Source organism: Neobacillus niacini, from assembly GCF_023715785.1.
GTDB classification, from domain to species: Bacteria; Bacillota; Bacilli; order Bacillales; family Cytobacillaceae; genus Neobacillus; species Neobacillus niacini_E.
Genome location: NZ_JAMBOX010000003.1, coordinates 1 through 115,343, shown reverse-complemented (window position 1 = coordinate 115,343; position 115,343 = coordinate 1). Strand labels below are relative to the sequence as shown.

Here is a 115,343-nt window from a genome sequence, read left to right as displayed (position 1 = left end):
TCGGCCAGATAAATATAAGGAAGTCAAAGAACTAATTAAGCATATTTTTGAGGAAAATCAAGAGCGATATGGATATCGTCGTATCACGTTGGAATTACATAATCGCGGTATAAAAATAAATCATAAAACAGTCCGCCGTCTGATGAACGAAATGGGATTAAAATGTCTCGTACGGATGAAAAAATATCGCTCATACCGTGGAAAAGTGGGTAAAATTGCGCCTAATATTTTGGAGCGTAATTTTGAGGCATCAAAGCCAAACGAGAAGTGGGTAACGGATGTGACGGAATTCCACTTACACGGGGAGAAGCTTTACTTATCCCCCATACTGGATTTATACAACGGGGAAATTATCGCTTATAACATAGAAAAACGCCCCGTTTATCAACTCGTTTCGAAAATGTTGGATAAAGCTCTTGAACGTTTAAATGAGGAAGATGCCCCTATCCTCCATTCCGATCAAGGTTGGCATTATCAAATGACGAAGTATCAACACGCATTAAAAAAACGAGGCATTGTACAAAGCATGTCACGTAAAGGAAATTGTTTAGATAACGCAGTCATGGAGAATTTCTTCGGCTTATTAAAGTCTGAATTACTCTACTTAAGAGAATTCGAGAGTATGGAGCATTTTAAACTAGAATTAGAGAAATATATTTATTACTATAATCACAAACGAATTAAGGTAAAATTAAAGGGCATGAGTCCGGTTCAATACCGAACTCATGCCCAGGCAGCTGCCTAGATTTATATGTCTAACTTTTTGGGTTCAGATCAATCGAAAGCAGGGTGGTTTTCTTAAATTATCCATATGGCTATTTTTCACTTTCACTCAATTGATAAAATGTCGTTGGAAACATGAAACCACGCATCGCGATACGGTTCTTGTCATTTTTCACTTCATAAATTTGCATACCGTCTTCAGTTTTTTCCAATTTGTCTGCCAAGCTCAAAGCGGTCATAGTCATCAGGGTCCATGAACTGTTCGGGTTCGGAAATAAATGTTTTTCCATTATAACTTAATTTCTGCAGTGCATATTCTGTCCCATTGATGATCGTGGAATCAAAGTTTCGATCTTCTTCGTAGGTGGGTAGATTGCGGCTGCAACCAATCAATAACAATACAATGGTAAGACTAAAAAATAAGTATTTTTTCATTTTATATCTTAATTCTTTTTCCGTTTCATAACGGCAATGACTTCTCTTGAGGTGCCTTGGCCAAAACTGGTATCAAAGCAAGAAATCAATTCCCAGCCTTTATTTCCGTACTCATTGAGTTCGTTTTCGAATTCGCCTTCATCCAGCTTTCCTCCGAAAAATCCGCCTGGTTTAAACTTGATTGATTTGTATTCCCATCTGTCCATCTGCTTCACCCACTTATTATGTATTACTCATATTTTACATATTTTTATACGTGACATAAACGGTTTTAGAATTTATTTGTTGAAAAATGGTAAATCAGGGTGTATTCTATATACATAGAAATTCTATATATATATTAATTCTACATAATAGGAGATTATTAATGAAAAGAATACCCCTTATTTTGATTACATCTGTAATGGTTCTAATGGTTTTCACCATTTTTTTTGAAAATACTTTTCCCCGGGGCTTTCATCATCTGATAACGAGGTCAACGGATTTAAGTCATGAGAATATTGAAGGCATTTATTTGGGGGGGTAATATTAAAAGCAAGAAGTTCACCAAAAAGTACGAGATACCTACGCAAAAAAGCCGCGATGTTGAAAAATACGATTACTATGTATTAAGGGATGGAGTAGAAATTGCTACTGATCAAGCCGGAAGGATCAGCCGATTCATCATTACCGATCAAGGGTTGCCAACAGCAAAAGGGATTCATATTGGCGATACAAGGGCGGATGTAATCAGGAAGTACGGAAAACACCATTATACACGCTCCGAACAAGGGTTCAATATTATTGGGTATGTAGATAAAAGGAAAAATATCTCTTTGGAGTTTTGGCTAACGGATGGAAAGTTGGAGTTTTATAGATTAGATGAAGAGTCGATGAAATAGCAGGGAGTTGCTTTGTTCCTTTGTTCTGTGAATTTTCTATCCATAGGAACAAGGATTTATCAAATGTTTAAAGAACTTATTTTAAAGAAAGATTAATTTACTCGGAGGCGATTTTAATGGCTGCAACTCAGGATATATTGCAATGGACTTTCATCTCTGAATGTCCGATTCCAAATGATGTGAATGGGCTATTGGTGGATGGGGAAGTGGCAATTGCTGCTTATAAAACAATCCGTGACAGTGCCATCTTCACGAACAAGAGGTTAATCGTAAGGGATGCTCAAGGATTAACAGGAAAAAAGGTTGAAATCTATTCGCTGCCATATTCATCCATCAATATGTGGTCAACCGAGAATGCAGGCAGTTTTCTTGATATAAATGCAGAGGTTGAATTGTGGACAAGGGCAGGCCACATAAAAGTCAATCTCAAAAAAGGTGTAGATATCCGAAAAATTGACAAACTCATTGCAAATGCAATTCTTTAAAGACACTCAGATTTGGAAGGTAAATCGCTAACACGTCAGAGTGGCTGATTTTCTCAAGAGTAGGGTCGCATAGAAAGTTTTTATGCGACCTCAAGTTATTTATTAGGCGATCGGCTAAATTAGAAAAGAGTAAGCTTATCCTATTTGGATCATAAAATATCTTATAATCTAGCATTTAATATGGTTTGCGATTTACCGTTTTGCACATCAGTTCATCTTTTCGCTTTTTTCCAGTAGTTGAATAATCTTGTTATTTTGCTGGATATGAATATCACCATTTCTCTTAATTTGATAAATCCACACCAAAAGAATAACAATTGCTACAGGTATTCCTAGTGTAAATAATAAGGACCAAATCCCCATAACACCCAACATCATAAATCCCTCCAAGGTTTTTCATAATTTTACCACTAAATTGGTGGCCAAAAAGGGATTCATATGAATTTTTCTTTAAATTATTAGAATAGAAACACTCCCACATTACCTGAGCGTTCATTTTTTACCTGATGGCCCCCGAACCATTTGGACAATTCTTGAATAAAATAACAAAAAGGGGTTGTTCAGATGACCATTACTTCTTTTCTCATGGCTGTCATTATAGCGTTCGTCATTGGGACTGTTGCGGAAAAGCTGTCACCGTTAAAAATGCCGGGCAGCTGGGCGGCGGCCATCTTTGCTGGTTTTGTCGGGGCATGGCTTGGTGAGTATCTGTTTGGAACGTTTGGACCGGCGATAGGGGGAGTTTCGTTATTGCCGGCTTTGCTCGGTGCCATCGTAGTTGTCATTATTGGCGGCATTATTACCAGGCTTTTTGATTAAATTTTTATATTTCAAAATTCGCCTCTTATAGGTTAAAGCAACAATTTTTTTGAAAAGGGCCCAAAGTATCTTAAGGTTTTATTAAGATTCCCCAACTAATATAAAGGCAGTAAAGCTTGAACTATTAAGTTTGGAGGAATTGGCGTGAAAAAGAATTATATAAAAATCGCCTTCATATTGCCTTGCATTGGCAGTGGGTCATGACGATTTGCAAAAAAGCATTTAAAACGAAGGAGGGTAAGGTCAGAAAGGGTGTCCTGGTTCCGGTTGTCCTATCACTCATCATTCTGGCAGGCGGAATTCAGTGGTTTACTTCAACTGCCTCTGCCAATCGCGGAGATTTCATGCCAAAACAAATGGAGCAAAGGTGGCAGTCCCCAACTAATGGGAACTCAGTATATCAGACGGATGTGAAACAAGGACGGCCTGATGGAGAGTTTAGTGGGGGGGAATTTCATAGGAGAGAGGGAATAGAGGGACATAGTCGCAGCAGCAACCCATTCCTTGTCATCCTTAACTATTTTGCCATCTGGGCTGTCATCATCGTTCCTGTTTATTATTTTGGAAAGCGCAAATTGAAGAACAAGCGGAAAATGGTTGCCGCAGATTCTCAAACTCTATAATGAAATGGCTGCCTTGTGAGTCTTTGGGTAAAAAAAAGTAACCGCTAATGTGGCGGTTACTATTATTTATGCATTCAACCAAGTATGTGACCAAGTTTCTATATTTTTCATTAAAGGTTCTAAGGCTTTGCCTTTTTCTGTTAAAGAATATTCAATACGAACCGGAGTTTCGGGGAAAACTTCGCGCTTCACAATTCCTTCGTTCTCTAAATCCTTCAGCCGTTCAGAAAGCACTCTCCCACTTACCCCAATGGAAGATTCAATATTGCAGAAACGCTGCGGGCCAGATAAAAGCTGATAAATAATCATGCCAGTCCATCTTTGGCTCAGTAACCCCATGGCTTTTTCAAATCTGGGACAAATCGACTTATCCATTGAAATCAACTCCTTACTTACTATTATAATCATATTTTTATAAAAATAAATTACTTTTTATATATTAATTACTTGACTTAAGTTTATTGTGATAATATACTAACTTACATAAAGTAACCAATTGATTAATAGTTGGTAACAGAGCATTTTGCTCCAATGTAAATATGGTAAGGTGGTGTGCATCATGGGTTTACTAGATAGATTATTTGGAAAAGAAACAAAGGAGGAAGAAACAATGACAACTGAAAAATTAAACATTGGGATTATTTTAGGAAGCACTCGTCAAGGACGTGTTAGCCCACAAGTTGCAGAATGGGTGAAAGGGATTGCCGATCAACGCGGCGATGCAAACTATGAAATCGTAGATATTGCAGATTTCAAACTTCCATTCTTAGGCACAACAGATGGATCAGAGCCTGGAATCGCTGCATGGAATGAAAAACTTGCTAATCTTGATGGATTCGTATTCATCGTTCAAGAATACAATCACAGTCTTTCCGCATCATTAAAAAATGCGCTTGATTTCGCTCGCGAAGCTTGGTACAACAAAGCTGCTGGCATTGTAAGCTACGGTTCAACCGGTGGAGCACGTGCTGCTGAACATTTACGTGGAATTTGCGCGGAATTAAAAATTGCCGACGTCCGCACACATCCAACTTTAAGCCTGTTTACTGATTTTGAAAATATGTCTGTATTTACACCACAAGAATTGCATAATGCTAATGTTAATGCGATGCTTGAAGAAGTAGTCGCATGGAGCGGTGCTTTAAAAACAGTAAGATAATAATGAATAATAAAAAGGAGCGGCTGCTAGTAGCAGTCGCTCCTTTTTATTAAACGGACCCGCGAATCGGTGAGCATTCATTTATAATAGCCCCACCATTTGCAGGCCATGAAGAATCCCATCCTCATCAACGGACTTTGTCACATATTTGGCCACTCTTTTCACTTCTTCCTGGCCATTTCCCATGGCCACACTATTATGGATGGTTGACAGCATATCCAAATCGTTTAGACCATCGCCAAAGGCAAATTGGCGTTCTGCAGGAAATCCGAGCCTTTCGACTAACTTGGCAATTCCCTTCGCCTTCGAGCCGCCCTTTGGAACTACATCGACTGAAACTGGATGCCACCTTATGAAATCAAAAGCATCAAACGCCTGTTCATATTGTTTCTCTTCTCCTTCCGGACAGAAGAGGAGCGTTTGATACAATTCGCGCCCTTTGTAATAATTTGGGTCGTGGGTCGGAAATTGCTTAATTTTTAATGTCGCAATACTTTCATTTATGTACGCATGCTCCGGAACATTTGCCTTCATATCCTCATGGTCCATAAATACCACTGGATGATTATTTTTTAAGGCCGCTTCGGTTAGTTTTTCAAGAGAAGAGATGTTTAGTGGATTGGTATATAACACCTCGCCGTTTAACACGACATACTGGCCGTTATAGCTGACAAAAGTATTGATTTCCAATTCCTTTCGCAAATCCTCATACATAAATGGGGCCCGGCCTGTAGCGATTGCAACGATATGTCCCATTTCCTTCAATTTAAAAATGGATTCTTTAGTGGAGGTGGGCAATTTTTTATCATGGTCAAGCAAGGTTCCATCTATATCAAAAAAAATCACGCTTTGGTTTGTCATCTCCATACCTGCCTTTTTTTAGATTTAATATTGGTGGTTACATCCCTGATAGTGTTAGTATCTCCTTGCAACCTGTTATCTAAGTGTAAATTATGAAACGCCTTTCATGTCAAATTTTATTTGACAAAATAGAGGATTGGCTGTACTATTATCTCATATTCAAGATATTTAAATTCAAACAAATTGGCGGGGGTGAGATAAAATGAAAAAAAAATGCACCAATTTGCCATTCCTTACATTAATGCAAACATCAAAAGCGATTCATGAGCGAATAAAGGAAGAGATTGCCAAAAACAATTTGAGTATTACAGACTTTTCCGTTTTAGAGGTACTTTATCATAAAGGGAAACAAACGATTCAACAAATTGGCAACAGCATCCTGATTTCAAGCGGCTCGATGACGTATGTGATCGACAAATTAGAAAAAAAAGGCCTGTTATTGCGTAATTCCTGTCTTGAAGACAGGCGAGTGATTCATATCACCTTGACCGACGCTGGTACCGATTTGATGAACAAATTGATGCCGAAACATCATGAGTTAGTGGACGAAATATTTAGCTCCTTAACCTCAGAAGAGGCAGGTGCCTTGGTGCAGCTTTTGGAAAAAGTAAGGAATGAAGTATAAAATTTTTTGAAGCTTATCTCGAATTCGAGATAAAATACGTTGATAAATGGTAAAGAATAAAGTAGAAAGGGAGTGCAAAATCATGAGCAAAAAAACAATGGGTATTCACCATATCACAGCAATCGTTGGCCATCCACAGGAGAATGTTGACTATTACGCCGGAGTTCTGGGGTTACGTTTAGTCAAACAAACTGTTAACTTTGATGATCCCGGTACTTATCATCTTTATTTCGGTAATGAAGGAGGAAAACCAGGAACAATTATTACCTTCTTTCCATGGCCGGGTGCTCGGCAAGGAATCATTGGAGACGGTCAGGTAGGAATCACTTCTTATGTTGTTCCTAAAGGTGCTTTTGAATTTTGGGAAAAAAGATTAGAAAAATTCAACGTTCCCTTTAAAAAAATTCAACGTTTTGGAGAAGTATTTCTGGGGTTTGATGACCCTCATGGCCTTCACTTGGAAATTGTCGAAAGAGAAGAAGGGGAAATCAATCCATGGACCTTCGGAGATGTAACCCCTGAGGTTGCTATCAAAGGTTTTGGTGGGGCAACGCTATTATCAGCTCAGCCAGAAAAAACGGCGGAGTTGCTGGAAAAAGTAATGGGGCTTGAATTAGTTGGTAAAGAAGGAGATTTCGCCCGTTTCCGTTCTTCCGGAGACATCGGAAATGTGATCGATCTTAAACTTACGCCAATCGGACGCGGGGCAATGGGCGTCGGAACCGTCCATCACATTGCATGGCGGGCCATTGATGATGAAGATCAATTGGATTGGCAGCAATATGTTGCCTCTAAAGGATACGGCGTCACGCCGGTTCGGGACAGAAATTATTTTAATGCGATATACTTTAGAGAACATGGTGAAATTTTATTTGAAATTGCCACCGATCCTCCAGGATTTGCCCATGATGAATCACAAGAAACAATGGGAGAAAAATTAATGCTGCCAGAGCAATATGAACAATATCGCGGGCAGATCCAACGAAGATTGCTGCCAATTGAAGTAAGAAAATTAGACTAAGGGGGCTGAATGTTTTGCTATCCATTGATCCTTCCTCGTTATCAGAAAGAGAAAATTACAAATTTCTGATCGGGAGCATTATCCCAAGACCTATTGCTTTCGTCACATCCAGCTCGAAAGCTGGCGTGTTAAACGGTGCACCATTTAGTTATTTTAATATCGTCTCATCCAATCCCCCGATGATTTCATTATCGGTCCAACGATCAGGCGGCATACAAAAGGATACAGCTAGAAACATTATAGAGTCCAAGGAATTTGTCATCCACATTGTAGATGAGCAGAATGTTGAAAAAATAAATAAAACGGCTGCCAGTCTTCCCGCTGACGAAAGTGAAATAGAATGGGCCAACTTAACTCCTGTTGAGAGCGTGAAGGTTGCTGTTCCGGGGATAATGGAAGCGAAAATTCGTATGGAGTGTGTATTGGAGCACTCCTTGGAATTGGGGGGGCTAGAGTCTCCTGGGTGTGATCTATTAATCGGGAAAGTGGTTCAATTTCATATTGAAAAGGACATTTATGAAAAGGGGAGAATTGACCCAAGGGGACTGGGCGCAGTAAGTCGATTGGCAGGAAATTATTATGCGAAAATTGGCGAGATGTTTGAAATCGAACGACCTAAATAGGGGTGATCAGAGATGGAACTGTTGGGTTTGCATCATGTGTCGATCTTAACAGGTAAAGCGGAACGAAACTATCAATTCTTTACAAAAATTCTCGGCATGCGGTTGGTGAAAAAAACGGTCAATCAAGATAACACAGAATCTTACCATCTTTTCTATGCAGACGCTGAGGGAACCCCGGGGACAGAGGTAACATTTTTTGATATCCCGGGACTTGGACATTCTTATCGGGGAACTTCGGATATTTCTACAGTATCACTGCGTGTGAAAAGTACGGATTCTTTGCATTTTTGGAGTGACCGGTTTGACCAATTTGGCATCCAGCACGGAGAAATTGAGAAGAGAGCAAATCGGGATTCTCTATCGTTCACGGATTTCGATGGCACCCGATTGATTTTGGTTGCGGATAATGGTGAACAAGGTGTACGGGCAGGGATTCCGTGGGAACAGGAAGAAATTCCTTCCGAACATGCCATCATTGGTTTGGGGCCTGTCACACTTACGGTGGGAATATCAGAACCTACGGTGGGCGTTCTTACTGAAGTCATGGGATTTCGCTATGTTGGCTCATATCCGTCACTCGAAGGGGATTTTCGAGATATTTTAGTTTATACGACAGGTGAAGGCGGAAGCGGGGCAGAGGTTCATATTGAAACAAGACCGGATCTGCCAAGAGCGAGATTAGGGCGCGGCGGGGTGCACCATGTTGCTTTCCGTGTGCCGAACGAAGAAGAATACAATCAATGGGCCGAACGATTAAAGGATAACCGTCTGCCGAATTCCGGCAAGGTTGACCGTTATTATTTTAAAGCCTTATATTTCAGAGAGCCAAACGGCATTTTGTTTGAATTATCAACCGATATGCCAGGTTTTGCAACAGATGAACCGATGGAAACGATGGGACAGAAATTGGCTTTACCGTCTTTTCTGGAGCCGCGTCGAAACGAGATTGAGGAAAAATTACGTCCATTAGACTTAAAATAAGGAAGGTGCTCGATAATGAAACACATTTTTAATAAGGGAAAAGACGCTACTCGGCCAACTTTACTATTGCTTCATGGCACTGGAGGAAATGAGCTCGACTTGTTGCCTCTTGCCGGAAGAATTGATGATGAAGCGAATGTATTGAGCGTGCGCGGAAATGTACTGGAAAATGGCATGCCAAGGTTCTTTCGTAGATTGGCTGAAGGAGTCTTTGATGAAGAGGATCTTATTTTTCGCACGAAAGAATTAAATGATTTTCTTAATGAAGCAGCCCAGAAGTACGGTTTTGACCGGGACAATATTATTGCTATTGGTTACTCAAATGGTGCGAATATCGCGGCAAGTTTATTGTTCCACTATCAAAATGCGTTAAAAGGTGCGATTCTCCATCATCCGATGGTACCGAGAAGGGGCGTGGAGCTGCCTGATTTGACCGACAAGTCGGTATTTATTGCTGCCGGGACGAATGATCCGATCTGCTCCCCAGCAGAATCGACCGAGCTCCAATCGTTGTTGGAAAAAGCGAATGCAAACGTGGAACTGCATTGGGAGAATCGTGGACATCAATTAACATTAGATGAAGTAGAGGCTGCGGCAGCATGGTATAAGAGGATAAATAGTTGAGCTAACCGAGATCATTCGGTTAGTTTTTTTGTACCGACATTTTATTCGTAACTCGAAAAAATATATTGCGAATACTTTCTAAATGGTACTAAAATGAGATAGTAAAATGATAGGGAGAAGGTTTCAGCATGTGGATTGCGGCGGCATTGGTCACGACCTTGAGCTTCGGGACGAATAATACCATCTTTAAATGGAGTACAAGCCGTGGCTTGTCAAAGGTACATTTACAGTTTTTCTTTTATTTTGTGGCATTTATGCTGACGCTAGGATATGGGTTTTCAGCAGGGGAACTACAGTTCACCCTCTATGCCCTCATCCTGGGAGGTTTGATTGGGATTTTAAATGCTAATGGCAATATTCAAATGTCCCGGGCGTTTGAAAATGGGCCGGCGAGCTTAACTTCACCGTTAATTGGTGCAAATACCATACTGCCGATTCTAGGGGCTGCGATTATTTTTCATGAACGAATCGACTTTATTCATTGGATTGGAATTGTGGTGATCCTTGGCTCTGCCATGATGATTCAGTATTCGCCGGGATCAACCCGTGGATCCAATTACGGACGTTGGATGTACCAGGTGCTTTTGGCGATCTTGTCCTTTGGCATCCTCGGTATTTTAATGAAAACAACGTCCTATTTACATATCAGTTCACTTAGTACATTAATTTCTATGTACGGAGTAGGAAGTGTTTATCTCGGAATCATCAGTTTGCGGGAAAGGGAAAACTGGCAGCGGTCGGAAATCAATATCGGTTCACTAGTCGGTTTGGTCAGCGTTATTGGGTACAGCAGCTATTTCTATGCGCTGCAAAAAGGAATCGCCAGTATTATCTTCCCGATCGTTAGCTTGAATTGCCTTGTGGTGATTTTAGCTGGGTGTTGGATTTTTAAGGAAAAATTAAAACGATACCAGCTTGTCGGGATCTTCTCTGCAATTGTTGGGATTATTTTTACAAAGATGTAACGGCTCGGGAACGGGCTGTTTTTTATTTTTTGGATCTAAAAGGTGGAAGTGTCCGAAGTTGAGGTAAGTTCGGACAATACGGCCTCAGAAATACGATTGTACTTCTGTTGATGATGATATTATCAGTAGTTTATTTGAAAATTTATCAATTATGAAAACATACTTTCACTCGTTTAATCGCCCAGAACAAGGGTTAGCTTATTAACCTTGATTAGACAATTGAAACATTTTCTCATAATTAAAGTCAAATATAATAAAGGGCGGTGAATACGGTGAAGAAATTGATCGTTCCATTATTGGGAGTAAGTTTATTGATATTGATAGTCGGCTGCGGAACAGGCAATAACCAAAGTGATCCCGGATTCTATAGCAAAGCTAATTTTAAGAAAAATGAGTACCAAAAGATTATCCACTCCAATAATCAATTGGGATTCGACTTACTGCCAAATTCCGAGCCTAATGGAGATGGCAACAAATTTATTTCTCCAACTAGCCTATTGATGGCGTTGTCCATGGTCTATAATGGAGCGGATGGGGTAACAAAAGAGGAAATGGGGAAGGTTCTTCATTTGGAAGGAATGGAGGCAGCCCAGCTCAATAAGGCCAATGCTTCCTTAATGGCCAAGCTTCAAAGCGACTCTAAGCAAAGTCAGTTGAATATTGCAAATTCGATTTGGCTAAACAAGCAATTTCACTTTCAGGATGATTTTTCCCAAAATAACCGCGATTATTTTACAGCAAAAATTCAAGAAATAGATGTTATGAATCCTGAAACTCCTACTATCATTAATGATTGGGTAAAGAAATCGACAAACGGAAAGATTGACAAAATAGTAGATAAGGAAATGGATCCTGACATAGTTGCCTTCCTAATTAATGCGATTTATTTTAAAGGAAATTGGATGCATGAATTTGATAAAAAGTTGACAGAAAAGCGAGTGTTCCATTTTGATACAGTAACATCGAAAGAGATTCCGCTTATGACTATTAACCGGAAATTTGCTTACCTGGAAAATGAGACATTTCAGGCTGTAACTCTCCCTTATGCTGATGGAAAAATGAGTATGGAAGTGTTTCTACCGAAGGAAAAAAACAGTTTAGAAGAATTCGGAAAACTGCTTACCACTGATAATTGGGAGAAATGGAATTCCGAATTCCAATCAAAAGAAGGAACAGTGCTGCTGCCGAAATTCCAGATGGAATATGAAACAGAATGGAAGGAAGCGCTGAAGAAGCTCGGTATGACAACTGCATTCGATCGTCGAGAAGCCAATTTTTCGAAAATGATTAAGGAAGACGATCCAGTATGGATTGAAAAGGTCAAACAAAAAACATTTATTGATGTGAATGAAGAAGGTTCAGAAGCGGCAGGGGTTACCTCAGTTGAAATGAAAACAGAGTCTGCACCCATAGGCATTGACCGTCCATTTCGTATGGAAGTCAATCGCCCGTTTTTCATCGCCATCACAAATATTGAAACAGGCGCAATCTTGTTTATGGGGTCGATTTCCAACCCTCAATAGCTTTACGCGAATACTTTGAGGAAAATATTTCATTGTCTTTATGAAACATGTTTGAGATTCAATAAGCAGGTTATTATCGCATTGCTTAAAAAACTTCAAGGACCCTTAATCCTTGAAGTTTTACTTTTATCCCTTTTTCTCCAATAAAATCATACTTGTCTTTACAGTTTTTTGCTCCTGCTTTGCCATTTTAAAAATAATATCATTGAACGTCCTTTGTTTTGAAACAAAAATCGATAAGATCAATACAGCAACAACAGGAATCAACAAAGAACCGTACGCATAATTGGCACCGAAGTTTTCTGCGATGACACCGATGATGGGGGCGCCGATGGCGACAGAGGTCTGATTGACGGTTTGCCGCATTGCTGCCATCCGGCCATAGTATTCAGGGTCGGTGTATACTTGTTGAACGGTTTGCATCAGCACCCGCAGCCAAGAAGTTCCTAGTCCCAGCAATAAAACAGCACAAAACGATAATATTGGACTTTTTGCAAAGGTCAATAAACCTAGTCCTGTTACCGTTACATATAACGAAACCGCAGCGATAGATTGTTTAAATAAATTTAAAAACCAAATCGCCGAAAATCCAGCGATTATTGCCCCGATGGATACTGCACCTTCTAGCAGGCCGTACACTTTGCTAGAAACCGTTAAATACGCGCTTGCATACACAGGCAAAAGACTTGTGGAGGTATGGACGACTAGCTGTCCGACAAATAAAACGGAAAATAAGGAAATCATAAACGGGTTATTACGAATATATACCATGCCCTGAGCCATGTCCTTAAAACCGGAAAGATACCCTTTATTAACCTTAATGTCTGCCACTCTAACTTTACTATTTGTCAGCCAAGCACAGACGAGAGAAATGATGAAGGAACCAAAAACGGCCGCAGTGATTATATTTGCTGGTAATAGGGAGATGGCCACCCCGCCCATGGTTGTCCCAAGCAGCCCGCCTGTCGACACGGCGGCGCTCACTCTGCTAAAGACGCTTGCAAGCACTTGTTTTGAATAAAGTTCCGTAATAAACGCTTGCTGAGCTGTGCGAAACAGGGATGCAAAAGTCTGAACCAGCATATGGACTGTGATAATCAGCAACGGTTTTACGACATCCATCGTTAAGGCAGCTAACAGAAGGAAGATGGAAAACGTGATGATGCTAATGGAAATGACAGTTAATTTCTTCCGGTCCAGCCGGTCCACTAGAACCCCAAAAATTAGATTCAAAAACACACCAGGCAAAAACCCCAGCCCAACCAACAATCCTGTATAGGTGGCGTCCGACGTCATTTGATACAATAGCCATGCGACCGAAACAAAGTAAACGGAGCTCCCGAACGAAGAAAAATAGGAAGCGGCCAAAATCAGCCCAACTCGCTTATTTTTCATTGTAAACACCTCGCTTTTTCTCCATCATAATGGAAAAAAAGGAAAAGGAAGATAGAAAACATCAGCCGTGTTTTTTCTACCTTCCTGCTAAAAAGTCTCGCTCTTGTTCTTCTTCAAACCAGACAGAATGGAAATTAATCCAGCCTAGGTCGTCGATTTCCAAGTTTCTTAACGTATCGTCATGGATCATCTTTTGTTCAATGTGGTTAATAAAGACTAAATTCTGCTGGTTGACCAAATCTGTTCCGATTTTTTCCAGAACCTCTTCCGGTTTGCTAGTGGATAAATTTTCAATCTCCCTATCAACACGTTGATATAATTCACTTTTAAAAAAATGGCGGAAATGACTTTGTTCATTCCGGAAGAAATCAATGATATCCAAGTCGAGTGGCTCCCTGAAAATATTCCGATTCAACAAGACATCAGCTTTGGCAAGTGTGCCAGGCTGGTTGAGTTCCTCGAGCGGGACAATATTCACTTCTACCTTGATGCCTTCCTTTTCGCAGTGTTCTTTAATCCAGGCTGCATTTTTTTCATTCACAGCATTATGATAGGTATATAATTGGACATTATCGTCCTTGCTATAGTCGAGAGCAGCATGGAGATCCTCCATTTTCCTGCCATTCGAAAGGGACGGCAAAAAGCCATATGCAGGAATCATACTGTTGTCTGCGGCTTTTCCCCTTTCAATAATGAGCTTGATTGTTTTCCTAAAATCGGGACGGACATCTTTATGATCATTAAACAGTAGATAGCTGCAGCCAGTTTCCACCATTTTAGTTTGAACTAGTGAAGAAGAGTCGTCACCGTAAAGAAACGGGGAAAATTGCAGGTTGTGGCTGCGCAAATCGGTTAACAGTGACAAGGCTTCTTTTGACAAAATAATAAATTCAACCAAATCCAAAAAGGCCCGCTCCCGAAAATAATCCTTATTTACTTCCAATCTCGTAATCTTCTGATCACAGGCAGCGAGTTTGAACGGTCCTGTCCCAATCGGCAGGCTTTCAATCACCTCGTCTTGCAGATAAATGTCGGAAGGCAAAATCGCAAGATGAACCGATGACAAGTACAGTGGCAGCTGTTTATTTGGCCTGTTCAAATGAATCTCAATCGCTTGGTCATCGATGGGGATCATCCTTTTGATATCTTGAGTCAGCCAGCTGTAGGGAGACTTGACTGCTTTTACCCGATTCAGCGTAAATTCCACGTCTCCTGTAGTCAAAACCTTGCCGTGATGAAATCTGATATCCTTTTTTAAATAAAACCGCCATTTGGTAAAGTCTTCATTGCTATACCAGCGGTACGCCAGTCCAGGGGTGACTTCCTTCCGTTGGCGATGATATTCTGTAACTGTATTAATAATTTGGCTGGCGATGTGAATTTCGGCCCGTCGTTCAATAAATAACGGATCAAAAAAGGTGAGACTGCGATGAAAAGGAATCCTGAGTATATCCTTTTTTTCGTTACTGTCCTTGGACGAGGTATAGCCGATGGAGCGGGACAGCCGCTCAAGAACCAAATCCTTATAGGAGCTGCTTTCCAGCAGTTCGTTAAAGCGTAAAACACTATGAATATCACCTTCTTGCATATATTCATCAACGGTATCTTTAATTAATTCATCCAGTTGTTTTAATAGAGTAAGTTTTGAAGGATGCTTTCGGCCATTCCCGGAAACCCATTTAATCCAGCCTTCACTTTGAAGCTTGGATAGAATATTGCTTACATTGCGGCGGGTGCAAAAAAATACCTCTGATAATTGGTCCAAAGTAACGGGAAAAGGTTGGTTGACTTCCGCTGCCTCATCTAAACGATGCAAAAGAATATAATATTCAATCGGTTTCATGTTTTCCTCCGTACTTGGTAAGGTGATATATCCATTATAATCAATACGGAGAATGGCGGAAATGTAAAATCAATCAAATTATAAACAAAACCCAGCCTAATGTTGCAGCTGGGCTTTTATGTGTTTTCTTTTAGCTTGCAGTAAGCTTTATTTTTACAGACTCATCGCGCTTTGCCGCCTTTATCGACCGAAGCCGCAGTCTGTCTTCGCTTTGAAAATACGATTTTACCGATTCATTGATCAATGCGACGCCAATGGAGGTTGCGATAAAGAAGCCGATTGGCACCAAGACAATCCACGGATATGAATAAAGGTAGCTGATATCTCCGCCAATGACCCCAGACCATTCGTAGGAAACGGAGCGGGGTGGTGTCCCATCATCGCTAGGAGGGATGGTACCGCCGAAGAAAAGGCTCATAAATCCCAAATGGGCGAGAAGCGTTAAGGACTGGATAAACTGCTGACCAAATAATAGAATCCATTTTTCATAGACATGCGGAACGATATGTTTAAAAAAGATTCTGGCCTTACCAGCACCAAGTGTTCTGGCCACTTCAATAAAGGACTCCCGTTCCACAATCTTCATTTCATTCGCAAGATGGATGGTAAGATTGGGGACTGCAAGAAAAACGAGTACAATCGTTTCAAATGTGGCCCGCTCCCAAAAGGATGTATGAAACCCATCACCCGGTCTCCATAAAACACTAAACAAGATAAAATAGGCAATAATCGTTTGCGGTACGACCGAAAAGGGCTCAAAAATACTTTTCATACTATTGAAAAATGCCGGTTTTAATGAAAAAACAAACGAACTAATGATAATCGACAAAATCATTCGTAATAACGCGACAATGAGGACAATTCCAATTGTCCATTTTGCTCCTTCGACTAATAAATGGACTAAATCATACCCATACCTGTCAGAACCAAGGATGTACTCCGTAAAGGGTCGATACGGCGGTTTATCAAGGATTTTCCCGTTTTCATCTGTTTGAACCATGGTTTGTCGGATTTTCCCATCGTTTAATACTGTATTTAACATACTGGCAATCACCAGTGTGGATAAAAACAAAAAACTGATGAGGAACCGTTTTCTTTTAAATAGATAAATTAGCATTCTATGTATGTTCCTTTCTGCAGAATCCATTCTTAGACCTAAAAATTAGACGAACCAATGGTTAAAATAGTTGCAAGTTTTTAACATTTTTTTAAATTTTGGATATTTGATATTGTGTTTTCTTATTTGGACTAGAAAATATTTGTAACAATTTTTTCTGATGCCCGTCTAAAGTATGTTCAGAGTTGCAAAGGAACTGGGGGTGACATAAATGCAACTAACAAGGAATGAATGGAATCATCAGTTAGATCAAAATGACATGCTTGAAGAACTGATGTCAGAATATGGCGAGGAGTTAACCAGAACGGCCTATCTTTATCTAAAGGATTGGAGTTTAGCGGAGGATACGGTCCAGGAATCGTTTATAAAGTTATATAAAAACTTACATACCTTTCGTGGGGATGCCTCCATTAAAACATGGGTTTATAAAATTCTTACCAATACGTGCAAAGATGTTTTAAGAAGCGCAACCATGAAAAAGGTTGTTTTGGGCAATTTTTTCGATTTCAAAAACCAAACGGAAAAATCGGCAGAGTCAACCATATTGAACAATGAATCTGGCAGGGAGCTGGCCGGGGCAGTGCTTAAACTGCCATTGAAATATCGGGAGGTGATCATCCTATTTTACTATCAAAGTTTTTCAACAAAGGAAATAAGTCAGTTATTATCCATCACAGAGTCTACAGTCAGAGTTAGATTAAATAGAGGACGGGAAAAGCTTCGAAGTTTAATGAGGAGGGATTTTGATGAAGATTGAAAACGAACTTACTAATCTAAGAAAAACATTAAATGAAACTACTCTAAAAGGGAAGCATTTTACCGAATTTCACAAAAAGAGGATTAGAGAGGAAATCCAAAATCCATCGAAAAGACCAGGTAACATGAAAATGCTTTTTCCAAAGGTATTAACAAGTTTGGTATGCCTGATTTTTGTATTTACCTTAGGAACCTTTGTAAAGGATCACTTGGAAAGATCTGAACCGGAAGCAATGCTAGGTGAAAAAATATCAACAAGTGATGCTCCAACCAGTTTGGTTCCGCTCACCGGAAGCCACCAGTTGAAAATGGACAGATTGGACGAAAATTATCAAACAACAAGTTTTGAATTCATCATGCCAAAATGGTTGCCTGCCGGAATGGAACATGCCTCCGGGTTTGTCACACCCGAAAACGGCAAGGAAAATTCATGGAATGAGAAAGCTGAGAGCGGCGCACTTGACCGAAAACAGTTAACGATTACCGAGAATCCCGGAACGGATACAAATTTAGAGTCAACTGGGAAACAGGTGAGTATTGCCGGAGTCAATGGATGGGTATCGCAAACGAAGTTGGTGAGCGCAAATCCGGAATATCCGTTTGTCATCGATGTCCAGTTTTTTCATAAAAATACTACCTACATCCTGAAGGCATTTAACATACCGGAAGAGGATGTGCTGAAAATTGCTGAGAGCTTGATTGAGTAGGGGGATAGTAGGCCCGCGTTCCCGGTTAGGAAGGGGCTATGGTAGCGTAGACCCTATCTGCGTCTCGGAAGCCAAGTTAGCACAACTTAACTTGGCTTCATCTTTCCTTTAGTAGGGTACTATGCGATGTTCGATCGTCAATCTTCTTCGAAATGTTTGTTTTATATTCCAGATTTCCTTTATAGTTCAACTTAAATAAACACGAATAGAGTATATCCAGAACCAAATGGATCGAATTGTTCGTCGAATAGCTCGCAATTTTTGAAAACAGCTTTTCTCGGGTTGAGATGGAAAGCGTACAATCTGCAAATTCCTTCAGACTATTTTCCCCGATACTAGTAATGGCGATGATTGGTGTTTTGTTTGTCCGTAAAATCTCGGCAATTCGTAAAACTTCCGACGATTCACCAGAATAGGAAATTAGTATGGCCGTGTCAGTTGGTGAAGAATTAGAAGCCACATAAATCTGGTCTGCTGGCAGGTCCATCATTTCAACCCGGCGATTAATTCTAAGCATTTTATTTCTAAAATCATAAGCCATCAGGAGCGAATTGCTAATCCCGTATACGTTGATGACCCGCGCTTTATCCAAGAGGTCCACCGCTTTTTTTAAATCCTCGTTTTTTAAAAGAGAAATGGTATCTTGGATGGTTTCTGTTGCTAAATGCCCGATTTTGGAAGCAATCGTCAAAAACGAATCCTGCGCATCGAAAGGATAATTCGGGTCAATTTCGGTAAAGTGTCGATTTAAGTAATGCAGTTCCTCAAGATATTTTTCCTTCAATTCATTCCACCCGCTGAATCCAAGCTTTTTGGACAAGCGGACCACTGTGGAGGGCGATGTATACGTCGCGTTTGCTAGGTCTATCGTCGATAGCCTTTCGATATTTTCTTTTTCTTTTAAAATATATCTCGCCAGTATCTCTTCCGATTTGGATAAAGTGTCCAACGATTCCAGTTTATTTGAAATGATCATGATCCGTATAATCCCCTCTTTAAAAAGGTTTTTCAGTTTTTCTATTGAAATCCCCTGAAATATTAGAAACGCTTTCTAACTTTTGCGTAAAGTATTTTAATGTCGTCATTGATTTAATATTATTACATTAGAGTTTTTATCGCAAAAAGGAGCTTGATCGAATGTTCAAGTCTGTTCAAAAATTTCTCATTGTGCTAATCAGCATGACGCTTACAGGTATAGGCGCGAGTTTAGGCATAAAAGCAGCTGTTGGTGTCGGGGCATGGGATGCTTTAAGCTTAAGTGTATCCGGGGTCATTGATATGAAGGTCGGGACTTTTTCCATGATCATGAACATTAGCTGCGTCCTGCTTCAATTACTTCTCCTTAAAAAGGAATTTAAGATTAACCATATTGTTCAAATATTTGTGGCGGTCCTTTTAGGATTTGTCGTTAATTTCATGATTTATGAAGTTTATTCCAAGTTCACCATTGATAGCTATTGGATTAATGTTCTGCTCTTAATTTTATCCGTTATCATTTGTGCGGCGTCTATTTCCGTCATTATGGCGATTAATTTGGTTACATTTCCGTTGGAATCTGTTTGTATGATCATTTCCAAAAAAATCAATAAGAATTTTGGGTTCATCAGACAATTTGTCGACGTTTTATCGATCGTCATTGCCCTCGCAGTTTCATTTTTATTCAATGAAAGCATTACGGTTAGGGAAGGTACGATTATCGCCATGATCCTTTTCGGCCCCTTGTTAAATGTCTTTATGAAATTAATGATGCCTAAGTTAAAAAGTGCGAGATTAGTTGAATAGGAAACTTTAAGAATCCGCAAAAAAAGAGCTGAAAAATTTCAGCTCTTTTTTGGCATATCTTTTTCAATTGCCGATAATGCTAGCTTTTTAATCGTCATATCATCCATTGGCGGGTTGTGGAGGCCGGCGCGGACATCGCGATAATAACGCTGGAGTGGATTCGAACGCTGCAGACTTTTTGCCCCAACAATTCGCATCGCCTTATCAACAATGTTAATTGCCGAGTTCGTGACGGTATGCTTGACGACGCCAAGCTCATTTTCGATAAGACCCCGGCGGGATTCATCATCATAGGCTGCAGCGACACTATAGATGAGATGTCGGGCCCGAATCAATTCTAGATCGATTTCTCCTAGCAGCTGCTGCACATTTGGCAATTGGCTGATAGACCCGTTCAGGCTGTTTGGAGAATGATGATTCGAAAAATGGACGGCGTAATTACGGGCAGCCTGGGCGATGCCAAGGTAACACGCAGGGATATGCAGAACCCAGCCGTTGACTTTTCCTCCTCTTGGCCCATCGAGGCGTTCCACAAGCATGGAATCATCCACAGTCACCCCATCAAGAACAAGGTCATGGCTTCCTGTGCCCCGCATCGAAATGACATCCCATGTTTCTTCAATCGACAGTCCCTCTAAGTCCTTATGAAGCAAAAAGTGCCCCTGCATTTTCTCCTCCTCAATCCACGCCGAGGTTAGAAAGTAGGTTAACACAGGAGACATGGTAGTAAATGTTTTTCGGCCGGTCAGTACCCAAGCTCCATTCTTCCTGACAGCATTTGTCCCTGGCCGTCCGCCCCTTGTAGGACTCCCCGTTTGCGCTTCGCTGGCGGCCCGATTCACCAAAGCGCCGTTAAGGATTTCTGTTGCAAAAAAGTTTAATTGCTCCTCAGTCCATAATTTACTTTCAAAAATTTCCCCAACAACGCCTAGGTTCCAGCCGATTGAAAGCGCTGTGCTGCCGTCAAAGCTGGCCAGTGTTTCTTGAAGCATGACCATGTCATAGACCTTGAGGCTTTCACCGCCGAAATTTGCAGGGAGAGTCACGCTCGGATATCCCATATCGACCAATTCTTGAATATTTTCCTTTGGAAACATGGCCAACTCGTCAATTTCCGCAGCCCTATTTTTAAACTTTGCTTCTAATTTCCGTAATTTTTGCAGCCAATCTTTTTGCTTGTCTGATATGATAAATAAATCCAGCACAATAAACCACCTCTATTATTATCATGGAGAATGCAGGCGCCCCGGTCAATCATTTTGTATCTACGGCCTATAATATGGTTGGAAAGTAACATTCTTACAGTATAACTAGGCAATGTTGAGCCATAAACGGTATAATTATTTTTAAAAAGAAATGCTGGTTAGGGGGGAGAGCAATCATGGATCGTGTCCATCGTGAGATTATTTTGGAAGGAAGTTTCAACTTCCGTGACCTAGGGGGCTATCAAACACCTGAGGGGTACAGCGTGAAAAGAGGTCAGCTTTTTCGTTCGGGGAATTTAAGCAAATTGACGGAAAAGGACATGGAGCTTATCGGCCGGCTCAGCATTAGAAATATCTGTGATCTTCGCAGGGAGGATGAGATTGGGCGTTATCCGGATCCGATTTTTACTGATACCAGATGGAATCACATCCCAGTCAATCCCGATAGAAATGTCGTAAGTCAAGTTAGCGACCTGGGGGAAAATAGTCCTAACTTAAACGAACCCGGGGAGTTATTAATTTACTTGAACCGAAAAATGGTGAGCTATTCTGGGACATTTCGCAAGGTATTTGAGATTTTACTGGAGGAACCGCAGGCACCGATGCTGTTCCATTGCATGGCCGGGAAGGACCGGACAGGGGCTGTGGCAACGCTCATCCTCAGTGCGCTTGGGGTTTCACGCGATGCCATTGAGGAGGACTATTTGTATACGAACACCACATTAGACCGGATGAAGGCACATTTTGCAGGACTCGAGTCTTACAACCGCAAGCAGGTGGACCAGGCCGTGCTCGATGCCATGTTTGAGGCCCGACTCGAATACCTGCATGCCTTTTACGATGAAGTGGAAAAGGGATACGGAAGCATGGATTCCTATCTTAAAGAAGCGATCGGACTAACAGATCGAAATATTAGTAAATTGAAGGCTTATTTACTTGAGTAAAACGCGGGACGGTTCTTGTGTCTCAAAGAATGAGACACAAGAACCGTCCCGAATGTATCTACACCGATTTGTTGAAGGATTTGATTTTTCCGTCTGACCGTGGTTGGGGAATAAGGTTTTCGTCTCCGGGCATTAGTCTCCATCCTTTGTTTACGATGAACCGAAGCCATGTTCCCGGGATCCAGGAAGTGATCAGTGCTAACATAACAAGGATGGCGAAAAATTCTTGATTAATGATTCCCGCTGCATAGGCAACAGAGGAAAGGACAATTCCGGGACCACCGCGGTCATTAATCGCCACTCCCAAATTGAAACTGGTCAATGTATCCTGTTTCATGGCACGTGAGGTGAGGTAAACGGCCAATGTCTGCGTCAAGGTAGCAAACAGGAAGTAAGCAAGGAAGAATAGGGGGTTGAAGTGCCGGACAAGGTCTAGTTGCAATCCTACTGTTGCAAAATAGATTGGGATAAACCAAGAAAAAGAAATATTGCTGACCCCTTGCTCCAGACGTTCAGATACCGCTTTTGGTAAAGCCACTTTGGCAATAATTCCTGCAATTAGTGCTCCGAAAATCGTTTCGACATGAAGATTGCCTGCTAAAGAGGCAAGAATAAACATAATAAACAAAAAATATCCTAAGTTAGAGGAGCGAAATAATATATTTTGCTTAATAATGGTTAAGTGTTTAAATAAAAAATACCCGACAATAAAGGTCCCTACAATAAATCCGAACGATACTCCGATACTTTTTAAGGCTATGCCGGAGGAAAAACCAGCTCCATTACTGGCAATGGCAGTGGCAAAACCTAGCGCAACCCAGAGCAGAATATCATGAATTCCTGCACAGGCTATGACAATTTTTGCAAATCTTGTATGCATAATCCCCAGGTCATTGAAAATTTTGGAGATTACTGGTATTGAAGTGATTGCGATAGAAATGGCTATGACTATTTTCATCGCTAATGGATTATTAGCTGTTCCCAGATAGGGGGAAATATTAAACACATCAGCAGCAAACCAACCGACAATAAAAGCCGGAATTGTGGCACCAATTACTAAAGCTGATGTCATCTTTATATCATCCCGGTTAAATTTAGTTTGAAATTTTAGACCCGAACAGAACATTAACATTAATAAGCCCAATTGGTATAAAAGTCCAAATAATTTGTGTTCAGTCTCGAATCCAAGAAACAGCCATTTAAATGCATCAGGGAATAAGTGTCCCAGTAGCGTTGGCCCTAGAACTAAACCGGCAGCAACTTCTCCAATGACGCGAGGAATATAAATACGTTCAGCTAGATACCCTAATAAGTGAGCCATAGCAAGCAAACATCCCATTGCTAATAGAAAATGACTAATTTCAAAGCTGGTTAAACTAAACATTCCTTTTCAACTCCTTGTTCGATTAGTTTAAGGTATGCCGGAGTTGTCTAGCGGTAGTGGGCAAATCCAATAGACTTTCAAATATAGGTTGTTTCCCTACTAATCTTGAATGAAACGAACCCTCCCGATGGAGTGGTAATGATAATTGTTGAAAATTAACAACTGGTAGTCAGATCCGTTGGCGAGATGAAAAATATGATGAAATTCTTCATCGACATGGTCCCCGTATATGATGACACTATTAAGGTATTTAACCATCGTTCCCAGTTTGCTTATTTTTACAATGGAATATTTAATAGGCCATGAATGATTATGCGTGGATTGTGACCCAACAATGGCAACGGAGTTATTTTCAACGGAAAATTTGTCGCTTAAAAAAAATGGAGCCTCAATTCCAAGTCCCCAATGTATATACCCTTCTTCCAATTGCCTAGCTGGATGAAATCTTTTGTTCAGATACCAATCTTTTATTTTCTTTGGATTGAAGAAACGGGTTATCCCATCCTTTATCCCCCCTGTCCGATAGTCCTTCATACTACATAGTGTTCGATCGATACGTGAAATGTAACGGCTTTGTCCCAGTTTGTCTCTGTTATTCCCAAGATTTTTTTAGGGAGAAAAAGAGCCGCGAATAAGATAACTTTTATGGCACAAAATATAAAAAACTAAAAGGAGTGATAGTGATTGAAAAAGTTAATCTGTTTACTGGCCTTTCTGATTCCTTTCGGGTTTAGTGCCTATTTACAAGGGGGACTTGCCAAGGCTGAGCAACTTATGCAAAATTCCCAAATCTCAGAGAAACAAGCAAAAGAAATTGCTTTGGGTAAGGTGAAAGGGAAAGTAGTCTCAGTCAAGTTGGAAGAGGATGATGGAAGGAAACATTACGAGGTTATTGTCAAAAGCTCTGACGGTACATACGAGGTGGAAATAGACGCCAATACCGGTAAAGTACTGGAAGTAGAACGAGAAGGGTCTCGGGATGGCGATGACGGTGGACACGATGATGACCATGGACATGATGAAGATGGCCATGATGATGATGATGATGATGATGGCCATGATGATGACCGCTACGATGATTAAATAATGGGAAAAAGTTGCATGTCATTTGATATGCAACTTTACATATTTGTAAACAAGGAGAAAACCGATGATGAAAAAAATGGGATTCATTTTATTCTTGTTTCTTTTCTACATGGTACCTAAAGGAATTAGCTTTGCTGAAGTTCCCAAAACCTTGACCAAGGCCTTTACAGACAGGGATGAAGTTAAAGAAAAAGCCACTATCATAAGCGAAAAAAAAGCGGCTGCAAAAAAACAGCAAAAGAAAAAAGTAGTGGAACCAGAGCTAAAGCCTGAGAATTTGGATGATGATTTAGACTGTACAAAAGCTATTCAGTATACGGAAGAACAAAAGAAACACCTCGATCAAATCTATAACCGTATTTATCAGGATTATTATGAATTGATTGAAACGTATGCCTGGGCTGGGGCGTTAACAGATGAGCAAAAACTTGTTCGTCATCAAATGTTACGAAATTATATTCTAACCTTTGCAAAAAGAAATTATCAATGGTGCAGTGAATGGGAAGAAGATGAGTGGGAAGAGGAATGGTTTAATATTGACCGAGATTAGCGACAAACTTCCGTCGAACTGAAATTTGTAAGCAATTTTATAAAAGAAGAGAATATAGTAGTAGAAAAAAGAAGTGATGAGAATGGTATATATTGTGGTAGGTATGGGAGGAATCCTTGGTACATTGTTACGGTATTTTATGGACCAGATGCTTTTGAATTCTTCTCTTCCTCCTTCCTCGGGAATCCTGTTCGCCAATCTAATAGGCTGTTTTATGATTGGCTTTTTTTTATCGTTAAAGGTTGAGAGTATTTCTCCTATGATTCGAACTGGATTTGTTGCAGGCTTCATGGGTTCGTTTACTACTTTTTCTACATTTAGTGTGAAAGTTTTGGAACTTTTTCTCGATTGGGGTTTGAAAACCAGTTCCATTTACCTGCTGCTAACGATTACTGGCGGTTATTTGTTTGTTTCGCTCGGACATGCAGTGGCAAATAAAATGGAGAAAGGGTCCCGCTAACCTATGATGAAATTTCTTTTAATTATTGGAGCGGGTGGCTTTTGTGGAGCCATATCTCGCTATTATCTGAGTAATCTTTTTTCAAAGTGGACAATCCTTTCGATTCCAACCGCCACTTTTATAATCAATGTCCTGGGGTCCCTCGCTGCAGGATTTATTTATGGAAGAAATAATTTTACGAACGAACAACTAAGCTTTCTCACCATAGGTTTCTTGGCTTCATTCACCACCTTCTCCACTTTTAATTATGAACTGCTGCAACTAAACCGAAGTAATAAACACATCCGCTTCTTCCTATACGGCACCGCCATGTACCTAACCTGCATACTTGCCGCCTGCTGCGGGTATTCATGGGGAAAATGAACAGGGGACGGCCTACGTACTAAGTACAAGGGCCGTCCCTTACTTACTCCTAGTTCATCACCCATTTATCTTTCATAAATAGGATTCTTCCGATGATGAACAATACAATCATACAGATTAGATTGCTTGCGATGGTGATTAAGATGTGTTCGTAATCAATTACGCCAAATACCAATTCTTTTAAAAGACTGAATAGATTCATAATAGGAATCGCAAAATGCTTGAATGACAGTTCATTAATCCCGACACTTGAAAGAATCATCGCAGGGAACATGGCCAGCATCATCACAGGTGTGCTGTAGCTTTGCGCCTCTTTGACGGTCTTGCCAACCACGCTCGTCAGCATAAGGAGCGAAGCAGTAAACATGGCGTAAATAATCGAGATAAGAACCGCAATCGTTACAACGAGGGAGGCGTTGTCGCCAAAAGAAATGGATTTTTTAAGATTTTCCGTCAGGAATGTAATCTCAAGAGCGACGACCAGCAGCGTAACCATTCCGGTGACCGCACCGACAGTGGTAATGGTTAGCCATTTGGCCACCAATAAGGTTGAGCGGTTGACGGGTGTCATTAATAACGCTTCCATCGTCTTTTTCTCTTTTTCACCTGCAAACAGATCGGCTGCAGCAGGGCCAGCACCGACCCCAATCGCAATCGCCAGGATTAACGGAATCAACATGGCAAGCAAGCTGGCATTATTGTTTTCACCAGATACCTCATTTTGAACAATGTGGAAAGGTTCGACTAATTCCGGATTCGTCCCGTTCGTTTGCAATCGTTCAGAGATAATTGATTTTTCATAGGCGGCAAATGCATTCTGTACAAACGACATCAAATTGGAAGACTTTTGGCTGAAAGAGTCACCGACAATCTTAACGTCCACCTTTTCTCCGCCGGCAATTTTTTGATTAAAATCCGCATCCATCATCAATGCTGCTTGGGCCTCACCCTTTTTCAGCACTTTCTCCGGATTGGCCGTTTTAACGATTTCAATATTTTTAAAGCCTGCAAAAATGGCATCAGCGTCTTGTGCAACAGCGTTATTCACCGCAAGTTTATAGGATTCTTCTTCTCCGTCAGAAACCATTTTTTCATAAAAGAAAGTTAATCCAGTCATCATAATAACTGGCAAAAGTACGGTCAGCAGCAGTGTCCTGCGGTCGCGGAAGCAATCTTTTATTTCCTTTAAATAGATTTTAAGAAGCATAGTGTTCGTTCCCCCTTACAAGTTTACTCATGAAAATATAGTTCAAATCGCGGCTTCCTTCTGATTTATATAAGGTCTCAAGATCCCCTTGATAGACAAGCTCTCCTTTGTGCATCATCGCAACAGAATCACATAGCATCGACACTTCCTCCATGATATGGCTGGAAAAAATAATCGTTTTGCCGTCCCGCTTTAGCTGATGAACGAGCTGACGGAACACATTGGAGGAGGTAATATCGAGCCCTGTAGTTGGTTCATCAAACAAAATTATGTCCGGATTATGAATCAACGTCCTTGCAATGGCTACTTTTTGGCGCATCCCTTTTGAAAAACCAGAGACTTTACGGTTCAAATAATCTCTCATTCCAAACATTTTTGATAAGTCGTCTATTCGCACCTTTGTTTCATGCTTGCTTAAGCCGTATAGTCCGGAAAAATACTCGAGGTTTTCGCGGGCTGTCAGGCGGTCGTATAATCCTGTTTCGCCGCCAAATAGGACCCCAATTTTCTTCTTGACTTCATTTGGGTTTTTAATCGTATCATAACCGGCGACTGAGACCGCGCCATCTGTAGGTGTAAGCAATGTTGCGATTGTCCGGAGCAAGGTTGTTTTCCCGGCACCATTTTCACCTAGCAATCCGACCACTTGCCCCTCCTTAACGGAAAAAGATACATGCTTTAAAGCCGTTACATATTTGTTTTTATCTTTAAATTGTTTCGTGACGCCTTGAATTTCAATCATGTTTTTTCCACCTCTTCTGTTCGTTTATCTGTGTTTATCATACAAAGAAACTTTGTTGAAATCTGCAGTTATGTCGCGAATTGTCCGTTTTATGTCGCGAAAATGCCAAATCTTTCATTAAAGATGGTAAAATAAAGCAAGATTACGATTTGGAGCGGGTACTTATGAAGGTAGGTCTGGTTGATGATCGGGTTATTGACCTGGATAAATTAACGGGAATTATTGCGGCTATACCAGATTTAGAGATTGTTTTTTCCACCACTTCGGCGGAAGAGGCTTATGAGCAGATTAAGAAAGAAACGGTTGATTTGCTGATTGCCGATATTGAGATGCCGAATTTATCGGGCTATGAGCTGGCGGATATTATCCATTCACATGCTCTCGATATATCTGTGATTTTTGTGACCGGAAACAGCGGTTATGCCGTTCATGCTTTTGAGTTGAATGTCCATGATTACATCATGAAGCCTTATACAAAAGACCGTTTGATCCATTCAATTGAGCGGTTGAAGGAAAAATCAAAGTCGGCCGAGATTGCGGGGCGGCTATATTTAAAACAGAAAAACGATATCCATATTATTCAAAAGAAGGATATTATTTTTATCGAAAGATCCGGTCGTTCATCCACGATTTATACCAAGTCGGGTTCGATTAAAACGTATCAAACTCTTAATGAATTAGAAGGAGAGCTGCGAGAACGTGATTTTATCCGTTCGCATCGTTCGTTTATTATTAACATTCACTATGTAAAGAACTTTTCCCTGTACGCAAAAAATTCCTATATTGTAACTTTTGAGGGGATTGAAGAACAAGCGATGATTACAAAGGAAAAAGTGGACTTTTTACAAGAAAATTATTTTTAAAGGCGGGAAGATCTTGAAGTCGATTTTATATTGGATCATGGTGGTGGTGCTAGGGATCATTCATATCCAGGCTTTGCCGTGGAAAATACCTTTCTATGTGGGAGGTCTGGCATTCCTTTTCTATTCTTATCGAATAATCATTCTCCATTTAACCGTGTTAGGGTTTAGGTGGAATGGTCTGTTGTGGGGGATTCAGTTATTATTGCTTTTACTATACATACCGATGAAGCCCTCATGGATAAATCTCGTACCGTTTATCGTTTTTATCGCGATTGAAATTATTAGGGTGATGGTCGCCGGAAAGTTGGCTTCTTTGCAGTTATCGGTAAAACAACTGGAGGAGCAGGCAACCCAGTTAAATGAAACCTTCCGTGTTGTCCGCAGTGAGCGGCATGATTTCTTGAAGCATGTGAGCGCTGTTCATTTCATGCTTGAAAAAGGAGACGCGGCGGAGGCAAAAGCCTATTTGGACGATTTGGTCGATGACTACGAAGAAACCAACCTGTCCATCAAGGGAGAGCGGGGAAGTGTGGCGGGCGTTCTACATCAAATGTATAAGCGGGCTAAGGCAGCCGGGATTGAGATGGTTTACGATTTTGACCTGCCGCTGTCGACATTTCCTCTATCCGATCGACAGATGGTTGCCCTAATCGGAAATCTTTTGTCCAACAGTATTGAAGCTTGTGAGGAGTGGCAAAAGGAACGGAAAGAGCAGGCCGTGATTACCCTGCAATTTTATAAAAGAAGCGGCTTGTATCTGTTAATCTGTAAAAATAACAGCCTTCCCATCCCAACCGCCATCCTGGATGAGTTGTTCCACAGCTACGGAAAAACCACTAAAGGCGGGGAACACCAAGGACTGGGAACCAAAATGATTCATGACACGGTGAAAGCCTGCCAAGGATTTTTAGACTTTGTCTACAAAGACCAAGAATTTACAGTGAAAATAAAAATACCGGCCATCCAAAAGTGAAACAGGGAGTTTTTATTATTTCCTCGGCAATATTCGACCATTATCGATTGGAGTCAGGTGATGGAAATTGCATTTGGAATTTTTGATTGATAAACTGATTTTGTATTTCACCAATGAAAAGGAGATTCACAGATGATTAATAAGATTAGCAAAGTGACTGTGTATGTAAACGACCAAGAGAAGGCAAAGGATTTCTGGCTTAATAAAATGGGATTTGTTCTAAAAATGGACCAGCCTATGGGTCCGGATTTTTCATGGATAGAGGTCGGACCAAGCGAGAACGAATTTACCACTTTAGTGCTATATTCAAAGGCGGCAATGGAACAGCAACAACCATCTAAGGTTGCCCATCCATCTGTTCTTTTCAGTACAAATGATATCGAAGCAGCCTATGAAAAAATGAACCAAAATGGCGTCCAAGTAGGGGAAATGTTAAGACTGCCATTTGGCACGATGTTTTCATTCAAGGACCAAGACGGAAATGAGTATCTGTTAAGGGAAGATAAATAAGCAGGCATAGTCCTTTATATGACAAAAATTGCTGGTAGCCCTCTGGTTTTGTCCTTAAGCAGGGTGTATGAGGACAAAACCGGGAGGAGCCTTGCTAGATTTGTCATTATGGAGTGCTTATGAGAACAAAATCGAACTGCCTCACCACAAAGTACACCCCCTTTTTATACCCCAATTAAGTTATAAAGTTATTTTTCCAGCACTATATATTTTAAAAAGAAGATATATGATACTCTCAAACTATAAAACCTTAAGCAGAGGTTGTGCTCTAAATGAATAGGGACATAATGAAAGAGGCTTGCTATTGCCAGGCCGAATCCAAAGCGGCAGAATATTTTAAAGAACTTTATGACCAGGTCATCCAAAAAAGCTATATACCTGTATTGACACAGGACATCCAATTGTGGAAGCACAATCATATCCGCCATCCCCTCTTATCCTTCTTTGATAACAAAAAGGTGGTAAACCGCAAATCCAGAGGGTATCACACTTATATCCAATGGCTGGATTACAGGGGGAAACTGGATAATTATCTTGATCGAAGCATTTCCTATCTTTACATGCGAGACCTCGGCAAAGACCTAAACTCACCCGAAACAAAAAGCGAGATTGAGAGAGTCGTAAGCAATTTAAAAAATCAACTTACGACTGACTCAAAAAACTTGGACAAGTTCAGCATAGCCGGGTTGTACCGCTGGGGCCAAGAGGAGAACATTGAAACCACCGTTATCTGGCTGTTCAACAAATTAAAAAGGGTATCAGAAAATATCCCAGAGGGAATGGAGCCGGACCATGCCCAGCGAAAGCTGATCAAAATCATTGCCGGAGTCATCATGCATGTGCTCGATGAGATGGGCGATACTATCCCGCCTGAGGAACGAAGCCAAAAGCTCGACCAGGCAATCAGGCTCGGCTATGCCTATGGTCTGACCTATCCCTATATCGACGACCTTCTGGATTCAGATGTCCTAACAGCAAATGAAAAAAAGAAATACTCCCAGTTAATCCGGACCACGCTTATTACTGAATCCGTGCCGGAATTGGGGGAGTGGACGGGAGCAAACGCCAGCCTCATCGAGTTTATTCACGCAGAACTTCGCGAGGCCTTTGAATACATTAAGGTACAACAACAACCCGACACAAGAAAGCACTTTTTCGAGCAGGCTTATGTGTTTTTTCAATCACAGGAACTTGACCGTGAAAAAGAGCTCACCCATGAACATTACACCAATGAAGACCTTTACATTCCGATTATTTTAAAATCCGCCTCATCAAGGCTAATCGCCCGGTCGGTTATCGGCACGGCAGAGGACGAGGGCTTTCACAATCGAACCTTTTATTATGGCATTTACAACCAATTGGCAGACGATTTTGCCGACATGTTCAAGGACATGGAGGACAGTGCCGTCACACCGTATACCTATTACATGACATATCACAAGCAACGTCCGGACCTGATTAACCCGTTTGAGCTTTACTGGGCGGTGATTGCCAAATTAATTCACAACGTGTATAACTCCGACCCGAAGACCTGTGAAGTGATTCTTGACCGGGCTATCAACGGATTAAAACGAGCCAAGGAGCGGTTGGGAATACGGAAATATAAAGAAGTGATGGAACTGTTGACGGCCGGGATCGCCAACTTCAACCGCCTCGTCCAAAAAATGGTCGTACAGGCGGTTGATGTGGATTTTTTCGATAAACTGCTGCGCGATCATATGGTGACATCTTTACAAACCGATCGCCAGGAGCAGAAGGATTTCTTCGATAAAATTGAAACCGTCCGGGAACAAATCAACAATCACCTAAAAATTCCGAAAAGCAACCTGTTAGAGGACCCAATCGTGGCTGCCGCCAACACCAGTCTGGACGGCGATGGCAAACGGCTTCGGCCGATCATGACCTGGGTTATGGCCGTAGATGGATATGGATTGGACCCGTCAGCCATCGTTCCGCTCCTTCGCTCCTTGGAATATATGCATACAGCATCACTGATTTTCGATGACCTGCCTTCACAGGATAACGCGTCCATGAGAAGGGGGCGGCCAACACTGCACGTATCATATAATGAAGCAATAGCGGAATTAACCGGCCTGTTTTTGACCCAGAAGGCGGTGGAGGAGCAGGCTTCACTTGAAAAATTCGACCCGAAGGCCGTGGTAAAATTGATTCAATATACGGCCCGGGCGACGGCGGATATGTGCAAGGGCCAGGCAATGGACTTGGATTCGAAAGGAAAGCAACTGTCTTTAGACCAGCTGAATCTAATCAGTTACTACAAAACCGGGATTGCCTTCGAAGCCTCGCTCATCATGCCGGCTATTCTCGCTCAGGCGCCAGAGCCGGAAAAGACCTCTTTGGAAAAATTCGCCCGCCACGCCGGAATTGCTTTTCAAATAAAGGATGACTTGCTTGATGTGGAAGGCGAGGCCAACCTGCTCGGAAAAGCTATTGGCAAGGATGAGGAAAACAGCAATTCGACATTCGTATCGGTGTTGGGGCCAGACGGTGCGAGAAAAGCAATGTGGGACCATTACTGCCTGGCCATCGAAGTGTTGGAGGAAATCCCGCACAATACCTCGTTTCTCAAACATTTAATGAATTACATTGTTCACCGGGATCATTGATGAAAGGATGGTTTTATAACTATCCTTTTATTTTTTTCAAAGTAACGCTTGTCCTTTAACGCATAGATGTGTTAAAATCTGAATATTATTAATTTTCTTAAATAAAATCAGGGGGACAGGGATGAAAAAGAGTTTAGCTGTAATTGTAATCGGAATGTTATTGCTGCTTTCCTCGTGTGGCGGAGGAAGTATGGAAGCAGGCGGAGAGAAACAAGAAAAAACGGTGAAAGTGGGCATTACCCAGATTGTCGAGCATCCGTCGCTTGATGCCGCCAGAGAAGGATTTATCGCTGCTTTAAAGGATGCTGGCTATGAAGAGGGAAAAAACCTAAAGCTTGATTACCAAAACGCCCAAGGTGACATGAACAACAATGCATCGATTGCACAAAAATTGGTTGCCGACAAGAATGATTTGATTTTGGCGATTGCCACCGCAAGTGCTCAGTCGGTGGTAAAATCAACAAAAGAGATTCCCATCCTGTTCACCGCCATTACAGACCCTGTTGGAGCGCAGCTCGTCCAAAGCATTGAGAAGCCGGGCGGTAACGTAACCGGCACATCCGATACACATCCGGATGCGATTAAAAACACGATTGGCGCGATTAAAAAATTCATCCCAAATGCCAAGAAGGTTGGAATCATTTATAATAATGGCGAACCAAACTCTGTTGTGAATGTAAAAAACGCCAAGAAAGCCTTGGAAGCGGAGGGGCTGGAGCCAGTTGAAACGACAATTTCACAAAGTTCTGAAGTCAAGCAGGCGGCTGAATCATTGGTGGGACGCGCCGATGTTTTTTACATTCCAAAGGATAATACCGTTGTTTCCGCGCTTGAATCCGTGTTAACGGTGGCTAATGCCCAGGATATCCCGACTTTTGTCGGCGAGGGAGATTCCGTTAAACGAGGAGCATTCGCATCGTATGGCCTTGACTATCATGCTCTCGGTTACACGACCGGCAAAATGGCTGTGGATATTTTAAAAGGAAAGAAACCGGCTGAAATTCCAGTCGGCTACCCGGAAAAATTGAAGCTGTTCATTAACAAGAAGGCTGCTGCCGATCAAGGCATCACGTTAACAGACGAGATGCTGAAGGGCGCAAAGATAGTCGGGGAATAATGTAAAGCAATAACCTGCCAGTATCGTGGCGGGTTATTTTTCTGAGAAGGCAGTGCCTTCTGCATAATAAAACAGCTGGTGCGGACACTAAAAGGGGCTTCTTTTTATAAAAATGGAATATAATGAAACAAATGTGTGGTAATTTTCCATTGAAAAATCAACTTTCAAAATATATCCGCGAAAAAAAGGATATATCTGCGGAGAATGAAATATATCTGCGGAGATCAATTTATATCTGCGAAAAAATAATTATATCTGCGATAATCCCAATATATCCGCGTAACCCAAAACGGAGTGGATTGAAGCATTCAAAGAGGAGGACGGCAATGACAAAAAACATACCAAAACCTGGCTGGAATTTTGATAATAGTTATGCCCGGCTGCCGAAGGCTTTTTTTACCGACACGAAACCAACGCCAGTGAGCGAGCCGAACCTAGTCATCCTAAATGGCTCGCTAGCCGCGGCACTGGGGCTGAACGCAGAAGCATTGCAAACGGAGGACAGCCTCGCCGTGTTTGCCGGCAACATTATTCCCGATGGGGCTTCGCCGCTGGCGCAAGCCTATGCCGGCCACCAGTTTGGCCATTTTACAATGCTGGGAGACGGACGGGCCATTCTTCTTGGCGAGCAAATGACCCCTTCCGGCGAAAGGTTTGATATTCAACTCAAAGGGGCGGGGAGGACGCCATTTTCCCGCGGCGGCGACGGCCGGGCCGCGCTTGGGCCGATGCTGCGTGAGTACATCATCAGTGAGGCGATGCACGCACTCGGGATCCCGACCACGCGCAGTTTGGCGGTGGTGACAACCGGTGAACCGGTTTATCGAGAAACGACACTGCCCGGCGCGATTTTAACAAGAGTCGCCGCCAGCCATATCCGTGTCGGCACCTTCCAGTATGCTGCAGGGAAGGGTAATGTAGATGACCTACGGATACTAGCTGACTATACAATCGACCGCCATTATCCGGAAATTGAAAAAGATGACCACCGCTACCTTGCCCTGCTTCGCGAAGTCATCAAGCGGCAGGCTGCCTTGATTGCCAAATGGCAGCTAGTTGGTTTTATTCATGGTGTGATGAATACCGACAATATGGCAATTAGCGGCGAAAGTATTGATTATGGACCGTGCGCGTTTATGGATACGTACGACCCAGCGACCGTGTTCAGTTCAATTGACCGGGAAGGCCGGTATGCCTATGGGAATCAACCGCCTATTGGCGGCTGGAACCTGGCGCGATTCGCGGAAACCTTGCTTCCGCTGCTGCATGACAACGAGGAGCAGGCAGTAGAAATTGCCCAATATGAAATTTCAGACTATATGGGGCAGTACCGCTCAAATTGGCTCGAGGGGATGCGGGCAAAGTTGGGAATTTTTAATGAAGAGGCCGAGGATGGAGCGCTAATTGAAGATCTTCTCAACATGATGAAAATGCATCGTGCTGACTATACCAACACTTTTCGCGCCCTAACCATGTCAAAACAGGAAGACACAGCCATGTTTGGTACTCCGGAATTCACAAAGTGGTTTGAGCGCTGGCAGGCAAGGTTGGAGCGGCAGAAGCAATCAAAGAATGACGTTCAACAATTGATGCAGAACTCCAATCCTTCGGTGATCCCTCGCAACTACCGAGTGGAAGAAGCGTTAACAGCCGCTGTCGAGGAAGGTGACTTAACCGTGATGGAGAGATTGCTTAAAGTCCTGGCAACTCCATATGCTTACACTCCGGAACAGGAGGAGTACTGTACTCTGCCTGCCCAAACCAACCGGCCGTATAGGACTTTTTGTGGTACATGATAAAAATAGGCTCTGCTCCTGAAAAGAGGACAGAGCCTATTTTTTTACAAAAACTTATTACACGTCCACCGCATCAAACGATTTGTTGACTGCGCTCGCCTCTTCCGAACAATCTTTGCAAAATATTTTTTCAAAATGGTGGAAATCTTCTGATAGCTGTTATATAATTCTCTTAAATAAACTTAATTGTTATATAACAATTAAAAAGGAGGCTTCATAATTTGTATAAGGTAGACGCAATTGCACGGAGAATACTTGGTTGGAAGTTAAATAGGTGGGATAAATGGTTTGATTTTGAAAAGGGCATCTTCATCCACGAGCACGAGTTTCAGCCTGAGCATAATCTTGACCATGCGATGCTTATTGTCGAAAGGCTGAAAGAATACGGCTTCACCTATACCAACAAAGGGGCATCTGAGGTTTGCTTTAATGATGTAACCGGAACCGGGGAAACGTTGGCACAAGCGATTACGAATGCCGCCTACTCGATTATTGAACAAGGTTCGGAAGCGATGACCAGCAGGCTTTGGTCGAAACTGTGCTAATAAGAACAACATACAAAAAGGCCGTCTCATTGTTGACGGTCTTTTTCGGCTAAAGATTTATAGTTCTAAAGTCTAGTAATATTGACAATGCAGCGATAATATCGACAAGAACATGCAAATTTCCCCTATGAATTGGCGGCAAATGAAAAAAATGTTGTAATAAACTTCTTGTCATCCTTTCGCAATTACCGAAAAATAGTAAGTGCCGAAATTCTTAAGGGGGAAATTGAAAAATGATAAGAATTGGACTTATTGATGATAACATTCAATTAACAGAAGTAATGGACGAGTACCTCTCAACCCAAACCGATATGAAAATAGTTGGAATTGCCCACAATGGTTTTGATGGAATGGAACTAATTAAAAATGAAAATCCTGACATTGTGATCCTGGATTTGGTCATGCCTCACTCCGATGGTCTATCGTTACTAGAACAACTATATGAAGAAAATATTTATACAAAAGTATTGATGCTCACTGCGTTCGGCAAAGACGATATCATCAAAAAAGCGAGCGAATTGGGAGTATCGTATTTTCTGTTAAAGCCGTTTGAGCTTACCCAATTATCAGAAACGATCCGGACTATTTGCCATAAAAAGGACTCCTATATCCCAAGTGTGAAAGACAAGGGATTGAAACAGGACAAGCAGGATGACAACCTGGAAGTAAGGGTAACCGATGTGTTGCGGTCGGTGGGTATCCCGGCGAATTTAAAGGGGTATTTATTTTTGCGGGAAGCCATCCAAATGGTGTTCCATAATGTTGAAGTATTGGGAGGCGTCACAAAAATCATCTATCCAGCCATTGCCGAGAAATTTCATACGACGGCTAGCCGTGTTGAAAGAGCGATCAGACATGCCATCGAAGTCGGATGGAACCGTGGGAGTATCGAACAAATAGAGTTTGTATTTGGCAATACTGTCAGTCCATTAAAAGGAAAACCGACAAATGCAGAATTTATTGCCTTAATTTCTGATCATTTACGATTACATTCCGTTAGTTAATAAAAAACCGATGAAAAATAGATGCAGCATCCCTCGCTATGAATTGGATTGCTGCTTTCTATTTTTTATCAAGACCTTCATCAAGCTGATTATAAATAATAAGGGAATATAGCCAAAAAGAAAGATGAAGCCGTTATATCGGATCATATTAATCAAAAGCTTTGTATAATATATATCCTCCAATATACTGCTGTAAAAAAAGTAACAGCAAATGAAAAAGAACAAGACATAGGTCGGTTTAAGTTTTGGAAATGTCAGTTTGACAGTGCGGACCGCTGACCATAAATAAATGCAAATAACGGGAAGAATCACAAACAGCCAGGTAAAGATAAAAATAAACTCAAAGCGCTCCAAAAAAGGAAAAGCGATAATTTTGATCATGGTCAAGGTCGGCCACGTTAAAATCTTGAGTTTTCCTTGAGTAAAGAACATAAAAGTTACCAATGTAATGACCACGTACACAAGCGTTGTACATAATAATCCGAAATGTCCCCATTTAGTGGCCCGGGATCCATTCTTGATAAAAGGAAAATACACAAGGGCCGTTTCAAATCCAAAAAACATCGTGGCGGATGCTTTTGCTGAAATAAAGTACTCCGTTATTCCATGGTTAAAAATTGGCATGAGATACGAAACTTCCCGATAATGGAACAGGTATAGCGACGAAAGCATCAAAAATGACGGAATCACCACGCCCCAAAAGGAAATTCCAGCTAAAATTCGAAATCCTCCGGAAACAATATAATAGCTTAGCAAACATATGAGAAGAGCAAACTCCCAACTTGGAATTCCATCAAACACCCACACCTGGAGAAGTTCGATAAACGAGTGGGACACTAATAAACCAGCAACTAAAAAAGTAAAGGTCATAGCTAGATTAAGAAGCCCGCCAATCCATTTACCGAATGTATCGGTATGGAAGGATATGATATCTCCGTTGCTTGCATGTTTCATAATGTGTAACATCATGAAAAATATCAGGTTCAGACTAAGCCCGACAGCCAATACCGATACCCAGGCATCCTGTCCTGCTCCTTTACTGATTCTTGATTGAAAATTTAACACACTAATTCCTACCTGTGAGCCATGAATCAGGAAAAAGAGAAAATAAGGTGAAACCATTGAATTTTCTTTAACTGCTGATTGCACATTTATCACCTTGTCCACTTTTAGGATTCTAGCCCAGTATGAAGAAGTTCTACATTGACTTTTACATGGATTGGAAGTTTTGGGTATGTTTCATAAAATGTTTTTTCCTTCCAGTTCCTGTCTCGTGCCCTCACAATATTCCCAATCCCTAGAGGATCGACTTCATTTTTTTGCAAAGTTCTTAATAAGGTCTCAACCTCTTTTTTTATATCTTTTGCAACAATGGTTTCAAGTTTTTTTAAGTCACCTGAATTTGCAATGTCAATCCAGTCTGGATAGCTATTGGCTACCCACTTAAGATTTAAAGTTAGCTTTAAGTGCTGTGGATGATTATCGACCAATTCCCACCGGTTTTTACTCTTATAACCACTGACAGTTATTATTTCAGGCTTGCCGTTTTCCGTGGTTTTAATTTTATACATACCTTCCGTGTTTTTATTTTCCAATATCGAAAATATGAATGTCTGTTTCTCGTTTAACTGAAGTTTAAACTTGGCATCTTTGAAAATTCCAACCCCATCCAGCTTTATCCTGTCTTTCTCCACTGCAATCATTGGCAAGTAAGCATCCATTCCTTCGCCAAAAAAGTGGTTTAAAAAAACGTGCAGGTTCATTTCCGGCATGTTCTGGTGGATCATATTATGTTTCAATTGGTCAGCTAATGTGAGTTCCCCCCTTTTCTTAATGGCTTTAAGTGCTTCCTTGGCGGATTGTTCGGATACGACAATTTGAATATTTGTCCCAAGTTGGGGGGTAAGGATAAACCGCTTTACTTGCTGACTTGTATCTGTTTTCGCGAATTTTTTTCCAAACACAATAACCCTGATTTTGGACAGCTTAATTGGCATGATCGTATGTTGATCCATTCTCGCTGGAATCAATGGACCGATTGGGGCTTTCTCTTCAACGAATTGAATACTCGCATCGCCCCTGGATTTGGAGTGAATGGGATACAATGCGGTTCCAACCACATTCCCGTCTTTGTCCAAGTCAAATCCATACACATGGATAATACTTAATTGATCGATGATATTCGTTCTGGAACATCCGGCTAGACTGACAGAAAGAAGTAGCAACAGGAATAGGTATTGTTTATGGCCATTTTTTTTCATCGTCATCTTTCTTTCTCATGAATTTTATTCTGAATTCAATCCCTCTTCCGGGTCCTTGTTTGTTATTGGATTGAACCTTTTACGGCTAAGGGCTCTTAAAAATTTATTGCGTTTTTCTTTATGAAAATCGTTTTTTCTAATGAACGTATTGGATAAACCGCCTTTACGGTATGGAGACAACGGTAGCAAATAAGGACTTCCCAAAGATTTAAGACGAAGTAAATGGGTAACCAAGAAAATAACCCCGATATAGATGCCAAATCCCCCCCAAATCGCAGCTAGCAGAATAAACGGATAACGCAAAAGTCGGACCGTATTTGACATTTTGTAGATAGGGGTGGTAAAGGAAGATAATGCTCCCAATGCTACCAGAATCAATAAGATATTACTTGTTAACGCAGCTTGCACTGTTGCCTGACCAATTACAATACCACCGACAATACCTAGGGTTTGCCCGATTTTGGTCGGAAGCCGTGCCCCTGCTTCCCGGAGCAGTTCGATGGTGATTTCCAAAAATAGCACCTCTACTACTGGGGGAAATGGAACATTGGCTCTTGAAAAGATGATTGGCCCTAATAGGTCCTTCGGGACAATTTCAAAATGATAGGTAAGGATGGCTACATAAAACGAAGTGACAAAGATAGAAAATAACATACCAAAAATCCGAATGATTCTAAAAAAAGATGCCACCACCCAAGGAAGATAAAAGTCCTCAGGAGTGGAAAAAAAGTTCATAAGTGCTGCAGGTCCTATTAGGGCGTAACAGGAATTGTCTGTCAATATAACGACATTTCCTCTTATTAATGAGTAAATGGTTCTGTCTACCCTCTCTGTATTAATAAACAAAGGAAATGGTGTAGTGGAATAATCGGAAATCAATTCTTCCAACTGTGAATTATCGTATAAAACATCAATATCGAGGTCTTGAATCCGCTGCCTTGCCGTTTGTACATAATCAGGGTTGGTAACCCCGGATAAATGGGCGACAACCACTTTTGTTTTGGATCTTGTCCCCACTTCAAATTCCTCAAAGATAAGGTCGGATGTAATCAATTGACTTCTTAACAAATGAAGGTTGGTACTGAGGTCTTCGATAAAGCCAATTTTCGGGCCGATAACACTAAATTCATTTTCAGTTTCGTTAACTTCCCGTTTCCCTAGTCGTGGGTCGGATAAGCCAACTAAGGCACATTCTTGGAGGTTATTGTGTAGGTGGATTACCGCCGCTCCGTGATAAAGCCCTTTCTCTACTTCCTTTACATCCTGTGTAATTAGAATACTATCGATTGGAACAATGCTTTTTAAATCGGCAAGATTTTTAATTGATGCAAGCTTCTCTTTGAGATTCTTCAAAAATATACGATTGAATAGATCCATATCCACTAGTGTTTTATAATAACTAATTGAGAGAAAGGCGTTTTTTTCCACTGGTGAAAATGTTTCAAAGTCACTGGATTGTTTGGCCTTCTCTAGCAACTCAAGAATAGAGCTTTCTTTCGTTTCATAATTTATTTTGTTTAGTTGCTTTGGCCGCTTTCTAAAAAACATTAAACCACCAGACCCTAGTAAAAAAATACATACGTGTTCATTAGTATTAATCGGATGAAATGGAATTATGTACTAGTTGATGAGTGCAGAAAAGGCAGAAGTTTCAATTTCAGGTTTATTTTTTGTGGTTAGATCGGCCTAAAGGTGTAAAATAAGACTGTGCATATATACTATTGGGTAAATAGCAAAGGAGAAATGAACATGTGGGAAGATATTTTAGCCACCTATGCCTCGATGCTGGACTGGCATATGTGGGCAGACGTTCTTACCTCGCCAAAAGCATGGGGATTAATTCTATCATTGGCAGTACTGGAATGTATTTTATCTGCAGACAATGCGCTCGTACTGTCGGCATTTGTTAAGCCTCTGCCAAAGGAACAGCAAAAGAAAGCCCTCGTTTATGGTTTATGGGGCGCCTATTTATTCCGATTTATCTTTATTGGCTTGGGTACTTTTTTGATCAAACTATGGTTTATTAAATTAATTGGGGCTCTATATTTGCTCTGGCTTGCCATCAAATTCTTCATTGATAAATATGGCCGCAAAGAGGGAGGAGACGAGGAAACCATTCAAGCGCCAAAGGGTTGGCTGACGAAGACGTTTGGGTTCTTTTGGGCAACCGTTATCAGTGTGGAGCTAATGGATTTGGCGTTCTCCGTTGATAGTATCTTAACCGCCCTGGCCGTTTCTGACGAAGTTTGGGTCATCCTGCTCGGCGGCATGATCGGAATCCTGATGATGCGGGGCATCGCTACATTTTTTATCAGTTTGATGAACCGGGTGCCAGAGCTTGAAACAACGGCTTACGTATTGATTACTTTTATTGCGGTGAAAATGGGACTGACCCTGATCGATATCCATATTCCAAATGAAGTATTTATTGCAGTATTGGTGTTTGCCTTTGTTGCTACCTTTATTATTCATGCGATTCGAAAAAGGAGAGAGAGGTTTTCGCATTAACGGATAACCCATCATACATTGGAGAATTCTAATGATAAAAAAGGGGTGCGTAGCTGAGATGAATATATTTAAGGGCAATAATAGCGAGGAGAAGGAGCAGCTTCAAGATATCCTTAAAAATTCAATTGAAATAGAAGAAGACTTAATGAGGACATATTTGATCACTGCCGAACGGATCCATGATGATGATGAACTGAAGCAGCGGCTCGAAAATTTTGCCGAAGGAAATGCCAAGAGAACGAAGCAGCTTATCGATGAATTAAACGACGAAAAATGAAGGACTCCGGTTGGGGTCTTTTTTTTGGCTGTGCATTGGCTTTGGCCATTGATGATTCACCTCAGGAGAAATATTCTTATCCAATAGTTTTTACAAAAACAAGTAAAAACATATTCGTCTCGTGAAAAAACTGGAAATTTGAATGGTCAAAAATGACAGCATCCATTATTGTTACATTATAAGGAGTGGTATGGATGCGGAGTATCATCGGAATTATTTTTGATGTGATCGGTTGGACAGCGGTTGGAATCATTGCTTGGCAGATTTATAAAAAACAAGAAATAAAGCCTAAGATATGGAAGGTTATTATTATCATTTATATCGGTTTATTTTCGTTTTCGATTGATTGGCCGTTATTTGACCAAGTGATCAGAATCTCGATTTTGCCGCTCGGTGTCTGGATATTATTTTTACTAAGAGGAAGACTTCCACAGTGGCAGTCTTATCGGAAATATGCTTGGTTGGGATTTTTTGCGAACTTTATCTTTTTGGCTGCGGGGTTGCTGGCAATCGTGGGTAATCAGGCCGTATTTCCCCAAAATCAGCTCTTAACCTATTTGGCAAACGTAGAGCACGCAGCCATTATTGACACCCATCCTGCGGCAAAAAATCTCAGCTTTGATAAAGAAAACGCACCAAAGCTCCTGCTTAAAGGGAAGGAGAAGCCAGTCAGAAGCACCGATTGGTATGAGTTGTCAGATACTAGTGAGCGGTTCCCCTATCAGTTGATTGGCGCAAAGCCGAAGTTTGGCAGCAATCTATCAGCCATCATCTATGTTGAACAAGATGGCAAGGGACTGTTAATTCAAACGCCAAACCGGCAATATTATTTTCGCTTAGACGAGTCCCTCTTAAGGGAGGGAAACTAGGATGAGGAAAAAAATCATGCTTGCGGTTTTGGCTGTTATTGTCGTCCTGTCGGGGGCAATGGCATATTGGTTTTATTTTTCAAAACCTGCGAAGTTTCCGACAAATGAGCAGTTGATGAAACAAATGAATGAAATATTTCCCGAAGCCGCTGCCGAAACGATACAGGACACGGTTACTATTGATGAGCAACATAAAGTAGTTCCGTTTATAACCAAGGAGAACCGCTATGGCATCAGCTATTGGGTCTGGACCAAACATAAATGGAAGTCTGTTTATATTGATGATAACGGCGAGCCGCGGCTCTGGAAGATTAACAGGAAAGATGCTTCCAGCTATCACTTCGTTTGGAATATCCATCCTGATGATGGGGTAAGTACTGTGAAATTTTATTTGTTGAAGAATCGGAACTACCTATTTCAAGGTGGGGAACACTTTTATTTTCCAAAAATCCAGCTTGAGCAGGCTGTTTCTCTGGATAATAAATCGTATGGAGTTATGGGACTGCCTAAGGAATGGGTTGCAGTCGTTGGTTCTCTTGGAAAAATCGAGGCAGCAAGCCGGCAAGATTTATGGTTCCAACCCCTGTTCCCGGCAAGAGACTTATTTTTCGGCTGGTTACCTTTAAACGGTGAAAATGAGGAAACCTTCCCCGGCAACTCAGTGAACGGACAATCCTATTCAGATGGCGATGAAATGATTGATTTTGTCCCGTTTGTAAACAAATCGGAACTCGAGTAATAAGAGAAAATCGTTATGTTGTGATTGAAACCCGCTAAGCTTTCTTGTATGATATTGTTAACTTTTTTTCAGAATATTGAATCTCCCAAAAATGAAGCGGTTAGAAAAAATAATGGCTTTATGTTTTTTGATAAATTTTTATAAAAGGAGGAATAGGATGAGTGAGGCGTTAGTATTGCAATCGGACTTTGGCATTAGTGATGGGGCGGTAAGCGCGATGTATGGGGTTGCCTATTCAGTTAACCGCTCCATCCGGATATTTGATTTAACCCATGATATTCCTCCATATAGCATTTGGGAGGCATCCTACCGGCTCTTGCAGACGATCGCCTATTGGCCGAGCGGGACCGTATTTGTGTCAGTCGTCGACCCTGGTGTTGGCTCCGAGCGGCGCAGTATTGTCGTTAAAACAGTCGAGGGAAAATATATTATTACACCGGATAATGGCACATTGACGCACATCAAGCATTTTACCGGGATTGCCGAAGCACGGATTTTGGATGAAATGGCCAATCGTCTGCCGAACTCCGGTGAGTCGTATACATTCCATGGCCGGGACATTTATGCGTATACAGGTGCCCGTCTTGCCTCGGGTGTTATAACGTTTGAGGAAGTCGGGCCTCAGGTTGAGGCGCAGTCAGTGATCGATCTGCCGCTGCCCCATGCTTATATTCAAGATAAAACAATCATTGGAATTATTGAAGTCCTAGATGTTCGGTTTGGAAATTTATGGACTAATATTCATCGTAACCTTCTAAAAGATGCCGACATCCAATATGGAGACAGCCTGAAAGTAACCATTGGCAACGGCACGCGTCAGGTGTATGAAAACATTATGACATTTGGCCGCTCATTTGCCGACAGCATGGTAGGCGAACCGCTCGTTTATGTCAACTCATTAGACAATCTCGGCATCGCCATCAACCAAGGGTCCTTTGCCAGTGCCTACCATATCAGGTCCGGCGTCAATTGGACCATGACATTGAAAAAAGCGGAGAAGCAATATTTTTAATAAATGGTGTCTATAAATGGTGTCAGGCACCAATCGTGGACATTTGTCCGTGTGGGGCGGACAGGAATAGGTGGGTCCTTCTGTTTAGAAGGGCCTATTTTTATGAACGGAGTTAAAAGATAATGCTTTGTTACTATATGGAGTGAAAAATAATCCATAGTTTTTAGTATATACATGGAATGATTTTCTAGTAAAATATATTTAGATAGTAGAAATATTCGAAATATTGATATTTAGCAAGTTTCCATATAGGAAAGGAGTTTTTCATAGTAATGAAGACGGGCGAAGGGATCCTCAATGAATTGGGTAGTCAACATCATGTGAGCCAGTTAGCCTCAATCGGTCAAATTGCAGCAGGCATTGCCCACGAAGTTAGAAATCCATTGACAGCAGTAAAAGGTTTTTTGCAGCTTCTTCAACAAGATCAAAAACAGGAATACGTCGAGATTGCGCATTCGGAGCTCGACAATGCTTTGAAGACACTTAACAATCTTCTCCAAGTATCCAAACCTGATTTGGAGGATGAAGAATTTCAGAGTATTTATTTATCAGTAGAACTGGAATCAATCATTAATCTATTTCAAGATAAAATGTATGAAATAAAGGTAATAACTGACTTCAAGGATACAGATTCGGCCATCTACGGCAGAAAAACTCAGTTTAAAAAAGCTTTCTTTAATTTGATTAAAAATGCCATAGAGGCCATGAATGGTGTGGGAACGCTAACACTGACACATTGTGTGGTCGGCCAAGAGGTAATGGTAACAATCAAGGATACTGGAATGGGGATACCAGAGGAAAAACTATCACTTTTGGGCACGCCTTTTTTTACGACAAAGGATGAGGGGACAGGAATGGGGCTTGCTCAAGTTTTTTCGGTCATTTACCAGCACGGAGGAAATATTACTATTGATAGCAGGGAAAATCAAGGAACGAAGTTTACAATTAGAGTACCACGGCACCACAATAAATCACACCGTGGAGTGAGAAACTTGAATGTCCTATATGAGGAAACCTATACAATTAAAGAATTTTTCCTGGAAAATCAAAAATTATTTGAAGACCGATTGCTAACTGAGGCGACCAATGTAAGAGACAAAATCGAAGAGATACATAATATTGGAAGTATTAATCTATTAAACAATGCCCATAGGCTTGTATTGTATGTAGTTGAGGGCAGGGAACATGAATTAATCTCGTTTGCGAAGCAGGAGGGACGGGCCTGGGCACGCCATTCATTGACTCTTGCCTTCAAACTGGAATGGATTCAGGCTATTAGAAGGACGCTATGGGATTTCTTATATAACTTTTACAAATTAAAAAACGTGGAAATCGACCGTGTTGCCTTTTACTCTATGGAAAAAAGTATCAATGAATTAATTGACCAATTTCTTACCTATTTCTTTATCAACTACACCAAATATAAGGACGAGGAGCTCGATAAGCAAAGACTGCTTGTTGAAAACCTGTCTGTTCCCATTATTCCAATTAATTCAGATATTTGCATTTTGCCGCTGATTGGAGCGATTGACGAAATCCGAATTAAAACAATCCAAGATAAGGTGTTTGCCGAAATTGAGAACCGGCAGATTCAAACATTAATCATTGACCTTTCCGGTGTTGCCTCAATGGGACAAGTGGGCGCAGATAACTTCATACAGATCATTGATGGTTTAACGATGATGGGCTGCACCACAATCCTGACGGGGATGCGTGCAGAAATAGTCAAAAAACTGATTGCCCAGGGAAATCAATTACTCAAAAGAGCTGTCTTTAAAGGAACACTGCAGCTGGCATTGAATGATGTTGTCTTTAAGAAAGAATCACTCGAATCAATCATAGAGAAATAAGGGGTGGTATATGTCCGCCCTTTTTTTGGTGCCATTTTTTTGTTGTCATTTTTGGTGTCAGGCACCAGCCGTGGACATTTGTGCACGTAGGGTGGACAATCAACATCATCTTTATTTGTCCCCCCTTCATATGCTGCCAGCTGATATTTTCAGATATAATAAAGAAAAAAGGTTGTGGGGGAATTGGCGGTGCTGGTTGCTGGGCAGAGGGATATGCAGATGATGGACAGGTATACGATGGAAAAGCTGGGCCTTCCGGGAATTGTGTTGATGGAAAATGCGGGGGCGCGGGTGGTAGAGGAAATTCTCGCTAGTTTCTCAAACCAAACGCCGAGGGTTCTGGTGCTTGCAGGAGGGGGAAATAATGGCGGTGATGGCTTTGTTATTGCCCGCAGGCTGATTGACTTAGGGGTGGAGGCACAGATCCTTTTGCTGGCGGACCCAACGCGTATCAGTGGGGATGCAAAGATCCATTACGATGTTTACATAAATCGGAAGCTGCCCATCTTTTATTTACATGAACTCTCAATGAAAGAAGTAAATCCAAGACTGGAATGGGCAGATGTTATTGTTGATGCCCTTTTGGGGACTGGGGTAAACGGACCAGTGCGGGAACCACTCAGCCGAGTGATTTCGCTCGTCAACGAATACAAAGGCAATAAACTCATCCTTTCAGTCGACATCCCTTCTGGTGTCAGCAGCGATACGGGGAATGTCGATGGAGTCGCCATAAAAGCGGACAAAACGATCACCTTTGTTTTTCCGAAAAAGGGGTTCTTTTTCAACCAGGGTCCCAGCTATATCGGAGAGTGGAAGGCAGTCGATATATCTGTGCCTCCAGCCGTAGCGGCAAACTTGGGGCTTAACCTGCCGCAATTGATTACCGAGGATGCTGTGAAAAATTCTATTCCTAAAAGGCCCGCCACTGGTCATAAAGGAACGTTCGGCCATGTACTAGTCGTTGGCGGTTCCCGGCCTTATGTTGGGGCTCCTATCTATTCAGCAAAAGCAGCGCTCCATTCCGGTGCAGGATTGGTGACATTGGCAGTGCCTGAAGGGATATATCCAATGGCAGCGGCCCAATGTTCAGAGGCGTTGTTTTTGCCATTGCCAGAAGAAAATGGTCATATTGCCGCAAGGGCGATCGTTCAAATTTCATCTGCACTCCCGCAATTTGATTGTGTGGCGGTTGGGCCGGGGCTTGGCAGGTTCCCGGGCGGTGAAAAGTGGCTCAAACAATTGCTGTACGCTTTGACTGGTCAAGCACTTATCATCGATGCTGATGCCCTTTATTTGATTCGAAATGACCTGGGTTTACTAAAGGGGTATAATGGCCAAGTAATACTAACTCCACACCCTGGTGAAATGTCCAGATTGGTGAATAAAACAGTTAGTGATATAGAAGCGGACCGATTGGGAATTGCCGCAACCTTTGCAAAGGAAAACAATATCTACTTGGTGTTAAAAGGTCATCGCACCGTGATTGCAGGGCCGGACGGTGAGGTTTATATAAATCCGTACGGCCATGATGCACTAGGCAAAGGCGGCAGCGGCGATGTTCTGACCGGGCTAATCGCCTCCTTCCTTGCTCAAGGCTCCTCACCGATGAATGCAGCCATCTCGGCAAGCTACTTGCATGCCCGGGCAGGTGAAGAAAAAGCCAAAACATTGTCAAACTACGGGGTTATGCCCTTAGATATCATAGATGGAGTGAAAGAACTGTTAAAAGAGTCCTTCTGATTTGGTAGGACTCTTTTTAAGCTTATCCCTGTGTGTTTTTTTCCAAAAATGGCTCATACTACTACGGGTGATGAAAATGGGATGCCAATCAAATGATGAATTAAAAGTGTTTGTCGATGAAGCAAGAACAGTAACAAAACACGGAAAGGTCGCCAATTACATACCTGCCCTAGGAAAGGCGGATCCGGACGATTTATCGATTGCCGTGCACTATCCAAATGGAAAGTGTTTTTCTGCAGGTGATATTGAGGTCAAAATTACCCTGCAAAGCATTTCCAAAGTTATTGCCCTGGCATTGGTTTTAATGGACCGCGGCCGGGACGAAGTTTTTAAGCGAGTAGGGATGGAGCCTACCGGCGACCCATTCAATTCAATTGCAAAATTGGAAACCATGGCCCCCGCGAAACCGCTGAATCCAATGATTAATGCCGGTGCGTTGGTAGTAACCCATTTAATAAAAGGGGGAACGGTCGATGAGCGCTTTGGAAGGCTGGTGGATTTTGTCCGAGGATTAGCGGGTGACTCGGCGATTAGTTTTAGTGAAGAAGTGGCCCGTTCCGAATTGGAAACAGCCAATTTAAACAGGTCCTTATGTTATTTTTTAAAGCAGCATCAAATCATTGAAGAAGACGTGGAGCACCTGTTGGATTTATACACCAAGCAGTGTGCGATTGAAATGGACTGTCTCGGGCTGGCGCGGATTGGCCTTGTGTTTGCGTTGAACGGCATGGACCCAGAAAGCGGTAAGCAAATCATGCCGGTGGATGTGGCCAGAATTTGCAAAACGTTTATGGTGACTTGCGGGATGTATAATGCATCCGGTGAATTCGCCATTAAAGTCGGCATTCCGGCAAAAAGCGGTGTATCCGGAGGGATTATGGGAGCGGTCCCGGGGAAAGCCGGCATCGGCATTTTCGGCCCTGCGCTAGACGAAAAAGGCAACAGCATTGCTGGCATCAAGCTGTTGGAGCTTTTATCGAAACATTATAAGTTGAGCATGTTTTAACGGAGCAGCCAAATGTCTATAGGCTGCTCTTTCCGTTTCTAATGGAAAAACATGCTATAATAGAACCGAATTTCAAATGTAAACACCTTTCTGCCAAACTATCAAACAATTACTTATAAAAGCGAACAAGTAAACCTGAATATACTGGAGACCTGCTTGACACACGGTATCAACAATCCCGAAGTATTTCATAATGGTTAACAAAACTTGAACATAAGAAAGAGGAGATCACTGTGAAAAAATTTGGAGTAATCGGACTCGGCGATATTGCCCAAAAGGCGTACTTGCCGGTCTATAGCGCCATCAAAGATGTGGAATTTCATTTTTATACAAGAAATCAGGAGAAACTGAGGGGAATTGCGGATCAATATCGGTTTGAGCATATCCATTCAACTCTTGATGCGTTAATTAACAGCGGTATCACCGCAGCCTTTGTCCATTCTTCCACCGCCTCCCACGAGGACATTGTTGAGCTTCTGTTGAATCATAACATTCACGTGTTTGTTGACAAGCCGATCACTGACCATTATGAAGGGGCGAAGACGCTGGTCCAATTGGCGGAAGGAAAAGGCCTTATCCTGATGGCTGGGTTTAATCGCCGATATGCACCATCCTATAACCAATTGAAAGAGGTGGCGGACCCCAATCTTGTTTTAGTTCAGAAAAACCGCCATAATCTCCCAGGCGAGCCAAGAACGTTTATTTTCGATGACTTCATCCATGTGGTCGACACGATGCGATATTTGTTTCCGCATCCGGTGGACAATCTCCTTGTAAATGCTAGAATGGAGAACGGTTTGCTGTATCATGTCGTTATTCAATTTGTTGCAAAGACCGGTGAGACGGCCATCGGCATCATGAACCGGGATAATGGGACAACTGAAGAAATCGCCCAAGTCATGGGGCCGCTTGAGAAACGCACCGTCCACAATGTCTCGGAACTAGTCATTTCCAAAGGGATGGACACGATTGCAGCCCGGGGAAGTGACTGGGCACCAACCTTGGTGAAACGCGGATTTCAACAAATGGTCGCAGACTTTATTGGAGCGGTCAGAACCAATTCCAAACCGCAAATAACGGCACTCGATGCCCTTGAAACCCATGAAATTTGTGAGAAAATTATAAGCATGCTGCCGCGGAGTTAATACTCTAAAAATGTGCGGGAATTGTAAAATCTCTTCCATTATTATGAAGTTTTTCATGCTATCGTTAAGATAGGCTGGAGAATCGGAAGGGGGTTTTACATCATGGGTGCTCGCTTAATTGAACCAAACACAGGTCCAAATATTCAAAAGGAAAAAGAAATTGTCAAAGAGATGATAGGGATTTTTTGCCAGAAAAACCATAAGCATGTAAATGGGATCCGTTCAAATGGGTTATGCAAGGACTGCCAGGACTTAAAACACTATGCCCATATGAGACTAACGTTCTGTCGCTTTGGCGAGGGTAAAACAGCCTGTTCCAACTGTAAAGTCCACTGCTACAAATCAAAATACCGTGAGAAAATGAAGGATGTCATGCGCTACTCGGGGCCGTGGATGATGCTTTATCATCCGGTCTATGCTGTCAAGCATTTGTTGAACGGCAAGTTTAAATAAGGAAAAAGGTGCCTATCTCCCGGGAGACAGCACCTTTTTTAAAAGGATAGGCACTTCAGAGCGCCTTTTGTCATTCTTAGTTTGCTTTAGCCAAGCGTTCTTCCACTTTATTCTCTTCGTCATCACCAAGCATTTTCACAAGCTTCTTGGAAAGTGCGAGCAGTACTAATCCGAGGACGATAACGGCAATACCAATCACGGAAAATACTTCAAAGTAGCCCATGCTTGAAGTAAACGCACCTAATTGTCCGGCAAGGATATTCGCTACAAAGGAGCTTGCCATCCAAACTGCCATTAATAAAGAAGCGAATTTTACTGGTGCATATTTGCTGACAAATGAAAGTCCAACCGGTGATAAGAACAGCTCACCAATCGTATGGAGCAGATAGGTGAAAATGATAAACATGACATTTGCTTTTGTGACAATATTATTTTCATCGCTGCCCGTTTGCATGATGGCAAATAATAAGACGATAAAACCTGTACCTAATAGCATCATCCCAATCGCCATTTTTGTCGGAACTGGAAGGTCCCCTCGCTTTGTATTTGAAAGTTTCACCCAAAGCATGGAAACAATAGGTGCCAACAAGATGATAAATAACGGGTTAACCGCTTGGAACCAAGAGGTTGGGATTTCCCAGCCAAACAGGGTACGGTCAACGAATTTGTCTGTATAAATGCTTAATGCGCCGCCGGCTTGTTCAAATCCTGCCCAGAAGAAGACGACAAACGCTGCCAAGATAAAGATAACTGTGGTTCTATTTTTTTCAACTTTGGAAAGTGTGTGGTTCTGTGTCGCACCGGTTCCAGTAACCTGTGGTTTTCCAACTGGTTTTTTGCCAATATCCCCTAAGAAACGATTGCCAAGTACGTTAAATAAAATTTGTCCAATGATCATACCAATAGCGGATGCAAGGAATCCGTATTTATAACCATACTGGATCACACCGTTTGTCGTTACAGCAAACCATTTATCCGTAATTGCACCGATTACTAACGGGGCAAAGAATGCTCCGGTGTTAATCCCCATATAGAAGATGGTAAATGCAGCATCGCGGCGTTTGTCTTTTGCACCATAAAGCTCACCGACAATCGTTGAAATATTTGGTTTAAAGAATCCATTCCCGATAATCAGCAATCCGAGGCCGATATAGACGGCCGTAAAGCTTTGATTAGAAAACAGGACGATGTTCCCGAGGGCCATTGTAATACCGCCGATGGTGATCGCAAGTCTTTGACCCAAATATCTGTCAGACAGATAACCGCCGATTAATGGTGTAAAGTAAACTGCCCCGGTAAAAAATCCATATAGCATCAGGGCCGTGCTTTCCTTCATGCCCAATCCGCCGCTAATCAATGATTTTGTTAGATAGAGAACGAGGATCGCCCTCATTCCATAGTAGCTGAAACGTTCCCACATTTCTGTCATAAATAACAGGTACAACCCAGGGGGGTGCTTTTTGGATTGGTTTGTCTTCAGTGTTGCATCCATATTCTTTCCTCCTCGTTGGAGATTTATATTTTAGTATAATTATCTTAATTTAAAAATTATTAAATCGTCAATAAAATATCGAGAAGAACCAAGATTGAAAAGATTCATAATAGGTGTGAAATTAAGGGAAGACTTAGAAGAATGGGGATTTACCTTAGCCGCATTGGAATACATCTGTATTGCATCCAACATTTACTATATCAGAATATCTTTTTCGAGAAAAATAAAAGAGGCTGTGAACCAGCCTCTTTTTTCGGAAAAATTTTAGCGAATGCCTTTCATGTAGCCCTGAATCTTTGGTGCAAGCATTAATAGGATTACTCCTAGTACTAAGGATGCACCGCCGATAATGCCGAAGTAAGCCATTTCGGTTTCAGGAGTATAGAATTTAACAATCTGTGCGTTAATCGCTTGAGCGGCTGCACTTGATAAGAACCATAAGCTCATGGTTTGTGCTGAAAAGGCAGCTGGAGCAAGCTTCGTTGTAGCAGATAGTCCGACTGGTGATAAGCACAATTCCCCAAGCACAACAATTAAATAGCTTAGCACTAACCATAATGGGTTAACTAATGAATCTGTTCCGCCAAAGTATGCAGGGAGCAGAATAACGATAAAAGATAATCCAGCGAACAATAATGCTAATGAAAACTTTTGCGGAATGGTCGGTTCATTTTTCCCAAGCTTCATCCAAAGCCATGCAAAAACTGGCGCTAACGCGATGATGAATAATGGGTTAAGTGATTGGAACCACGCTGGAGAAATCTTGATTCCTGCAAAATTTAATTGTGTCCGTGTATCGGCATAGCTAGCAAGAATCGTTGAGCCCTGCTCTTGAATCGCCCAGAACATAACAGAGGCGATGAACAGTGGAATATAAGCAATTAAACGAGACCGTTCCACGGATGTTGTTTTCTTGCTGCGATACATCACGACAAAATATAAAGTTGGAATCAAGATACCAAGAATACCGATCAAGTTGACAAAAGTTCCAAATGTTAGGTAACCGGTTAAAACAGCGATGGTGACAAGAATCGCCAAGACGATTACAGCTACACCAATATACGTAAATACTTTTTTCTTTTCAGACGGTGAGAGCGGATTGGCAACTGTCGTACCCGCAAGACCAAGATTTTTTTTCTTGGTTAAAACAAACACGATTAATCCGACGAACATTCCGACTGCAGCTACACCAAAGCCTAAATGGAAGCTGGTGTACATAAGCTTTCCCACGATTAATGGCGAAAGGAAGCCACCAAGGTTAATCCCCATGTAAAAAATACTAAAACCGGCATCACGACGATTATCGTTATCAGCGTACAAATCACCGACAACGGTGGAAACGTTTGGTTTCAGGAGTCCAGTCCCAAGGACGATTAATACCATTGAAATGAAGAACAAAGTAACTGTGCCAGGAATCGCCAGGGCAATATGGCCAAGCATGATTAAAATACCGCCATAGAATACAGCCTTTGAAGTACCGAAAACCCGGTCTGCCAGCCAGCCGCCGATAATTCCGGACATGTAAACGAGTGATCCGTAAATCGACATGATTGAAAGGGCAAGGGTCTTATCCATGCCAAGGCCACCCTTGGATACCTCATAATACATATAGAATACAAGGATTGCTCTCATCCCATAATAAGAGAAACGCTCCCAGAATTCAGTAAAGAACAGTGTGGATAGACCTTTTGGATGTCCGAAAAATCCCTTCTGAGGTACACTGTCCACAATTGTCTGCTTATCCAAATTTGCCATAAAGTTACCTCCCTTTTATTATTCTATAATACTTTTATTGTTTAGAATCGTCAAAAATTTTTTACTGGAAACCAATTCGCAGTAATGGAGAATCCTTGATGTTATCGTGTTTTTGGTATTGCTTTGGGGAAAAGAAAGTTATTTTAAAATAGTAGGTAAATTCAAATATTTCACACAAAAGGGCTCTTGGACGGGGCATTTAAAGTAATCCGTTAATCACGTTGCTTTGACCAAGCTGGTCCTCTGGAATGATGATGGAACGGCATTGGCTGCTTTTTAAATAACTGTATATAATTTGCGCTTCGTCCAAGTCATCTCTTGTAACTAGTAGGTGTGGTTCATTTTGTTTGAAACAATGAGCTATTTGGGCTGCCATTTCTGAAAAATTATCTTGTTCGCGGCGGTATTTTTTTGAGAAAAGAACTTTATTCCCTTTGATTAAAAAGAACTTAAAGGCCGTTTCATCCAAGTCCTCGATAACAGCGATATTTTGGTTTGCTTCGGTAAACTCAATGACCCGCTCTTTATATAAAAGGAAGTTGAGAACCTCCAGATTATCTCTAATTTTTGCGGCAGTTTTAAAATCATATTGTTGGGCGGCAGTTTGCATTTTTTGTTCTATTTCTTCAAAAATACTGGTATCAGTACCATCGAAAATGGCAATGATTCTATCCATGATTCTGTTGTATTCATCTAATGCGGGCCCGCCAAGGCAGACGCCGATGCATAGGCCAATGGCGTAGTTCAAACAAGGTGTTTTTTTGTTTGAACTTTTGCAGCAGTTGATTTTAAAGATATCCTTTATGCCTTGAATCGCTTTTTCCACGGTGTATTTGTTGACGAATGGACCGAAATGAAGAGTTCCATCTATTGGCGTGTCTGTCAGAGCGAGCCTGCGCATCCCATTATCCATCATTACCGTTATATAGGTATAGGACTTGGGATTTTTCATTTTTCGATTAAAATACGGCTTTATTTCCTTGATTAATTGACATTCAAGCATAAACGCTTCAAATTCAGTGTCAGTGTTGATGGTATCGATATCGTGTATTGTGTTTATCAGCTTTTTAATCTTCGGCGAGTGGCCCTTTGACTGATAAAAGTACGACTGCACCCGTTTCTTCAGATTTTTGGCTTTCCCGACATAAATAATCGTATGGTGGCGATCCTTCATGAGATAAACGCCGGGAGATGTGGGGAGAATTTTTACCTTTTCCTTTAGATCCATTTTTGGCCCACTCCCTTCTTAGCTATTCTAGTTTAGCATATCAGTCTATATGGCAGGGAGTTCGTTATTACCCTTATGTTAGATTGCAGAGTTGATTTGACCGTGAAGGTGGAATGGAAGGTGTCTGCGGTATAAAATGGGGATTAATTTACCCGAGAAGGGGTGTCATCGATAAAAAAAGTAGGGTTTATTTTACCCGTGAAGGAGTTTGAGGAGTGTCATCGGTAAAAAAGCCCGGCATCACATTAAATTATGATTCCGAGCCCTAAAGGAAAATTACTCTTTTAATATAAAATAACGATACTTAGTATTTCCGATTGATTCACAGTTTTGTTATAAAATTCTTCTAATCGTCTTTCGAGATACCATTCCGCCACACCACTCATGAAGCAGACTTGTTGTTATCTTTATCTCCGGAAAAAGCATAATCAACTCCCGTACACTTCGCAAAACGGCGGCGTCCACGGCTTCTTCAGCACCGCAATCCGCACACACAATTTTATCCCCCTTTTAAAGATGGTTTATGGAACGAGGAACTCATGATACCCTTTCGGAGCCCTTCGAAACCCAAAGAATTGGAACGGTGAATTGGTTCTTTATGCGCATGGGTATCGTGGGCAGGGGTTGGAGTTAACGGTAAGCAATCCAACGAATTTGCGTGAGCACTTAATCAAAAACGGCTATGCCTGGGCAGCCTCGAGTTATAGCACGAATGGATATGATGTGGCGCAAGGGGTTAAAGACACTCACTCGTTAGGAACTTTCTTTAATGGTAAAGTAGGAAAGCCAAAAAGGGTATATATAACGGGCCATTCCATGGGCGGCCATGTTACCGCTGTTCTTGCTGAGCAGTATCCGAAGGCCTATGACGGCGCGTTCCCAATGTGCAGGGTGACCGGTGATACAGAGCTGTTTGATTATTTTGGAAGCTATAATTTTGTTGCACAGGCACTTGTTGGCATCGAAAAAGAAAAGCAACAATTCCCGGCAAGTTCCACCTATGCAACGGAGACAGTCCCGACTATTATGGCAAAAATGGAATTCCAAAATGGAATCTCAAATCAAAACATTTTATATAACAAACTAAAAGCTGTTACCGAGAATATGTCTGGCGGGGATCGCCCATTATTTGACGTAGCTTTCGAAAACTATAAGAGTTTCTTGCTTGGTCAACATACCACAGCTCCTGGCTACGGTGTGGCGCCTGGTAATATAGTCAATACAGCTGACATGGTTTACCAGTTGGATAATGACCCAGCATTATCCCCTGAAGAAAAGGAATTAAATGAGTCCGTCATTCGTGTTGCAGCTGATCCTTCATCGAAACAGCAAGGGTTAACAGGGGTACCAAAGGTGACTGGTAATATTAAAATTCCAGTACTTGCTATGCACAATATTGGTGACCTGTTTGTTCCATTCAGTATGGAGCAAATCTATGGCGAAAGAATAGCGGAGAAGGGCAACTCTGACCTCTTCGTTCCAAGAGCTATTAGAGACATTCAGCATTGTGGATTTAATAAACAGGAGGAGGTAGAGGGATTCTCCGATCTTGTTAAATGGGTGGAAGAAGGGGTTAAGCCTAAAGGGGATGACATCCTGAATCCCGAAGTAGTGGCAGATCCGAATTTTGGTAAACAGTTTACAAGGGTCTCCGTTTTTACGACAGATAATACTCAAAAAAGACTCTTAGAATCTCTCTAAAAGACTTTTTTTCAAAAATAAAAACCAGACAGCTCCAAGGCAATCTGGCACAAAACTCAAGGATACCTTTTATATAAAGCAATCAACAACACCAGCATCACGATGTCCAGGCGTGCATTAAAGGCAAACAGCAAGATCCCCGAGGTCAGCAGCGGCAGTTTGGTTAACAGGATCGCGGCAATTATAATCGCGATTAAAGGGATAACCGCATTTTTGACATATTTACTTGCTAGAATCAACGCCCCGCAGCCGATTTCCAGCAGGATGACGATTTTTAGCAACAACTCAGGATAAGGGAGTCCGATGTTCAAAAAATGATTGGCCAAGTCGGCATTCAATAATTTCATTAGTCCAGAAACAATAAAAACAAAAGCTACTGTATAACGAATCAAATTCATGGTTGAAAAAGAAGTTTTCACGTTTGTCCCAGCCTCCTTTATAAACTCTATGCAGCAAGGGGGATAAACAATGACTAAAAAAAATGGAAAAGCCGTCCTCAAGAACTCAGGCGTCATCGGGAAAAACAAAAGTTGGAGGAGCCGTCCTTGCAGGAATCATAGCGCCAAAATAACAGAAAAAAGACAGGTTCACAAAAACCTGCCGAGATCCAAGTACCTACCCGCCAACCAGCTTCTTTTCTGGTTTCTGGTCGGTAATCAAGCCGTCATAGTCGGTGAAATAAAAATCAATTGGCGGTATGCTATCGAGGTAATGGCCTTGCAGCAGCTGGTGGTAGTTGACCCGGTAAAGCGGGTCATATGGCCGGATCGGGTATGTTTTGTTTACTTTATAAAACAAATTGACCGCTTTTTGAACCTTATCGAGGAGGGGTGGGATGTCCTTTTCCATCTCCTCGTAAATAGTGAATGTCTCTTTCGACATATAAAACGGCTGATTAGGAACACCGCCAAGATACGGCGCCAGTTGTTCGAAATCAATGCTATAGTCATCTTTTATTAAAATCGTTCGATTAATCCCTTTTGGCAGATCGGCTGCGAATAGTCGTACCGCTTCGCGAATATCGGAAATGGTTACGCTAATAATAGGCCAGTGCCCGGTTTCAGGCTTTTTCTTTACTCCGATTTTCACTGGCGGAAGTTTGCCTTTCTCTCCATGGGTGCCAAGGTATTTTAACATCATTACGTAGCCAAGCAAACTTCCAATCGCAATTCCTAAAAAGATCCCAATAATCGTGAAACCCGGATAAATTACTAATCTTGCATCCAATTTTGTCCCCAACTGATAGCCGCTGTAAATCGATAAAGCCAGGGCGATACCGACCATCAGGTGGAGCGACAAGGTTTGCACCAGAAAGTTAATAAACGCCTGGAAATTTGTTTCGTTGCTAGTATTCAGCGTAGCTAGGAATCTGCCCACATCCGTCTTCAATTCTTCGGAAATCGGCAGCCCCTCCATAAAATTCTCGACGATATGAGATGTACTTTCAGGATTATTTTTCAATGTATAGGCAAACTTTTCAAGATTCCCTTTTGTATATTGGACATAGACCCATTTCGGTTCGTTATCAATGACGATTTTTTCGATTAACTTCCCGTGTTCTTTGACGAACTCGTACTTCATGATGCGCCACGTCCTTTCAACGCCCGACGTTCGTTTTCATAGGCTTCTGTTCGGATGGTGAAGGCTTCTTTTCTGGCTGCTTTTACTATTATGTTCGCTTCCTCACGGGCTTTCGCTATGATTTGCTTGGCTTCCTGCGTCGCTTTTTCCGTCATTTCCCGCTGCTTCAACAGTTCTTCCTCTGCTTCGTGTTTGTAAGTTTCCGCCAGATTTAGCTGGTTATCGATCGATTCTCTTCGACTTTCCATCGCGCCCACGAGCTTGGAGAGAAACTTTTGCTTAAGGATCCAAATTAACGCGGTAAAGATGACAGCTTGAAAAATCATCGTCCCCAATGATACCGGCATCCCGAAAATTTCAAATTCCCCCATTATTCACACCTCCTTACCTTACGTGGTGGCCTCATTTACCCGTTGGCCAATATAAACCATAAACAGCGTTACGAAAATGTACGCCTGAATTGCTCCGATGAACAAGCAAAATACCTGCCAAATCATCATTGGAATCGCGGCAAGCATACTGGACCCGATGCCAATAAAGATGCCGGATTGAAATCCTTTCATAGCGGCAGCGGCGAGAATGCCGAGCATAACTTCCCCGGCATAAATATTCCCAAATAATCGGAGCCCGAGAGTAAGTGTCGTACAAAACTGCTCCAAAATGTTAATCGCGAACAGGGCCTTAAATGGTTTGAAAAAGCTGAGGAAGTAATTTTTTAGCCCATGGAGACGGATGTGGATGAAATGGGTGTAGACAATCATCATGATTGCAAGCGTCATCGTGACATGGGCATCGGCAGTTGGCGATTTCCACCATGTGGCATGGTCTGCTCCGGCGATGAAGGAGAAGGGGACGCCCATGATATTGGCGATGAACAAATAGAGAATCAGTCCTACACCTCCGGCAAGAATGAACAGATTGTCTTTTCTTCCCATGGAGTTCACCATGATATTTTGGACAAATTCGATCACCCATTCCAAAAGGTTCTGCATCTTGCCGGGTTTTTTGGCCGTTATGTGCCGTGTGCAGGCATACGCGAATACGAGAACTACAAGGGCGGCAATGGTGCTGGTAATAATAATAGAGAGGTCGAAGGTCAGCCCAAAGATTTGCACGAGAGGACGAGTGGCATGCATAGAAATCCCTGGTAACAATAAAACGTAACAAATCCTACACTTCTCTTGTATTGCTACCAGGTTTCACCTCCTTCTATGAATTTAATACCAGAATATTTTATTAGAACGCCATATTAATTTAAGTCTGTTAATACCATATCTTTTTAACACTTTACCGTCTACGGTTGTCATGTTACATTGATTTTTCATCGGATATAAGGCGGTGATATACGCAAAATAGGCTTCGCCATTACCTTTGATATATTTAACAAAATCCCGATGATAAAACCCATTTAACGACTCGATTTTTTTCTTTGAGCGTTTTATCAAGGGCTTTATAGTCCAGTTTTTCATTTCACATTGTTGAGAATTTACCTTTGAGCCACAAACTACAATTGCATCATTGGCGTGAGTTTTCTCGATTTCCCAATCAATTCGTTTATTTGCTGTATCCCCTCCCGTTGTAAGGGATAACGATGCAATCTCTCTTAACTTATTTTGGAGAAAGGTTTTCCCTTGCATAACATGCATGGCGTCTCCGAAAGGAATATTTCTTCCTTTGATTTTTTCATGGAATCTCTTAGAGTGGGCTAGCTCATCTCCAGAAATCCTTCCATGACATGTAGAACAGAGAGTTATTAAGTTATGAATCGAATCGCTGCCATTCAAACGTCTTGGAATAATATGGTGTACTTCCATCCGGGTATTTATCAGGCCACATTCTTGACAAGTGTTACGGTCTCGCAGAACAACTGCTTTTCGAATGTTTTCATCTAGACGATTGCTTCGTTGATACTCCCATTTGCATGGTTTATAGCCTTTTTCTAATGCTCGGATATCGATTAAAACGTTTTCTAGGAAGCTTTCGTCGATACGAATCCACTTGTGTAGTTGATTGACTACCCTTAAAATAGAATCTCTCTTTTGCTTGATACTTGGGGCAATTCGCCCTTCCTTTTTGGAAGAAGACCGATTGTTAAATAGAGAGGGACGGTACCGCTTGTGGTTTCTTGTGTATCTACGATAGCCACGCCGTACTGACATTTTTTCTTTTACATCTGTCCGAGGTTCAATCGTTCCCTTAAATACAGGTTTGTTTTTTGTTTTGCATTCTTGAACTAAAGCAATCCCAACCTGTTTGGACCCATCATCAACACCTAATTTAACCAGTGTTGAATCGATTTCTTCCACTGGAATTTCTTTTTCTAATTGAATCACCATAGGAAATTTGTTTTTCAATGTAGCTTTCCTTTTGCGGATTAAATACCATGCACGATTTTCTCTAGTTGGAGATAACTTGTTGCCTTGTGCATCTAACACAAAACAATAGGTCATTTCTGACCAACCTCCATTACTGGGTATTTTCCTCCTTGCCAATGTCAATGGACAGGACATGTTATTTCGGTGTTTGGTTTCCAAACCCTAGGAAACGGTCGTCCTCATAGCTAACAGAGCAGCAGACTGGTGGACACATCCGCAGGTGTTTTTAACGGGGAGTAGAGTTGGAGAGTGTGATATCCTATAGTTCAATTGTACTACTATTTTTTGTGAAAAGGTATACATATACGGTTAATAAATTTAAAATTCTGAATTTTAAAGTTTCCACTATTAAAATAAGGGGGATAGTAGGATTGGTGTCAGGCACCACTCGTGGACATTTGTGTTTGTGGAGTGGACAGCCGCCCTCTTTGGTACTACCAAAAAAATAGGCATACTAGTTGTTGACTTTGACGTTGCGTAAAGGTGTATTGTTGTGATTGAGGAGGTGAACAGCATGGATTATACGGTTCAGAAGCTTGCCAGTTTGGCTGGGGTGAGCACGAGGACACTAAGATACTATGATGAAGTGGGGATTCTTAAGCCGGCAAGGATCAATTCGTCAGGGTATCGGATTTATGGTCAACAGGAAGTGGATCGTCTGCAGCAGATCCTCTTCTACCGGGAATTAGGTTTAAGCCTTGACCATATTAAAGCCATCGTGACCGATCCCAACTTTGACGGCAACAAAGCGCTTAAGGAACATCGCCAGCAGCTCATCGAAAAACGAAAGCAATTGGATCGATTGATTGCCAATGTCGAAAAGACAATAGCCGCGTCAGAAGGGAGAATAAACATGTCAAATAAAGAGAAATTTGAAGGCTTCAAGAAAAGACTGATAGAGGATAACGAGAAAAAGTACGGCAAGGAAGTTCGAGAGAAATACGGCGACGAAAAAGTGGACCAATCCAATGCCAAGCTCATGAACATGACGCAGGAGCAATATGAGGAAGTGACGGCGTTAGCAGAACAAGTAACACAAACTCTAGCAGAAGCATTTAAAACAGGTAATCCTGCAGGAGAATTGGCACAAAAAGCAGCCGACCTTCACAGAAAATGGCTGACTTATTATTGGAAAGAATATAGTAAAGAGGCGCACGCAGGCCTTGCGCAAATGTATGTCGATGACGAACGGTTCACGGCCTATTACGACAAGGAACAACCGGGAACTGCTGAATTCTTGCGGGATGCGATTCTCATTTATACAGGTCAAAAGCAATAAAAGGAACATGGTGCCTGACCCCCATAACGGGTGTCAGGCACTTTTTTTACATTTTTAGACAAAACATCCTAAATTTCTCATGTGAATTTCTACAAAGTTCTCACCATGGTATATGCCATAATGGTCATAATATTGAATAAATTTTAATCATTTTGCAATGTAAAACAATAATTGGTTACTAGAATCGAAAGTAAGAAGGTGTAAGCAATATGGACAAACAATCAATCCTGCAAATAAATGATTTGAAAGTATCCTTCCAATCGGGAAAAAGGCTGCTCCCGGCAGTAGATGGAATCAGCTTCCAACTAAAAGAAGGAGAGATTCTGGGGATTGTCGGCGAATCCGGAAGCGGTAAAAGCGTGACATCACTGGCTGCCATGGGCCTGATCCCCTCACCGCCCGGAAAAATAGAAAAGGGAGAAATAATTTTTGAAGGAAAAAACCTCACCCATATCTCAGAAAAAGAATGGCGAAAAATTCGCGGCAATCAGGTCTCGATGATTTTTCAGGAACCGATGACCTCGTTAAACCCGTTGTTTACAATTGGCAATCAGCTCAGTGAAGCCATCCGATTACATACAGACCTCTCCAAAAGAGAGGCAAAAGTTCGCAGTATAGAATTACTTAAACTGGTTGGAATCCCGAGGGCAGAAGGGATCCTAACTGAGCATCCGCACCAGCTGTCCGGCGGCATGCGGCAGCGGGTGATGATTGCGATGGCGATGGCCTGCAATCCGAGGGTATTGATTGCGGACGAGCCAACAACGGCGCTCGATGTGACGATACAGGCGCAAATCCTCGCCTTAATGAAAGACTTAAATAAAAAAACGAACACTTCCATCATATTAATTACCCATGATTTGGGGGTTGTCGCGGAAATTTGTGAGCGCGTCATTGTCATGTACGCCGGCCAAATTGTCGAACAGGGGGACGTTCGAAAAATCCTAAAAGACCCGCAGCATCCTTACACAAAGGGATTATTGAAATCGGTTCCAGACTTAAGAGGCAAGAAGGAACGGTTATACAGCATTCCCGGCACGGTGCCTGCACCGGGAACAGTCCAACAGGGCTGCCGCTTTGCCGCAAGATGCGCGGACCGCTTTGAAAAGTGCCACGCGGCCGCACCCGATTTATATCACTCGGAAAAAGATGGACACGAAGTCCGCTGTTTCCTGCACACCATGAAGGAAGGGAGTGAACACCATGCCAGAGTTACTTCTTGAAGTGGATGGCTTGAAAAAATACTTTCCGATCACAAGTGGCCTGTTTGGCAAAAAAACGGGTGAGGTCAAAGCGGTCGATGCTGTTTCCTTTTACGTAAAAAAAGGCGAGACTCTGGGAATCGTCGGCGAGTCCGGCTGCGGAAAATCAACGACTGGCCGGCTGCTCATGCGGTTAATCGAAGCCAGTGACGGGAGAATTATTTTTGAAGATAAAGAGATTACGAAAATGTCGAAGCATGAGCTGCGAAAAATCCGCCGCGATATCCAGATGGTGTTCCAGGACCCATATGCCTCGCTCAATCCCCGGCATTCTGTCCAGCAAATTCTCGAAGAGCCGCTGATTGTTCATGGAATCGGGACAAAGGAGGAACGGCAAAAACGGGTTAAAGAGATGCTAGAGGTTGTCGGCTTAAGCAGCTATCATGCCAAGCGGTACCCGCACCAATTCAGCGGCGGCCAGCGCCAGCGGATTGGTATTGCCAGAGCGTTAATGACTAAACCAAAGCTGATTATCGCTGATGAGCCGGTTTCAGCCCTTGATGTTTCGATTCAGGCGCAGGTTCTCAACTTAATGAAAGACATTCAGGAGGAGTTTAAACTAACCTACATTTTCATTGCCCACGACCTAGGGGTTGTCCGCCATATTAGCGACCGGGTCGGCGTGATGTATTTAGGCAGATTAATAGAATTGGCAGATAGTGAAGAACTTTATGAAAATTCGATGCATCCGTACACAAAAGCGTTATTGTCAGCGGTTCCGGTGCCGGATCCAGATTTAAAAAAGCAGCCTATTTTAATCGAGGGCGAGCTGCCCAGCCCGGCTAATCCGCCGTCTGGCTGCGCTTTCCACACAAGGTGTTCACAGGTGATGGATATTTGCAAATCATCCAGACCTGCAGAACACAATTTCAACGGTCATTATGTTGCCTGTCACTTATATAACAAGTGACAGGCGCAATGATGATATAAATAAAATTTTTTACAAAGGGGGAAACAGAATGAAGAAGAATACGTTTAAAATGCTGTTGGTTGCCATTATGGCCATTAGCATGTTTCTTGTTGGCTGCAGCGGTAAAACGGAAGAAACAGGCGGCAAGAAAGAGCCTGCGTCAAACGGCGGTTCAGGTTCCGGTTCTACAAAGGACACGCTCGTTTTTGGACGTGGCGGTGATTCCACATCACTAGATCCAATCACAACTACTGAAGGGGAAGCCTTCAAGGTAACTGAGAACATGTTTGAAACATTGGTCGAGTTTGGTGAGCAGGATACAACCATTCATCCTGGACTTGCTGAATCATGGGAGCCATCAGAAGATGGATTGACGTACACCTTCAAGCTTCGTAAGGGTGTAAAATTCCATGACGGAACTGATTTTAACGCCGAGGCGGTTGTCTTCAACTTTGAACGCTGGGCGGGCGGGGATGAAGAGAAATTCCCATACTACGCCAACTTTGGCGGCTATAAAGGTGATCCAGGCCACGTGATTAAAGAGGTAAAAGCGCTTGACGAGCATACCGTTCAATTTGTGTTAACTCGACCTCTTGGACCGTTCCTCTGGAACCTCGCCATGTCTCCATTTGGTATTGCAAGCCCGGCTGCAATTAAAAAATATGGCGATGATTTCAGAAGCCATCCAGTTGGCACAGGTCCATTCAAGTTCGTGGAATGGAAACAAAACGACACTGTCACGCTTGAAAAGAACCCTGATTATTGGCAAGAAGGATTGCCAAAGTTAAATAAACTTATTTACCGGGTGATTCCTGAAAACACAGCGCGCCTGAACGCTCTTGCCAATGGTGAAATTGACATTATGGATGGTTTAAACTATTCAGACGAGAAAACTGTCACATCGAATGCTAAGCTACAGGTCATTGAACGTCCGACTATGAACGTTGGTTATCTCGGTATGACAACTACACGGAAACCGTTTGATAACAAGCTCGTTCGTCAGGCTATTAACCATGCGATCGATAAGAAATCGCTAATTGAAGCGTTCTATGCCGGAAAAGCAGTACCGGCGATCAACCCAATGCCGTCAAACATTGATGGCTATAACGACGAGATTAAGGATTACCCATATGATTTGGAAAAAGCAAAGGCCTTATTGAAGGAAGCCGGTTTTGAGAAAGGCTTTGAAATCAACCTTTGGGCCATGCCTGTTGCCCGTCCTTACATGCCGGAAGCACAAAAGGTTGCTGAGATTATCCAAGATAGCTTGAGCAAAATTGGTGTGAAGGCCAATATCAAATCTGCTGAATGGGCGACATACTTGGAGCAAGCGAGAAAAGGCGAGTTTGATATGTTCATGCTTGGCTGGACTGGTGACAATGGCGACGCTGATAACTTCCTCTATACATTGCTTGACAAGGATAGCATTGGAAGCAACAACTATGCTTATTACAGCAATGACGAGCTTCATGATATCTTGATTGCAGCTCAGCAGGAACCTGACAAGGACAAACGAAATGACCTATACAAGAAAGCGCAAGTCATCATTAAAGAGGATGCTCCGTGGGTGCCGCTTGTGCATTCCAGACCATTGCTTGCTGCCGCAAAGGATGTATCAGGTTACTTGCCACATCCAACCGGTTCTGAAGCTTTGACAAAAGTTGAGTTCAAATAATGATTCCAGGAAGGGGAGGTAGTGCTGCCTCTCCTTTTTTTCAAAAAAGAGGTGAAAAAAATGTTCACTTATACGATTCGCCGCGTGCTATCTTTAATACCTGTTTTATTTGGGATGACGCTCGTTGTTTTTGCCATTATTCATGCGATTCCGGGAAATCCCGCCCAGGTCATTCTTGGACAAAAGGCCACGGCCGAAGCGATTGCGACGTTAACAAGAGAACTGGGTCTGGACCGGCCATGGTACATACAATATTTTGACTATCTTGGAAAACTCCTTCAGGGTGATTTGGGGACTTCATTAAGGACAAGAGGTCCGATTAATGTGGAAATTTGGCCATTCCTTGCGGCGACAACTGAATTAACGCTTGTGGCGATGATCATTGCCGTCGTGGTGGGGGTTAATGCCGGGATTATCAGTGCATGGTTTTCCCGTTCATGGTTTGATTATGGCGCGATGGTGCTAGCACTAATCGGAGTTTCAATGCCGATTTTTTGGCTTGGCTTAATGTTTCAATGGGCTTTTTCCATTGAATTGGGCTGGCTTCCTACGACAGGTCGGGAAAATGTTCGCGACCCTATTTCGGCAATAACAAACTTCTATCTTATTGACGCCTTGCTTCAAGGTAGAACTGATCAATTTATTACCGCATTAAAGCATTTGATTATGCCGAGCGCTGCGCTCGCAACGATTCCGATGGCAATTATTGCGAGAATGACCCGGGCAACGATGCTTGAAGTCATGAAATCCGATTATGTGCGGACAGCAAGAGCCAAGGGATTAAGAATGTTCTGGGTCGTGTACAAACATTCTTTGAAAAATGCGATTATCCCCGTTTTGACGGTTATCGGACTGCAAACCGGACTACTGTTGGGCGGAGCGATTCTGACGGAAACAATCTTCGGGTGGCCGGGCATTGGCCGTTATTTGTACGAAGCGATTGCCTACCGCGATTATCCGGTTATCCAGTCAGGAATTTTAATTATTGCTGCGATCTTTGTTTTGATTAACTTGGTTGTCGATCTTCTGTATGTCTTTGTCGACCCGAGAATCAAATACAATAAATAGGGGAGGGATAAAGAATGGCAGAACTTGCAAAAAATGCAGCCGATATCTCGATGATGCCCGCTGAAGAAAAATTGGTACCCCCTTGGAAGGAAGCATTACAATCTTTTTATAAAAATAAACTGGCCGTTATTGGGCTGGGGATTGTCCTATTTTTTATCGTCATCGCGATTATCGCACCTTGGATTGCCCCGTATGGGTTTAAGGATCAGGTGCTGGCCGACCGGATGCAGGCGCCGTCGAGCAAGCATTGGTTCGGGACCGATGATTTTGGACGCGATATTTTTTCAAGGATATTATACGGGGCGCGTATCTCTTTATGGGTCGGGTTCTTCTCCGTTTTAGGGTCCGTTGTCGTCGGGACGCTGCTTGGCATAGTTGCTGGTTATTATGGCAGTTGGGTCGACGGTATTATTTCACGCATTTTCGATATTATGCTGGCGTTTCCTAGTATTCTCTTGGCCATTGCGGTCGTATCGATTTTGGGACCATCTCTACAGAATGCATTAATTGCGATTGCGGTCATCAATGTGCCGAACTTTGGCCGGCTAGTCCGCTCTAGGGTGCTTAGTGTGAAGCAGGAGGAATATATCATGGCAGCCCGTGCCATCGGGATGAAGGACTCGAGAATTCTGTTCCGGCATATTTTGCCGAATAGTATCTCGCCGGTGATCGTGCAAGCGACGCTGGCAATTGCCACTGCGATTATCGAAGCCGCTGCACTGGGCTTCTTGGGATTGGGCGCCCAGCCGCCGGAACCCGAGTGGGGCAAAATGCTCGCCGACTCAAAAAATTACATTACCCAGGCACCGTGGACACTGTTTTTCCCGGGCATAGCCATTATGCTGACCGTACTTGGGTTTAACTTGATGGGGGACGGGCTACGAGACGCGTTGGACCCGAAAATGAAGCAATAAACTTGGAGGCTCTGGAGAGGGCCTCTTTTTGGTATACGGGAGAGGGAAATCACTATTAACAAGTTAGCAGTAACGCGATTGGTGTCAGGCACCATTTGCTGACTTTGCAGAATATTTACGTTTTTTATTGTGTTTTGGTGTAATATAATATGTAGATATTTAAATGAAATGGTGGAAATCTTTAATGGTACATAGTGGAAAAAGTATTGTTTTTATAGGATTTATGGGCGCCGGCAAGACAACGGTTGGAAAGCTTGTCGCCCAGAAACTTAATCGGAAGTTTATAGATACGGATGAAGTAATTGAAAAGGAATTAAACATGCCGATTCCCCTAGTCTTTAAAAAATATGGGGAAAAGGTTTTTAGGGAAAAAGAAAAAAGCGTAATAACCGATTTATCTGAAAAAACGAACTTAGTACTTTCTTTAGGCGGGGGAGCTTTTTTACAAGAAGAAATTCGCAGTGCATGCTTATCTAATTCAATTGTCATTTTCCTAGATATATCTTTTGAGAGTTGGAAGGAGAGACTGGACCTAATTATTGATAACCGCCCTGTACTCCAAGGCAAATCAATAGATGAGACCCTACAACTTTATCAAAATAGGCAGGAAGTATACACAAACCATCATATTAAAATAAAAGTAGATTATAAGAATCCGGAAGAAATTGCTGATGAAATTTTAGCGACTTTATAAAGAAGGTGTCTTATCATGAAGAAGGTTATTAAAGTTAGAGGAATAACAATTGGCGAAGGGGCTCCGAAAATCTGCGTCCCATTGGTTGGCCGAACGCTGACTGACTTAATAGAGGAAGCCCAATTTTTAAAGACGCTGGAATTTGACCTAGTCGAGTGGCGAGTGGACTTTTTTGAGAATGTAGAACAAATCGAAAAAGTAAAGGATGCATTTTCCCAGATTCGTACAATTTTAAATGAAGCCCCCATAATCTTCACTTTTAGAAGTAAACGTGAAGGCGGTGAAAAAGAAGTCAGCAACCAATTTTATTTTGAACTTAACAAAGCAGTGGCCCAATCAGGCTTGGCTGACTTCATTGATGTGGAGCTATTTAATGAAGAAAACGATATCCAATCCCTAATAGAATATGTTCATAAAAGTGAAACTTTCATTATAGTTTCAAATCACGATTTTAACAAAACCCCTCCAAAAGAAGAAATCGTGGCCAGGCTGTGCCGAGCACAAGAATTGGGAGGCGACATTCCAAAAATTGCCGTCATGCCTTCTAGTATGGAGGATGTCCTAACATTGCTGGATGCAACCAACACCATGTACAAGGAGTATGCTGATCGACCAATCATTACCATTTCAATGGGTGGACAAGGTCTGATAAGCAGAATGGCTGGAGAGGTATTTGGCTCATCCATTACATTTGCTTCTGCCAAAAAGGCTTCAGCACCCGGACAGGTGGCTGTTGAAGAATTAAAAAGGGTTTTGAATATTTTGCACTCAAATTTATAAAATCGCGCTATAAGGGACCTTGTTGGTCTCTTTTTTTTGCGGTCTATGCATAAAGATTGTATAAATATAAATATTATAATGAAAGCGTTTACAAAATGCAGTATCTAAAAATTAAATAAATAATGAAAAAATAAGCAATTTAATTATTGAATAATTATATACATGTATGTATAATAATTCATTATAAAACAATGTGGGAGTGAGAAATATTGAAGGCTGCGATTATTGGCGGTACTGGTTATGGAGCGGTTGAGTTAATAAGGCTTTTAAAAAAGCATCCAAATTTCCAAATTGGTACTGTAGTTTCTAACTCCCAAGCAGGAAATAGCTTTAGTGATGCTTATCCTCATTTATCGGGGTTAATAGAACAACCTTTGGAAAAATTCGACCCAAAAAGTTTGTCCGAAACGAATGACCTCGTTTTTCTGGCAACTCCTTCGGGGGTTAGTGGAAATCTTGTTCCTCAGCTCAGGGAATATGGTATGAAATGTATCGATTTATCCGGGGATTTTCGGTTAAGGACTGCAGAAGAGTATGAAACTTGGTATAAGCATTCCGCACCTGCAGAAAAATATTTAAATGAAGCAGTGTATGGATTAAGTGAATTATATGAAGAAAAAATTAAAACAGCTAAATTAGTAGCGAATCCTGGCTGTTATCCAACCGCAGCCACTTTGGGATTAATACCTATTTTAAAAAGTAATTTAGCAGATGACGAGACGATCATTATCGATGCAAAATCAGGGGTAAGCGGAGCAGGGAGAGGAGTTTCGTTAACCTCTCACTACGCTGAAATCAACGAAAATCTGAAGGCTTACAAACTTGGCGCCCATCAGCATATACCAGAAATCGAACAGGTTCTTTCATATGAAAGCGGGAATCCCATCACTGTCACTTTCACAACCCACCTTGTACCGATGACTCGCGGAATCATGTGCACAACCTATGTAAAGTTGAAAAACAAACTCTCTACAGAAAACGTTCATCAAATATACGATGAATTTTATAAAAATAAACCTTTTGTAAGGATCAGACCGGTTGGAACTATTCCTGCAACAAAAGAGGCATGGGGCAGCAATTACTGCGATATCGGCCTTCATGTCGACCCACGGACCAACCGATTGACCATTATTTCAGTAATCGACAATTTGGTCAAAGGTGCCGCAGGTCAGGCAATCCAAAACGCAAACATCATGTTTGGCTGGGATGTCAGGACGGGGCTTGGTGACATGCCAATGTATCCATGATGAAAAAATAGCTTACTAGGTAAAGAGCTTTATTAACGAACAGGGACCAAAAAGGGGGAAATTACAATGATTCAAGCCACATCCAGTCAGAAGATAGTTGTACTTGAAGAAGAAGGAGTTACCTTGGCGCAAGGGTTTAAGGCGGGAGGTATGCATTGCGGGGTTAAACGGAAACGGCTTGATCTCGGTTATATTGTTTCAGAGGTCCCGGCATCGGTAGCTGGAGTTTACACAACAAATATTTTTCAAGCAGCACCATTATTAGTGACACAAGAAAGCATCGCAAAAGAAAACAAGATTCAAGCCATTCTTGTAAATTCCGGGAATGCCAATGCGTGCACCGGTGAGCAAGGGTTAAAGGATGCATATGCAATGCAAAAACAGTTTGCTGTACAACTTGGTGTAAAAGACCATCATGTTGCAGTCACATCGACAGGTGTAATCGGCGAATTGCTGCCAATGGAGAAAATTCAGGCAGGAATTAGTGAAATTCTCCTTGAGGAATATGAAGCTCAAGACAATTTCCTGCAAGCAATCCTGACAACTGATACCTGCGTAAAGCACACTGCAGTTCAATTGCAAATTGACGGCAAAACCATCAGCATCGGCGGTGCCGCAAAAGGTTCCGGAATGATCCACCCAAACATGGCCACCATGCTCGGCTTTGTCACAACGGATGCAAATGTTGCTCATGAAGACCTGTTAACCGCGCTTCGAGATATCACCAACCAGACCTTTAACATGATTACTGTTGATGGAGATACTAGCACGAATGACATGGTGTTGGTCATGGCCAATGGTTTGGCAGGAAACGACCAGCTAACAAAGGATCATCCTGAGTGGGATACTTTTGTGAGCGGTTTGAAAATGGTCAGTGAATCCCTCGCAAAAAAAATTGCCCGAGACGGAGAAGGGGCTACCAAGCTTGTTGAAGTCGAAGTGAATGGAGCCTTCAGTAAAGAAGCTGCCACAGTGGTAGGCAAATCAATTATTTCCTCCAATCTCGTAAAAACGGCCATATATGGAACCGATCCAAACTGGGGCAGAATTGTGACTGCAGCTGGATATAGTGGTGTTCCAATTGAGCCAAACAAAATACAAGTTGCCATTGGTCCATATAAAGTATTTGAGAATGGCATGCCAAGTGTTTTCGTTGAAGAAGAAGTTAAAAAGTATATGGAATCAGAAAATGTCAAGATTTCGGTTGAATTAAATCAAGGTGACTTCAGTGCCACCGCATGGGGATGCGACCTTACTTATGATTATGTAAAAATCAACGCATCCTACCGCACGTAAAAGGGGTGCGTAGCTGAAATGAAATACTTAGTGATCAAGTGCGGCGGAAGCGTGTTAGAAAATCTGCCAAGGTCATTTTATGAGGATATTGTCCAGATGCAACAAACTGGGGAGTGGACTCCGGTCCTTGTCCATGGTGGCGGTCCCTTAATCAATCAACTTTTAAAAAGTTTAAACATCGAGACGAAGTTCATCAATGGCCTCCGGGTCACTAACCACGATGTTCTGGACGTAGTGGAAATGGTCCTGAGCGGGATGGTAAATAAGCAGGTTGTTAGAAACATTGCTGAAGTTCAAGGCAGTGCATTTGGGATTAGTGGTGTGGATGGGAACCTACTTAAAGCGGCACCGACATCGGATGCCCAAACATTGGGATTTGTCGGTGAAGTAGTGGAAGTAAATCAAACTGTCATTGAGGGAATTGTGAAACAAGGTTACATTCCTGTTATCTCTCCAATTGGAATTGATTCTACCGGCCAACGCTATAACATCAACGGCGACATTGCCGCATCCGCAATCGCCAAGTCACTCGGAGCGAACCTATGCTTTATCAGCGATATCCCGGGGATCCTCGTTGAAAAAAATGGAGTAAAGACAAAAGTAGACAAAGTCTCTAAAGCAATTATCGAAGAAATGATCGAAAACGAAACGATTTACGGTGGGATGATTCCGAAAGTAAAAGCCGCTATTGATGGCCTGGTACACAATATTCGTGAAGTTGCCATCATAAACGGTTTTGAGAAAAGCAGTTTACTAGATTACGTGAACGGAAAACAAGTCGGTACCAAAATCGTTTTAGAAGAGGAGATTGCGTAATGCCAAACAATAATGCCATATCTCAACTTTCGCCAGTTATGCCAACCTACTCCCGTTTTCCTGTGACTCTGGTCAAGGGGAAAGGCAGCTATGTCTGGGATGATAAAGGCACACAATTATTAGATTTCACCTCCGGCATTGCCACCTGCAACCTCGGCCATGTACCGGAACCAGTTAAAGCAAAACTCGAAGAACAGCTGCAAAACCTTTGGCACTGTTCTAACCTATACAACATCCCGAATCAGGAGCAACTCGCGGCCCTGCTTACAGCAAACAGTTGCGGCCACCAGGTTTTTTTCTGTAACAGCGGAGCGGAAGCAAATGAAGCGGCCATCAAGCTTGCCAGAAGATATGCGAACAAAGTGAAGGGCAACGGTTCATCTGAAGTCGTTACCTTCAAGCAATCGTTTCACGGCCGGACCTTAGCGACATTAACAGCGACCGGCCAGGAAAAAATCCAGCAAGGATTTGCCCCATTAATGCCAGGGTTCAGCTACCTGCCGTACAATGACATCGAAGCGCTTGATGAACTGGAATCAAAAAAGCCGGCAGGGGTTCTTCTCGAATTGGTCCAAGGCGAAGGCGGCGTCATTCCCGCAGACCCAATCTGGGTGCAAAAACTCGCCCAAATTTGCGAGCAGCAAGACATCCTTTTGATGGTCGATGAAATCCAAACAGGCATCGGCCGTACAGGGACACTTTTTGCATACGAGCAATATTCAATCGAGCCGGACGTGATCAGCATTGCAAAGGGACTTGGTTCAGGTTTCCCAATCGGGGCAATCATCGCCAAGGAAGAAGCGGCAAAAGGCTTCGAACCTGGCAGCCACGGCAGCACTTTTGGCGGAAATCCGCTAGCTACGTCAGCTGGCCTAGCAACTTTATCGCATATACTTGAAAGCAATGTGCTTACCAACGCAAATGAAATGGCCTCATACCTTGACCTTCAGTTAGAAGGTTTGAAACAAAAGTATGATTTTATCAAAGGCATCCGCGGCAAAGGTCTCCTGAAAGGCTTGGTAGTCGAAACCGACGCATCAGCCATCGTTAAAAAAGCAATCGACCAAAACCTGCTCATTTTAACTGCGGGACCAAATGTGGTGCGGATTTTACCGCCATTGACTGTCACAACGGATGAAATAAACGAATTTACTATAAAGCTGGAAAAAACGTTCCAAAGTTTAGAGAAAGGCGAGTGAGGTTAGTTGGAACAAGGATATCTTACTTTGGAAACGGGAGAAGTTTTTGAAGGTGTACTGATTGGGGCTGAAAAGGACTCTCTCGGCGAAGTTGTTTTTAATACAAGTATGACCGGCTATCAGGAAATCATTACCGACCCATCCTATGCCGGTCAAATCATCACGTTTTGCTATCCAATCATCGGAAACTACGGCATCAACGCCCTGGACGATGAAAGCATTTCACCTGCCCTTGCAGGTGTCGTGATTGGCGACCTATGCGAAACGCCGAGCCATTATCAGTCATTCCAGAAATTTTCCGAAAAACTAAAGCAGGCAGGCGTTCCGGGGATTGCTGGAGTTGACACAAGACAGCTTGTAAAAACCATCCGGAGCCGGGGAACGGTGAAAGGGTTTTTAAGCAAAACGTCAGACGCAAGCTTTCCAACAACAGAGAAAACTCCACTCTGGGTGGACCAAGTATCAACGAAGAAGACGCAATTTTTCAAAAACAGCGGGCCGCATGTGGTAATGATGGATTTTGGTTTCAAAAAGTCAATCCTGAACGCCTTGCTTGCTGAAGGCTGCTCCGTCAGCGTCGTTCCTTACAATACGTCTTTTGATAAAATAAAAGCCCTGAATCCGGATGGTGTCTTGATCAGCAACGGCCCTGGCGACCCGATGTCCCTAAAGAAATGGTTCCCGGAAATTAAAAAGATCAGCCAGGAGTATCCTACACTCGGAATTTGTCTAGGGCACCAATTAATCGCCCTTGCCTATGGCGCCAAAACCGAAAAGCTCGCCTACGGCCATCGCGGCGGAAACCATCCAGTGAAGGAACTGACAACCGGAAAAGTGAAAATCACTGCTCAGAACCACGGCTATGTGGTCGTTGATAACAGCATCGACGGTAAGGTGTTTGACGTCACTTACCGGAATGTGAACGACAAGTCGATCGAAGGGTTGCAGCATAAAACGTTTCCGATTCAAACCGTGCAATTCCATCCGGAAGCCCATCCGGGGCCAAGTGATACCGCACATATTTTAACAGAATTCGTTACACAGATTGCATCATTGGGAGAGACACGTTATGCCGTTAAATAAAAAACTGAAAAAAGTGCTTGTGATTGGCTCAGGCCCGATTGTCATCGGGCAGGCGGCAGAATTCGACTATGCCGGCACACAGGCGTGCATCGCCCTGAAGGAAGAAGGACTTGAAGTAGTCCTGATCAACAATAACCCGGCAACAATCATGACTGATGAGGCTGTTGCCGATAAGGTATATATCGAACCGCTAACCGTTGAAAGTATTGAAAAAATCATCCAAAAAGAAAAGCCGGATGGGGTTATCGGCACGCTTGGCGGCCAAACCGGCTTGAACCTCGCCGTTCAGCTTTTTGAACAAAGGATTCTTGAAAAATACAAGGTCGAACTGCTCGGAACTTCCGTGGAGTCAATAAAAAACGGCGAGGACCGTGAACGTTTCCGGAATTTGATGCTGCAAATCGGCGAACCGATTCCGGAATCCGCGATCATTCACAGCTATGAGGAGGGGCTTCAGTTCGTCGGGGAAATCGGCTACCCGGTTATCATCCGCCCAGCCTATACGCTTGGGGGAGACGGCGGCGGCTTTGCCTATAACGAAGAGGACCTGGAAGTCGTTTTGAAAAAAGGTCTGGCAGCCAGCCCGATTCACCAGGTATTAGTCGAGAAAAGCATCAAAGGCTGGAAGGAAATTGAATATGAGGTCATGCGCGATGCCAATGATACGTGCATCATCGTTTGCAATATGGAGAACATGGACCCAGTCGGCGTTCATACCGGCGATTCCATTGTTGTCGCCCCGTCGCAAACACTGACAGATGTCCAGTATCAAATGCTCCGTGACGTTTCGATAAAGGTAATTCGTGAGTTGGAGATTATCGGAGGCTGCAATATTCAGTTCGCGCTCCATCCCGAATCCAACCAATATTACATCATTGAAGTCAATCCAAGGGTCAGCCGCTCATCGGCGCTCGCCTCAAAAGCCACCGGTTATCCGATAGCAAGGATGGCGGCGAAGTGCGCGATTGGCTACCACTTGGATGAAATTGTGAATCCAATAACAGGCAATACCTTTGCCTCGTTTGAGCCGGCGATTGATTATATTGTCGTCAAGCTGCCGCGCTTCCCGTTTGACAAGTTCCCCGAAGCGGATAGAACGCTAGGAACGCAAATGAAAGCGACCGGCGAAGTCATGGCCATTGACCGAACCTTCGAAGGGGCGCTAAATAAAGCGATTCGCTCGATGGAAATGAATGTGTACGGTCTGTGCCGAGCCGGATATTTAAAAGAAACAGACCTGGAACCACTCCTCGAAACAGCCAATGATCAACGGCTGTTCGTGATTGCCGAAGCTTTTAAAAGAGGCTGCACCCTTGAAAAAGTCCAGCAATTGACCCAGATCGACCCGTGGTTTTTACACAAAATCAACTCAATTGTCGCTTTAGAAACTGAACTGGCAACTTACAAATGGAGCAATGTCCCGCTAGAGCTACTTAAGCTGGCTAAACGTCATAACATTGCCGACAAACTATTATCGCAAATTTTTAATATTCCTGAACCACAAATCAGAAGCAAGTGGAAGGAACTAAACTGGAAGCCAGGCTATAAAATGGTCGACACATGCTCAGCCGAATTTGATGCCGTTACACCATACTACTATTCTACTTGGCACGGTTTTGACGAAGTGGAGCCTGCCGACAAGAAGAAGATCTTGGTCATTGGCAGCGGTCCAATCCGCATCGGTCAAGGGATTGAGTTCGATTACTGTTCCGTGCATGCCGCGAAAGCCCTTAAGAAAAAAGGCTACGCCGCGGTTGTCATCAACAATAACCCTGAAACCGTGAGCACTGATTACTCCGTTGCTGACAGCCTATACTTCGAACCGCTCGCGGCCGAGGATGTTCTTCATGTAATCGAAAAAGAACAGGTTGAAGGAGTCCTGATTCAATTTGGCGGGCAAACGGCAATTAACCTTGCCCACGATTTAGAAGCCGAGGGGATTAAAATTTTGGGCACCTCGGTCAAGGATGTTGACCGCTTGGAGGATCGCAAAGAATTTTATCAGTTGCTTGAGGAACTGGAAATTCCACATATTGAAGGAAAAACCGCTCAAACTCCAGATGAACTGTTCGCTGGTGCTGCGGAACTCAGTTATCCCGTTCTTGTCCGGCCATCCTATGTAATCGGCGGCCAGGCTATGTTTACAATTTTTTCAGAAGACGAATTAACGGGGTATATCAAACAGCTTGAGTCACACGAGAAAATGTGGCCGTTATTGGTAGATAAATATGTTCCAGGGTTGGAATGCGAGATTGATGTCATCAGCAATGGAAAGCAGATTGTCGTACCGGGCATCTTTGAACATATTGAAAAAGCGGGCGTCCACTCCGGTGACAGCATTTCGCTGTTCCCGCCGATTACAATTACCGAAAAAATGAAAGAAACATTAATAGATTACGCAGACAGGATTGCCAAAGCAGCCCAAATCGTCGGAATGATGAACATTCAATTCGTCATCCACGAAGATACAGTTTATGTCCTTGAAGTGAACCCACGCTCGTCACGAACAGTGCCAATTATCAGCAAAGTGACCGGAATTCCAATGATTGAACTGGCCGTCGGTGTCCAGATGGGAGATTCGCTGTCTGGTTATGCTCCAGGACTTCAGCCAGAACCGAGTTATTTTTCCGTCAAAGCGCCAGTTTTCTCCTCCAGTAAGCTTAAAGGAGTGGACCACGTGCTCGGGCCGGAAATGAAATCGACCGGAGAAGCGCTCGGCCTTGGCAAAAGCTATCAAGAAGCTTTTGAAAAAGCGATGCCTTCGCTTGGGGAAGGAAATTATATCTTATGTTCCATATCTGATCGCGAAAAACCGGGAAGCCTTCCGATTATCGAAGAACTGCTCAAAACAAATAAGCTTGCCGCTACCGAAGGGACTGCAGAATATCTGCAAAACCATGGCATCGCAGTTGAAAAAATGGTCAAGGACGAAGGCGATGTACTAAAGTTTTTCAAAAATAACAAGGTAAAAGCGGTTATCAATATTCCGAATCAAGGCCGTAACAAGCAGAAATTTGGCTTCCAAATCCGCGAGCACGCCGTCCGCTACAAGGTGCCGGTGTTTACCCACCTCGATACCGTAAAAGCGATGATTGGGCTGCCGGATGGGTCAGATTTTGAAGTTATGACCGTCAGCGAGTTCTACCAATTGGAAAAGAGAGGGATTGTCCATGCTCGAGGCTACTAAAATAAATTTACAAGGAAAAGACTTTTTACAGCTTTCTGATTTTACCAGTGAAGAAATTTTATATATGCTCGATGTTGCCCAGGAACTGAAGGGATTGCAAAAGCAGGGTAAACCGCAGCCATATTTGAATGGCAAGGTATTGGGGATGATTTTTGAAAAATCATCCACCCGTACCAGGGTCTCATTTGAGGTTGGCATGCTCCAGCTCGGCGGTCATGCGATTTTCTTAAGCTCCAAAGATATTCAATTGGGCCGCGGCGAAAGCATTTCCGATACAGCAAAGGTGCTGTCCCGTTATGTAGATGGGATTATGATCCGCACATTCGGTCACGACTCGGTGGAAGAATTGGCGGAGCATGCATCCGTGCCGGTTATCAATGGATTGACCGACCTGCAGCACCCGACACAGGTAATGGCCGACTTGTTAACGATTCTGGAGCATAAAGGTAAATTATCGGGGCTGAAACTAGCTTATATCGGTGATGGTAATAACAACATGCCCCATTCCTTACTTGAAGGGGCTGTCAAGGTTGGAATGGATATTAGCGTAGCCTCGCCGCCTGGGTATTTGCCAAATGGGGCGGTAGTGGAAAACGCCATCAACGTTGGCAAACAAACGGGCAGCACCGTCATGATTACGAATGATCCATTGAAGGCTGTTGCAGGGGCAGATGTCATCGTCACCGATGTATGGACTTCGATGGGGCAGGAAGCGGAAACGGAAAAGCGCTTGAAGGCATTCCAAGGCTACCAGGTAAATGAAGACTTATGCAAGCATGCAAAAGAGGATTTCATCTTCTTGCATTGTCTCCCGGCGCATCGCGGCGAAGAGGTATCCGCAGAAATTATTGATGGCCCGCATTCGGTTGTTTTTGATGAAGCCGAAAACCGCCTGCATGCCCAAAAAGCAATTTTAAAATTATTACTAGCTTAATAGTAGATTTTTTTGAAAAAACATGTATAATAATACCTATAATTGAATAATAATACGAATTCAAGATGGTAAGGAGCGTTACAATGGCAAAGGAAAAAATCGTGTTAGCCTATTCAGGCGGTTTAGATACATCCGTTTCGGTGAAATGGATTCAGGAGAAATATGGTTATGACGTAATCGCGTTAGGGCTGGATGTCGGCGAAGGCAAAGACTTGGAAGCGATCAAAAATAAGGCATTGAACGTCGGTGCCATCAAGGCGATCATGGTGGACGCCAAAGAAATGCTTGCTAAAGAGTATATTTTACCAGCCTTAAAAGCTAATTGTTTATATGAAGGAAAATACCCAATATCTTCGGCATTATCAAGACCATTAATTTCAAAATTATTGGTTGAGGTTGCGGAACAAGAGGGCGCTGCCGCTGTAGCCCATGGTTGTACCGGCAAAGGAAACGACCAAGTTCGTTTTGAGGTTTCCGTTCAAGCATTAAATCCGAGCTTAAAAGTCGTGGCACCGGTCCGTGAATGGGGCATGACCCGTGACGAGGAAATCGCATATGCCGAAAAAAATGGGATTCCAATTCCAGTAGATTTGGATAATCCGTTCTCCATTGACGCAAACATTTGGGGACGTGCCTGCGAGGCGGGAGTTCTAGAGAATCCATGGGCCGAAGCGCCTGAAGCGGCTTACGACTGGACGAATCCAATCGAATTAACTCCGGATGCCGCGGAGTATGTGGAAATTGACTTCGAACAGGGAGTTCCAGTTGCCCTTAATGGCGAAAAATTACCACTTGTTCAATTAATTGAAACGTTGAATACACTTGGCGGAAAACACGGTGTCGGTCGGATCGACCATATCGAAAATAGATTAGTAGGAATCAAATCACGCGAAGTTTACGAGAATCCTGCAGCGGTAATTTTAATCAATGCCCATAAGGAATTAGAGTTTTTAACATTGCCGCGTGAGGTTACCGAATTCAAAACCCAGATTGACCAGAAAATGGCAAAAATTATTTATGACGGACTTTGGTATTCACCATTAAAAGCAGCGCTTGATGCGTTCATTGAAGAAACACAAAAAGTGGTGTCAGGCACCATTCGCGTTAAGCTTCATAAAGGCAATCATACCGTTGTCGGCCGTAAATCCCCGCACAGCCTCTACAATGAGGAACTGGCTACTTATACAAAAGGCGATGCCTTTGATCATAATGCGGCGGTTGGTTTCATCAAGCTTTGGGGGCTGCCAACAAAGGTTTATACTGAGGTAAATAATAAAGCGTCAGTTTTAAATAAGTAGGAAATAGAGCGGAGCGCCCTCGAAACTGATTTCGGGGGCTCCCATTTTTAGGAGGATTTCTCTATGTCAAAGTTATGGGGCGGACGTTTTACAAAGGAAACTAACAAGCTGGTTGAGGAGTTCACAGCATCGATATCCTTTGACCAAAAGCTGGCTAAAGAGGATATCGCCGGGAGCCTTGCTCATGTCCAAATGCTTGGCGAATGCGGCATCATCCCATTGGAAGATGCCGGAAAAATTAAAGCCGGCTTGCTGACGATTAAGGAAAAAGTCGACCGCGGCGAAGTGGAGTTTTTGGTCGAAGACGAGGATATTCATATGAATATCGAGAGACAACTAATTGAAGAGATTGGGCCAGTTGGGGGCAAGCTCCATACCGGACGCAGTCGGAACGACCAGGTTGCCACCGACATGCATCTCTATTTGCGGACAAAAACAACTGAGCTGATTAAATTGGTTGAGGATGTCCAGAAGGCAATCGTCGGCCAGGCGAAGGAGCATGTGGAGACACTGATTCCTGGCTACACCCACCTGCAACGCGCCCAGCCGGTATCGTTCGCCCACCATTTAATGGCCTATTTCTGGATGTTTCAGCGCGATAAAGAGAGATTGCTGGATTCATTGAAACGGGTGAATTGGCTGCCGCTTGGTTCTGGGGCTTTGGCTGGGACAACTTTCCCGATTAAACGCGAGCTGGTCGCCGAGCAGTTGGGCTTTGAAACCGTCTATCCGAATAGTATGGATGCCGTCAGTGACCGTGATTTTATCCTTGAGTTTCTCTCGATTGGCTCGATTATCATGACCCATATTTCCCGATTGTCGGAGGAATTCGTGATTTGGTCAAGCCAGGAATTCCAGTTTATCGAACTCGATGATTCGTTCTGTACCGGCTCAAGCATCATGCCGCAGAAAAAGAACCCGGATGTGCCGGAGCTGCTTCGCGGGAAAACCGGCCGTGTATATGGCAACTTAGTAGGCCTGTTGACGGTGTTAAAAGGGTTACCGCTTGCGTATAACAAGGATCTCCAGGAAGACAAGGAAGGCATGTTTGACACGGTGGAAACGCTGGAAGGGTCATTGAAGCTGCTGGCACCGATGATCGAAAGTATGACCGTTCGGAAGGATGTCATGCGCAAAGCGATCAACAATGATTTCTCTAATGCGACCGATATTGCCGATTACCTGGTCACCAAAGGCCTTCCATTCCGTGAGGCACATGAAGTGATTGGAAAAATTGTTTTATACGCCATCCAGTCCGGCAAGTTTTTGTTGGATTTGAGCATGGATGAGTATAAGGAATTTAGTGGGCTGTTCGGGGAGGACATTTACGAGGTATTGGCGCCGGAGCATGTCGTAGCGGTTCGGAACAGCTTTGGCGGGACTTCACCGGAGCAGGTCCTTGCGCAGATTAAGTTGGCTGAGGAGAAACTGGGGCAATAAAACGTATTTATTTTGAATAACCCTTGATACAGCAGGCATTATTGCTGTATCAAGGTGAAAATACCCTTTTCATTATGATCCTTATAATGCTGGATTATGTTTAAACGTCATTGCTTAATATGTGTAATATACTCTATTCAAGATTTGCATGTTTCCCATACATTTTATTAGAATCTAAGCCTTTTTTCTCCATAAAACGCAAGATGACGGAATCATAAAATAACAACATCGTTTGCTCAAATAGAGATCCCATTGGTTGAATGGTCTTGTAATCACCTTGAGACTGGTCTTTCGTTACCCCCGGTAATTTAACGATGATATCCGCTAATTTTCCAATGGTTGATTCAGGTGAAATGGTTATAGCTGCAACTGTACCTCCCAAGCTTTTTGCTTTTTCAGCAATGGCAACCAATGTTTTGGTTTCTCCTGAACCTGACCCAATGATTAATAGATCGTCTTTTTCTAAGTTAGCTGTTACGGTTTCACCAACTACATAGGCATCAATCCCCATGTGCATCATTCGCATCACAAAAGATTTCCCCATAAATCCAGATCTACCAGCTCCAGCCACAAAGATTTTCTTGGATTCTAAAATCTGATGGACTAATTTCTCTGCTTGATCATCAGAGATTAAGTCTACCGTTTGACTTAATTCTTTGACAACTTGTCCTAGATATTCAGTAGTCTTCATTGTTGAATTACCCTTGTTTCATTAATTTTTGCATTTCTTGTGCTGTCGCTTTCTTATCTTCCTTATTCGTAATCCCGCCACCTACGATTACTAGATCTGGTTGTTGTTTAATGACCTCAGGAAGAGTTTCTAATTTGATTCCACCTGCAATCGCAGTTTTTGCATTTTTTACAACGCTCTTAATTGTGTGTAGATCTTCAAAGGAATTTTTACCCACAGCTTGTAAGTCGTAACCTGTGTGTACACAGATATAGTCAGCACCAAGTTCATCCAATTCTTTAGCACGGCCTGCAATGTCTTTTACTGCAATCATATCCACAAGGATTTCTTTTCCTTGTTTTTTCGCTTCTTCCACTGCGCCTCTAATGGACTCATCTTCTGCTGTTCCAAGAATTGTAATAATGTCAGCACCTGCCTCAGATGCTTGGCTTACTTCATATCCAGCGGCATCCATAATTTTTAAGTCTGCTAACACGGTTAAATTAGGAAAAGCAGCTTTTACCTCTTTAACTGCTTTAAGACCTTCATTGATTACCACGGGTGTACCAATTTCTACAACATCAATATATTCTTCTACCTCTTTTACTAATTCAATTGCTCCGGGAATATCGACAAGGTCTAATGCTAATTGTAATTTCATTTATATTCGCTCCTTATAAAATAGTTTCAAATGTTGTGCTAAGCGGCTTTCTTGAGATGTTTCTTTTTGATGATTCATTTGCTCATTAGCACGTCGTTTAGTATAATCATTAGGTTATAAAATTAAAAGTACGCACTTTAATCGCATATAGTGCTAAAAAGTATACTATTGGACAAAATAAAGGGGGGGTGAAGCAAATGCCAAATTTAGGAGAGAAAATGTTTAACTGTGAAAAAGAATTAACGCTTGCAGTAATTGGCGGCAAGTGGAAAATGTTGATATTATGGCATCTTGGCAAGGAAGGGACGAAACGTTTTGGTGAATTAAAGGCCCTCATTCCAGGTATTACTCAAAGAATGCTTGTTAATCAATTACGTGAACTGGAAGAACATTTAATTGTGCATCGAGAAGTTTACCCTGTTGTTCCACCAAAAGTGGAATATTCATTGACTGATTATGGAAGAAAACTGATCCCGATTTTAGATGCTATGTATGAATGGGGCAAAACATATATTGAGAATGTATTGGAAAAAGAACCTGAGCATCAATCAACTACTAAGTAGAGACATGCTAATCATAACCTGCCATCGTTTAGCCAGTTTTAACCGTGCTTTTTATTACTTTTTATAAATAGAGACAACCCATATTTAATGAAAAAGCCTTGAGCAGCAATAATTGCAGCTCAAGGCTTTTTATATTATAGTGTCATTTTTTATACTATGTTATCCAAATGTGACTATATGTAAAAAAAGTGCGTACTTTTAAAAAGTATACATAGGTAATATACTGATTTGACAAAGCAATTTGAAATAATATCACCCGCGGAGGGAGTGGTTGCTTTGCCAAATGAATTAGAGGATATGCCGTGGAAGAAAATGACTAGCTAAAATAAATAAGAGAAATCAAAACTAGACTGGTGAGGAAATATAAGATTTGTGAATAGAAACTTTTTGAATCTGGTCTTTTCCCTCTTACCACTTATTAAAAGGTTTTTCATTTGTATTCTCTCCCTAAATAGTAGATAATTTCCATTAGAATCAAACAAAACACCCATTAAGGAGGCCTAAAATGAAACTTAGAGTATCTGCAGTCCAGTACCATCTTCATACCATTAAAACCTTCGAGGAATTCGCCGCCCAATGTGAGCATTATATAAAAACAGCAGAGGAGTTCGGAGCGGAATTTGTCCTGTTTCCGGAGTTCTTCACCACCCAGCTGCTGTCCATCGGCAACGGCCAGGGGCAAAGCCTGACCATCGATGATCTGCCATGTTTTACAGAGCAGTACAAAAAGCTGTTCACCACATTCGCCAAAGAAACGAACATGCATATTATCGCCGGAACGCATGTCATTGAAAAAGACGGCAAACTGTATAATACCGCGCACCTTTTCTACCCGGACGGCAGAATCGGCGAGCAGGCCAAGCTTCATATTACCCCAACCGAAGTCAAAGAGTGGAATATGGCGCCTGGCGACTCGTTTCAAATTTTTGAAACCGAAAAGGGAAAAATCGCCCTGCTTACCTGTTATGATATCGAATTTCCTGAGATTGTCCGGATGGCGAAGGCTAAAGGCGCGGACGTGATTTTCTGTCCTTCCTGCACCGATGACCGTCACGGCTTCCACCGCGTTCGCTATACCAGTCATGCCCGGGCCATCGAAAATCAGGTATATGTGGTTCTCACCGGAACTGTTGGAGCTCTGCCAACGGTTGACTTCATGCGGGCCAATTTCGGCCAGGCTGTTGTTATTACACCAAATGACATCCCGTTCCCACCGCTGGGCATTCAAGTCCAAGGGGAAATCAACGACGACATGGTTATCACCGCTGACCTCGACCTCGAACTTCTATATGAAGTAAGAGAGCGCGGCGCTGTCACCACCTGGCGTGACCGCAGAACGGATTTATATACGGATTGGAAATAGGGGGGAGCTCAATGTACCGAAGTGAATTTTACGTTTACGACCAAGACCGGCCGCTGCCAATTTGTATCCGTAATTACACGAAGGAAGATTTTGACCAACTCATTGAAATCCAGGCGGAATGCTTTCCGCCGCCGTTTCCATCAGAACTGTGGTGGAATAAAGAGCAATTGACCAACCATGTTACCTATTTTCCAGATGGGGCCTTATGCGTTGAAATCAATGGTGAACTTGCCGGATCGCTCACTGGACTTGTCGTTGATTTTGACCCGAGTCACCCCAATCATAACTGGGAGGAAATCACTGACCACGGTTATATCCGCAACCATAATCCTGACGGCAATACACTGTACATTGTCGATATAAGCGTAAAGCCCAAATATCGCAAGCTTGGGCTCGGCAAGCTGATGATGCAGGCCATGTACCATGTTGTCATTGAAAAAGGCTATGACCGTCTGCTTGGCGGCGGGCGGATGCCCGGCTATCACAAGTTTGCGGAAAAAATGACAGCGAACGAATATTTGTCTGCCATCATCAATGGCCAGCTAAAGGACCCAGTGATCAGCTTTTTGCTGCGCTGCGGCCGCGTGCCAATGGGAATTGCCGAAAACTACCTTGAGGATGAAGAATCCCGGAACTATGCTGCACTAATGGAATGGAAAAATCCGTTCAAATAGCGCGTTAACAATAGGCAAACAAATAAGGAGGCCCGAAAACCAATGGATTACAAACGTATTACGAGTATCAATGACCCAAACTTTAAAAAACTTCACGACCTAATGGGACAAATTTTCCCGCCGGAAGAAGTTTTGGAATATGACCTGTGGAAGGAGCCGCTCGAGGACCCATCGATCCGCGTATTTGTTGCTGTCAACAAAGACGAAGTGGTCGGCGCAACCGAGTACCGCTATTATCCCGACTGGAACATTGCGATGACCGATTTTACGATCATCAGCAAACCGGGCTTGAGCCTTGGCCGTTTCTTGGCGCAAAACCGCCTGAAGGACCTGCAGGAGTTGGCAAAAGAAAGTGGCAAAGTATTATTCGGCATGTTTGCCGAAATTTATGATCCATACCGGGTAGAGCACCATCAGTTTGGCGGCGTCAAGGTGATGGATCCGTATGTTCGCCGTGAAGTGCTGTCACACCTGGGCTATAAGCGTCTGGACCTGAACTATGTCCATCCTTCATGGGAAAACAACGGGGAAGCCGTCTCAGGTCTCGACCTTTGCTTTATGCCGACAAATGAAGAGGTTGACAAACTCCCGGCAACTCTTGTCAAAGACTTCCTGACGACGTATTACTCTGTGCTGTCAAACAAACCAAAGGAATGGCTGGATATGGTCGAAAAACTAAGCCAGCAGGAATCTATTCCATTATTACCACTTTAACTATTGACTTTATTGGAAGATTCAGCTAATATTTTTTTTATAACTTACAAAATGAATGAAAATTTAAAAATATAAAACTCTTATCCAGAGAGGCGGAGGGACTAGGCCCGATGAAGCCCGGCAACCTTCAAGGTATTCCTTGAAAAGGTGCTAATTCCTGCAGGTTATCTTTAACCTGACAGATAAGAGGAGGACTATAACGCCCTCTTCTTATCGAAGGGGGTTTTTATTTTTTACAAAAAAGGAGGGAATGAGATGGCAGTGTTAAAGGTGGCTATTCTCGGTTTTGGTACGGTGGGAGAAGGGGCATATCGGACGATTATTTCCCACGGGGACGAGTTGGCTGCTGTTTTGGGGAAAAAGGTGGAAGTGGCTGCCGTTCTGATCAGAAATAAACAGAAGAAAAGGGATATTGCGCCGGACGTATTACTCACCACAGACTTCGAGGAAATCCTGCAATTGCCGCAGCTTGATATTGTGATTGAAGCAATCGTTGACAAAGAGCCGACTTTTACCTACTTAAAGCAGGCAATCGAGCGCGGCAGCCACATCATTACCGCCAATAAAGAAATGTTTGCCCACCATGGAAGCGAACTTCAGGAGTTGGCTGAGAAAAACAACGTTTCTATCGGCTTTGAAGCTACGGTGGCAGGGGGCATTCCAGTCATACAAACCTTAAGGCAATTGTTAAAAATTAACCGTGTCCAACAAATTCAAGGAATCCTTAATGGGACGTCGAATTTTATCCTGACCGAAATGCGGGAAAAGCAGCAGTCCTTTGCCGAGAGCCTGGCGCTTGCCCAGAAAAACGGTTATGCGGAAGCGGATCCAACTAATGACGTTGAGGGATATGATGCCTTTTATAAAACGATGATTCTCAGCCGAATTGCCTTTGGGGAAGAGCCAGATTGGCATACGGTAGAACGTGTGGGCATCACTGGCATTACGAGCGAATTGATTGAAGCGGCCACAAAACTGGACCTACGCTTTAAACATGTTGCCAGTCTGTCGAAGGAAGCGGGACAAATCAAGGCTTCCGTGAAACCGGTACTCGTTGGCAATGAGCATCCCTTTTATCATGTCGAAGGGGTTGAAAATGCGGTCAATGTGTACTCCGACATTGTCGGTCGGATTACCCTGCAAGGACCAGGCGCCGGAATGTTTCCAACGGCTAGTGCCGTTATTGAAGATTTGGTTTACGTCTACCAAAACCGTTCCGCGAGGAAAAAGTACGCGCAAACCACTGCAGCACATTGTGAGCATAATGAGGAAAAGAAACAGGAATTGTGGTTAGTTCAAGGGATTCATGACATGCTGCCTGCTGCGACAATCATTGATGAAGTCGGAAACGGAATCAAGGTCATCAAGGCAGCCAAATCCGATTTAGAGCAGCTGGAGGATATTCGCTATTTTGCGATTCTCGGGGAAGTCGAACAGAAAGAAGCAGTGGTGGTTTAAGTAACTTCGGGTTTATAACATAACCACATTGGTTAGTTCACAATCTAGTCAAATTTCCACCATAAATATGTTAAGAAACTGTGAAATCCGTTGTTTAAAAGGGGTCCTCGGAGTATAGTAAAACTATAGACAAGAGTGGTAAGCCAACTTGATCTATGGGAATTACAGCAGTGCCGAGTTCTAGCCGTTTTAATAACGGATACCTCTCTTTAGAACTCATGATTCATATGATTTCCCCCTTTTTTCATTATAAAAGAAGCAGGAATCCTGCTTCTTCTTTTTTTTGCAAAAGTTTGCTCCATCCGGCGGTCCCGCCGGTTGGAAAGCCTTGAATTTATTTCACTAATGCCTTGGCATTCCGCCGCCTTTTTCTAAGTAATAGACAAATTAGCGCCGTAATCAGCATTATTTTTTACGATTGCTTACGCGCTGATTGGCGGCATTCGCCCGTGCTTGGGCCTCCATATCCGCTCCGTCAGCCATTTCTTTAGAGAATTCTACATCATGCCCGTCGGATTTCATGTTTTTTGGCACCTGTGGAAGTGAAGCTTTATTTTTATCACGAGTCTTATGTCCGTGTGCACGGCCCATGAAAAAAACCCCTTTCAGTTGGTTGCTGGTGGAGCCGTAAGAAGCTCCCCTTAATAGCTTTACCAAATAAAAGGGGTCCATTAATGGAAAAAATTATTTAGATCTTATTATCTGCCCTTCCGATTTAAATAGCCGCCAGCGCGGTCTGCCATTTTAAATTCATGGCCATAAGTCACTTCCTGCATGCTTGTTAAATTTGTACGTTCACGATCCTTATTGCGCTTTTTGTTTTCAGACATCATGATTCATTCCTTCCAAATTTATTTTAAGCAGGTAAAAATGGTACATCATGTACACGTTTCCATTTTTGCCTTTTAAAAAAGGAATGATACCGTTTTTTTAAGAAAATATATTTTTTAGTGCAATTTTTAATTCGGTATATTTAAAATCGTAGCCATGTTTTAACAATTCATTTGGCAACACTCTTTGTCCTTCGATAACCAATGTGCTCATCTCACCTAACAACATCCGAAGCGCAAAACCTGGAACAGGAAGCCAATGCGGCCGTCGCAGCACCTCAGCTAATGACATGCCAAACTCGTTCATCGTCACTGGAGCAGGGGCAGTAAAATTCACCGGACCATTGATATTCGGGTTTTCCATTGCAAATTCAATGCCTTTTACCACATCTTCAATATGAATCCACGACATCCATTGCTTTCCAGAGCCCATAGGCCCGCCGATAAAGGCTTGGTAGGGAAAAATCATTTTCGAAAGCGCACCCTCACGTTTGTCCAAAATGATCCCAAACCGGCAAAAGACAGTCCTCACTCCATGTTCATCGGCTTTAGCCGCTTCCTGTTCCCACTCGATAACTGTTTTTGATAAAAAATCCTTCCCAGAGCCTAGATCCTTTTCTGTAAATGTTTTATCCTGCGATGTTCCATAAAAGCCAATCGCGCTGGCATTAATGAAGGCTCGAGGTTTCCGCTTCATTTTAGTCATGATGCTTAAAAGTTCTCTGACTGCTGCTAGTCTGCTGTCCAAAATTCTTTTCTTCGTTTTCTTAGTCCAGCGCCCGCTATTAATCGATTCGCCAGCCAGATTAATAAAAATATCGGTCCCTTCTAGTTGCGAAGCGGGATTAGAATGTTCCGTGAGCCACTGGACATAGCGGAATTTTCCCTTTCCGTTAGAAGGCTTTCTGGTTAAGACAATTACCTCATGACCTTTTTGCACCAAATCCCTGACTAAAGCTTTACCGACAAATCCCGTTCCCCCCGCAATTGCAATCCTCATTTCGGCTGCGCACCCCCTTGTAAATATTGTATAATATTTTCAAGAAGAATATGGCAAAGTGAAGTGAACAAGATGGGCATTATTACAAAAATAACCACGCAGAAAAAAAATCAGGACCGCTTTAATGTGTTTATGGACCGCGGCAGCGGCGAAGAATTTGCCTTCAGTGTCGACAGTGATGTGTTTATCAAATTTCAGTTGAAGAAAGGCATGGAAATCGATGAGTTTTCGTTAATGGAAATTCAGTATCAGGACGATATCCGCAAGTCCTATAACCTCGCGATCAATTATCTCGCACGCAGGATGAGGGCTGAAAAAGAAGTCCGCGACTATTTGCAGAAAAAAGAGGTGGAAGAGCCGGTCATCAACGAGGTGCTGCATAAACTAACATCCCAGAAATACCTCAATGATGAAGAGTTTGCCCTGGCCTATGTCCGGACCCAGGCCAATACGACGGACAAGGGGCCGGATACCGTCAAGCAAGAACTGAAGGAAAAAGGGATCAGCGAGCAAATTTTGTCCAATGCCCTGAGGGAGTTTCCATTGGAGCAACAAATTGAAAAAGCGATCAAAATCGCTGGAAAATTTTTTAATAAAAATTCCAAGGAGTCCATGCGCATCCAAAAGCAAAAGCTTGAACAAACGCTGCTTCGAAAAGGGTATTCCTTTGAGGTCATTCAAATCGCCATTAGCGAAACCGAGGTGGATAACGGGGATGCGGAAATAGAAGCCATTCGCTTCCAAGGGGAAAAGGCACTGCGGAAATACGGACAGTTGAGCGGTTATGAATTTGAGCAAAAAATGAAGCAGGCTTTGTATCGGAAAGGCTTTTCGATAGATTTGATTGAGAAGTATCTTGGGCAACTAGAAAATTCCTAAGTGTTAATAGGGCTGGTTTAAAAGACAATTAGGCGGGGATAGCTGCGAAAGTGTCTAATAGCCGGCTTCTAATAGACAAAATTGGTTGGCAGAGCGGTAAAAGTGTCTAATAGAGGGCTTCTAATAGACAAAATTGGTTGGCAGAGCGGTAAAAGTGTCTAATAGAGGGCTTCTAAAAGACAAAATGGGTTGGTAGAGCGGTAAAAGTGTCTAATAGAGGGCTTCTAAAAGACAAAATGACTAGGAATAGCTGCGAAAGTGTCTAATAGAAACCCTCTAATAGACAAAACAGCTAATTCTCTTGCACAAATGTCTTTCAGGGAACTGATGAAAGACAATTTCTTTAGGGAAGTTGGTCAGATTGTCCTTCATCAAGCCGATGAAGGACAAAATTCACCCAGAAAACCTGGAAAGTGTCCTTCATCAAGCAGATGAAGGACAAAATCCACCCAGAAATTCAGCAAAGTATCTTTCATCATGTCGATGAAAGACAAAATCACTAAAATAGCAGAACAAAATGTCTTTCGTCCACTGAAAAAACGTGTCACTATTATTTTTTACTCTCAATAATAATCGTATCCTGATCGATCTGTTGCATAATAACCTCAGCTACGGATCTGGCTGACGGCAGCCTGGATGGGTCCTTCACATAGTCACCTGCGTCCCAAAACGGGGTTTTCATCCCGCCCATGTAGACTGCATTAAATTTGATATTGCTGCCTTCATACTCCTTCTGCAGTGCTTCGGTAAAGCCGCGGACAGCGAATTTGCTGGCACAATAAACAGCCTCATTAACTTTTCCGCGCAAACCGGCTGTTGAAATAATATTCATGACCCGGCCTTCACCCTTGTCCACCAACAATGGCAAAACAGCTTTCGTTACGAGAATGGTGCCGATTACGTTCGTATCCAGCATTTCGTTTATTTGCTTTTCGGTAATTTCCACGAACGCTCCGAAATGGCCCACCCCCGCATTATTCACAACACCGTGAATAGCATATTTTTTGCTGGCATTGCCAATCACCCTTGAAAGCTCTTCGCTATTGCTAACATCCAACTGAAGGGTATCGGCTTTTCCGCCGCTGGCCTCAATTTCGTGTTTCACTCCGGTTAATTTTTCAACTGTCCTTCCTGCCAGTAAGATATGAAAACCTTTTTGTGAAAAAAGCAGGGCAAGTTCCTTCCCCAATCCTGAACCTCCGCCTGTAACGATTAGTGATTTCATATGCAGCCTCCGTTAATACTTTATTAATTTTACAAAAATAATTATACTAAAATAAAGAGGGGTGAACGAGGATGCAGCAGGAGAAACGATATAGTGAAATGACACAGCATGAATTGCGGCAGGAAATAGCCAAACTCCAAGAGCAAGCGCGTAAAGCGGAGCAAATGGGGATGGTAAATGAGTTTGCCGTGCTCGAACGCAAAGTACATATGGCTCGTGCTTACATGCTTGACCCGAAAGTGTTTAATCCAGGCGAAATTTACGAAATAGAGGGTGCACCTGGCGAATACTTTAAAATCGATTACTTAAATGGCGTATTTGCCTGGGGCTACCGCCTGAAAGGGGACGGAAAGGAAGAGGCGCTGCCGATTTCTTTGCTTAAATCTTTGAAATAGTGGTTTGACAAGCCAGAGGCAGGTATCTCTGGCTTGTCGTGACTGCAAACTATTTCCAAACCTGCGGTGATTCATCATCGCGCTCGCCTGATGCGCGCATCCGTTCCTGAGGATGTGTGTTGATGGTGCCATCTGCTCGGCGGGAAGCGTATTCCGCTTTCGCCCGTGGCTCTCCCTCGAGCTTGTTATTATTTTGATTCGGGAAACCGGTCTGTTTATTTCTCATGCTGTACCTCCATTAATGGACTCCAGAACGTGAAAAGCAAAGGTGCGGTTCAATGCTTAACACGTACCATTAGTATGGACTTTATTTTTTTCGCTTATGTTAAAAGAAAATGGCAAAGGGGCTTATTGATGAACGACTATCATGAAAAATTAACCAAGCTGCTGCTTGAAAAAAATGACCAGCTCTCCTATAACCAAGCCAGGACTTGGGTTGAACTGCTGTGGGAGGACTTTGAAACTACATCTGCCCGTGCTGGTCAGGAATACATGGGCAGCGAAATGACCGAACGGATTGTCAAACAGTGGATTGAAAATTATGGGGACAAGCTTCATGAATTTGCGGCAACAAACCCTAAATTTGAAAAATACTTTGATCAATCGGACAAAATGCTCCATTAAAACAAAAACTCGCCGGCTGCAAATCGCCGGCGAGTTTCATTTATCCAGGAAGGATTCCTAACTTTTTCCGCAGCTTTTTCTCGCTGAACACCCATCCGGTGTAAGAAGTAATCGGATTTAAGTCTAAGTCTAATTGAACAACTGCGACAAACGGATAATGGCCGTTGCTACGATAGCGCAAGTCGATAAACCGAACCTCGTAATAGGTGTCGTATTCATCCACTTCCCAACGGTAGACTGGCGAAAACGACAGAAATGCCGCAATGTTTTCGTCCTTTTTGGCTGCTTCAATTACTGGTGTCTTTGGTACAGGCACCCTTCTAAAGCGGTCCAAGATTTCCACCTTGCCATTTACTGAACGTCCTACAAAAAAGATGTTCTCGTTCATTGCTGCTATCTTCCATTGATGGAACCTCATCGTCGGAGCGATAATGATGTCAGTGGCATCTGGTATGAGGGAGCGAACCTCAACCAGCACCCGCCTTTTTGCTTGGTATCGCCTCAAATAATAGCCAATGATGATGGCATACATCAAAAGGAAGGTATAGCCTGGATTGGCACCCGCAATCCAAAGGATGATACCGATAATGTGAATTGCGAATATAAACGGGTCAAATGTGTTAATCACCCCAAGCGCGACCCATTTGGCTGAAAACGGCCGAAGTGCCTGCGTTCCATAGGCATTAAAAATATCAACGAAGACATGGATAAACACGGCCGCAAAGGCCCAAGCCCATAGGTGCAGGAGATTCGCATCTGGTATGAACAGATAAATAACTGCCGTTATCAGAAGCGGCCACAATAAAACCGCAGGTATGGAATGGGTAACACCGCGATGATTACGAATATAAATAGCGTTATTTCGTAATTTTAACACTGTATCAATATCTGGTATTTGTGAACCAGCAATCGTTGCTATTAAAACACTGGTTGTGGTCGCATGGCTGGCCGCAACTGCCGGATCGAGTGTTGCCAAACCGCCAAGAGCAATCCCCATCACAACATGAGTTCCAGTATCCAAAAAGTTTTCCCCCTTGTAAAATTCTTGTCAAATTTGCCAATTTGACTTATCGTAATACAGAATTACTTATTATTGTCTAACTCCAGCGCCTAGCCCCTCGAGGTCATAAGTCAATTTAGGAAAGTTTCCTAACTAGGAACCTTGCTCCTGCGGTATAGTTTATTCGAGGAAGTAATGTTTACCTCGTCGCATGCCTGCTTCGAAGATTACTCAGTGATGTTGGCATCCTGCCGGCTCGCCTTATGCTTGTCGGGGCTGGTCGAGGCGCTTCCGCTTTTCTTATTATATTCCCTAATTTCATGTGGTTTACTAATAAAGGAGTAAATGTTATGTCAATTGAACAAGAAAATGTCAAAAAAATCAATATAAATGCATTTCAAAATGATTTAATTTCATGGTTTAAAGCGGAGCAGCGTGACCTTCCATGGCGAAAGGATCGCGACCCTTACAAGGTTTGGGTTTCCGAGATTATGCTGCAGCAAACAAGGGTTGATACAGTCATTCCTTATTTCAATCGGTTTATTGAATGGTTTCCGACGATTGACGATTTGGCGGATGCCGAGGAAGATAAGGTCTTAAAGGCCTGGGAAGGGCTCGGTTATTATTCCCGGGTGCGGAATCTGCAGTCTGCCGTCAGGGAAGTAAAGGAAAAATATCATGGCGAGGTACCGAATACCCCCGAAGAAATTAGCGGGTTGAAAGGCGTCGGCCCCTATACCGCCGGAGCTATTTTGAGCATCGCTTACGGAATTCCGGAACCCGCCGTTGATGGCAATGTCATGCGTGTCCTATCAAGGATTCTTTCGATTTGGGTGGATATTGCCAAACCTTCGTCCAGGAAAGTGTTTGAGGAGGCGGTGCGCGAACTGATTTCCCATGATGACCCATCTTCGTTCAACCAAGCGATGATGGAATTGGGTGCGTTAATTTGTACTCCAACATCTCCTTCCTGCCTATTGTGTCCGGTACGCGACCACTGTCAGGGATTTGAAGAAGGGGTACAGTCGGAACTGCCGGTTAAAACGAAGAAAACAAAAACACGAAATGTGGAGTTGGCCTCAGCCATTTTGGTTGACGAGAAAGGCAGGATTTTAATCCATAAGCGCCCTTCTGAAGGACTGCTGGCGAATTTATGGGAGTTTCCGACTATAGAGATTCTGCATCCATTACAGCACGAACGCGAGCAAGTTGTAGCATTGTTTGATGAAACCCTTGATTTAAAAATCAGTCTTGACCAGATTATTGGCCAGATTCAACATGTGTTCTCGCATCTTGTTTGGAATTTGAAGGTATATATCGGAAAAATAAATTCCAACATTAAAGAAAGCAATGAATGGAAATTGGTACCTGTAGAGGAAATTACCGATCATGCTTTCCCGGTTCCGTATCAGAAGATGTTTAAGCTCTATCAGGATTTATAAAAAATGAACGCCGAATTCTTTGACGGCGTTCATTTTATTTAGCTATTCAACCCGCCCCGATTTTGAATTTCTTCGACAATCTGCCTGTGAATCGATTGCCCTTCACTGTTTAAATATGGGGTCATTTGCTGGAGGGCGTGATGAAAAAAGAAAAGCTCTGAATCATTCCAATCCGATTTTGCCATCATCGACAACTCCGTCATATCCCTGCCTTCGTACATTCAAAAACTTCCTTTCAAACGTAATTTCCACTTAGTTTTTATATAAAAATTGTCATCTATTCACGGAAAGGCTAAAATGATAGCGATACATAAAAAAGATTGGATGGGAAAAAATGACACAAAAAGTAGCGCTGATTACCGGCAGCAGCAGAGGAATCGGCAAAGCAACCGCGCTTCGCCTGGCCGAGGCGGGATACGATATTGTAATTAATTATGCGCGAAGCAAATCAGGAGCACTAGAAACAGCCGAGCAAATAAAAGCGCTGGGAAGAAAAGTATTAGTGGTAAAAGCTAATGTTGGCGATGTTTCCAAAATTAAAGATATGTTTGCACAAATCGACCAGGAATTTGGCAGGCTAGATATATTTGTCAACAATGCCGCATCAGGAGTTCAGCGCCCGGCGATGGAGCTCGAAGAATCACATTGGGACTGGACCTTAAATATTAACAGCAAGGCACTCCTGTTTTGTGCCCAGGAAGCGGCTAAGCTGATGGAGAAAAACGGCGGCGGGAAAATTGTCAGCATCAGCTCTCTCGGTTCCATTCGCTACTTGGAGAACTATACGGCCGTTGGCGTGTCAAAAGCGGCACTTGAAGCCCTGACCAGATATCTGGCAGTTGAATTGGCTCCGAAAAATATCGTCGTCAATGCCGTTTCAGGCGGTGCGGTCGATACCGAAGCCTTAAAGCATTTTCCAAACCGTGACGAAATGCTCCGCGATGCAGCTGAAAAAACACCGGCAGGACGCATGGTGGAAATAGATGATATTGTCAATAGCGTGATGTTCCTGCTATCTGATGAGTCGAGCATGATTCGCGGTCAGACGATTATTGTCGATGGCGGCATATCCTTACTTGTCTAAAATTATTCAATAAAAATCTTCGGATAATCTCCACGAAGACGGGCAAATTAAATTCGTGGAGGTGATAACAATGGCAAATTTCAATCAACAGCCTAACAAAACTTCTGCTGGAACTAACATTCAGCAAGTGAGACAACAAAATGCCCAGTCTCAAGGTGCAGGCGGTGCAGGTCAATTTGGCACTGAGTTTGCAAGTGAAACAAATGCACAAGAAGTTAGACAACAAAACCAAGCTTCTGCTCAAAGAGGCGGAAATGCTGGTGCTGGTGCTGGTGCATCTGGCCAATTTGGCACTGAGTTTGCAAGTGAAACAAATGCACAAGAAGTTAGACAACAGAATGCTCGCTCTGCTCAAAAAGGCGGCAATGCTGGAAATGGTCAATTCGGCCAAAGCTAATAAAAGAATACTTACGTTAGGAGGCGCTCATACTCGATATTGAGTGTCTCCTTTTTTGTGCGTCGCACTCACCACTCGACAAAACTTCTTTTTTTTCAACAGAAGTTGTCAAAGGAAAATGATGATTTTTTCGAGAATACATATTAGGTACTCTAATGAAGGCGGTGAGGAACATGAATCAATTTAACCGATTAGTTTCCGAACAGATGGTCACAATGGAAAAACTGTTGTTTTTGCAAGCTGAGCTTGAGCGTTGCCAGGAAATCGAGGCCGAACTGCAAGCATTACAAAATGAAACCGATCTTGAAACCATCCAAGCAGATATACAAATGATGAAGAAAGAATTAAAAGAAATCCAGTTAATTTTTGAAAAACAAACAGAAGAGGTCATCAATTCTTACCGCGAAATCAATTTGCCGGCCACTGTATAATAGAAAAAAAGCGCAAATTTTTACAAAGAGCCTAGTGAATTATGGCTCTTTTGTTTTAAATTTAGGCTTCAACCGTTATAATAATAGAAAACAGGAATTATTCTTTGTTGCCTTTTGTCGTTTATTATATGTTCGGATTAGGTGGCAAAGGTCAAGATGAAGGTAGGGGAGAAAATGGGCGTACCCATCGAAGGTGAACCAATACAAATACATAGCTATAAACACAATGGGCACATCCATCGCGTCTGGGAAGAAACAACTGTTTTAAAAGGGTCGCAAAATATAGTAATTGCCGCTAATGATCGAACGCTTGTTACCGAATCAGATGGAAGAACGTGGATTACAAGGGAACCGGCTATTTGTTACTTCCACTCGCAATATTGGTTTAATGTTATTGGCATGATTCGTGAAGACGGGATTTATTACTATTGCAACATCAGTTCGCCGTTTATTTTTGATGGTGAGGCACTGAAGTATATTGACTATGATCTTGATATTAAAGTGTTTCCTGATATGACCTTTAATCTACTGGACGAGGATGAGTATGAACGTCACCGCCGCGAAATGAATTATCCAGATGTGATTGACCAAATTCTAAAACGGAATGTCGATAAACTGATTCAGTGGATTCGCCAGCGCAGCGGCCCATTTGCACCGGATTTTATCGATATCTGGTATGAACGGTATTTAACATACAGACGGTAATTTGTGTATTGGTTCAAACGCCTGTTGATGAAAGTCAACAGGTGTTTTTGCTGAAAAAGGAAAGGGGGGAAAGGTTTGGATAGCATCAGGCGTTATCTTCAATTTGTAAAACCATATAAATGGCAAATCTTTGCCACCATCATTATTGGTATTGTAAAATTTTCCATCCCGCTGATTATTCCAATTTTAATAAAATACGTGGTCGATGATATCGTCGGGAATGCAAAACTAGCCACTGATGATAAAATTGACAAACTGCTCCTTCTTATGGGAATTATGATAATCATATTTGTTATTCTCAGGCCGCCAATTGAGTATTATCGTCAATATTTTGCCCAGTGGACATCGAACAGGATCTTATACGATATCCGTAATAGGATGTATAAGCATATTCAAAAATTAAGCTTTAAATATTATGCCAATACAAGAGCAGGGGAAATCATTTCTCGGGTGATCAATGACGTAGAGCAGACAAAGACATTCGTCGTGACCGGGTTAATGAACCTTTGGCTTGATATCGCCACCATTGTTATTGCCATTATTCTTATGTTTTCGATGAATGTAAAATTGACAATCGTTTCAGTTTTGCTGTTCCCACTATATGCTTTTTCGATAAGATACTTTTTTGGGAACTTACGCCGATTGACTCGCGTCCGCTCTCAGGCACTAGCCGAGGTGCAAAGCTATCTTCATGAACGGGTCCAGGGAATGCCGGTGATCAAGAGCTTTGCGATTGAGGGCTATGAGCAGACTCAATTTGATAAACAGAATAAAAACTTCCTTGACAAGGCGCTTCAGCACACAAGCTGGAATGCCAAGTCATTTGCAGTAGTCAATACGATTACTGACATTGCTCCGTTACTTGTGATTGGTTACTCGGCCTATCTTGTTATTCATGGTCAGCTTTCGTTAGGAACGATGGTGGCGTTTTTCGCCTATATCGATAAGCTTTATAGCCCGCTGCGCCGGTTGGTCAACTCCTCGACAACGATTACCCAATCGTTTGCTTCGATGGACCGGGTGTTTGAATTTCTCGATGAAAAATATGATGTTGTCGATGCTCCCGATGCGGTCGAGTGCAGCAATGTTAAGGGAAATATCACCTTTGAGGATGTTTCGTTTGCCTATGACGAAGGCCATGAACTGGTGTTAAAAAATATCTCCTTAGAGGTGAAAAAAGGCGAAACGATCGCCCTCGTCGGCATGAGCGGCGGGGGAAAATCAACGCTGGTCAGCCTGATTCCGAGGTTTTACGATGTCACCAAAGGAAGGATTCTGCTAGATGGCCATGATCTTCGTGAGTTCAAGGTGCAGTCATTAAGGGATAAAATCGGCGTTGTATTCCAAGACAATATTCTATTCAGTGAATCAGTTAAGGAGAATATTTTGCTGGGGAAACCGGGGGCGGATGATGAAGAGGTATTTCGGGCTGCTAAGGCAGCGAATGCTGACGAGTTTATTCTGCATCTTCCCGAAGGATATGGTACAAAGGTTGGTGAGCGGGGAGTTAAGCTATCTGGCGGCCAGAAACAACGAGTCGCGATTGCCCGCGTATTTTTGAAAAATCCGCCAATCTTGATTCTCGATGAGGCAACTTCGGCACTCGACTTGGAGAGCGAGCATTACATTCAAGAAGCACTTGATGAATTGGCGAAGGACAGGACGACCTTTATTGTCGCACACCGTCTTTCTACGATTACCCATGCCGACCGGATTGTGTTAATTGAACACGGCCAAATCGTTGAAATCGGGACGCATGACGAGTTGATGGCGAAGCAAGGCAATTATTATAAATTATTTCAGGTACAGCAAATTGAAAAGAAAAATGAGGAAGCGACCGTTTAGCGTCGAAAAAAACCCGATGCAGTATCGGAACTGCTTCGGGTTTTTTAATCATCTTGTTCTTCAATTGAAATCTCGTTGTTATGGTAGTAATGAAAACTGGTGATTAACACATCCAAATGTTCTACCTGCTCGCTGTAGTCAATAATCGATGCGACAATTTGCATGGTATGGTATAGTTGCGGATTGTTCTCCTCATCGATTTCCTTTTGATGCAGCAAAAAGAAGTGAAACAGCTCTTCTTTATTGATTGTTACCTTCTCCTCCTGGTTTGAGGGCGGAGTTGGCACCTTTCCGATGAAGCGCAGCATCAGCTGTTCGTGAAAATATATAAGGTTATCGACTTGCTCCTGCAGCGCAGACCGAAACTCCTCCGACAGCATTAGCATTTCATTTTCAAAGCGATGCAATCTTTTTAACGTATCTAGGGCTCTTTTGGCGGTGATCGTCATTTGCCGGAAAACCACCAGCTTTCGGGACTTGTCTAAGTGGTGTGTTTTTAAATAGTCTCTTTCTTCCTTATACAGAGAATAAAACTGTTCCATCTCTTTAATATCGTTTTTTAATTTTCCAATATCGGTTTTCAGAAGCTGATGATCAAAATCCTGACGGGTACTTAGGCGAATCCACTTGATGATTTCCCCGGTGGTATCGACGATTTTATGATAAAGCTTATTTTCATATTTCGGCGGCATGAACACGAGATTGACGATAAACGCCGAAAATACCCCAATCATGATCGTGGAAAAGCGGATGCCGGCAAAAGTCAAAAAGTTGTCGCCGGGTGCTTCCATAATCGAAATGAGCGTCACAAGCGCCAAACCGATCGTGTTTCCAAGTTTCAGTTTAAGATTAACAGTGATCACAATAATGGCAGCGAGACCAATCACTATAAAATGATTTCCCAGCAATAATACAAAAACCACGGCCATAATCGCGCCAATCAAATTCCCCTGGATTTGTTCGATAATGGTCAAAAAGGAACGATAAATCGTTGGCTGGATGGCAAAGATCGCGGCTATGGCTGCAAATACCGGAGAGGGGGAGTGCAGCAATTGCGCCAAGTAAAGTGATAAAACAATAGCAATTCCCGTTTTAAAAATGCGGGCACCTAACTTCATTATTAATAAATTTCCTTTCCAAAAAATAATCTTAGTTCAATGTTAAACAATATTGTATCATACATGGATTTATTTGCATTGGCAAGGGATATTATATGACATTATCTTCAAGGGACGGGTAATAAGTTTTATCCGCACAAAAATGGGGGATATCCGCGATTATTTAAATATATCCGCGGAAAATTCAATATATCTGCGATAATCCCCAATATATCTGCGATAATCCCCAATATATCTGCGATACCCAAAAAAAGCATCCGCTGAAACAAACGCGCGAATGCTTTTTTGAATTTTACTCAGTTGAAACAGCTGGGTCGGCCTGTTCCTTTACCGGGCTGATCTGAACGAAATGCTGTTCCGGAGCGGCTAACAATCGACGAAGCTGGTATGCTTCATGTGACTGTCCATTCTGTTCGAGTAAATCACTATATTTGGTTAACAGTTCTTCGATATCCTGCTTTCCTTTTTCGGATAAATCCAGAACGGAGACCTTCGCGCCTTTAGCGATTCGGCGCTTAATTGCATCCTTGGTCAGTCCCATTTCCGGCTGATGGCGGGTATAGATGACACCACCTGTCATGCCGGCACAAATCCATGGACCTGGGTCGCCAAGTACAAGGCCGCGGCCGTTGGTCATATATTCAAAGGCAAAGCCCTTGATATTAGCATTGGCCCCGATATTGCCGGTCTCTTTTTCCGGAAGCGGCTTTTTCAGCTTTCCGCCGATGAGCAAATCGGCCCCTGAAAGCCTGATTCCGGCACGGGCATCGGCATTGCCTTGGGCAACTAGCAGGCCTTTTTGGGCCCCATAGCCAAAGCCTTTTCCGACAGAGCCATTTAAATATTCGCCATTTTTCCCTTTTGACTTCAATACATAAATGCTGCCGCCGAAGGAAGTTTTCCCAACACCGTCCTGGCCGCCGCCATTGACAGTAATGTAAATGCCTTCGCTGTTGTAGGCCCCGAGGCCGTTGCCTGGAATAGAGCCATCCTTGTACTTAAGCTGTACACTTGGCAACTGCTTGTAGGATCCATCAAGTCTGCCGCGTACGCGGTGACAAGAAACTCGGCTGCCCAATACCCTCTGTTCGGAAGTGACACTGACAAACTCTCTTGAAGCGTGAAGCTGATCGACACTTGCATCGAGATACTCTGCACCGGCTGCGACCTGCATTTGGGCTTCAGCCGCAGTCTTGGCGGCTTCAATTCTGGCGAACTGGCTAATTTCCAGCGGTTTCAGCAAGTAGGAGAGATTAAGCTGGTTCCCGCCCTTTACCTGCTCCAAAAACTCGGAATGGCCGACAGCCTCTTGAAGGTTGCGAACTCCTAGGGAAGCGGCAAGTGCTTTCACCTCGTTGCCAAAAGCGGTAAACAGATTCATGATGCCTTGAACGGCCAAGTCATACTGACGTGGGACGAAGCGGCGCAGTCCGTGCTCTTTCGCCTGTGCCTCCGATTCAATTTGCGTGGCAATCCCGACATGGCAGGTATCCAAATGACAGCCGCGACAGGTGGTACAGCCGATTGACAGCATGGCCAGTGTCCCGAAACCAACCCGGTTCGCACCAAGCAGCATGATTTTAACAACATCCATCGCACTCTTCATCCCGCCGTCTGCCCAAAGCTCTACTTTATGGCGCAATCCGCTTTCCAGCAGGGCGTTATGGGCCGCTTTAACCCCGATTTCAACCGGAAGGCCGACATGTTGCAGAGCATGGATTCTTGCGGCACCGGTCCCGCCGTCAAAACCGCTTAGGGTAATGATATCGGCGCCTGCTTTGGCAATCCCGACAGCAATGGTGCCAATGTTTGGAACCACCGGCACTTTAACGGCAATCTTTGCCTTGTCATTGGCTGTTTTTAATTCTTGAATCATTTGTGCTAAATCTTCAATTGAATAAATATCATGGTTGTTTGATGGTGAAATCAGGTCTGAACCAAGTGTCGCATTACGGGCCGCCGCGACCTTGGCGGTAACCTTCGATCCAGGCAAATGGCCGCCCTCACCAGGCTTGGCGCCCTGGCCAATTTTTATTTCCAATAGATTCGAAGAGTTTAACAGCTCGGCGTTGACACCAAATCGTCCCGAGGCAATTTGCTGCCCACGGGTTCGCGGATATTTCCCGAGCATATCCTTGATTTCGCCGCCTTCCCCGTTCAAGCTGACCATGTTTAAGCGGTCAGCCCCCTCTGCATAAGCCCTAAAGGCAATCTCGTTTTGAGAGCCAAAGGACATAGAAGAAATCAAAAACGGCAGATCATGATCGCCGACAGTAATATTGACTTCGCTAGGTGACACAGGATTGGCGCTATTCTTTAAACCGACCAAATGGCGAATGGTCGTTGGATTTTCGGTTTCTTGCTCGTTAATTTTTTCACGGTACACACTGTAATCGCCGGTTGCCGCCACTTCCCCAATTGCCTTCCAAATCCGCGGGAACAGGTGGATCGTTTTTCCGACTCGTTCTTTCTCGTTTTGGTAATCCTCAGCCCGTTTAAAGGCATCCTGCTTCATCGCTTCAAAATTGCTCTCAAGCTCGGAGGAGCCAAAGAAGTTTACGACATTTAACACCTCGGCAACTTCTTGGTTCAGGCCGATGCTCGAGAATAGGCGCCCATAGCCACGCAGTTCATGAATGCCAATGGTTGAAATCACTTTTTCAAGACCCTTGGTCAAAGCGCCGTACAGGTTTACAAGCGGTGCGGTCGTTTCACCGAGAACCGTCAGGAACATATAGTATGGGCTGATTAAATCCGCACCCAAGCCAAACACGGTTACACAATCGTGCAAGGAGCGAATCGCGGCCGAACGCAGCAGCAGCGAGCAATCGCGGCGAAGTTCCGCCTTGACCAATGCCTGGTCGATCGCGGATGTGACTAGATGAGGGTCAAGCCAGTAAGAATCGTCCTGATGGGCTTTCGCATCATCGAGAATAAGCAAGGTTTTTCCCTGCTTTACAGCATGAACAGCTTCACTGGCGAGTCGATCAAGTGCCTCATTGATTGTTTCATTTTTTAAAAAAGTAGTCGAAATATAAGCAGCTAACTTTTGTTCTTGGAAATGATAGACCACTTGGTCAAAGCTTGGCTGTCCCAGCGTTTCTGAACAACTAAAGCCGGCTTTGCCTTCCAACAGAATCGGAGTTGTCAGTTCAATCACAGTCCCAGTGTCTTGGGCAGCGTTTAAAACCGGACGATTGCCAATGATCACGCGTGTGGAAAAATGCTCAGTTTCCCGGTCACGGTCAATCGCCGGATTGGTCACAACCGCAACACTTTCCTTGATATAATCGGCAATGTTGACGCGTTCAGGATTAAGCGCCGCCAGCGGGGCATCATGACCAAGCGAGCGAATCGGCTCGACACCTTTTTCCGCCATTTGTTCAATCAACTGGATATGGTCCCGTTCCCAGCCGAACGCTTTATATTGGCCGTTATGGATTTTGTCCGGATAACTCATCGTAACGGTTTTGCTTAACAACGGTGGCTGCAGCCGGAGTCGTGCTTCGTTAAGCAGGAGCCGTTTCGAAAAGCGGTTATAAACTTCATTTTGATAGTCACCATGCTCATAAAGAGCCAACTCCGAACCGTTCCATTTAAAACCTACTTTCTCGCCAGGGGAGAGCGGCTTTGGCTCGCTCACGTACTCACTGGATGGAATAATTCCTGGTTCAGAGGAGAACAGGTAGGAGGTATCGGTTTCCAGCATCCAAAGCGGGCGCAGGCCCAAAGCGTCGACACTAAACACGGCTTCATCGCCATAGCGGGAGATGATCCCCGCAGGGCCCTGAGCGAAATGGCCCCATGCCTCGCGCAAATAAGTATATAAATCTTGCAAATGTTCCGGATATGCTTTGATTTCATTGATGATTGGCGGGAACAGAAGATCCATCGCTTCAAACAATGAATAGCCGTCACGGCAAATCAGAGTTTCCATTGTCCGGCTTAAATCCTGCGAGTCACTGCCGTCCTTCACGAGTGGCACGCCAATCATTTTGGCCTCATCGCGCAGCTTGGCAATCGTATTGATTTCACCGTTATGTCCAATGACGCTGAATGGCTGGACCCGGAAAAAGCTTGATAGTGTATTGGTGGAGTAGCGGTTATGGCCGAGCGTCATTGTTGAAGCGACAAGCGGGCTGGCAAGGTCATGATAGTAACGCGGCAGAATATCACCGGCTCCCATAACTTTGTATACGGCATGATTTTGGCTTAATGAGGCTACGTGAACATTCTCGTTTGACTCAAAATCTACCAGAGCTTCAAACAAGACCTTGTTTAATTCATCGCCGGTTTTATCGGAAAGACAGGCAAATTGCCAAAATACAGGATTTTCTTGGATTGCAATTGGCCCTAATGCAGAAGAGTCGGTCACTTTGTCGGTTTCAAAAACTAGTTGTAAATGGTGTTTTGTTAGTTTGTTGATTAATTCTTGTCTCGTAGATTCCCAGTTTACATTTTTGCTAATAAACACATGCCCAACGGCGAATTCTTCTTTTTCCAAAAGTGATGGATCAAGGTCGGCTTGGCGCAGTTTTTCTTTCCAGAGCTCGGTTGGGATATCGACATGAATTCCAACGCCGTCCCCTTCACCGTTGATAAAACCAGCACGGTGATTCATGGTCACAAGCGCGTTAATGCAGTTGAAGATATTTTTCCTGGTCGGAATTTTGCTTTTTTCAAGGCTGGCGACGATTCCGCATGCATCGTGTTCCTGCTTGTAGAAATCTTTAAATAGGGAAGGGGTCCATCTTTGTGTCATTTGTTCGGGCTTCTTCAGTGGTACTAAAGGAAGCCGCTTCACCTCCTATGAAACAATAAATTTGAGAAATAATTTGGTGCTTTAATGAGGTAAAATTGTAAATGGATAAAAAAGCAAAAATAATAGTCTAATATTATCATAAGAATTTTCAGACATCAAATAAATATTCAGTATTTTGGATATGGATTTGGCATTGGTTTAATCGAAAAAATAGATGAAAATCCGTTATTGCAAACGTTTTTAAATTTTGAGAAATAAAAAGAGAGCCTGAATAGCTCTCTTTTTTTGCATAAAATCTGTATATTTATTACTGCTTTAGTGATGAAAATGCATTTCTGACTGCATGAAGAGTCGCTTCCACGTCTTCTTCTGTATGGGCGATAGTTAGGAACCATGCTTCGTATTTCGATGGCGCAAGGTTAATTCCTTGGTGAAGCATCAATTTGAAAAATTTACCGAACATTTCTCCATCGGTGTTTTCGGCTTGCTCATAGTTCTCGATTTTTTCATTTGTAAAATAAACGGTGAACGCACCTTTTAAGCGGTTGATAGTAATCTCGATATCGAATTCATTTGCCGCCGCCAAAATTCCTTCTTCAAGCATTGCGCCAAGGCGGTCCACGTAGTCATACACACCAGGCTGTTTCAAGACTTCAAGGCAGGCAATCCCGGCAAGCATGGAAGCGGGGTTTCCGGCCATCGTGCCGGCTTGGTAAGCCGGGCCGAGCGGGGCCACTTTTTCCATTATTTCTTTGCGGCCGCCGTATGCGCCGATTGGCAGTCCGCCTCCAATGATTTTTCCAAGTGCGGTTAAGTCCGGCTTGATGCCAAGAAGGTCCTGGGCACCGCCGTACATGAAGCGGAACGCGGTGATGACCTCGTCGTAAATGACAAGTGCACCGGCTTCGTGGGTCAAGTCGTTAACCTGTTCAAGGAATCCAGGGTTTGGCTCGACAATCCCGAAGTTGCCGACGATTGGTTCGACGAGAACGGCGGCGATTTGGTCGCCCCATTTTTCTAGAGCTTGCTTGAATGGTTCGATATCGTTGAATGGGACAGTAATCACTTCTTGAGCGATAGATTTCGGCACCCCGGCGGAATCTGGTGTGCCAAGAGTGGATGGGCCAGAACCGGCAGCAACAAGCACTAGATCAGAGTGTCCGTGATAACAGCCGGCAAATTTGATGATTTTGTCGCGGCCGGTGTAAGCACGGGCCACGCGGATGGTTGTCATGACCGCCTCTGTTCCGGAGTTGACGAAGCGAACCTTGTCTAATGAGGGTATCGCTTCCTTCAGCATTTTGGCAAATTTCACTTCATGCGGAGTCGGCGTGCCGTATAGGACCCCCGTTTCCGCTGCACGCTTAATGGCCTCGGTAATATGCGGGTGCGCATGGCCAGTGATGATCGGGCCATACGCCGCCAGGTAGTCGATATACTGGTTGCCGTCGACATCCCAGAAATAAGCGCCCTGGGCCCGCTCCATCACAACCGGAGCACCGCCGCCTACAGCTTTATATGAACGTGACGGGCTGTTGACACCGCCGACAATATGCTGGAGCGCTTCGTTATGTAATCGTTCTGAATTGGTAAAATGCACAATAATTACCTCCTTTTTTCGTTTCCTTACATATTCTATCATGATTTTGTTGTATTAATGTTTCGACTATTTTGGGGGGAGGCGGTGATAAAAGACAATTTCACAAAAATCGGAGGGAAACTGTCTAATAGAAGCTGGCTAAAAGACACTTTGCGATGAAATTATTCTCAAACTGTCTAATAGGAGCTGGCTAAAAGACACTTTGCGATGAAATCAATCATAACCTGTCTAATAGAAGCCCTCTAAAAGACACTTTGCCATGGAATCAACCTCAAACTGTCTAATAGAAGCCCTCTAAAAGACACTTTGCCATGGAATCAACCTCAAACTGTCTAATAGAAGCCTTCTAAAAGACACTTTGCCATGGAATCAACCTCAAACTGTCTAATAGCCCCCCTTCTAAAAGACACTTTTTCAAAAATCTAACGCAATTTGTCTAATATGCCATCATCCTTATCCCGGCCGCACCCCAACACTCCAATGCTCCAAAGTTGTGTTCCCATCCCAATTTGGCTAAACTAAAACATTAGGGTAAGCAAGAGCAACAGGAGGTTACCAAATGACACAACGTGCAATTGAAGTAGATACCTTGCGAAAGGAATTCAAGTCCTATTCCAGCCGTTCTGGCTTGGCAGGGGCGTTCCGTGACCTTTTCACAAGAAATTATAAAGTCGTTCCAGCGGTGAACGACATCAGCTTTACTGTAAACCAAGGAGAAATGGTCGGTTACATCGGCGAAAACGGCGCAGGTAAATCCACGACCATCAAAATGCTAACGGGAATCTTAACGCCAACATCGGGCAAAATCATCGTGAACGGGATGAACCCGCACAAGCAGCGAGAACAATTCGTGCAAACCATCGGCGTCGTCTTTGGGCAGCGCTCGCAGCTCTGGTGGGATATCGCTGTCCAGGAATCGTTCCGCCTGCTCAAAAAGGTATATAAGGTTACCGACGAGCAATACGACGACCATATGAACCATGTCATCAAAACGCTGGACATCGAACCGCTCCTCGACAAGCCGGTCAGAAAATTATCGCTCGGTCAGCGGATGCGCTGTGAACTCGCGGCCGCACTAATTCACAACCCGCCGCTCTTATTTCTTGACGAGCCGACGATTGGCCTTGATGTGCTCGTAAAATTAAAAATCCGTGAATTTTTAAAGGAAATTAACGAGAAATATAACACAACCATTCTATTAACCACGCATAACCTTACTGATATCGAGGCGTTGTGTGACCGCGTCATCATGCTCGATGAGGGAAGTATCATCTACGACGGGGCGCTAAAACATCTCAAGGAAAACTTGGGAGACGGTAAAGAGCTGCAATTTCAATTTCTTGAAAAAGTCGACCTTCAAGCCGTCAAAGCCCTCACCACAGGAATGCCGGTTAAATGGGCTCTGGATGAAAAAGAGCATATCTTTACGGCTAATGTAGAAGATCACGATGAACTCGTTTCGATGCTCATAGCCAAAATAGTGGCCAATTACAAAATCAAGGACATCAAAATCAACGAAACTTCGACGGAAGAAATTATCCGCAATATTTATGAAAAGGGTGCAGTGGAAGTTGGATAAATACTTGGAAATGATACGCATCCGTTTCTTAATGATGCTGGCGTACAGGACGAATTATTATACCGGAATCCTCATATACAGCATCAATATTGGGGCTTATTACTTTTTGTGGAAGGCGATATACGGGGCAAAAACGGATATTCAAGGACTGTCTATTGCCCAAATGACAACCTACGTGGCCATTTCCTGGATGGCGCGCGCGTTTTATTTCAACAACCTCGATCGGGAAATGGCGATGGAAATCAAAGAGGGAAAAGTGGCGGTTGAGTTAATCAGGCCCTACAACTACCTGGGGATGAAAACGATGCAAGCGTTCGGGGAAGGAATTTTTCGCTTGTTCTTCTTCTCTCTACCCGGACTCATCATCGTTTATTTTGTTTTCCCGATACAATTTACTTGGGATCTCGGTGTCTGGGGGCTTTTTGCCATCTCGATTCTATTGAGCTTTTTTATCAATACCGAACTGAACTTATTAACAGGAATTACGACTTTCTTCTTATATAATAATACAGGCCTGATTCGCGCCAAGCGGGTGGTCATTGATTTGTTTTCCGGGCTGATATTGCCGATGAGCTTTTTCCCCGGCTGGGCGCAAGAAATCATGAAATTCCTGCCGTTTCAAGGTATCAGCTATATCCCAAGCATGATTTACACCGAAGGCTTTACACATCAGCAAGCCATCGCGGCCCTTGGCCAGCAGTTTCTTTGGGTTGTTATTCTTTATCTACCCATCCTCTGGCTGTGGTCCATTGCCAAAAAACAGCTTGTGATTCAAGGGGGGTAAGCTGTGTTTTACGTATCCATGTTTTTTCAATACCTGTCACAATATATCAAAACAAGACTGCAATACCGTACCGATTTGTTTGTTGAGTTTTTCTCGGATTTGCTGTCGCAGGCCATCAACCTAATCTTTATATTAGTGGTGTTTGGCCACACGGACTTGTTGAGTGGCTGGAGCAGGGATGAAATCATTTTCATTTACGGGTTTTTCCTCGTGCCGTTCGCGGTGTTCTCGGCGTTTTTTAACATCTGGGATTTTAATGAACGTTACATTGTCAAAGGGGAACTGGACCGCATCCTGACAAGGCCGATTCACAGCCTGTTTCAGATTATTCTGGAGCGGCTGGAACTGGAATCACTTTTAGGAGGAATTACCGGCATAGCGGTTATGCTTTATGCCGGCAGCAGGCTCGGGCTCACCATCGAATGGTATGAACCAATCCTATTTATCGTGTTTGTAATCGGCGGTGCGCTCGTTTACGGCGGCATTTTTATCATGTTGGCCTGCATCAGCTTTTGGGCGGATGCGAGAACGTCGCTGATGCCGATGATGTATAATATCAGTAACTACGGGCGCTACCCCGTCAACATTTACAACAAATTAATTCGCTTTGTGCTGACCTGGATCCTGCCATTTGCTTTTGCCGGTGTTTATCCTGCTGCTTTTTTTCTTGAAAAAAAAGAATGGTATTGGTATTCGTTTTTAACACCACTAATCGGCATTATCTTTTTTGTCCTATCGGTTATGCTCTGGAATCAGGGCGTCAAAAAATACCGCGGTGCAGGGAATTAGCGCCACATCAAAAACCGGGCAACTTGTCCGGTTTTTGATATTTTATCGGCCAAGCTCGCATAGGAATAGAGTAGCAGTTATTCTATTTTTGAGGTGGTTGCTCCGTGGTTTTTTTTCTGCTGCCAATCGTAATATTTTGCATTTTTATGAGTATCCGCACGCTGTTTATTCCAAATACAATCAAAGGCAAAATAGTCTCATTAGATAACTTTTTCTATTTGGCGACCGTTTATCTGACGCTGATCATCGGTTTTGGTCTTATTTATTTAATTTTTGAGTTAATGGGAATGTCGGTATTAAGGGAAGCAAATAATGCAAAGCATTATAGTATTTTTGAAACGAGCTTTTATTTTAGTTCGATGATGCTGTTTTCGGTTGGAAACGGGGATGTCATCCCGCATGGAATCGGCCGGTTCATTGCAGCGATTGAGGCTCTGATTGGGTACACGCTCCCGGCGGCGTTTGTTGCGAGAGTAATGTTTGAACGCGAAAAATAAGACAAGAAAGTTGCATTATCATAAAACTATCGGTAGCCTATAAATAGGAATATTTTTCAAAAGGAGTGAATGGCATGACAGTTGAAATCGGAACCAAAGTGCCGGATTTTACATTGGAAGCCCAAACGGGAGAAACCGTAACGTTATCTGACCTGCATGGAAAAAATGTTGTCATCTACTTTTATCCGAAAGATATGACACCAGGGTGTACCACCGAAGCCTGCGATTTCAGGGACAAGTATCAGGAGTTTGCCGATTTGAATGCAGTTATCTTGGGAATCAGCCCCGATCCGGTCGCGCGGCACCAAAAGTTTGTCGAGAAATACAGTTTGCCGTTCCTGCTGCTGGCGGATATGGATCACCAGGTGGCAGAAGCTTATGGCGTCTGGAAACTAAAGAAAAACTTTGGTAAAGAGTACATGGGCATTGAACGATCTACCTTTGTAGTCGATAAAGAAGGCAGAGTAGCCAAGGAATGGCGCAAGGTCCAAGTGAAAGGCCATGTGGAGGAAGCATTGGCATTTATTAGGGAAAATCTTTAAGTCTTTTTAACGCCTATTTTCATCGAAAAAGGCATTTGTCCAATGCAAGAATGCTGGTTTTGAATATCATTTTATTAGGGCATACCTCCTCAGATAATTTTTTTAGGGTCGCGAGCGGCCCTTTTTTTAATGGCAACAGTGTTCTGCCTTTTCTTATAAACAATATAGGTGATATGATAAAGTTAAAAAATTGTGATGATAAAAGGGGATGCGGCGATGAAAATCTATACGAAAACGGGCGATAAGGGTACGACTTCGCTCATTTACGGGCAAAGGGTAGCAAAAAACGACCTGCGGGTGGAAGCGTACGGCACCTGCGATGAAACAAATTCAATGATCGGACTTGCCCTTAGCCATTTAAGTAAGGAAAATTTCCAAGGAAAAGAAATAATTGAAAAAGTTTATCATAAAATACAAACGAACCTATTTCATGTTGGTGCGGAACTAGCAACACCAAAGGGGAAAGAGGTTAAGTGGTCGCTGACCGCTGCGGATATAGAAGAAATGGAAAAAATGATAGATGAATGGGATGGCACGCTGCCAGCGTTAACAAACTTTATTTTGCCTGGTGGACATCCAGCAGGGGCAGCGTTTCATGTAGCCCGTACGATTGCAAGACGCGCGGAAAGATGTGCAGTCGGCTTAGGGGAAGAGGCGAATCCGCTTGTATTGGCCTATTTAAACCGGCTTTCCGATTTATTGTTTGTAACGGCGCGGTATGTGAACCATAAACTAGGAGTGAACGAACAAACATTACATAGTTAATATAGAAGGCATGAACTGTTTGTAAATTGGCGCTAAAATGTATAGAAATAGTTAAAAACATTGTGTTAGTGGTATTACAATGTTGACAAAAGTACAAAATACCTAGTAAACTAATTATAACAATTATAAAATAAGAATCTTTTTCAGAAGGAAGGTGCATGGCGATGAACCAATTAAAAGAAGCGTTGGATACCTTGAAGGATACCGGAGTTCGTATTACTCCACAACGTCATGCGATACTTGAATATTTAATAAACTCGATGTCACATCCTACTGCGGATGAGATTTATAAAGCTCTTGAAGGCAAATTTCCAAATATGAGTGTGGCAACAGTTTACAATAATTTACGGGTATTTCGTGAAGTAGGTCTTGTAACAGAATTAACCTATGGTGATTCCTCAAGCCGCTTTGATTTTGTCACCTCACATCACTATCATGTCATTTGTGAGGAATGCGGGAAAATCGTTGATTTCCATTACCCAGGACTAGATGAGGTTGAGCACTTGGCAACACACGTGACTGGATTTAAGGTGGCAAATCACCGTATGGAAATCTACGGTACTTGTCCGGAGTGTTCCAGTAAAGAAGTTCATTAAACGATGTAAAGGCTGATTGAACGGAATCGGCCTTTTTGGTGTTAATAAAAAGGGTGACCAAAGCTTTTAGGCTTAGGTCATCCTTTTCTACTTTTAGATTTATTGTAGTTTTCGTTAAATTCTTTTCCTTCAAGATTGGGATCGAGGGTTAACGGCTCGTTGCAATACATGCACATATCGACTCTGCCGAGCATTTTAGTGTGTTTTCCGCAATTTGGACACTTAACCTGTATTGTTTTCGTTGATAGCATGCCAATCCAAAAATAAACCACTGTACTTGCAATAATAAATAGCAGACCAAGAATCATGAAAATGGTCATAATAATTGGTGAGGTACGAAAATAAATGCCCGCGTACATAACAATAAAGCCGGCAAAAATTAACCCTAGTGCAAAAGATCTGATTTTATTTATTTTACTTGAATATTTCGCCATGAGTCTCCCTCCTAGACAAACTATACCATAATTTAGCGAGAAGAGAAAAAAGGAAACTCAATGAAGGATGTCGAATTTTGTCTTAAATTTTAGCAGGATATTTCCTATTGCTGTCGAACATATATTGCTAACGAGGAAATTGGAGGTAAACGGAATGGAAGACATTCTTCGGCCCCTCTATCAAGAGCGGGCAAGCCAACTGAATACCCTGGGGATATTATTGGTAGAAAAGAAACAAAGAACAAGTCAAACAACCGATTCATTTGACGTGATTTTATTGGTGATTGTCAAGGAAGCGGAGCAGCCGGTATACACAAAACTTTACTCCTATGATGATAAAAAAGCAGCAATGCATGTTATAACAGTGGAACAACTGCAACAATGGCTATTATTAGGGACGAATCGCAAAATTTTTGAATGGCTGCATCATTCAAAAATTCTATTTGACCGTAATGAATATATCGCCAACTTAAAAACCGAGTTACAAGAATTCCCGTTTAATGGGCGAAAAATAAAAATGGGCCTGGAATTCGCCAAACTGCTTCGCCGTTATGTTGACGGGAAGGCACTTTTTGAGCATAAACAGTATCTTGATGCCTATAATCATGTGGTACATTCACTTCATCACTTGGCACGGCTGGCGATCATCGAAAATGGCCTTCATCCAGAACTGACTGTTTGGCAGCAAGTGAAACAAATTGAACCGGAAATTTATAAATTATATGTGGAACTGGTCAATAGTGAGGAAACGATTGAACAACGGCTTGAACTTTTATTCCTTGCCAGCGAATTTTTAATTCATTCCAGGACTAAGATCGGTTCAGCGCATTTATTAGAAGTATTGAGTACAAAGGATTATTGGATGTTCAGTGAAATCATGAGTGAGGATGAATTGTGTCCTTATTCAGTGGATATGGCTGTACTGCTTGAATATCTACTCGAAAAACACTTATTAGAAATTGTTAATATTGAAACCAAAGGCCAAGGAGTTTTTCATCGGTGTTATCGCGTTAGTGAAAAACTATCGTAAAAAAATAAAAAAAGCTATTGACCTTTTCTCGGATACTTGGTATATTAATAACCGTCGCTGCGAAACATCTTTTAATAAGCTTTCTGCAGTTGACGGTTTGAAAAAAAGGTGTTGACATTAATAAACACCTTGTGATATATTAAGAAAGTCGCTTTTGAGCGGCAACCCAAGATAGTTCTTTGAAAACTAAACAAACAAAAACGTCAACAATAAACATTCATTTCTTTTGAAATGAAGCCAACGTAACATTTATGAGCTAATCAACTCAACTTTATTGGAGAGTTTGATCCTGGCTCAGGACGAACGCTGGCGGCGTGCCTAATACATGCAAGTCGAGCGAATCACTGGGACGCAAGTCCCGCTGGTTAGCGGCGGACGGGTGAGTAACACGTGGGCAACCTGCCTGTAAGACTGGGATAACACCGGGAAACCGGTGCTAATACCGGATCATTCTTATCGACACATGTCGGTAAGCTGAAAGTCGGTTTC

The 115,343-nt window shown here is 42.9% G+C and carries 118 protein-coding genes, 1 rRNA gene, 1 pseudogene and 1 riboswitch (1 of these 121 running past the window's edge); of the genes and pseudogenes, 81 read left to right on the top strand and 39 right to left on the bottom strand.

Going from position 1 to position 115,343, the window contains the following annotated elements:
- The gene (locus M3234_RS08165; RefSeq protein WP_262304250.1) for an IS3 family transposase occupies positions 1-745 on the top strand (it extends 604 nt beyond the left edge of the window). Within the gene, positions 1-745 belong to an annotated coding region that runs on past the window's edge; the region does not span the whole gene.
- 176 nt (positions 746-921) lie between these two features.
- Here the strand turns inward: M3234_RS08165 and M3234_RS08160 are convergent.
- Positions 922-1,158 (bottom strand): hypothetical protein, encoded by a 237-nt coding sequence (locus M3234_RS08160; protein WP_262304249.1) that lies wholly within the window; start codon positions 1,156-1,158, stop codon positions 922-924.
- 8 nt (positions 1,159-1,166) lie between these two features.
- Complete coding sequence (locus M3234_RS08155; protein WP_262304248.1) at positions 1,167-1,364, bottom strand: DUF4177 domain-containing protein; 198 nt, start codon at positions 1,362-1,364, stop codon at positions 1,167-1,169.
- 285 nt (positions 1,365-1,649) lie between these two features.
- Here M3234_RS08155 and M3234_RS08150 point away from each other — a divergent pair, with 285 nt between their 5' ends.
- Together M3234_RS08150 and M3234_RS08145 are read left to right on the top strand one after the other, a co-directional pair.
- Positions 1,650-2,039 carry a hypothetical protein gene (locus M3234_RS08150; RefSeq protein ID WP_262304247.1) on the top strand — a complete coding sequence of 130 codons (390 nt, stop codon included), beginning with the start codon at positions 1,650-1,652 and terminating at the stop codon, positions 2,037-2,039.
- A gap of 116 nt (positions 2,040-2,155) precedes the next feature.
- Positions 2,156-2,524 (top strand): PH domain-containing protein, encoded by a 369-nt coding sequence (locus M3234_RS08145; RefSeq protein WP_262304246.1) that lies wholly within the window; start codon positions 2,156-2,158, stop codon positions 2,522-2,524.
- Between the two features lie 207 nt (positions 2,525-2,731).
- Here the strand turns inward: M3234_RS08145 and M3234_RS08140 are convergent, their stop codons facing one another.
- On the bottom strand, positions 2,732-2,902 hold the full coding sequence (locus M3234_RS08140) for a hypothetical protein (RefSeq protein WP_262304245.1): 171 nt from the start codon (positions 2,900-2,902) through the stop codon (positions 2,732-2,734).
- A 186-nt stretch (positions 2,903-3,088) separates the two neighbouring features.
- Between M3234_RS08140 and M3234_RS08135 the strand changes: the two genes are divergently transcribed.
- Both M3234_RS08135 and M3234_RS08130 read left to right on the top strand, forming a co-directional pair.
- Positions 3,089-3,343 carry a GlsB/YeaQ/YmgE family stress response membrane protein gene (locus M3234_RS08135; RefSeq protein ID WP_262304244.1) on the top strand — a complete coding sequence of 85 codons (255 nt, stop codon included), beginning with the start codon at positions 3,089-3,091 and terminating at the stop codon, positions 3,341-3,343.
- A gap of 200 nt (positions 3,344-3,543) precedes the next feature.
- On the top strand, positions 3,544-3,966 hold the full coding sequence (locus tag M3234_RS08130) for a hypothetical protein (protein WP_262304243.1): 423 nt from the start codon (positions 3,544-3,546) through the stop codon (positions 3,964-3,966).
- 66 nt (positions 3,967-4,032) lie between these two features.
- On the opposite strand, the gene M3234_RS08125 is transcribed toward M3234_RS08130, so the two are convergent.
- Positions 4,033-4,341 (bottom strand): winged helix-turn-helix transcriptional regulator, encoded by a 309-nt coding sequence (locus tag M3234_RS08125; protein WP_262304242.1) that lies wholly within the window; start codon positions 4,339-4,341, stop codon positions 4,033-4,035.
- Positions 4,342-4,525: 184 nt separating this feature from the next.
- Between M3234_RS08125 and M3234_RS08120 the strand changes: the two genes are divergently transcribed.
- On the top strand, positions 4,526-5,125 hold the full coding sequence (locus tag M3234_RS08120) for an NADPH-dependent FMN reductase (protein WP_262304241.1): 600 nt from the start codon (positions 4,526-4,528) through the stop codon (positions 5,123-5,125).
- An 81-nt stretch (positions 5,126-5,206) separates the two neighbouring features.
- Here the strand turns inward: M3234_RS08120 and M3234_RS08115 are convergent, their stop codons facing one another.
- Positions 5,207-5,986: a Cof-type HAD-IIB family hydrolase gene (locus tag M3234_RS08115; RefSeq protein WP_262304240.1), complete on the bottom strand. Its 780-nt coding sequence runs from the start codon at positions 5,984-5,986 to the stop codon at positions 5,207-5,209.
- A 202-nt stretch (positions 5,987-6,188) separates the two neighbouring features.
- Here M3234_RS08115 and M3234_RS08110 point away from each other — a divergent pair, with 202 nt between their 5' ends.
- The 8 genes and pseudogenes from M3234_RS08110 to M3234_RS08075 all read left to right on the top strand — a co-directional run bounded on the left by M3234_RS08110 (position 6,189) and on the right by M3234_RS08075 (position 12,348).
- Complete coding sequence (locus M3234_RS08110; RefSeq protein ID WP_262304239.1) at positions 6,189-6,611, top strand: MarR family winged helix-turn-helix transcriptional regulator; 423 nt, start codon at positions 6,189-6,191, stop codon at positions 6,609-6,611.
- 82 nt (positions 6,612-6,693) lie between these two features.
- Positions 6,694-7,632 carry a ring-cleaving dioxygenase gene (locus M3234_RS08105; RefSeq protein WP_262304238.1) on the top strand — a complete coding sequence of 313 codons (939 nt, stop codon included), beginning with the start codon at positions 6,694-6,696 and terminating at the stop codon, positions 7,630-7,632.
- A gap of 14 nt (positions 7,633-7,646) precedes the next feature.
- Positions 7,647-8,255: a flavin reductase family protein gene (locus tag M3234_RS08100; protein ID WP_262304237.1), complete on the top strand. Its 609-nt coding sequence runs from the start codon at positions 7,647-7,649 to the stop codon at positions 8,253-8,255.
- Positions 8,256-8,267: 12 nt separating this feature from the next.
- Positions 8,268-9,236, top strand: coding sequence for a ring-cleaving dioxygenase (locus tag M3234_RS08095; protein ID WP_262304236.1), 969 nt, complete (start codon positions 8,268-8,270; stop codon positions 9,234-9,236).
- A 15-nt stretch (positions 9,237-9,251) separates the two neighbouring features.
- Positions 9,252-9,860, top strand: coding sequence for an alpha/beta hydrolase (locus M3234_RS08090; protein WP_262304235.1), 609 nt, complete (start codon positions 9,252-9,254; stop codon positions 9,858-9,860).
- Positions 9,861-9,988: 128 nt separating this feature from the next.
- A complete protein-coding gene (locus tag M3234_RS08085; protein WP_262304234.1) occupies positions 9,989-10,825 on the top strand; it encodes a DMT family transporter in 837 nt (278 codons plus the stop codon).
- Positions 10,826-10,907: 82 nt separating this feature from the next.
- A pseudogene (locus M3234_RS08080) lies at positions 10,908-11,027 on the top strand (short-chain dehydrogenase); the annotation flags it as partial.
- 70 nt (positions 11,028-11,097) lie between these two features.
- Positions 11,098-12,348: a serpin family protein gene (locus M3234_RS08075; protein WP_262304233.1), complete on the top strand. Its 1,251-nt coding sequence runs from the start codon at positions 11,098-11,100 to the stop codon at positions 12,346-12,348.
- 126 nt (positions 12,349-12,474) lie between these two features.
- On the opposite strand, the gene M3234_RS08070 is transcribed toward M3234_RS08075, so the two are convergent.
- From M3234_RS08070 to M3234_RS08060, 3 genes are all read right to left on the bottom strand, one after another.
- Entirely contained in the window at positions 12,475-13,743 is a 1,269-nt protein-coding gene (locus tag M3234_RS08070) for an MFS transporter (protein WP_262304232.1), read from the bottom strand.
- 76 nt (positions 13,744-13,819) lie between these two features.
- Positions 13,820-15,586, bottom strand: a complete 1,767-nt coding sequence (locus M3234_RS08065; RefSeq protein ID WP_262304231.1) for an ABC transporter substrate-binding protein — start codon at positions 15,584-15,586, stop codon at positions 13,820-13,822.
- 130 nt (positions 15,587-15,716) lie between these two features.
- Positions 15,717-16,628, bottom strand: a complete 912-nt coding sequence (locus tag M3234_RS08060) for an ABC transporter permease subunit (protein WP_262304230.1) — start codon at positions 16,626-16,628, stop codon at positions 15,717-15,719.
- A 286-nt stretch (positions 16,629-16,914) separates the two neighbouring features.
- Between M3234_RS08060 and M3234_RS08055 the strand changes: the two genes are divergently transcribed.
- The gene (locus tag M3234_RS08055) at positions 16,915-17,460 is read left to right on the top strand and encodes a sigma-70 family RNA polymerase sigma factor (protein WP_262304229.1); all 546 of its coding nucleotides are present in this window, start codon (positions 16,915-16,917) and stop codon (positions 17,458-17,460) included.
- A complete protein-coding gene (locus tag M3234_RS08050) occupies positions 17,450-18,166 on the top strand; it encodes a helix-turn-helix domain-containing protein (RefSeq protein ID WP_262304228.1) in 717 nt (238 codons plus the stop codon). Before M3234_RS08055 ends, M3234_RS08050 begins: the two co-directional genes overlap by 11 nt.
- 97 nt (positions 18,167-18,263) lie before the next feature.
- Here the strand turns inward: M3234_RS08050 and M3234_RS08045 are convergent, their stop codons facing one another.
- Positions 18,264-19,142 carry a MurR/RpiR family transcriptional regulator gene (locus tag M3234_RS08045; protein ID WP_262304227.1) on the bottom strand — a complete coding sequence of 293 codons (879 nt, stop codon included), beginning with the start codon at positions 19,140-19,142 and terminating at the stop codon, positions 18,264-18,266.
- 161 nt (positions 19,143-19,303) lie between these two features.
- Here M3234_RS08045 and M3234_RS08040 point away from each other — a divergent pair, with 161 nt between their 5' ends.
- Positions 19,304-19,948, top strand: a complete 645-nt coding sequence (locus M3234_RS08040; protein ID WP_262304226.1) for a YczE/YyaS/YitT family protein — start codon at positions 19,304-19,306, stop codon at positions 19,946-19,948.
- Positions 19,949-19,986: 38 nt separating this feature from the next.
- Here the strand turns inward: M3234_RS08040 and M3234_RS08035 are convergent, their stop codons facing one another.
- The gene (locus tag M3234_RS08035) at positions 19,987-21,153 is read right to left on the bottom strand and encodes an acyl-CoA dehydrogenase family protein (RefSeq protein WP_262304225.1); all 1,167 of its coding nucleotides are present in this window, start codon (positions 21,151-21,153) and stop codon (positions 19,987-19,989) included.
- 176 nt (positions 21,154-21,329) lie between these two features.
- On the opposite strand from M3234_RS08035, the gene M3234_RS08030 reads away from it, so the two are divergent.
- Complete coding sequence (locus M3234_RS08030; protein WP_262304224.1) at positions 21,330-22,097, top strand: tyrosine-protein phosphatase; 768 nt, start codon at positions 21,330-21,332, stop codon at positions 22,095-22,097.
- A 58-nt stretch (positions 22,098-22,155) separates the two neighbouring features.
- On the opposite strand, the gene M3234_RS08025 is transcribed toward M3234_RS08030, so the two are convergent.
- On the bottom strand, positions 22,156-23,481 hold the full coding sequence (locus M3234_RS08025; RefSeq protein WP_262304223.1) for a cation:proton antiporter: 1,326 nt from the start codon (positions 23,479-23,481) through the stop codon (positions 22,156-22,158).
- 99 nt (positions 23,482-23,580) lie between these two features.
- The gene (locus M3234_RS08020) at positions 23,581-24,015 is read right to left on the bottom strand and encodes a hypothetical protein (RefSeq protein ID WP_262304222.1); all 435 of its coding nucleotides are present in this window, start codon (positions 24,013-24,015) and stop codon (positions 23,581-23,583) included.
- Positions 24,016-24,165: 150 nt separating this feature from the next.
- On the opposite strand from M3234_RS08020, the gene M3234_RS08015 reads away from it, so the two are divergent.
- The 4 genes from M3234_RS08015 (at position 24,166) to M3234_RS08000 (ending at position 25,940) form a co-directional block, all read left to right on the top strand.
- Positions 24,166-24,564, top strand: coding sequence for a PepSY domain-containing protein (locus M3234_RS08015; RefSeq protein ID WP_262304221.1), 399 nt, complete (start codon positions 24,166-24,168; stop codon positions 24,562-24,564).
- Between the two features lie 67 nt (positions 24,565-24,631).
- Positions 24,632-25,117: a DUF2680 domain-containing protein gene (locus M3234_RS08010; protein ID WP_262304220.1), complete on the top strand. Its 486-nt coding sequence runs from the start codon at positions 24,632-24,634 to the stop codon at positions 25,115-25,117.
- Between the two features lie 82 nt (positions 25,118-25,199).
- A complete protein-coding gene (locus tag M3234_RS08005; RefSeq protein WP_262304219.1) occupies positions 25,200-25,577 on the top strand; it encodes a fluoride efflux transporter FluC in 378 nt (125 codons plus the stop codon).
- A gap of 3 nt (positions 25,578-25,580) precedes the next feature.
- A complete protein-coding gene (locus tag M3234_RS08000; protein WP_262304218.1) occupies positions 25,581-25,940 on the top strand; it encodes a fluoride efflux transporter FluC in 360 nt (119 codons plus the stop codon).
- Between the two features lie 49 nt (positions 25,941-25,989).
- Here the strand turns inward: M3234_RS08000 and M3234_RS07995 are convergent, their stop codons facing one another.
- Both M3234_RS07995 and M3234_RS07990 read right to left on the bottom strand, forming a co-directional pair.
- Complete coding sequence (locus M3234_RS07995; RefSeq protein WP_262304217.1) at positions 25,990-27,147, bottom strand: ABC transporter permease; 1,158 nt, start codon at positions 27,145-27,147, stop codon at positions 25,990-25,992.
- Positions 27,137-27,889 (bottom strand): ATP-binding cassette domain-containing protein, encoded by a 753-nt coding sequence (locus M3234_RS07990; protein ID WP_262304216.1) that lies wholly within the window; start codon positions 27,887-27,889, stop codon positions 27,137-27,139. Before M3234_RS07990 ends, M3234_RS07995 begins: the two co-directional genes overlap by 11 nt.
- 164 nt (positions 27,890-28,053) lie before the next feature.
- Here M3234_RS07990 and M3234_RS07985 point away from each other — a divergent pair, with 164 nt between their 5' ends.
- From M3234_RS07985 to spo0A, 8 genes are all read left to right on the top strand, one after another.
- Entirely contained in the window at positions 28,054-28,752 is a 699-nt protein-coding gene (locus M3234_RS07985; RefSeq protein WP_262304215.1) for a LytR/AlgR family response regulator transcription factor, read from the top strand.
- A gap of 13 nt (positions 28,753-28,765) precedes the next feature.
- Positions 28,766-29,725: a sensor histidine kinase gene (locus tag M3234_RS07980; RefSeq protein ID WP_262304214.1), complete on the top strand. Its 960-nt coding sequence runs from the start codon at positions 28,766-28,768 to the stop codon at positions 29,723-29,725.
- Between the two features lie 132 nt (positions 29,726-29,857).
- Positions 29,858-30,235: a VOC family protein gene (locus M3234_RS07975; RefSeq protein ID WP_262304213.1), complete on the top strand. Its 378-nt coding sequence runs from the start codon at positions 29,858-29,860 to the stop codon at positions 30,233-30,235.
- 272 nt (positions 30,236-30,507) lie between these two features.
- Entirely contained in the window at positions 30,508-32,862 is a 2,355-nt protein-coding gene (locus M3234_RS07970) for a polyprenyl synthetase family protein (RefSeq protein WP_262304212.1), read from the top strand.
- Between the two features lie 121 nt (positions 32,863-32,983).
- The gene (locus M3234_RS07965) at positions 32,984-33,979 is read left to right on the top strand and encodes an ABC transporter substrate-binding protein (RefSeq protein ID WP_262304211.1); all 996 of its coding nucleotides are present in this window, start codon (positions 32,984-32,986) and stop codon (positions 33,977-33,979) included.
- Between the two features lie 326 nt (positions 33,980-34,305).
- On the top strand, positions 34,306-35,775 hold the full coding sequence (locus tag M3234_RS07960; RefSeq protein ID WP_262304210.1) for a protein adenylyltransferase SelO: 1,470 nt from the start codon (positions 34,306-34,308) through the stop codon (positions 35,773-35,775).
- A 221-nt stretch (positions 35,776-35,996) separates the two neighbouring features.
- Positions 35,997-36,320 (top strand): BC1872 family protein, encoded by a 324-nt coding sequence (locus M3234_RS07955; protein WP_262304209.1) that lies wholly within the window; start codon positions 35,997-35,999, stop codon positions 36,318-36,320.
- 233 nt (positions 36,321-36,553) lie between these two features.
- Entirely contained in the window at positions 36,554-37,324 is a 771-nt protein-coding gene (gene spo0A, locus M3234_RS07950; RefSeq protein WP_262304208.1) for a sporulation transcription factor Spo0A, read from the top strand.
- 36 nt (positions 37,325-37,360) lie between these two features.
- On the opposite strand, the gene M3234_RS07945 is transcribed toward spo0A, so the two are convergent.
- From M3234_RS07945 to M3234_RS07935, 3 genes are read right to left on the bottom strand one after another with little or no spacing between them, the layout of a single operon-like run.
- Positions 37,361-38,473, bottom strand: a complete 1,113-nt coding sequence (locus M3234_RS07945; RefSeq protein WP_262304207.1) for a GerAB/ArcD/ProY family transporter — start codon at positions 38,471-38,473, stop codon at positions 37,361-37,363.
- Positions 38,474-38,493: 20 nt separating this feature from the next.
- Positions 38,494-39,591, bottom strand: coding sequence for a Ger(x)C family spore germination protein (locus tag M3234_RS07940; RefSeq protein WP_262304206.1), 1,098 nt, complete (start codon positions 39,589-39,591; stop codon positions 38,494-38,496).
- Between the two features lie 18 nt (positions 39,592-39,609).
- A complete protein-coding gene (locus M3234_RS07935; protein ID WP_262304205.1) occupies positions 39,610-41,133 on the bottom strand; it encodes a spore germination protein in 1,524 nt (507 codons plus the stop codon).
- A 195-nt stretch (positions 41,134-41,328) separates the two neighbouring features.
- Between M3234_RS07935 and M3234_RS07930 the strand changes: the two genes are divergently transcribed.
- The 10 genes from M3234_RS07930 to M3234_RS07885 all read left to right on the top strand — a co-directional run bounded on the left by M3234_RS07930 (position 41,329) and on the right by M3234_RS07885 (position 51,184).
- A complete protein-coding gene (locus M3234_RS07930) occupies positions 41,329-42,093 on the top strand; it encodes a TerC family protein (protein ID WP_262304204.1) in 765 nt (254 codons plus the stop codon).
- A 58-nt stretch (positions 42,094-42,151) separates the two neighbouring features.
- Positions 42,152-42,370 carry a hypothetical protein gene (locus tag M3234_RS07925; protein WP_262304203.1) on the top strand — a complete coding sequence of 73 codons (219 nt, stop codon included), beginning with the start codon at positions 42,152-42,154 and terminating at the stop codon, positions 42,368-42,370.
- A 194-nt stretch (positions 42,371-42,564) separates the two neighbouring features.
- On the top strand, positions 42,565-43,239 hold the full coding sequence (locus tag M3234_RS07920) for a hypothetical protein (protein ID WP_262304202.1): 675 nt from the start codon (positions 42,565-42,567) through the stop codon (positions 43,237-43,239).
- A gap of 1 nt (position 43,240) precedes the next feature.
- Complete coding sequence (locus tag M3234_RS07915; RefSeq protein WP_262304201.1) at positions 43,241-43,978, top strand: hypothetical protein; 738 nt, start codon at positions 43,241-43,243, stop codon at positions 43,976-43,978.
- 157 nt (positions 43,979-44,135) lie between these two features.
- Positions 44,136-44,990, top strand: a complete 855-nt coding sequence (locus tag M3234_RS07910) for an SAM hydrolase/SAM-dependent halogenase family protein (RefSeq protein WP_262304200.1) — start codon at positions 44,136-44,138, stop codon at positions 44,988-44,990.
- Between the two features lie 272 nt (positions 44,991-45,262).
- Positions 45,263-46,840 (top strand): ATP-binding protein, encoded by a 1,578-nt coding sequence (locus tag M3234_RS07905; protein ID WP_262304199.1) that lies wholly within the window; start codon positions 45,263-45,265, stop codon positions 46,838-46,840.
- Positions 46,841-47,029: 189 nt separating this feature from the next.
- Positions 47,030-48,580, top strand: coding sequence for an NAD(P)H-hydrate dehydratase (locus M3234_RS07900; protein WP_262304198.1), 1,551 nt, complete (start codon positions 47,030-47,032; stop codon positions 48,578-48,580).
- Positions 48,581-48,656: 76 nt separating this feature from the next.
- Complete coding sequence (glsA, locus tag M3234_RS07895; RefSeq protein ID WP_262304197.1) at positions 48,657-49,586, top strand: glutaminase A; 930 nt, start codon at positions 48,657-48,659, stop codon at positions 49,584-49,586.
- 233 nt (positions 49,587-49,819) lie between these two features.
- Complete coding sequence (locus M3234_RS07890; RefSeq protein ID WP_262304196.1) at positions 49,820-50,731, top strand: Gfo/Idh/MocA family protein; 912 nt, start codon at positions 49,820-49,822, stop codon at positions 50,729-50,731.
- A gap of 102 nt (positions 50,732-50,833) precedes the next feature.
- On the top strand, positions 50,834-51,184 hold the full coding sequence (locus M3234_RS07885; protein ID WP_262304195.1) for a nitrous oxide-stimulated promoter family protein: 351 nt from the start codon (positions 50,834-50,836) through the stop codon (positions 51,182-51,184).
- A gap of 76 nt (positions 51,185-51,260) precedes the next feature.
- Here the strand turns inward: M3234_RS07885 and M3234_RS07880 are convergent, their stop codons facing one another.
- From M3234_RS07880 to M3234_RS07865, 4 genes are all read right to left on the bottom strand, one after another.
- Positions 51,261-52,676: a peptide MFS transporter gene (locus tag M3234_RS07880; protein ID WP_262304194.1), complete on the bottom strand. Its 1,416-nt coding sequence runs from the start codon at positions 52,674-52,676 to the stop codon at positions 51,261-51,263.
- 264 nt (positions 52,677-52,940) lie between these two features.
- Positions 52,941-54,431, bottom strand: coding sequence for a peptide MFS transporter (locus M3234_RS07875; protein WP_262304193.1), 1,491 nt, complete (start codon positions 54,429-54,431; stop codon positions 52,941-52,943).
- Between the two features lie 199 nt (positions 54,432-54,630).
- Complete coding sequence (locus M3234_RS07870; protein ID WP_262304192.1) at positions 54,631-55,659, bottom strand: GIY-YIG nuclease family protein; 1,029 nt, start codon at positions 55,657-55,659, stop codon at positions 54,631-54,633.
- A 333-nt stretch (positions 55,660-55,992) separates the two neighbouring features.
- Positions 55,993-56,154: a hypothetical protein gene (locus M3234_RS07865; protein ID WP_262304191.1), complete on the bottom strand. Its 162-nt coding sequence runs from the start codon at positions 56,152-56,154 to the stop codon at positions 55,993-55,995.
- A gap of 129 nt (positions 56,155-56,283) precedes the next feature.
- Here M3234_RS07865 and M3234_RS07860 point away from each other — a divergent pair, with 129 nt between their 5' ends.
- Positions 56,284-57,360 (top strand): alpha/beta hydrolase family protein, encoded by a 1,077-nt coding sequence (locus M3234_RS07860; protein WP_262304190.1) that lies wholly within the window; start codon positions 56,284-56,286, stop codon positions 57,358-57,360.
- Between the two features lie 56 nt (positions 57,361-57,416).
- Here the strand turns inward: M3234_RS07860 and M3234_RS07855 are convergent, their stop codons facing one another.
- The 5 genes from M3234_RS07855 to iscB all read right to left on the bottom strand — a co-directional run bounded on the left by M3234_RS07855 (position 57,417) and on the right by iscB (position 61,391).
- Entirely contained in the window at positions 57,417-57,779 is a 363-nt protein-coding gene (locus M3234_RS07855; protein WP_262304189.1) for a DoxX family protein, read from the bottom strand.
- A 196-nt stretch (positions 57,780-57,975) separates the two neighbouring features.
- Positions 57,976-58,941 carry a DUF3939 domain-containing protein gene (locus M3234_RS07850; RefSeq protein WP_262304188.1) on the bottom strand — a complete coding sequence of 322 codons (966 nt, stop codon included), beginning with the start codon at positions 58,939-58,941 and terminating at the stop codon, positions 57,976-57,978.
- Positions 58,938-59,312 (bottom strand): ATP synthase F0 subunit B, encoded by a 375-nt coding sequence (locus M3234_RS07845; RefSeq protein WP_262304187.1) that lies wholly within the window; start codon positions 59,310-59,312, stop codon positions 58,938-58,940. The genes M3234_RS07850 and M3234_RS07845 overlap by 4 nt, the downstream gene beginning before the upstream one ends.
- 18 nt (positions 59,313-59,330) lie before the next feature.
- A complete protein-coding gene (gene atpB / locus M3234_RS07840) occupies positions 59,331-60,077 on the bottom strand; it encodes a F0F1 ATP synthase subunit A (RefSeq protein ID WP_262304186.1) in 747 nt (248 codons plus the stop codon).
- 81 nt (positions 60,078-60,158) lie between these two features.
- Positions 60,159-61,391: an RNA-guided endonuclease IscB gene (gene iscB / locus M3234_RS07835; protein WP_262304185.1), complete on the bottom strand. Its 1,233-nt coding sequence runs from the start codon at positions 61,389-61,391 to the stop codon at positions 60,159-60,161.
- Between the two features lie 439 nt (positions 61,392-61,830).
- Between iscB and M3234_RS07830 the strand changes: the two genes are divergently transcribed.
- From M3234_RS07830 to argH, 17 genes are all read left to right on the top strand, one after another.
- Positions 61,831-62,595 carry a MerR family transcriptional regulator gene (locus M3234_RS07830; RefSeq protein ID WP_262304184.1) on the top strand — a complete coding sequence of 255 codons (765 nt, stop codon included), beginning with the start codon at positions 61,831-61,833 and terminating at the stop codon, positions 62,593-62,595.
- Positions 62,596-62,804: 209 nt separating this feature from the next.
- The gene (locus M3234_RS07825; RefSeq protein WP_262304183.1) at positions 62,805-63,818 is read left to right on the top strand and encodes an ABC transporter ATP-binding protein; all 1,014 of its coding nucleotides are present in this window, start codon (positions 62,805-62,807) and stop codon (positions 63,816-63,818) included.
- Positions 63,799-64,767: an ABC transporter ATP-binding protein gene (locus M3234_RS07820; protein WP_262304182.1), complete on the top strand. Its 969-nt coding sequence runs from the start codon at positions 63,799-63,801 to the stop codon at positions 64,765-64,767. The genes M3234_RS07825 and M3234_RS07820 overlap by 20 nt, the downstream gene beginning before the upstream one ends.
- A 49-nt stretch (positions 64,768-64,816) precedes the next feature.
- Positions 64,817-66,442 carry an ABC transporter substrate-binding protein gene (locus tag M3234_RS07815; RefSeq protein ID WP_262304181.1) on the top strand — a complete coding sequence of 542 codons (1,626 nt, stop codon included), beginning with the start codon at positions 64,817-64,819 and terminating at the stop codon, positions 66,440-66,442.
- A 60-nt stretch (positions 66,443-66,502) separates the two neighbouring features.
- Positions 66,503-67,510, top strand: a complete 1,008-nt coding sequence (locus M3234_RS07810) for an ABC transporter permease (protein WP_262304180.1) — start codon at positions 66,503-66,505, stop codon at positions 67,508-67,510.
- Between the two features lie 14 nt (positions 67,511-67,524).
- Positions 67,525-68,424 carry a nickel transporter permease gene (gene nikC / locus M3234_RS07805; RefSeq protein ID WP_262304179.1) on the top strand — a complete coding sequence of 300 codons (900 nt, stop codon included), beginning with the start codon at positions 67,525-67,527 and terminating at the stop codon, positions 68,422-68,424.
- Positions 68,425-68,608: 184 nt separating this feature from the next.
- Positions 68,609-69,118, top strand: coding sequence for a shikimate kinase (locus M3234_RS07800; RefSeq protein WP_396953934.1), 510 nt, complete (start codon positions 68,609-68,611; stop codon positions 69,116-69,118).
- 15 nt (positions 69,119-69,133) lie between these two features.
- On the top strand, positions 69,134-69,898 hold the full coding sequence (aroD, locus tag M3234_RS07795; RefSeq protein ID WP_262304177.1) for a type I 3-dehydroquinate dehydratase: 765 nt from the start codon (positions 69,134-69,136) through the stop codon (positions 69,896-69,898).
- A 209-nt stretch (positions 69,899-70,107) separates the two neighbouring features.
- Positions 70,108-71,145 (top strand): N-acetyl-gamma-glutamyl-phosphate reductase, encoded by a 1,038-nt coding sequence (argC, locus tag M3234_RS07790; RefSeq protein ID WP_262304176.1) that lies wholly within the window; start codon positions 70,108-70,110, stop codon positions 71,143-71,145.
- Positions 71,146-71,214: 69 nt separating this feature from the next.
- Positions 71,215-72,441, top strand: coding sequence for a bifunctional glutamate N-acetyltransferase/amino-acid acetyltransferase ArgJ (argJ, locus tag M3234_RS07785; protein WP_311315633.1), 1,227 nt, complete (start codon positions 71,215-71,217; stop codon positions 72,439-72,441).
- Positions 72,442-72,459: 18 nt separating this feature from the next.
- Positions 72,460-73,257 carry an acetylglutamate kinase gene (gene argB, locus M3234_RS07780; RefSeq protein WP_262304174.1) on the top strand — a complete coding sequence of 266 codons (798 nt, stop codon included), beginning with the start codon at positions 72,460-72,462 and terminating at the stop codon, positions 73,255-73,257.
- Complete coding sequence (locus M3234_RS07775; RefSeq protein WP_262304173.1) at positions 73,257-74,456, top strand: acetylornithine transaminase; 1,200 nt, start codon at positions 73,257-73,259, stop codon at positions 74,454-74,456. The genes argB and M3234_RS07775 overlap by 1 nt, the downstream gene beginning before the upstream one ends.
- A gap of 6 nt (positions 74,457-74,462) precedes the next feature.
- Complete coding sequence (locus tag M3234_RS07770; RefSeq protein WP_262304172.1) at positions 74,463-75,539, top strand: carbamoyl phosphate synthase small subunit; 1,077 nt, start codon at positions 74,463-74,465, stop codon at positions 75,537-75,539.
- Positions 75,526-78,726, top strand: coding sequence for a carbamoyl-phosphate synthase (glutamine-hydrolyzing) large subunit (gene carB, locus M3234_RS07765; protein ID WP_262304171.1), 3,201 nt, complete (start codon positions 75,526-75,528; stop codon positions 78,724-78,726). Before M3234_RS07770 ends, carB begins: the two co-directional genes overlap by 14 nt.
- Complete coding sequence (argF, locus tag M3234_RS07760) at positions 78,710-79,660, top strand: ornithine carbamoyltransferase (RefSeq protein ID WP_262304170.1); 951 nt, start codon at positions 78,710-78,712, stop codon at positions 79,658-79,660. Before carB ends, argF begins: the two co-directional genes overlap by 17 nt.
- An 83-nt stretch (positions 79,661-79,743) precedes the next feature.
- Positions 79,744-80,958, top strand: a complete 1,215-nt coding sequence (locus M3234_RS07755; RefSeq protein WP_262304169.1) for an argininosuccinate synthase — start codon at positions 79,744-79,746, stop codon at positions 80,956-80,958.
- A gap of 63 nt (positions 80,959-81,021) precedes the next feature.
- Positions 81,022-82,398, top strand: a complete 1,377-nt coding sequence (gene argH / locus M3234_RS07750; RefSeq protein ID WP_262304168.1) for an argininosuccinate lyase — start codon at positions 81,022-81,024, stop codon at positions 82,396-82,398.
- 133 nt (positions 82,399-82,531) lie between these two features.
- Here the strand turns inward: argH and hxlB are convergent, their stop codons facing one another.
- Both hxlB and hxlA read right to left on the bottom strand, forming a co-directional pair.
- Positions 82,532-83,089 carry a 6-phospho-3-hexuloisomerase gene (hxlB, locus tag M3234_RS07745; RefSeq protein ID WP_262304167.1) on the bottom strand — a complete coding sequence of 186 codons (558 nt, stop codon included), beginning with the start codon at positions 83,087-83,089 and terminating at the stop codon, positions 82,532-82,534.
- 7 nt (positions 83,090-83,096) lie between these two features.
- Entirely contained in the window at positions 83,097-83,729 is a 633-nt protein-coding gene (gene hxlA / locus M3234_RS07740) for a 3-hexulose-6-phosphate synthase (protein WP_262304166.1), read from the bottom strand.
- Positions 83,730-83,926: 197 nt separating this feature from the next.
- Between hxlA and M3234_RS07735 the strand changes: the two genes are divergently transcribed.
- The 5 genes from M3234_RS07735 (at position 83,927) to M3234_RS07715 (ending at position 88,501) form a co-directional block, all read left to right on the top strand.
- Entirely contained in the window at positions 83,927-84,292 is a 366-nt protein-coding gene (locus M3234_RS07735) for a winged helix-turn-helix transcriptional regulator (protein WP_262304165.1), read from the top strand.
- Between the two features lie 505 nt (positions 84,293-84,797).
- Entirely contained in the window at positions 84,798-85,655 is an 858-nt protein-coding gene (locus M3234_RS07730; RefSeq protein ID WP_262304164.1) for a carbon-nitrogen hydrolase family protein, read from the top strand.
- 11 nt (positions 85,656-85,666) lie between these two features.
- Positions 85,667-86,329 carry a GNAT family N-acetyltransferase gene (locus M3234_RS07725; protein ID WP_262304163.1) on the top strand — a complete coding sequence of 221 codons (663 nt, stop codon included), beginning with the start codon at positions 85,667-85,669 and terminating at the stop codon, positions 86,327-86,329.
- A 42-nt stretch (positions 86,330-86,371) separates the two neighbouring features.
- Positions 86,372-87,043, top strand: coding sequence for a GNAT family N-acetyltransferase (locus tag M3234_RS07720; RefSeq protein ID WP_262304162.1), 672 nt, complete (start codon positions 86,372-86,374; stop codon positions 87,041-87,043).
- Positions 87,044-87,120: 77 nt separating this feature from the next.
- Positions 87,121-87,232: riboswitch (SAM riboswitch) on the top strand.
- Positions 87,233-87,298: 66 nt separating this feature from the next.
- Positions 87,299-88,501, top strand: a complete 1,203-nt coding sequence (locus M3234_RS07715; protein ID WP_262304161.1) for a homoserine dehydrogenase — start codon at positions 87,299-87,301, stop codon at positions 88,499-88,501.
- A gap of 405 nt (positions 88,502-88,906) precedes the next feature.
- Here M3234_RS07715 and M3234_RS07710 read toward each other — a convergent pair whose 3' ends face one another.
- The 3 genes from M3234_RS07710 to M3234_RS07700 form a co-directional block, all read right to left on the bottom strand.
- Positions 88,907-89,092, bottom strand: coding sequence for a YfhD family protein (locus tag M3234_RS07710; RefSeq protein ID WP_262304160.1), 186 nt, complete (start codon positions 89,090-89,092; stop codon positions 88,907-88,909).
- A gap of 107 nt (positions 89,093-89,199) precedes the next feature.
- Positions 89,200-89,334: a YfhE family protein gene (locus tag M3234_RS07705; RefSeq protein WP_396953933.1), complete on the bottom strand. Its 135-nt coding sequence runs from the start codon at positions 89,332-89,334 to the stop codon at positions 89,200-89,202.
- A gap of 97 nt (positions 89,335-89,431) precedes the next feature.
- The gene (locus tag M3234_RS07700; RefSeq protein ID WP_262304159.1) at positions 89,432-90,331 is read right to left on the bottom strand and encodes a TIGR01777 family oxidoreductase; all 900 of its coding nucleotides are present in this window, start codon (positions 90,329-90,331) and stop codon (positions 89,432-89,434) included.
- A 72-nt stretch (positions 90,332-90,403) separates the two neighbouring features.
- Between M3234_RS07700 and recX the strand changes: the two genes are divergently transcribed.
- Positions 90,404-91,210, top strand: coding sequence for a recombination regulator RecX (gene recX, locus M3234_RS07695; RefSeq protein WP_262304158.1), 807 nt, complete (start codon positions 90,404-90,406; stop codon positions 91,208-91,210).
- Between the two features lie 550 nt (positions 91,211-91,760).
- Here recX and M3234_RS07690 read toward each other — a convergent pair.
- A complete protein-coding gene (locus M3234_RS07690) occupies positions 91,761-92,435 on the bottom strand; it encodes an SDR family NAD(P)-dependent oxidoreductase (protein ID WP_262304157.1) in 675 nt (224 codons plus the stop codon).
- Between the two features lie 71 nt (positions 92,436-92,506).
- On the opposite strand from M3234_RS07690, the gene M3234_RS07685 reads away from it, so the two are divergent.
- Positions 92,507-92,830: a YfhH family protein gene (locus M3234_RS07685; protein WP_262304156.1), complete on the top strand. Its 324-nt coding sequence runs from the start codon at positions 92,507-92,509 to the stop codon at positions 92,828-92,830.
- Between the two features lie 49 nt (positions 92,831-92,879).
- Here the strand turns inward: M3234_RS07685 and M3234_RS07680 are convergent, their stop codons facing one another.
- On the bottom strand, positions 92,880-93,056 hold the full coding sequence (locus M3234_RS07680) for a small, acid-soluble spore protein K (RefSeq protein ID WP_066305329.1): 177 nt from the start codon (positions 93,054-93,056) through the stop codon (positions 92,880-92,882).
- 128 nt (positions 93,057-93,184) lie between these two features.
- Between M3234_RS07680 and M3234_RS07675 the strand changes: the two genes are divergently transcribed.
- On the top strand, positions 93,185-93,454 hold the full coding sequence (locus M3234_RS07675) for a YfhJ family protein (RefSeq protein ID WP_066305327.1): 270 nt from the start codon (positions 93,185-93,187) through the stop codon (positions 93,452-93,454).
- A 40-nt stretch (positions 93,455-93,494) separates the two neighbouring features.
- On the opposite strand, the gene M3234_RS07670 is transcribed toward M3234_RS07675, so the two are convergent.
- Positions 93,495-94,475, bottom strand: a complete 981-nt coding sequence (locus M3234_RS07670) for a metal-dependent hydrolase (RefSeq protein WP_262304155.1) — start codon at positions 94,473-94,475, stop codon at positions 93,495-93,497.
- Between the two features lie 329 nt (positions 94,476-94,804).
- Here M3234_RS07670 and mutY point away from each other — a divergent pair, with 329 nt between their 5' ends.
- Positions 94,805-95,896, top strand: coding sequence for an A/G-specific adenine glycosylase (gene mutY, locus M3234_RS07665; RefSeq protein ID WP_262304154.1), 1,092 nt, complete (start codon positions 94,805-94,807; stop codon positions 95,894-95,896).
- A 38-nt stretch (positions 95,897-95,934) separates the two neighbouring features.
- Here the strand turns inward: mutY and M3234_RS07660 are convergent, their stop codons facing one another.
- Positions 95,935-96,117 (bottom strand): hypothetical protein, encoded by a 183-nt coding sequence (locus M3234_RS07660; protein WP_262304153.1) that lies wholly within the window; start codon positions 96,115-96,117, stop codon positions 95,935-95,937.
- A gap of 113 nt (positions 96,118-96,230) precedes the next feature.
- Here M3234_RS07660 and fabL point away from each other — a divergent pair, with 113 nt between their 5' ends.
- The 5 genes from fabL to M3234_RS07635 all read left to right on the top strand — a co-directional run bounded on the left by fabL (position 96,231) and on the right by M3234_RS07635 (position 100,358).
- Positions 96,231-96,980, top strand: coding sequence for an enoyl-[acyl-carrier-protein] reductase FabL (gene fabL / locus M3234_RS07655; RefSeq protein ID WP_262304152.1), 750 nt, complete (start codon positions 96,231-96,233; stop codon positions 96,978-96,980).
- A gap of 70 nt (positions 96,981-97,050) precedes the next feature.
- Positions 97,051-97,377, top strand: a complete 327-nt coding sequence (locus M3234_RS07650; protein ID WP_262304151.1) for a gamma-type small acid-soluble spore protein — start codon at positions 97,051-97,053, stop codon at positions 97,375-97,377.
- A 173-nt stretch (positions 97,378-97,550) separates the two neighbouring features.
- On the top strand, positions 97,551-97,808 hold the full coding sequence (locus M3234_RS07645; RefSeq protein ID WP_262304150.1) for a YgaB family protein: 258 nt from the start codon (positions 97,551-97,553) through the stop codon (positions 97,806-97,808).
- A 174-nt stretch (positions 97,809-97,982) separates the two neighbouring features.
- Complete coding sequence (gene ntdP / locus M3234_RS07640; protein WP_262304497.1) at positions 97,983-98,513, top strand: nucleoside tri-diphosphate phosphatase; 531 nt, start codon at positions 97,983-97,985, stop codon at positions 98,511-98,513.
- Positions 98,514-98,588: 75 nt separating this feature from the next.
- Positions 98,589-100,358 (top strand): ABC transporter ATP-binding protein, encoded by a 1,770-nt coding sequence (locus M3234_RS07635; RefSeq protein WP_262304149.1) that lies wholly within the window; start codon positions 98,589-98,591, stop codon positions 100,356-100,358.
- A gap of 44 nt (positions 100,359-100,402) precedes the next feature.
- On the opposite strand, the gene M3234_RS07630 is transcribed toward M3234_RS07635, so the two are convergent.
- The 3 genes from M3234_RS07630 to M3234_RS07620 all read right to left on the bottom strand — a co-directional run bounded on the left by M3234_RS07630 (position 100,403) and on the right by M3234_RS07620 (position 107,838).
- A complete protein-coding gene (locus M3234_RS07630; RefSeq protein ID WP_262304148.1) occupies positions 100,403-101,476 on the bottom strand; it encodes an FUSC family protein in 1,074 nt (357 codons plus the stop codon).
- A gap of 292 nt (positions 101,477-101,768) precedes the next feature.
- Positions 101,769-106,238 (bottom strand): glutamate synthase-related protein, encoded by a 4,470-nt coding sequence (locus tag M3234_RS07625; protein WP_262304147.1) that lies wholly within the window; start codon positions 106,236-106,238, stop codon positions 101,769-101,771.
- A gap of 307 nt (positions 106,239-106,545) precedes the next feature.
- Complete coding sequence (locus M3234_RS07620) at positions 106,546-107,838, bottom strand: glutamate-1-semialdehyde 2,1-aminomutase (RefSeq protein ID WP_311315629.1); 1,293 nt, start codon at positions 107,836-107,838, stop codon at positions 106,546-106,548.
- 559 nt (positions 107,839-108,397) lie between these two features.
- Here M3234_RS07620 and M3234_RS07615 point away from each other — a divergent pair.
- The 7 genes from M3234_RS07615 to perR all read left to right on the top strand — a co-directional run bounded on the left by M3234_RS07615 (position 108,398) and on the right by perR (position 113,390).
- Positions 108,398-109,417 (top strand): ABC transporter ATP-binding protein, encoded by a 1,020-nt coding sequence (locus M3234_RS07615; RefSeq protein WP_262304146.1) that lies wholly within the window; start codon positions 108,398-108,400, stop codon positions 109,415-109,417.
- Positions 109,410-110,201 carry an ABC transporter permease gene (locus M3234_RS07610; RefSeq protein WP_262304145.1) on the top strand — a complete coding sequence of 264 codons (792 nt, stop codon included), beginning with the start codon at positions 109,410-109,412 and terminating at the stop codon, positions 110,199-110,201. Before M3234_RS07615 ends, M3234_RS07610 begins: the two co-directional genes overlap by 8 nt.
- A 3-nt stretch (positions 110,202-110,204) precedes the next feature.
- Positions 110,205-110,990: an ABC transporter permease gene (locus tag M3234_RS07605; RefSeq protein ID WP_262304144.1), complete on the top strand. Its 786-nt coding sequence runs from the start codon at positions 110,205-110,207 to the stop codon at positions 110,988-110,990.
- 104 nt (positions 110,991-111,094) lie between these two features.
- A complete protein-coding gene (locus M3234_RS07600) occupies positions 111,095-111,487 on the top strand; it encodes an ion channel (protein ID WP_262304143.1) in 393 nt (130 codons plus the stop codon).
- A gap of 74 nt (positions 111,488-111,561) precedes the next feature.
- The gene (gene bcp / locus M3234_RS07595; RefSeq protein ID WP_262304142.1) at positions 111,562-112,029 is read left to right on the top strand and encodes a thioredoxin-dependent thiol peroxidase; all 468 of its coding nucleotides are present in this window, start codon (positions 111,562-111,564) and stop codon (positions 112,027-112,029) included.
- A gap of 216 nt (positions 112,030-112,245) precedes the next feature.
- Positions 112,246-112,794, top strand: coding sequence for a cob(I)yrinic acid a,c-diamide adenosyltransferase (locus M3234_RS07590; protein ID WP_262304141.1), 549 nt, complete (start codon positions 112,246-112,248; stop codon positions 112,792-112,794).
- A 158-nt stretch (positions 112,795-112,952) separates the two neighbouring features.
- Positions 112,953-113,390: a peroxide-responsive transcriptional repressor PerR gene (gene perR, locus M3234_RS07585; protein WP_262304140.1), complete on the top strand. Its 438-nt coding sequence runs from the start codon at positions 112,953-112,955 to the stop codon at positions 113,388-113,390.
- Between the two features lie 77 nt (positions 113,391-113,467).
- On the opposite strand, the gene M3234_RS07580 is transcribed toward perR, so the two are convergent.
- Positions 113,468-113,824, bottom strand: a complete 357-nt coding sequence (locus M3234_RS07580; RefSeq protein ID WP_262304139.1) for a YgzB family protein — start codon at positions 113,822-113,824, stop codon at positions 113,468-113,470.
- 154 nt (positions 113,825-113,978) lie between these two features.
- Between M3234_RS07580 and M3234_RS07575 the strand changes: the two genes are divergently transcribed.
- Together M3234_RS07575 and M3234_RS07570 are read left to right on the top strand one after the other, a co-directional pair.
- Entirely contained in the window at positions 113,979-114,854 is an 876-nt protein-coding gene (locus tag M3234_RS07575) for a nucleotidyltransferase-like protein (protein WP_262304138.1), read from the top strand.
- A gap of 271 nt (positions 114,855-115,125) precedes the next feature.
- Positions 115,126-115,343: ribosomal RNA gene (locus M3234_RS07570) — 16S ribosomal RNA — on the top strand; the annotation flags it as partial.

Bases quoted from the DNA above. Each gene is read 5' to 3' on its own strand.
- fabL (WP_262304152.1), top strand. From the start codon at position 96,231: ATGACACAAAAAGTAGCGCTGATTACCGGCAGCAGCAGAGGAATCGGC.
- M3234_RS07685 (WP_262304156.1), top strand. From the start codon at position 92,507: ATGCAGCAGGAGAAACGATATAGTGAAATGACACAGCATGAATTGCGG.
- M3234_RS07660 (WP_262304153.1), bottom strand. From the start codon at position 96,117: ATGTACGAAGGCAGGGATATGACGGAGTTGTCGATGATGGCAAAATCG.
- M3234_RS08160 (WP_262304249.1), bottom strand. From the start codon at position 1,158: ATGAAAAAATACTTATTTTTTAGTCTTACCATTGTATTGTTATTGATT.
- M3234_RS07705 (WP_396953933.1), bottom strand. From the start codon at position 89,334: ATGATGTCTGAAAACAAAAAGCGCAATAAGGATCGTGAACGTACAAAT.
- M3234_RS07985 (WP_262304215.1), top strand. From the start codon at position 28,054: ATGAAGGTAGGTCTGGTTGATGATCGGGTTATTGACCTGGATAAATTA.
- M3234_RS08095 (WP_262304236.1), top strand. From the start codon at position 8,268: ATGGAACTGTTGGGTTTGCATCATGTGTCGATCTTAACAGGTAAAGCG.
- M3234_RS07930 (WP_262304204.1), top strand. From the start codon at position 41,329: ATGAACATGTGGGAAGATATTTTAGCCACCTATGCCTCGATGCTGGAC.
- M3234_RS07650 (WP_262304151.1), top strand. From the start codon at position 97,051: ATGGCAAATTTCAATCAACAGCCTAACAAAACTTCTGCTGGAACTAAC.
- M3234_RS08125 (WP_262304242.1), bottom strand. From the start codon at position 4,341: ATGGATAAGTCGATTTGTCCCAGATTTGAAAAAGCCATGGGGTTACTG.
- M3234_RS08020 (WP_262304222.1), bottom strand. From the start codon at position 24,015: ATGAAGGACTATCGGACAGGGGGGATAAAGGATGGGATAACCCGTTTC.
- hxlB (WP_262304167.1), bottom strand. From the start codon at position 83,089: ATGAAGACTACTGAATATCTAGGACAAGTTGTCAAAGAATTAAGTCAA.
- M3234_RS07775 (WP_262304173.1), top strand. From the start codon at position 73,257: ATGCCAAACAATAATGCCATATCTCAACTTTCGCCAGTTATGCCAACC.
- M3234_RS07630 (WP_262304148.1), bottom strand. From the start codon at position 101,476: ATGAAGTTAGGTGCCCGCATTTTTAAAACGGGAATTGCTATTGTTTTA.
- nikC (WP_262304179.1), top strand. From the start codon at position 67,525: ATGGCAGAACTTGCAAAAAATGCAGCCGATATCTCGATGATGCCCGCT.
- M3234_RS08155 (WP_262304248.1), bottom strand. From the start codon at position 1,364: ATGGACAGATGGGAATACAAATCAATCAAGTTTAAACCAGGCGGATTT.
- ntdP (WP_262304497.1), top strand. From the start codon at position 97,983: ATGGGCGTACCCATCGAAGGTGAACCAATACAAATACATAGCTATAAA.
- argF (WP_262304170.1), top strand. From the start codon at position 78,710: ATGCTCGAGGCTACTAAAATAAATTTACAAGGAAAAGACTTTTTACAG.
- M3234_RS07990 (WP_262304216.1), bottom strand. From the start codon at position 27,889: ATGATTGAAATTCAAGGCGTCACGAAACAATTTAAAGATAAAAACAAA.
- M3234_RS08040 (WP_262304226.1), top strand. From the start codon at position 19,304: ATGTTCAAGTCTGTTCAAAAATTTCTCATTGTGCTAATCAGCATGACG.
- M3234_RS08030 (WP_262304224.1), top strand. From the start codon at position 21,330: ATGGATCGTGTCCATCGTGAGATTATTTTGGAAGGAAGTTTCAACTTC.
- M3234_RS07935 (WP_262304205.1), bottom strand. From the start codon at position 41,133: ATGTTTTTTAGAAAGCGGCCAAAGCAACTAAACAAAATAAATTATGAA.
- M3234_RS07965 (WP_262304211.1), top strand. From the start codon at position 32,984: ATGAAAAAGAGTTTAGCTGTAATTGTAATCGGAATGTTATTGCTGCTT.
- M3234_RS07800 (WP_396953934.1), top strand. From the start codon at position 68,609: ATGGTACATAGTGGAAAAAGTATTGTTTTTATAGGATTTATGGGCGCC.
- M3234_RS08120 (WP_262304241.1), top strand. From the start codon at position 4,526: ATGGGTTTACTAGATAGATTATTTGGAAAAGAAACAAAGGAGGAAGAA.
- M3234_RS07710 (WP_262304160.1), bottom strand. From the start codon at position 89,092: ATGGGCCGTGCACACGGACATAAGACTCGTGATAAAAATAAAGCTTCA.
- M3234_RS07815 (WP_262304181.1), top strand. From the start codon at position 64,817: ATGAAGAAGAATACGTTTAAAATGCTGTTGGTTGCCATTATGGCCATT.
- M3234_RS07875 (WP_262304193.1), bottom strand. From the start codon at position 54,431: ATGGCAAATTTGGATAAGCAGACAATTGTGGACAGTGTACCTCAGAAG.
- M3234_RS08070 (WP_262304232.1), bottom strand. From the start codon at position 13,743: ATGAAAAATAAGCGAGTTGGGCTGATTTTGGCCGCTTCCTATTTTTCT.
- M3234_RS07870 (WP_262304192.1), bottom strand. From the start codon at position 55,659: ATGGATCTAAAGGAAAAGGTAAAAATTCTCCCCACATCTCCCGGCGTT.
- M3234_RS08145 (WP_262304246.1), top strand. From the start codon at position 2,156: ATGGCTGCAACTCAGGATATATTGCAATGGACTTTCATCTCTGAATGT.
- M3234_RS07645 (WP_262304150.1), top strand. From the start codon at position 97,551: ATGAATCAATTTAACCGATTAGTTTCCGAACAGATGGTCACAATGGAA.
- hxlA (WP_262304166.1), bottom strand. From the start codon at position 83,729: ATGAAATTACAATTAGCATTAGACCTTGTCGATATTCCCGGAGCAATT.
- M3234_RS07995 (WP_262304217.1), bottom strand. From the start codon at position 27,147: ATGCTTCTTAAAATCTATTTAAAGGAAATAAAAGATTGCTTCCGCGAC.
- M3234_RS08000 (WP_262304218.1), top strand. From the start codon at position 25,581: ATGATGAAATTTCTTTTAATTATTGGAGCGGGTGGCTTTTGTGGAGCC.
- M3234_RS08045 (WP_262304227.1), bottom strand. From the start codon at position 19,142: ATGATCATTTCAAATAAACTGGAATCGTTGGACACTTTATCCAAATCG.
- argH (WP_262304168.1), top strand. From the start codon at position 81,022: ATGTCAAAGTTATGGGGCGGACGTTTTACAAAGGAAACTAACAAGCTG.
- argB (WP_262304174.1), top strand. From the start codon at position 72,460: ATGAAATACTTAGTGATCAAGTGCGGCGGAAGCGTGTTAGAAAATCTG.
- M3234_RS07975 (WP_262304213.1), top strand. From the start codon at position 29,858: ATGATTAATAAGATTAGCAAAGTGACTGTGTATGTAAACGACCAAGAG.
- M3234_RS07580 (WP_262304139.1), bottom strand. From the start codon at position 113,824: ATGGCGAAATATTCAAGTAAAATAAATAAAATCAGATCTTTTGCACTA.
- M3234_RS08135 (WP_262304244.1), top strand. From the start codon at position 3,089: ATGACCATTACTTCTTTTCTCATGGCTGTCATTATAGCGTTCGTCATT.
- glsA (WP_262304197.1), top strand. From the start codon at position 48,657: ATGGGATGCCAATCAAATGATGAATTAAAAGTGTTTGTCGATGAAGCA.
- M3234_RS07575 (WP_262304138.1), top strand. From the start codon at position 113,979: ATGGAAGACATTCTTCGGCCCCTCTATCAAGAGCGGGCAAGCCAACTG.
- M3234_RS08140 (WP_262304245.1), bottom strand. From the start codon at position 2,902: ATGATGTTGGGTGTTATGGGGATTTGGTCCTTATTATTTACACTAGGA.
- M3234_RS07735 (WP_262304165.1), top strand. From the start codon at position 83,927: ATGCCAAATTTAGGAGAGAAAATGTTTAACTGTGAAAAAGAATTAACG.
- M3234_RS08110 (WP_262304239.1), top strand. From the start codon at position 6,189: ATGAAAAAAAAATGCACCAATTTGCCATTCCTTACATTAATGCAAACA.
- bcp (WP_262304142.1), top strand. From the start codon at position 111,562: ATGACAGTTGAAATCGGAACCAAAGTGCCGGATTTTACATTGGAAGCC.
- M3234_RS07810 (WP_262304180.1), top strand. From the start codon at position 66,503: ATGTTCACTTATACGATTCGCCGCGTGCTATCTTTAATACCTGTTTTA.
- M3234_RS07940 (WP_262304206.1), bottom strand. From the start codon at position 39,591: ATGACGATGAAAAAAAATGGCCATAAACAATACCTATTCCTGTTGCTA.
- M3234_RS08005 (WP_262304219.1), top strand. From the start codon at position 25,200: ATGGTATATATTGTGGTAGGTATGGGAGGAATCCTTGGTACATTGTTA.
- M3234_RS08025 (WP_262304223.1), bottom strand. From the start codon at position 23,481: ATGTTTAGTTTAACCAGCTTTGAAATTAGTCATTTTCTATTAGCAATG.
- M3234_RS07845 (WP_262304187.1), bottom strand. From the start codon at position 59,312: ATGGGGGAATTTGAAATTTTCGGGATGCCGGTATCATTGGGGACGATG.
- M3234_RS08085 (WP_262304234.1), top strand. From the start codon at position 9,989: ATGTGGATTGCGGCGGCATTGGTCACGACCTTGAGCTTCGGGACGAAT.
- M3234_RS07825 (WP_262304183.1), top strand. From the start codon at position 62,805: ATGGACAAACAATCAATCCTGCAAATAAATGATTTGAAAGTATCCTTC.
- M3234_RS07850 (WP_262304188.1), bottom strand. From the start codon at position 58,941: ATGAAGTACGAGTTCGTCAAAGAACACGGGAAGTTAATCGAAAAAATC.
- M3234_RS07615 (WP_262304146.1), top strand. From the start codon at position 108,398: ATGACACAACGTGCAATTGAAGTAGATACCTTGCGAAAGGAATTCAAG.
- M3234_RS07970 (WP_262304212.1), top strand. From the start codon at position 30,508: ATGAATAGGGACATAATGAAAGAGGCTTGCTATTGCCAGGCCGAATCC.
- carB (WP_262304171.1), top strand. From the start codon at position 75,526: ATGCCGTTAAATAAAAAACTGAAAAAAGTGCTTGTGATTGGCTCAGGC.
- M3234_RS08050 (WP_262304228.1), top strand. From the start codon at position 17,450: ATGAAGATTGAAAACGAACTTACTAATCTAAGAAAAACATTAAATGAA.
- atpB (WP_262304186.1), bottom strand. From the start codon at position 60,077: ATGCATGCCACTCGTCCTCTCGTGCAAATCTTTGGGCTGACCTTCGAC.
- M3234_RS07820 (WP_262304182.1), top strand. From the start codon at position 63,799: ATGCCAGAGTTACTTCTTGAAGTGGATGGCTTGAAAAAATACTTTCCG.
- M3234_RS08150 (WP_262304247.1), top strand. From the start codon at position 1,650: ATGAGAATATTGAAGGCATTTATTTGGGGGGGTAATATTAAAAGCAAG.
- M3234_RS08010 (WP_262304220.1), top strand. From the start codon at position 24,632: ATGATGAAAAAAATGGGATTCATTTTATTCTTGTTTCTTTTCTACATG.
- M3234_RS07925 (WP_262304203.1), top strand. From the start codon at position 42,152: ATGAATATATTTAAGGGCAATAATAGCGAGGAGAAGGAGCAGCTTCAA.
- M3234_RS07675 (WP_066305327.1), top strand. From the start codon at position 93,185: ATGAACGACTATCATGAAAAATTAACCAAGCTGCTGCTTGAAAAAAAT.
- M3234_RS08090 (WP_262304235.1), top strand. From the start codon at position 9,252: ATGAAACACATTTTTAATAAGGGAAAAGACGCTACTCGGCCAACTTTA.
- M3234_RS07910 (WP_262304200.1), top strand. From the start codon at position 44,136: ATGAGTGAGGCGTTAGTATTGCAATCGGACTTTGGCATTAGTGATGGG.
- mutY (WP_262304154.1), top strand. From the start codon at position 94,805: ATGTCAATTGAACAAGAAAATGTCAAAAAAATCAATATAAATGCATTT.
- M3234_RS07755 (WP_262304169.1), top strand. From the start codon at position 79,744: ATGGCAAAGGAAAAAATCGTGTTAGCCTATTCAGGCGGTTTAGATACA.
- M3234_RS07720 (WP_262304162.1), top strand. From the start codon at position 86,372: ATGGATTACAAACGTATTACGAGTATCAATGACCCAAACTTTAAAAAA.
- M3234_RS07690 (WP_262304157.1), bottom strand. From the start codon at position 92,435: ATGAAATCACTAATCGTTACAGGCGGAGGTTCAGGATTGGGGAAGGAA.
- M3234_RS07680 (WP_066305329.1), bottom strand. From the start codon at position 93,056: ATGAGAAATAAACAGACCGGTTTCCCGAATCAAAATAATAACAAGCTC.
- M3234_RS07730 (WP_262304164.1), top strand. From the start codon at position 84,798: ATGAAACTTAGAGTATCTGCAGTCCAGTACCATCTTCATACCATTAAA.
- M3234_RS07625 (WP_262304147.1), bottom strand. From the start codon at position 106,238: ATGACACAAAGATGGACCCCTTCCCTATTTAAAGATTTCTACAAGCAG.
- recX (WP_262304158.1), top strand. From the start codon at position 90,404: ATGGGCATTATTACAAAAATAACCACGCAGAAAAAAAATCAGGACCGC.
- M3234_RS08060 (WP_262304230.1), bottom strand. From the start codon at position 16,628: ATGTTAAATACAGTATTAAACGATGGGAAAATCCGACAAACCATGGTT.
- spo0A (WP_262304208.1), top strand. From the start codon at position 36,554: ATGATAAGAATTGGACTTATTGATGATAACATTCAATTAACAGAAGTA.
- M3234_RS07830 (WP_262304184.1), top strand. From the start codon at position 61,831: ATGGATTATACGGTTCAGAAGCTTGCCAGTTTGGCTGGGGTGAGCACG.
- M3234_RS08105 (WP_262304238.1), top strand. From the start codon at position 6,694: ATGAGCAAAAAAACAATGGGTATTCACCATATCACAGCAATCGTTGGC.
- aroD (WP_262304177.1), top strand. From the start codon at position 69,134: ATGAAGAAGGTTATTAAAGTTAGAGGAATAACAATTGGCGAAGGGGCT.
- M3234_RS08130 (WP_262304243.1), top strand. From the start codon at position 3,544: ATGACGATTTGCAAAAAAGCATTTAAAACGAAGGAGGGTAAGGTCAGA.
- M3234_RS07590 (WP_262304141.1), top strand. From the start codon at position 112,246: ATGAAAATCTATACGAAAACGGGCGATAAGGGTACGACTTCGCTCATT.
- M3234_RS07905 (WP_262304199.1), top strand. From the start codon at position 45,263: ATGAAGACGGGCGAAGGGATCCTCAATGAATTGGGTAGTCAACATCAT.
- M3234_RS08115 (WP_262304240.1), bottom strand. From the start codon at position 5,986: ATGACAAACCAAAGCGTGATTTTTTTTGATATAGATGGAACCTTGCTT.
- perR (WP_262304140.1), top strand. From the start codon at position 112,953: ATGGCGATGAACCAATTAAAAGAAGCGTTGGATACCTTGAAGGATACC.
- M3234_RS08065 (WP_262304231.1), bottom strand. From the start codon at position 15,586: ATGAAACCGATTGAATATTATATTCTTTTGCATCGTTTAGATGAGGCA.
- M3234_RS07920 (WP_262304202.1), top strand. From the start codon at position 42,565: ATGCGGAGTATCATCGGAATTATTTTTGATGTGATCGGTTGGACAGCG.
- M3234_RS07700 (WP_262304159.1), bottom strand. From the start codon at position 90,331: ATGAGGATTGCAATTGCGGGGGGAACGGGATTTGTCGGTAAAGCTTTA.
- M3234_RS07725 (WP_262304163.1), top strand. From the start codon at position 85,667: ATGTACCGAAGTGAATTTTACGTTTACGACCAAGACCGGCCGCTGCCA.
- M3234_RS07915 (WP_262304201.1), top strand. From the start codon at position 43,241: ATGAGGAAAAAAATCATGCTTGCGGTTTTGGCTGTTATTGTCGTCCTG.
- iscB (WP_262304185.1), bottom strand. From the start codon at position 61,391: ATGACCTATTGTTTTGTGTTAGATGCACAAGGCAACAAGTTATCTCCA.
- M3234_RS07715 (WP_262304161.1), top strand. From the start codon at position 87,299: ATGGCAGTGTTAAAGGTGGCTATTCTCGGTTTTGGTACGGTGGGAGAA.
- M3234_RS08055 (WP_262304229.1), top strand. From the start codon at position 16,915: ATGCAACTAACAAGGAATGAATGGAATCATCAGTTAGATCAAAATGAC.
- M3234_RS07960 (WP_262304210.1), top strand. From the start codon at position 34,306: ATGACAAAAAACATACCAAAACCTGGCTGGAATTTTGATAATAGTTAT.
- M3234_RS07880 (WP_262304194.1), bottom strand. From the start codon at position 52,676: ATGGATGCAACACTGAAGACAAACCAATCCAAAAAGCACCCCCCTGGG.
- M3234_RS07885 (WP_262304195.1), top strand. From the start codon at position 50,834: ATGGGTGCTCGCTTAATTGAACCAAACACAGGTCCAAATATTCAAAAG.